The following is a 100,381-nucleotide window of genomic DNA, read 5'->3' as shown; positions in this document are numbered from 1 at the left end:
CATGAGAACCAGCAACGGCCTTCAAGCTCCAGGCAAGAGCGTCATGCACCCGGAGTTGACGGGAAGCTCCTTACGGAATTGTTAGGCGGCGTACGCACGACCTACACGCGCCGCCTTCCAGCCAAGGTACAAGCAGAGCAAAGCGAATAGAACCGTAAGGATCATTGCGAAGTGGACCTGCCTGCAGCGCAAGGCTTCCGCGAAGAGCGAGAACTTGCCCTTGCAGTACCCGGAAGCCAGGCTGGCTGCCGAGAATATCCACAGAAAGCAGTAGAGAGACGCGAGCGCGCTGAAGATTGATCCAGCTATTAGCCAAGGACGCGATCTACGTTTCATAGCCGCCTAACTATCGATTCGAGGACAATTTGGGGCGTAATCCCGGTGCCTATCACGCCGGTGAATGATTCGCTTTCGGTGGACCACCAAAGAAATCAACCACCTGACACCGGAGTCGGTGCGTAACCCCGGTGCGTAACATTCCGGCGGATGATTCCATTCAGGAATTCCGGTCGGGACGCTATCACCGCTGCCGAGCTCCTGGCAATGCAGCCATTCTGCCAACGGTAGACGCTGTCGGCCTGGATCCCGGCGCGGGCCGGGATGGCGGCGAAGGGCCGTGATGGCTTGGGTTGGGAAAAACAGCCGGCGGCAACCCCCCGATTGCCGCCGGCTTCCCTCACCCATACCTCTTGCCGCACTTCCCCTTAGAACTTCTGCCCGAACCGGATGCCCAGCGTGCGCGGCTGGTTGGTCACGGTGTAGATCTGGCCGTTCGGGTACTCCGGTACCACGCCCGCCGCGCCGCAGACCGTCTCGGAACAGTTGGTGAAACGGTAGATGTCGGCGCGCTCGTCGAAGACGTTGTTGATGTACACGCTGAACGTCCAGTTGTTGCGGCTGATGCCGGCCGAAAGGTCGGCCACGGTGTAAGCGTCCAGGCCACCCAGGATCCCGCGCTCGAGGATGCGCAGGTCCGACGTGCGCGAGCCCACGTGCACCACGTCGCCCTGCACGAAGGCATCCATCGTGCCGACCGTGAAGTTGTAGCGGGCGATGATGTTGCCCTTGAACTCCGGCGTGACCGGCAGGCGGGTGCCGTCCGGCGCTTCCGGACCATCGACGACAACGTCGTCGCTGGTATCGTCGAACGTGCCGCCCGGGTTGATGGTGCCAGCCGGGCATACGGTGACGGAATTGCCCCCCTCGTCGGTCCAGCCGCAGAAGTTGTCGGTCAGCTTGGCGTCGTAGAACGCCACGCCGGCGCCGATCTGCAGGTTGTAGGTCGCGGCCCAGTTGATGTCCATTTCCAGGCCGTCGATGCTGGCCTGGTTGGCGTTCTTGATCTCGGTCAGACCGTTGGCACCGAGGATGGAGAACTGGAAGTCTTCCCACTCCTGGTGGAACACCGAGCCGTTGAAGGTGAAGCGGTTGTCGGCCCAGCTGGTCTTCCAGCCCATCTCGTAGTTGGTGAGGTAGTCCGAGAGGTAAGGCGGCAGCGTGCCGCGGCGGTTGATGCCGCCCGGACGGTAGCCTTCGGACCAGGTGGCGTAGACCATCTTGCTTGGCGTGATCTGCCAGGTCAGGTTGGCCTTGCCCAGGTTGCCGCTTTCCTTGACGGTCTTGTCGAACACTTCGCACGGCGCGCCGTTGAACGATGGCCAGTTGGCCGGATCCTCGCCGAACTGGGCGATGCAGACCGACTCGCCATAGGGTGCGTCGGGGAACCAGCCGTTGCTGAAGCCGAAGAAGCCCTTGAGGCTGTTCTCGGCTCGGAAGTGGCGGCCGCCGATGGTGCCGATCAGCACCTCGGGAATGAAGTCGTACGAGAACTCGCCGAAGACCGCCTCGTCCTTGTCCTCGCGCTCCTGCTTGGTCAGCCAGATCGTGTCGGGCCAGCCGGTGATCGAGTACTGCGAACCGAAGCCGTCGATCTTGTAGCGCTGCTCGATGTCGTGCTTGTGGGTCTGGTAGAACAGGCCGGCGGTGATGCGGAAGCGGTCTTCGCTGGGCGAGCTCAGGCGCAGTTCGTGGCTGTCCTTCTTGTAGCGGTCCTTGCCTTGGATGTACTGCGACGGATTGATGAGATTGTCGTTGTCGTCGTAGGCGTTGTACGACATCAGCGTGTCGTACCAGAAGCCGTAGTCGTTGTAGTCGGAGTCGACGTCGACATCGCGCTTGAGGTGGCCGTAGGCGTAGGTCAGGTCGAAGTTGCCGATCTTGCCTTCGACGGTCATGGCGGCCTGCCACCAGCGGTCGTCCGACCTCTCCTTGTAGAAGTGGCTGATCGCCAGGTCGCCGACTTCACGGTCGGTGAAGAAGGCGCCGTTGGCCACGGCCTTCTGGCCCATGATCATCGGCGTGATCGCCCAGTCGTCGGAAATGTCCCACCGCAGGGCCATGCGCGCACCGGTGGTGTCGACGTCGTTGTAGTCGTCCTCGGCGCGGCCGGTGCAGACCAGCTGGTCGGTGCTGGTGCAGTCGCGGTTGGTCAGTACGCCACCCCAGCTCGGCTTGACGTCGTCGCTGTCGTCATCCGGAGTGCCGCCGTCGCTTGCGACGCGGATCGGGAACTGGCGGTCCTGCGGCTTGTTGTCGATGTAGCCGGCGTCGTGCTGGTTCCAGCCGACCAGGCGGAACGCGGCCGAGTCGCTGAGCGGGACGTTGACGAAGCCTTCCTCGATGTGACCGATGCCGCCGTCACTGACGCTGTTGAGCTCCAGGTCGTAGCCGGCGGAGAAGCCGCTGGCGTCGGGCTTGTTGGTGATGATGCGCAGCGCACCGGCCTGGGCGCTGGCGCCGTACAGCGTGCCCTGCGGGCCGGACAGCGCCTCGACGCGGGCGACGTCGTAGATGTGCAGGTCGAGCGGGCCCTGGATCGTGGTGATGGGCTGCTCGTCGAGGTACACGCCCACGCTCGGCAGCGAGCCGGAGTGGTTGCCGTCGCCGCCGCTGGCGACGCCGCGCATGTAGATCTGCGAGAAGCCCGGGCCGAAGGTCTGGTAGGAGACGCTCGGCAGGAACTTAACGTAGTCCTCGAAATCGGTGATGTTGAGTTCGTCGAGCTTCTGCTCGCCGAGCACCTCGATGCTGATCGGCACCTTCTGCAGGTTCTCCGAGCGCTTCTGCGAGGTCACCGTGACCGTGTCGAGCACGAGTGCCTCGCGCTGCCCGGCGGTCTGCATGGGCTGGGCCGGTTGCGCCGGTGTGGCCTGCGTGGCGGCATCCTGTGCGAACGCCGGTGAGGCGAACGCCAGGCAGATGGCTGCCGTCAGCGGAAAGCGCTTGAACGGCGTGGATGAAAGCCGCGCCGGTGCAACGGGTGTACGTGATCTACTGCCGGACTTCTGCATCGTTCTTCTCTCCCCAGACGGACGAAATGGCGCGGAAACCGAACTGCCAGCTTCAAAACTCCCCGGGTGGCTCGGGGTAGGCGTCGAGCACCGGCCCGAGTGCCGCCTTGAGCGGTTCGAGCCAGGGTTCGTAATGGCGCCACTGATCGAGGCCTTCGCGGAAGATCGGCTGGCGCACCTGTTCGGAGCTGGCAGTGCGCACCGGCCGTTCGTTCTCGAAGAAGCGAAGGCACTGCGCCTCGAACGGCAGGCCGCAGGCGTCGAGCAGGCGACGGACTTCGTTCTCGGTGTCGTCGACCATGCGTTCGTAGATCACCCGGTGCACGCGACCCGGCAACACATCGTCGAAATGCGACATCAGCGCGACGTAGTCGCGGTAGAAGCGGCCGATGTCGTCGAGGCTGTAGCTGAAGCCCTGGCCGCGGGCGAAGTGCTGCTTGAAGTTGGAGAAGCAGCACGCCAGCGGATGCCGGCGTGCGTCGATGATGCGCGCGTTGGGCAGCATCAGCTGGATCAGGCCGACGTGCATGAAGTTGTTGGGCATCTTGTCGATGAACAACGGCGCGTCGGTGCGGCGGTGGATGCGGGTGCGGTCGAGGTAGCGGCGGCCGAGGGCACGCAGTTCGTCGCCGTCGAGGGTGGCCAGGACGTCGTGGTAGCGGCCTGGGCCGCTGGCGTCCGGTCCCGCGCGCGAGCGCAGTTCACGGCTGATGGAAGTGACTTCCGACAGCTCCATCGTGCCTTCGACCAGGCTGTGGCTGGACAGGATCTGCTCCAGCAACGTCGAGCCCGAACGCGGCAGGCCGACGATGAAGATCGGGTCACGGGCATCGTCGCCGCTGCCTGCACGGCGCTGGAAGAACTCACGCGTGTACAGCCGGTGGACGTGCTTGACCTTGGCCGTGGTGGCGCCGGCGTTGTAGTCGAGCTGGGCACGGCGGACGGCATTGCCGCGCGCGTAATGCCGGAAGGATGCCTCGTACTCGGCGACGTCCTCGAGCGCCTTGCCGAGCGCGAACTCCAGGTGCAGGCGGTGCTCGTCCGACAGTCGCGGCTGCGCCAGCTGCGCGCGCATCGTGTCGATGTCCTGCGCGCTGAAGCGCAGTGTCTTGAGGTTGGCCAGGCTCCACCAGGCTTCGCCCAGCGACGGTTCCAGCGCGATGCAGCGGCGGTAAGCGGCGATTGCTTCGTCCTGGCGGCCAGCGGTCTTGAGCGCGTGGCCGTAGCTCATCCACACCCGGGTCTGGCGCGGGTACGCACGCAGGATGCTGTCGTACAGGTCGATGGCCGTGGCGTAGTCGCCGATGCGGCACAGGACGGCAGCCTTGAGGTTGCGGTAACCGGAGTTGTCCGGGGCGGCGGCGAGCAGCGCATCGATCTGCGCCAGCGCCTGTTCGGACTTGTTGCCGCGGTGCAGGACCAGCGCGTAATGCTGGCGCGCGGCATGGAAGGTCGGTGCCAGTTCCAGGCAGCGCGCCAGCAGTTGCTCGGCGTCGCTGGTGCGGTCGAGGCGGGCGGCCAGTTCGGCCAGCATGCGCAGTGCGGCGACATCGGTGGGCGACTTGCCCAGGTGCGCGCGCAGCAGCGCCTCGGCCTCGGGGAGGCGGTTCTCGGCCAACGCCGCGCCGGCACGAAGCAGCGCCGGGTCGCGGCTGGAATAGCGCACGTGCTGGCTGTAGGCGGCTTCGGCGGCGGCACTGTCGCCGGTGGCCGAAAGGTGATCGCCCAGTGCCAGCCAGGCGCTGGGAAGCTCGGGCTTGAGTGCCACGGCGCGTCGCAATGCCAGCAGCGCATCGTCGCCGCGACCGTTCCGGCCCAGCGCGATGCCCAGTTCCAGGTGCGTCCGCGCCGAACCCGGCTGCGCCTGGGCGAGCGGTTCGAGCACGGCCAGTGCGCCGGCATGGTCGCCACAGGCCGAGCGCGAAGCGCCCAGCACCAGCAGCGCGGTCGGGTGACCGGGCAAATGCTGAAGGATCTCGGTGGCCTGTGCCGCGGCCAGCGCCGGTTGCTCGTCCAGAAGCCGCACGGCGTGGGCCAGTGCGATCTCGAGGGTGGCGGTGGGCTCGGGTGCGGCGCTCATGCTGGGTCTCACGCGTGACAGGACGGCGGGGGCTGGCAGTGCGGTGACGCCACCTGACTATGCCGAATCAGGCGGCAACAATCACCAATTTTTAACAGTACACACGTCGGCCGGTTCGGTGGCTGGTTCACGAAACACGCTCCAGGGCCAGGGCGACGCCCTGGCCGACGCCTACGCACATGGACAGCAGCGCCCGCCGCTGGCCGGCGGCGCTTCCAGGAGCGGCGCTTCGCAAGGGATGTTCCAGTTCGTGCATCGCGGTGAGGGCGAGCCTGGCGCCACTGGCCCCGAGCGGATGGCCGAGCGCGATCGCGCCGCCGTTCGGGTTGACCCGCGGGCTGTCGTCGGCCAGGCCGAGCGTGCGCGTGACCGCCAGTACCTGGGCGGCGAAGGCTTCGTTGATCTCGATCGTGTCGAAGTCGTCCAGGCCCAGCCCCAGCCGCGGCAACAGCCGGCCGATCGCCGGGACCGGCCCGATCCCCATCGTCCGCGGCGCCACGCCGGCGCTGGCCATGCCGAGCACCCGGGCACGCGGCGTCAGGCCGTGGCGCGCTACCGCGTCCTCGCTGGCAAGCAGCAGCGCGCAGGCGCCGTCGTTGATGCCCGAGGCATTGCCGGCGGTGATGCTGGTGCCGGCGCCGAGGGGCGGTGCCAGCGACGAAAGCTTTTCCAGCGTGGTGTCGCTGCGCGGTTGTTCATCGCTGTCGAACTTGCCCACCGCCATCAGCTCGCGCGCGAAGCGACCGTTGGCGATGGCCCGCGCCGCGCGCTGCTGGGAACGCAAGGCGAACCCATCCTGGTCGGCGCGGGCGATGCCGTGTTCGTCGGCGAGGTTCTGCGCGGTGCGCATCATCGGGTCGACGCCGTGCAGTGCCTCGAACGTCGGGTTGACGAAGCGCCAGCCCAGGGTGGTGTCCTGCAGGGTCTGTTCGCGATCAAACGCGCCGTCGGCCTTGCCCATCACGTAGGGCGCGCGCGACATGCTCTCGACGCCGCCGGCGATCGCCAGCCCGGCCTCGCCCAGGGCGATCGCACGCGCGGCCTGGCCGACGGCCTCCAGCCCCGATGCGCACAGGCGGTTGACGGTGACGCCCGGCACCGACACCGGCAATCCCGCCAGCAACAGCGCCATGCGCGCGACGTTGCGGTTGTCTTCGCCGGACTGGTTGGCGCAGCCGAGGATGACCTCGTCGATGGCCGCCGGGTCTAGACCGGCATTGCGCAGCATCAGCTGCCGGATCGGCAGGGCCGCCAGGTCGTCGGCCCGCACCATCGACAGGCCGCCGCGATAACGCCCGAACGGCGTGCGCACGCCGTCGCAGAGATAGACGGGGCGCATGCCGGTCATTGGCGGACCGTCCTCATGCAGTCACCGCCTGCAGCCGGTTCGCCGGCACGCAGCCCTCGATCGCCTGCGCGGTCTGCTCCAGTTGCGGCAGCACGTTTTCGTGCGCATGGCGCGAGGCATCGGGGTGGTAGGGCATGGACACGTTGATGGCGGTGGCGATCCTTCCCTGCGCGTTGCGCAGCGGCACCGCGATCGAGCACAGGCCCAGTTCCAGTTCCTGCTCGACGTAGGCGTAGCCCTGCATGCGCACGTCGGAGACAATCCGGCGCAGGCGGCGCAGGTCGGTCTGCGTGTGCGGCGTCAGCTTCGTCGGCTTGCACTGCGCCAGCCAGGCATCGAGCTCGGCATCGTCCAGGCCCGACAGCAGCACCCGGCCCATCGCCGCACAGAACGCCGGCAGGCGCGCGCCGACGCCCAGGCTCACGCTCATCACGCGCTGGCCGGGAACGCGCAGCACGTAGACGATCGATTGCCCGTCGAGCACCGCCATCGAACTGCTCTGGCGAACCTTGCGGGCCAGGTCTTCCATCAATGGCTGGGCCAGGTCGGTGAGGTTGAGCGAACCCAGATAGCCGAACCCCAGCTCGAGCACGCGCGGGCCGAGCATGAACTCGCGGCCGACCGCGCGGACGTATCCCAGGTGCTGCAGGGTCAGGACCAGGCGCCGGGCCGCGGCGCGCGACAGCCCGGTGCGCGTGGCGATGTCGGCCAGGGCCAGGCGGCTGCGATCGCGTCCGAAGGCCGACAGTACCGACAGCCCGCGGGCCAGCGACTGCACGTAGTCGCCGCCATCCTCGAACAGGTCCGAGCCCTCTGCTTTCCTCGGCATGCCGGGTTCCTTCACTCCATGCTGTGACGTGCTGTGGTCACTGCGATTGATCGACCTGAGGAGCGGGGCGATGCTGGCGCGGACCGGATTGACGACGAGATTAGAGCTTCCGTAGAGTGGTGCGCAATACGCACATCGGTGCGCATAGCGCACAAATCTGTTGCTGGGGAGGCAGGCAGTCGATGGAGATCGCTGAGCGCGACAGTGTCCTGCACAGCTGGTCGGTGCAGGCCGACTGGGACGCACCGACCGTGGTCGGTGGCCGCGGCGCGCGCCTGCGCCTGGCCGACGGGCGCGAAATCCTCGACATGAGCAGCCTGGCCGAGTGCAGCAACCTCGGCCACCAGCATCCGCGCCTGGTCGAGGCGATCCGCTCCCAGGCCGAGCGGCTGTGCTTCGTCACCAATGCCTGGGGCGCCACGCCGCGCGCGGAGTTGGCGCAGGCGCTGCTGGAGCGGTCCGGGTTCGAAGGCGGGCGGGTGTTCTTCACCCTCGGCGGCGCCGATGCCAACGAGCACGCGGTGCGGATCGCACGCCAGGCCGGGCGCAAGCCCGGCGGCGCGATCATCGCCCGCGAGCGCTCGTACCACGGCGCGACGCAGCTGGCGATGGCGCTGTCGGGCGACAGCCGCGCGCATGCGCTGGGCATCGATCCGCGAGCACTGGGCGTGCACCACGTGCCGCCGCCGTACGGCTATCGCTGCCCGTTCGGTGGCCGCGACGAAGTGCAATGCGGCCAACGCGCCGCCGCCGCCGTGGCCGATCGCATCGACGACCTCGGCGTCGACAGGGTCGCGGCGGTGATCATGGAGCCCGATGCCGGCACCAACGGCATCGTCGCCCCCGACAATTACTGGCCGGCGCTGCGCAAGCACACCGCCGACCGTGGCGTCTGGCTGATCGCCGACGAGGTGATGAGCGCGTTCGGCCGCTGCGGTGAATGGTTTGCCTGGCAGCGCCATGGCGAGGCCGGCCGTCCCGACCTGATGACGCTGGCCAAGGGCCTCACCGGCGCCGCGCTGCCGCTGGGCGCGGTGGTGCTCAGCGCCGATGTCGCGGCGACGCTGGAGCACGAGATGCTGTACTCCGGCCTGACCTACTGCGGCCATCCGCTGGCCTGCGCCGCCGGCGTGGCGGCGTTGCGGGCCTATGAAGAAGAAGGCCTGATCGCGCGATCACGCGCGCTGGGTGCGCAGTTGCTGGCGCAGTTGCAGCAGCTGCAGTCGCGCCATCGCGTCATCGGCGACGTGCGCGGCGGCCATGGCCTGTTCGCGGTGATCGAACTGGTTGCCGACCGCGACAGCCGAGTGCCGCTGGCGCCGTGGCCGCAGACGCCGCCGGCGCTGAAGGCACTGGTCGATTCCGCGATGGCCGAGGGTGTCTCCTTTGCGACGCGCGGGAACCTGATCGTGCTGGCGCCGCCACTGGTGGTCACCGAGGCCGAGCTGGCCGACGCGGTGGCGCTGCTCGATCGCCTGCTGGCGCAATTCTTCGTCAAATGATCCCGAGCTTCACACCTTCATCCATTCCGCGATCGTCCTGACCGCAGCGAGGCCGCCATGAGCTTCCGCCTGACCTACGCCACGATGTTCAACCCGCCCGAAGCCATGCACGAGCGCTTCGAGGCCGCGATGGCCCGGGTCAGTGCCGACCTGGGGCGGCGGCACGAACTGTTCATCAACGGCGAGGACCGCCCTGCGGCGAACCATGCGCAGCGGCGCAGCCCGATCGACAGCGCGTTGTCGCTGGGCGAGTTCGCGCTGGCCAGTGCCGGTGACGTCGACAGCGCGATGCGCGCCGCGCATGCGGCGTTCCCGGTCTGGCGCGCATTGCCGGTCGCCGAGCGCGCACGCCTGATGCGCAAGGTCGGCGACCTGATGGAGGAGCGCGTCTACGACATCGCCGCGGCGCTGACCCTGGAAGTCGGCAAGAACCGCATGGAGGCGCTGGGCGAGGCGCAGGAGACGGTCGACTTCTTCCACTACTACGCCGACGACTACGAGCGCAACGCCGGCTACGACCGGCCGCTGCCGAACGACCCGCTCGAGGGCACCGTCTCGCGCAACCGCAGCGTGATGCGGCCGCACGGCGTGTGGGTCGTGATCGCGCCGTTCAACTTCCCGTTCGCGCTGGCCGGCGGCCCGGTCGCCGCCGCGCTGGTGACCGGCAACACGGTGGTGGTGAAGGCGGCCAGCGATACGCCCTGGTCCGGCCGCCTGCTGGCCGACTGCATCCGCGATGCCGGCTTGCCGCCGGGCGTCTTCAACTACGTGTCGGGGTCGGGGCGCGAGGTTGGCGAGGCACTGGCGCAGCATTCGCTGACCGCCGGCATCACCTTCACCGGATCGGTCGGCGTGGGCATGCAGTTGCTGCGGCAGATGGCCGGCGGCGCCTGGCCGCGCCCGTGCATCGCCGAGATGGGCGGCAAGAACCCGTGCATCGTCACCGAGCATGCCGACCTCGAGCGCGCCGCCACCGGCATCGTCCGCTCGGCCTTCGGCATGGGCGGGCAGAAGTGCTCCGCGCTGTCGCGGCTGTACGTGCACGACAGCGTCGCCGACGGGCTGATCGAGCTGCTGCGCGGCAAGATCGAGGCCATCCGGATTGGTGATGCACGCAGCCGTGAGAACTGGCTGGGGCCGGTCATCAACGAAAGCGCCTACGGCAACTACGCCGGCTACCTGCAGCAGTTGCAGTCCGATGGTGCGACCGTGGTCGCCGGCGGACGCCAGCTGCGCGATGGCGACCTGGCGCGCGGCTACTACGTCGAGCCGGTGCTGGCCGAGGCCGACCTGGCGCACCCGCTGTGGAAGCAGGAGATGTTCCTGCCGATCGTGATGCTGCACCGCTACCGCGACCGCGAGCACGCGATGCGCCTGGCCAACGACACCGACATGGGACTCACCGCCGGCTTCTACGGCGGCAGTGACGAAGTGCCGTGGTTCCAGGACCGCATCGAAGCCGGCGTGACCTACGCCAACCGCCCGCAAGGCGCGACCACCGGCGCCTGGCCGGGCTACCAGCCGTTCGGCGGCTGGAAGGGCTCGGGTTCGACCGGCAAGGCGATCGCCTCGTTCTATTACCTGCAGCAGTACCTGCGCGAACAGTCGCGCACGGTCGTGGAGTAAGCGGTCGATGCGATTGATGTCGTTGCGCGAAGCACTCGCCGCCCATGTCGCCGACGGCGACTGCGTCGCACTGGAAGGTTTCACCCACCTGATTCCGTTCGCCGCCGGCCACGAGCTGATCCGCCAGGGCCGGCGCAACCTGCACCTGGTGCGGATGACGCCGGATCTGATCTACGACCAGCTGATCGGCATGGGCTGCGCGAAGCGGCTGACGTTTTCATGGGGCGGCAATCCTGGCATCGGTTCGCTGCACCGGCTGCGCGATGCGGTCGAACACGGCTGGCCGCGGCCGCTGGAACTCGATGAACACAGCCACGCCGGCATGGCCGCGGCGTTCTGCGCCGGCGCGGCACGGCTGCCGTTCGGCATGCTGCGCGGTTACCTCGACAACGACCTCGGCAAGGTCAATCCGCGTATCGGCCGCATCGAGTGCCCGTTCACCGGCGAGCGCCTGGCGGCGGTGCCAGCGATCAACCCCGACGTCACCATCCTGCACGCGCAGTGCGCCGATCGCGAGGGCAACGTCGCCATCCACGGCATCGTCGGCGCGCAGCGCGAAGCGGCGCTGGCGGCCGGTGCGCTGGTGGTCACCGTCGAGGAAATCGTCGAGCAACTGGCGCCGGCGATGAACGGCATCGTCCTGCCGCACTGGACCGTCGACGCGGTGGTGCATTGCCCGGGCGGTGCCTACCCGTCCTACGCGCACGGCCATTACTCGCGCGACAACGACTTCTATCAGCGCTGGGACGCGATCTCGCGCGACCGCGACGGCTTCACCAACTGGATGCGCGAACACGTGCTGGAAACCAACGACCACGCCGGCTTCCTCGCCAGCCTGCGGGCGGAGGCGGCATGACCGCAGCCACCCGCGATGAATGGATGACCGTGGCGGCTGCGCGCATGCTGTGGAACCGCTGCGTCTGCTTCGTCGGCATCGGCCTGCCGAGTGCGGCCTGCAACCTGGCGCGCTTCACCCATGCGCCCGACATTGTCCTGATCTACGAGTCGGGCACGATCGGCACGCGGCCGGACGTGCTGCCGCTGTCGATCGGCGACGGCGAGCTGGCGCAGACGGCGTCGTTCGTGGTGCCGCTGCCGGAAGTGTTCAGCCACTACCTGCAGGCCGGACGGGTAGACGTCGGCTTCCTCGGCGCGGCCCAGGTGGACCGCTATGGCAACCTCAACAGCACCGTGATCGGACCTTACGAAGCGCCGACCACGCGCCTGCCCGGCGCCGGTGGTGCGCCGGAGATCGCCGCGCACGCGCGCCAGACTTTCGTCATGCTCAAGGCGTCGCCGCGCAGCCTGGTCGAGCAGTTGGATTTCCGTACCTCAGCCGGCTACCTCGATGGCCACGGCGCGCGCGCCAGGACCGGCGCGACCGGCGACGGTCCACGCGCGGTGATCACCGACTTCGGCATCCTCACCCCGCACCCGCGCAGCGACGAACTGCGGCTGAGCGCGCTCTATGCCGGTGCCACCGTCGAGGAGGCACGCGCGGCGGTGGCCTGGCCGCTGCTGCTGGCCGAGACGGTGGAGACCATCGCCGCGCCGAGCGAGTCGGAGCTGGCGATCCTGCGCGCGCTGCATGCGCGCACGCGCGAGGCGCACTCAAAACCGGTGGTGCTGCCAAAGACACTGGTGGGAGGGGCTGCAGCCCCGACCTGATGTGCGGCGGGCTTCGGGGCTGAAGCCCCTCCCACAGTTCGATCTCTCCGACACTTCCACGAGTCCGCCATGCGCAACGACCACATCCGTACCGAACTGCCCGGCCCGAAGGCGCGCGCGATGATCGAGCGCGACGCGCGGGTGATCTCGCCGTCGTACCCGCGCGACTACCCGTTCGTGATGTCGCACGGACGCGGCACCCAGGTCTGGGACGTCGACGGCAACCGCTTCCTCGACCTTGCCGCCGGCATCGCCGTGTGCAGCACCGGCCACGCCCATCCGCAGGTGGTGCAAGCGGTGAAGGAGGCGGCCGACCAGTTCCTGCATATCTCCAGCGACTACTGGCACGAGCAGATGACCGCGCTCGGCGAACGCTTGGCGCGTATCGCGCCGATGAAAGGCGGGGAGGCGATGAGCTTCCTGTGCCAGTCCGGCACCGAGTCGGTCGAAGCGGCGATCAAGCTGGCGCGCTACGTCACCGGCCGCCCGCGCTTCATCGGCTTCCTCGGCGGCTTCCACGGTCGCTCGATGGGCTCGCTGGCTTTCACCTCCAGCAAGTACACCCAGCAGAAGGGCTTCTTCGCCACGATGCCGGGCGTCACCCACGTGCCGTATCCGAATCCGTACCGGCCGCTGTTCGCCGGCAGCGACCAGGGCGTGGCGGTGCTCGACTACATCCGCATGCTGTTCGAACGCAGCGTGCCGGCCGCCGAAGTCGCCGGCATCCTGGTCGAGCCGATCCAGGGCGAGGGCGGCTACGTCGTTCCGCCCGACGGCTTCCTCGCCGGGCTGCGCGAGCTGTGCGACGAGCACGGCATCCTGCTGATCTTCGACGAGGTGCAGTCGGGCATCGGCCGCAGCGGCCGCCTGTTCGCCAGCCAGCACTGGGGCGTCAAGCCCGACATCATGACCCTGGCCAAGGGCCTGGGCTCGGGCTTGCCGATCGGCGCGATGGTCGCCTCGGCCAGCCTGATGTCGCAGTGGAAGCGCGGCGCGCACGGCAACACCTACGGCGGCAATCCGCTCGCCTGCGCGGCGGCCAATGCCACCATCGACCTGATCGCCGGTGGTTTTGCCGACAACGCCGAGCAGGCCGGTGGCTACTTCACCTCCAAGCTGCGCGAGCTGATGCGCGACTACCCGTGCATCGGCGAAGTTCGCGGCCGCGGCCTGATGATCGGCATGGAGCTGGTCGAGTCCGATCCGACGCGCACGCCGGCGCGCGCTCTGTGCGATGCCGTCATCACCCGCGCGTTCCACAACGGCCTGTTACTGCTGTCGTGTGGCACCAGCACGGTGCGCTTCATGCCGCCGTTGAACGTGGACCGCGCCGAAATCGACGAGGCGATCGCGCTGCTGCGGATCAGCCTCGACGAAGCCCTGGCCGGGACGCGGGGCTGAGCCGGATGCGCGCCAGCCGTCCGCTCGTCGCCGCCGTGTTGCTGCTGGCCGTTGTTGGCGCCGCCGCGGCCGGGCGCGAGCCCGTGCTCAAGCAGGTCGACCTGCCGCACAGCTACTACTGGCGCGAGCTCTACCTGCCCCAGCTGACCACCGGCCCGTCGTCGGCGAGCTTCATGGCCGACGGCCAGTCGCTGGTGTACAGCATGGCCGGCTCGCTCTGGCGCCAGCGCATCGGCGACGGCGAAGCGGTCGAGCTCACCCACGCGCAGGCCGCTTACGACTACCAGCCCGATGTCGCCCGCGACGGACGCAGCGTCGTGTTCACCCGCTACGACGGCGCCGGCATGGAACTGTGGCGGCTGGACCTGGCGAGCGGTCGTGCGCAGGCACTTACCAGCGGCGACGCGGTCAATGTCGAGCCGCGCCTGTCGCCCGACGGCAAACGCATCGCCTGGGTGTCGACCCAGGGCACGGGGCATTTCAACCTGTTCGTCGCAGAGATCGACGGCGACGGCCTGCACAAGGCGCGACCGCTGCTGGGCGAGCGCAAGAGCGCGCTCGATCGCTATTACTACTCGGCGTACGACCATGCGATCAATCCATCGTGGTCGCCGGACGGCAAGCGGATTGTCTTCGTTGGCAACGCCGAGATCGCCTGGGGCAGCGGCGACCTGTGGTCGGTCGACGTCGACCGCCCGAAGGCGCCGACGCGGATCCTGCGCGAGGAAACCAGCTGGAGCGCGCGTCCGGAACTGGCACCCGACGGCCGCCGCCTGCTGTACGCCGGCTACCACGGGCGCCAGACCCACCAGCTGTGGCTGAGCACGATCGATGGCACGCCGCCATTGCCGCTGACCTTCGGCGAAGGCGATCGCCGCAACGCGCGCTGGTCGCCCGATGGTCGTCGCATCGCCTTCATCGGCCAGGACGCGAACGGCAATACCGCCTTGTCGGTGATGGACGTGATAGGCGGCGCGACGCAAGCCGTCGTGGCGAAGCAGCGACGCACGCTGGCGCCGACCGCTCGCCTGCACATCCAGGTCCGCGACGGTAACGGCCGTGACGTGCCCGCGCGCGTGAGCGTGCAGGGCAGTGACGCCCGCGCACAGGGCCCGGCCGATGCCTGGATGCATGCCGACGACGGCTTCGACCGCGCCGTGCAGGCAACCGAGAGCCACTACTTCCACTGCGCTTCGCCGTGCGTGCTGGACGTGCCGGCCGGCAGCACGGCGGTCACGGTGCAGCACGGCTTCGCCCACCTGCCGTGGGCGCGCAGGCTCGATCTGGCCACGGGTAGCACGACGACACTGCGCGCAGACTTGCAGGCGCACGCGCTGCCGGCCGTGTTCGGCAAGTGGCTCAGCGCCGACCTGCACGTGCACATGAACTACGGCGGGCACTACTTCAACTCGCCCGCGCACCTGGCGTTGCAGGCGCGTGCGGAGGATCTCGACGTCGTCGAGAACCTGATCGTCAACAAGGAACAGCGCATTCCCGACATCGCCAACTTCGGCGAATCGGTGGCGACCGGCCCGGTGCGCATCGCCAATGCGCAGGAGTTCCACACCAGCTTCTGGGGCCACCTGGGCCTGCTCAACCTGCAAGACCATTACCTCACTCCGGACTTCAGTGCCTACCGCCACACCGCCATGGCCAGCCCGTACCCGCACAACGGCGTGATCGCCGACCTGGCGCATGCGCAGCAGGGCGTGGTGGGCTACGTGCATCCGTTCGACACGGTGCCCGATCCGGCCAAGGATCCGGCACTGAGCCACCAGCTGCCGGCCGACGTCGCCAACGGCAAGGTCGATTACCTCGAAGTGGTCGGCTTCAGCGACCACAAGGCCACCGCCGCGGTCTGGTACCGGCTGCTGAACCTCGGCTACCGGCTCGCGGCCGGGGCTGGCACCGATGCCATGGCCAACTACGCCTCGTTGCGCGGACCAGTGGGTATGAACCGTGTGTTCCTCGAGCAGCGCGGCGGCGACGACATGCTGGCATCGCTGAAACAGGGGCACAGCTTCGTCAGCAATGGTCCGCTGCTCGGACTGCTGATGTCCGGTCGCAAGCCCGGCGACACGCTCGCGCTGTCCGCTCCGGGGGTCACGAAGTACCGGGTCGCGCTGCGCTCGCCGGTGGCCGTCGACCACCTCGAACTGGTCCACAACGGCCGCGTGATCAAGCAGTTCGAACTCGGCGGCGACCGCCGCAGCTTCGACGGCGAAGGTGACGTCGAGGTGGGGCAGGGCGGCTGGCTGCTGCTGCGCGCCTGGAACGACGGCGCCGACCCGCAGCTGCTGGACCTGTACCCGTATGCGACCACCAATCCGGTCTGGCTCGACGTCGCCGGCTCGGCGCCGCCCGCCCGCGAGGACGCCGCCTACTTCGCCGCCTGGCTCGGCCGCGTGATCGAGGCCGCCGATGCCCGCGACGACTACAACGACGCCGAAGAAAAACGTGCGACGCTCGACTACCTGCGCGCGGCGCAGGCCATCTATCAAGGCAAGGCCGGGGGGAAGTGAGCTGATGCTGATGCGACGACGCTGGACCGTGCTGTGCCTGGCCGCGACCACGCTGGCGGCACAGGCCGCAACGCCGGCACCGCCCGGCCGCTTCGGCATCGCCGATCTCGACCGGTTGGCCGATGTCGCCGAACCGGATCTGTCTGCGGACGGTGCCGCGCTCGTCTACAGCGTGACGACCGTCAACCGCGCCGAAGACCTGACCCAGACCGACCTGTGGCGCGTCGGCTATGACGGCAACGCTCGCAAGCAGCTGACGAACACGCCCAAGCACAGCGAGTCGAAGCCGCTGTGGTCGCCCGATGGCAAGTCGATCGCCTACCTGTCGGACGCGCCGCCGCCGCGCAAACCCGAGGCGGGCAAGGAAGGCGCGGGTGGCGACGACGAGGGAGAGGAAGAGGAGGAGATCAGCCAGGTCTGGCTGATGCCCGCCGCCGGTGGTGCCGCCCGCCGCGTGACCTCGTTCGCCAGCGGTGTTGACGATTACGTCTGGGCGCCCGACGGCAAGCGCGTGGCGGTGATCGTGCGTGATCCGGAACGGCCCGCGGGCACACCGGAACCGAAGAACCCGCCGCCGATCGTCACCACGCGCTACCAGTTCAAGGAAGACGGCACCGGCTACCTCGACGGTCACCGCACCCATCTGTACGTCGTCGACATCGCCACGGGCCGCTCCGAGCAGATCACTTCCGGCGACCACGACGAACTGCTCCCCGCCTGGTCGCCCGACGGCAAGCTGATCGCCTATGTCAGCAAGCGTGGCGTCGACCCCGACCGTCATCTCAACTACGACATCTACGTGGTCGAGCCCCGCGCCGGCGCGACGGAACGCCAGCTCACCACCTTCCCCGGTTCCGACCTCGACCCGTACTGGGAAACGCGCCCGTCGTGGAGTCCGGACAGTGGCCGCATCGCCTATCTGCAAAGCGGCGAGGACAAGTGGATCTACTACGTACCGTGGCAGCTGGCCGTGGTCGATGTCGCCAGCGGTCAGGCGCGCCTGGTCGCGCCGATCGACCGCTGCGGGACCAAGCCGCGCTGGTCGCCGGATGGCCGCCACCTCTACGCGCTGGTCGAGCGCAGCCGCGTCACCCGCGTGGAGAAGGTCGACGCCCACAGCGGCGCGACGATCGAGCTGACCCACGGCAACCGTTTCGATTACGACCTGGCGGTGTCGGGCAACGATCGCGTGGTCGTGCTCGGCGGCGACGACACGCATCCCTATGAAATCTCGGCGGTCGAACCGCAGGGCCTGCGCGCACTCACCGACCACAATGCCTTCCTGCGCCAGCGCACGCTGGCCGCGGTCGAGCCGATCGCCTTCAAGGTTGACGGCATCGATGTCGAGGGACTGCTGGTCAAGCCGGTCGGGTATGAGCCCGGCCGCCGCTACCCGACGATCCTGCGCATCCACGGTGGCCCGGTCTACCAGTTCAGTCATGAGTTCATGGCCGACTGGCAGGTGTACGCCGCGCAGGGCTACGCGGTGGTGGCGGTCAATCCACGTGGAAGTTCCGGCCGTGGCTTCGACTTCGCCCGCGCGATCTACGCCGACTGGGGCAATGTCGACGTCAAGGACGTGGTCGCCGGCGTCGAGCACGTGGTCGACATGGGCATCGCCGATCCGCAGCGCCTCGGCCTGGGCGGCTGGAGCTACGGCGGCATTCTCACCAATGCCGTGATTGCCCGCGACACGCGCTTCAAGGCCGCCATCAGCGGTGCCGGCGCGTCGAACATGTACGCGATGTACGGCCACGACCAGTACGTGCGCGAGTACGCGCTCGAGCTGGGCACGCCGTGGAAGGACCGCGAGCAGTACGACCGCGCCAGCTATCCGTTCCTGCACGCCGACCGCATCACCACGCCGACGATGTTCCAGTGCGCGCAGGACGACTTCAACGTGCCGTGCCTCGGCGCCGAGCAGATGTACCAGGCGCTGCGCGCGCAGAACGTGCCGACGCAACTGGTCGTCTACCCCGGGCAGAACCATCAGCTGACCGTGCCGAGCTACCTCAGCGATCGCCTGACCCGCAACCTGGCGTGGTACGACCGCTACCTGAAGGAAGCCCCATGACCTGCCCCCATTCCCGCAGGAGCGAGCTTGCTCGCGAACCACGCCGCCGCCCCCACTCCTGTAGGAGCGAGCTTGCTCGCGAACCACGCCGCCGCAAGCCTTTCGCGAGCAAGCTCGCTCCTACATTGCTTGCGTTGTTGGCGATGACCACCGCACACGCCGCCGAGCCACGCGCCCGCGACCTCGGCATCCCGTTCGAAGGCACCCCCGGCGCACTCAACGCGATCACCGACGTCGCCGGCGTCACCGTCGGCCAGGTCACCCTGATCGAGGACCTCGCCGACGGCCACAAGGTACGCACCGGTGTCACCGCGATCCTGCCGCGCGGCAAGGCCAGCCTGGAGACGCCGGTGTTCGGCGGCTGGTTCGCGCTCAACGGCAACGGCGAGATGACCGGCACCGCCTGGATCGACGAGTCCGGCCAGGTCGAAGGCCCGGTCATGCTGACCAACACCCACAGCGTCGGCGTCGTCCGCGATGCCGTAATCGCCGAGCGGATCAAGGCCGGCGGCGCCGACGCCAGCGGCTACTGGTGGTCGTTGCCGATCGTCGCCGAGACCTGGGACGGCCACCTCAACGACATCAACGGTTTCCACGTGAAGCCCGAACACGTCGCGCAGGCGCTGCGCGATGCCCGCGATGGCCCGGTCGCCGAAGGCAACGTCGGCGGCGGCACCGGCATGGTCTGCCACGAATTCAAGTGCGGCATCGGCACCGCATCACGCCGCATCAACAGCGACGGCCACGACTACACCGTCGGCGTGCTGGTGCAGGCCAACTATGGCGTGCGCGATCCGCTGCGCATCGCCGGCGTGCCGGTCGGGCAGTTCCTGCGAGACGACCGGGTCTATACCGATGCCGCGATCACCGGTGACACCGGTTCGATCGTGATAGTGGTTGCCACCGACGCGCCGCTGCTCCCGCATCAGCTCAAGCGCATCGCCAAGCGTGCCGGCATGGGCCTGGCGCGCATGGGCAGCTATGCCGGCAACGGCTCGGGCGATCTGTTCCTCGCCTTCTCCACCGCCAACGCACCCGCCTCGGGTGCCGGCGCGCTGCATCAGGCGCAGTTCCTTGGCAACGACAACGTCGACGGCGTGTTCGAAGCGACGGTGCAGGCGACCGAGGAGGCCATCGTCAACGCCATGGTCGCCGCCCGCGACATGCGCGGCGAAGGTGGCCGCTACGCCAACGCCATTCCGCATGCGCCGCTGGTGAAACTGCTCAAGCGCTACGGCCGCTACCAGGCGCCGAAGTGAATCTCACAAACCTCCCCATTGGCTGACCCGATGACCCATCTCCCGATCAAGGCGCTGGCTGCCGTACTGGCCCTCACACTCGCCGGCGCCAGCGTTGCCGCAACCCCTGCCGACGTCGTTGTGGTGCGCGCCGGCCGCCTGGTCGACGTCGATCATGGCCGTGTCCTCAGCGACCAGGCGATCCGCATCGAAGGCGAGCGCATCACCCGCGTCGAGCCGTACTCGGCCGCTACCGCCGGCGACGCCCGCGTCCTCGACTGGTCCGGCTACACGGTGCTGCCGGGCCTGATCGACCTGCACACGCACCTGGTCGGCGACATCCAGTCCGAAAATGTCGCCGCGCCGCTGATGAGCACCTCTGCGCGCGACGCCCTGGTCGGCGTGCGCAACGCCCGCGACACCCTGCGCGCCGGCTTCACCACCGTGCGCGATGTCGGCACCTACCGCGCCTTCACCGACGTCGCACTGCGCAACGCCATCAACGAGGGCATCGCCGAGGGCCCGCGCATGTTCGTGGCCGGCACCTACGTCACCGTCAGCGGCGGCGGTGGCGAAGTCACCGGGCTGGCGCCGGACGTGCAGGTTCCCGCCGACATGCGCCGCGGCGTCGCCAACTCCGAGGCGGAAATCCGCCAGCGCGTGCGCGAGCTGATCGCCGGCGGCGCCGACTTCATCAAGCTGATCGCCACCGGCGCGGTCCTCGCCAGCGGCACCGAACCGGGCGCGCCGGAGTACAGCGAGGCCGAGATCCACGCTGCCGTCGAGGAGGCCGCATTGCACGGCACCTTCGTCGTCGCCCACGCCCATGGCGCCGAAGGCATCAAGCGCGCGGTCCGCGCGGGCGTCCGCTCGATCGAGCACGGCTCCTACCTCGACGACGAAGGCATCGCGCTGATGAAGGAGCACCGCACCTGGCTGGTCGCCGATGTCTACAACGGCGACTACATCGAGGAGATCGGTCGCCGCGACGGCTGGCCGGAGGAAATCCTGCGCAAGAACAACGAAACCACGCAGACCCAGCGCGACGGCTTCGCCAAGGCGGTCAAGGCCGGCGTGCGCATCGGCTTCGGCACCGACAGCGGCGTCTACCCGCACGGGCAGAACGCGCGCCAGTTCGCCTACATGGTGCGCAACGGGCAGACGCCGATGCAGGCGATCAGCTCGGCCACGATCAGTGCCGCGAAGTCACTGGGGCGCGATGCGCAGTTCGGATCCGTGGCCGCGGGCAAGTCGGCCGACCTGATCGCCGTCCAGGGCGACCCGTTGGCGGATGTCGAGGTATTGCGCCGGGTCGAGGCGGTGATTGCCCAGGGCCGGCTGGTCTGCGCTGCCCCGGAGGACCGCTGCACGCAACCCCATTGATGTCCACGACGGTGATCGACTACATATGACCGACTACATAGTGGACAGCTGGCGACACAATTCGCAGGACGCGCACCGCAGTACCAACTGAACAGGGGTGGCAAGGCATGCAGGACCCGCGCGTCAACGAGGCTGGCACGACACAACACTGCGACACCCGGCCGGAGCGCAAGCTCGGCTTCTGGATGTGCACCGCGCTGGTGGTCGGCAACACCATCGGCATCGGCATTTTCCTTTTACCGGCATCGCTGGCGCCGTATGGCTACAGCGCGATGCTGGGCTGGGTCATCACCGTGTTCGGCTGCCTGGCGCTGGCGCGGGTGTTCGCCCGCCTTGCGCGCGACATGCCTTCGGCCGACGGCCCCTACGGTTACATCCGCGGCACGCTCGGCGAGATTCCCGCTTTCATGGCGATGTGGTCGTACTGGATCGCGACCTGGATCACCAATGCGGCTATCGCGATTGGCGTGGTCGGTTATCTCGATACCCTGTTTCCCGCGTTGCGCGAAGTGCCGGCCTCGTTGCAGGCGGTGACGCTGCTGTGGATGTTCGTGCTGGTCAACCTGCTGGGCGTGCGCGCCGGCGGGCGCGTGCAGATCGTGACCACCGTGCTGAAGCTGCTGCCGATGCTGACGGTGGCCGGACTCGGCATCTGGCTGCTGCTGACCCACCCGTCGAGCTACACCGAACACCTGCCGACCGAGCCGGTCAGCCTGGCACCGCTGATGGCGGCCTCTACCATCGCGCTGTTCGCGATGCTCGGTTTCGAATCGGCGGCAGTACCGGCCGACCGCGTGCGTGACCCCGGCCGGATCATTCCGCGCGCGACCATGGTCGGCACGATGATCACAGCCGTGATCTACCTGGTCGTCTCGTCCGTGCCGCTGTTGCTGATCCCGGCGGCCGAGCTGGCGCAATCGAAGGCGCCGTTCTCCGACCTGCTCGATCGCCTGGTCGGTGGCGGCTACGGGCGTGCGCTGTCGCTGTTCGTGGTCATCAGCGGCCTGGGCGCATTGAACGGCTGGGTGCTGCTGGTCGGCGAACTGACCCGCACCATCGCCTGCAACGGCGGCCTGCCGGCTTCGTTCGCGCGCAGCAACCGCTTCGGTGCGCCGGCGCTGGCGCTGGTCGTGACCGGCGCACTCGCCAGCGCGATGATCCTGATGAACTACAGCAAGTCGCTGGTGCAGGGCTTCACTTTCATCACCACGGTGGTGACCGCGGCCAACCTGCCGCTGTACCTGTGCTGCGCACTGGCCCTGCTGGTGCTGTGGCGCCGCGGCCAGCGGCCGGCCAACAGCGACATGCTGGTGCTCGCGGTACCGGGCCTGGCGTACGTGATCTTCGCCTTCGTCGGACTGGGCGGCGAACCGTTCGGCTGGGCCATCGTACTGGCGGCCGCAGGCCTGCCGGTTTACACCGTGCTGCGTTTGCGCAATGGTGGTGCCCGCCCGCTGGTACCGCCGGCCGCAAAGCATTGAGATTGTTCTCAAAATTCGCGATCGACCCCAAGTAACGACACACGCAAAGCACGCACGCAAAAGCACGCACGCAGGACTCACATGCTGGAACTCAAACGCACGCCTTTCCACGAGCGCACCTCGCGCCTGTGCCTGCCGCAGAACTGGCGACGCTGGGCCGGGCACATCGTGGCCGGCTCCTACGATCTTCACCTGGACCGCGAGTACTGGGCGATCCGCGACGGCGTCGCCGCGATCGACGTCTCGCCGCTGATGAAGTACATCATCACCGGCCCCGACGCCGCGCGCCTGCTGCACAAGCTGACACCGCGCGACGTGCAGAAGATGGCGGTCGGGCAGGTCGGTTACACCGGCTGGTGCGACGAGGAAGGCAAGCTGCTCGACGACGGCACGATCTCGCGCCTTGCCGAAGACACCTTCCGCCTGACCTCGGCCGAGCCGTCGCTTCGCTGGCTGTCGATGAACGCCGTTGGCATGGACGTGACGATCACCGAAGTCACCGAGCAGGTCGCCGCACTGAGCCTTCAGGGCCCGAAGTCGCGCGCGGTGCTCAACCGCTGCTGCGCCAGGACGCTCGACAAGCTCAAGTACTTCAAGGTGATGGCGAACACGCTGGCCGGCAAGCCGGTCACCATCTCGCGCACCGGTTACACCGGCGACCTTGGCTATGAGATCTGGATCGACAAGGCCGATGCGTTGCACGTCTGGGACGCGCTGATGGAAGCCGGTGGCGACTACGGCATCGTCCCGTGCGGGATCCTGGCGATGGACATGGCGCGCGTGGAAGCCGGCTTGTTCATGATCGACGTCGACTACACAGCCGCCAACCATGCCTGGATCGAAGGGCAGAAGTCGACGCCGCTGGAAATGGGCCTGGACTGGGCGGTGCAGCTCGACAAGCCCGGCTACTTCGTCGGCCGCCGCGCGCTGGAGCGCGAGAAGCGCGAAGGCTCGGCGTGGAAGCTGGTCGGCTTCGAAGTCGACTGGGAAAAGATGGAGCCGCTGTTCGCACGAGTCGGCCTGCCACCGCAGATCCCCGGCATGGCGGTGCGCGAGAGCCTGCCGATGATGCAGGGCGACAAGCAGGTGGGTTACGCGTCTACCAGCACCTGGTCGCCGGTGCTGAAGAAATACATCGCGCTGGTGCACCTGCAGCGCCCGTACTACGAGCCGGGAACCGCACTCACCATGGAAGTCACCGTCGAGCACAAGCGCCTGCAGGCGCCGGGCAAGGTGGTGAAGCTGCCGTTCTATGAGCCGGAGTGGAAGAAGAAATGAAGCCGCGCATCCGCGCGCAGCCCGTCATTCCCGCGAAGGCGGGAACCCAGTGACGTTGCTTTGCGCTGCGCCTGAAGTCGCTGGGTCCCCGCCTTCGCGGGGATGACGGCAATCTCCGAACAACTGACGAAACAGACCACATGACCCCCAACCAATACGACGCCATCGTCATCGGCGCCGGCCACAACGGCCTGATCGCCGCCGCCTACCTGGCGCGCGCGGGCAAGGAGGTGGCCGTTCTCGAACGCCGCGAAGTCGTCGGTGGCGCGGCGGTGACCGCCGAACCGTTCCCCGGCTATCGCTTCAGCCAGTTCTCCTACGTCGTCAGCCTGCTGCGCCCGGAGATCATCCGCGACCTTGAACTGCCCAGGCACGGCCTGAAGATCCTGCCGCTGCCGAGCACGGTCACGCCGATGGACAACGGCGACTACCTCGCCGCGTGGGACGACCACGACCTGACGCGCCAGGAGCTCTACCGCCATTCGCCGCGCGATGCCGAAGCCTCGGACGAATACGGCCGGGTGATGGCGCGCGCGGCCAAGGCGATCAAGCCGATCATCGGCCTGGTTCCGCCGGACCCGTCATCGCTGAGCCTGCGCGACCTCAAGGGACTGCTCAAGCTCGGCCAGTACGGCAAGAGCCTGTCGGAGAAAGAGCTCTACCAGATCGCCAAGCTGCTGACGCAGTCGGCCGCCGACCTGCTCAACGACTGGTTCGAGTTCGACCCGCTCAAGGGCACCAAGTCGGCCAGCGGCATCATCGGCACCTTCCTCGGCCCGCATTCGCCGGGCACCGCCTACGTGCTGCTGCACCACTACATGGGCGAGATCGACGGCGCCTTCCGCGCCTGGGGCTTCTGCAAGAACGGCAACGGCGGCGTCACCCAGGCGATCGCCAGTTCGGCGCGCGCACTCGGCGTGGAGATCCGCACCAATGCCGCGGTCGAGCAGGTGGTCGTGCGCGGTGGCCGTGCCTCGGGCGTCGCCCTCGCCAACGGCGACGAGCTGCGCGCCAAGGTCGTCATCTCGGCGGCCGATCCAAAGCGCAGCTTCCTGCAGTTCGTCGAAGGCAAGCACCTGCCCGACGAGTTCGTCCAGCAGATCAGGAACTTCCGCGTCCGCGGTTCCTCCGGCAAGGTCAACATCGCCTTCAGCGGACTGCCCGATTTCACCTGCCTGCCCGGCGAAGGCCCGCTGCACCGCGGCGCGGTTTCGATCAGCCCGAGCATGGAGTACATCGAGCGCGCCTTTGATGAGGCCAAGTACGGCCAGTTCGCCAAGCAGCCGTACATCGACATGATCTTCCCGTCGATGATTGACCGCGACATGGCCCCGCCGGGCCATCACGTGGCCTCGTGCTTCGTGCAGTACGCGCCGTACGACATCGAGGGCGGCTGGGACGATGCCAAGCGCGACGCGTTCGGCGAGACGGTGATCTCCACGCTCGAGCGCTACGCCCCGGACATCCGCAGCAAGATCGTCGGCAAGCAGGTGATCACGCCCAAGGACATCGAGCAGATCGCCGGCATCACCGGCGGCAACATCTTCCACGGCGAACTGCTGCTGCACCAGCTGTTCTTCCTGCGACCCGCGCCGCAGTGGGCCGACTTCCGCACGCCGCTGCCGGGCTACTACTTTGGCGCCTCCGGCGCGCACCCCGGCGGTGGCGTGATGGGTGCGGCCGGCAAGATGGCGGCGCAGGAAGTGCTGAAGGACTGGAAGTGAAGGCCGCCCACCACATCCCGTCGTCCCGGCGAAAGTCGGGACCCATCTTGATCTCGCCGTTTGCGCGAGCGTCAACGTCAAAATGGGTCCCGGCTTTCGCCGGGATGACGAATCAGAACCTGCAGAAGTGACCATGACGAACACGCGATACGACATCCTCATCGTCGGCGCCGGCCACAACGGCCTGGTCGCGGCGACCTATCTCGCCAAGGCCGGCAAGAAGGTGCTGGTACTCGAACAGCGCGACCGCGCCGGCGGGCAGCTCGCCGCCGACACCTTCGGCGACAGCGCATTCGATCCGCTCCATGCGGGCGCGCAGCTGCGCCCCGACATCGTCGCCGACCTCGGGCTGACCAGGCACGGACTGGTGTACGAGGCCGCAACCCCGTACGTGTCGCTGCAGCCGGACGGCAAGCGCCTGCACCTGTCGACCACGCCGGGCGACGCCGCCACGCTCGAATCGATCCGCCAGTTCTCCTCCGCCGACGCCGCGCGCTGGCCGGAGTTCGTCGCCTTCATGGATCGCGCCGCCGCCTTCCTCGATGCCGCCTACCGCACGCCGATGCCGCGCCTGCCGCATGTCGGCTTGGCCGAGGGCTGGCCGCTGGCGAAGCTGGCCTGGACGCTGCGCCGACTGGGCGGCCGCGACATGTTCCGGGTGATCCGGGCGATGTCGATGTCGACGGTGGAATTCACCGAAGAATGGTTCGAGTCGGAGCAGGTGAAGGCCGCGATCGCCGCGGTCGGCATCCACGGTCACACGCTCGGATCGATGTCGGCCGGCACCGGCTACACGCTGATGCACAACTGGCTCAATCGCGGTGGCCTCGCGCAGCGTCCGGTCGTAGGCGGCAACGGCAAGGTCGCCGAGGCGCTGGTGGCCGCATTCAGGGCCGCAGGTGGCGAGCTGCGCACGGGCGCCGGCGTCGAACGCATCCTGGTCGACTCGCTGCGGGTGTCGGGCGTGCGCCTGGACAACGGCGAGGAGATCGCGGCAACGACGGTGCTGTCGGCCGCCGATCCGCGCCGCACCCTGCTGGGCCTGGTCGGCGCACCGGAGCTGCCGCCGGACTTCGTCTGGCAGGTGCAGTCGATCAAGATGCGCGGCGCCGTGGCCAAGGTGCACCTGCTGACCAACGGCCAGCATGGCCTGCCGGCGGGAACGCTGGCGATCGCACCGACGTTGAAGTACCTCGAACGCGCCTTTGATGCGGCCAAGTACGGCGAGCTTTCAGCGCAGCCCTATCTGGAGGTCACCACCGCCGGCAAGGTCGTTTCCATCCATGTCCAGTCGGCGCCGTACAAGCTGCGTGGCACCGGCTGGGACGAGGCGAGGGGAACGATCGGGCGCACGGCCATCCAGATCGTTGCCGCACAGTTCCCGGCGCTGGAAGCGTCCGTGCGCGAAGTGCGCACGATCACGGCGGCCGACCTGGAGCAACAGTACGGTCTCAGCGAAGGCGACATGAACCACGGACAGCTGATCCTTGATCAGATGTTCTTCATGCGTCCGCTGCCGGGCTGGTCGAATCACGGCACGCCGGTCGATGGTCTCTACCTGTGCGGCAGTGGCTGCCACGGCGGTGGCGGCATCAGCGGCGCGGCCGGGCGCAATGCCGCGCAGGCCGTGTTGAAAGCCAAAGCAGGCGCGTAAAGTCGGAGGTGGCCGCGAAACCGCGGCCGCCTCGTTGGCACCATCATGAAGGCGACGGTATCCGTCGATGCGGCAGTGCAAGGGAAGTCACGCAGCTTCCTCGACGGCATCGTGCGGCACCGGTCAGGGCTGATCTGCCTGGTGGCGGTGATCGTCTTCCTGTCGACCTGCATCGTGCTGCAGTGGCTGCGCACCGACCTGGACTGGCGCCAGGATCCGCTCAGTGCCTACCTCAAGGGGCCCTACGGCGGCTGGCTGCGATTGGCCTATTACTCGCTGAGCATGGCGCTGATCCTGCTGGGTGCGGGCCTGTACCGCGTGTTGCAGCCACAGGCGCGCAGCGCCATACCGGCGATGTTGCTGGCCCTGGCCGGGATCGCGCTGGCGGTGACCGCGATCTCCGAGACCGATCTGCCGCTGCTGGACCATGACCAGGAAAACCAGCTGCACCGGCTCGCCGCGATGACCACCTTCCTGAGCGTGACATCGGCGATGGTGCTGCAGTCCTGGCGCTTCCACTACGACGCGATCTGGCGCGTGCACGTGGCACTGGCGTTGCCCCTGGCGGTGGCCAGCTTCATCGCACTGTGGATCTACGCCTACTGGCACGGCATGCCGGAAGGCCTGCGGCAGAAGACGTTGATCTCGATGATCCTGCTGTGGCTGGGAACTGCCGCGTGGTGGTTGCGACATGAGCAGCTCGTGAGGCTGCAGCCGGTTGGGGATACGCCGCCAACGCCGGAGTAGGGCGGCTGCACGTCATCCCGCGAAGTCCACCCCGTCATTCCCGCGAAGGCGGGAACCACCACCCCGTCATTTCCGCGAAGGCGGGAACCTCCACCTCGTCATTCCCGCGCAGGCGGGAATCCATGGACGTTGCTCTCCCCCGCCGCGACCAAAAGCCCGTCATCCCCGCGAAGGCGGGGACCCAGCGACTTTCGTGCAACATCAACGGCAAATGGATCCCGGCTTTCGCCGGGATGACGGTTAAGGGACGAGATGACGGTTAAGGGGCGAGATGATGTGGGGAAACTGATGCGCTACGGGCCTGGATCCCGGCGTACGCCGGGATGACGGTGAGGACGGTGAAGACGGTGAGGTCGGTGGGACGGTGAGACGGTGAGGTAGTGATGACGGGTCGGGGCCCTCACCCGCCCGCGCTCAGATCCTCATGCAACAACCGATGAAACAAATGCTCCCCCGCCTCGCGCCGCACCGACAGCCGCCCGGTCGAATAAGCACGCGAATGCAACCCGCGCTGCACCGACTTGCAGATCGCCATGTCCTCGTCCTGGATCTGCTGCCCGACATCGACGCTGGCGCGGTTGCGCGCATACGCCGCCTCCGACACATCGTCGAACCAGAAATCGAAGATCACCTCGGTCTGGTTGACGCCCAGCGGCAGCACGAGGTTGGTGTCCATCATGCCCTCGTACCAGTTGATCATCAGGTTCGGGTGCATCCAGTAGTACAGCGCACGATCCCCCTTGCGCACCGCGGCGTAGTCCTCCTGCGCCTTGGCCGTGGTCAGCGGACTCGACTGCAGGCAGAAGCGGCCGCCGTTCTCGATGGCGTAGTTCTTGTAGTCCAGGACGCTGTCCAGACCCTTGTGCAGGTGCGGCACGTGGTAGCCACCGTCGAGGTAGTTGTCGACGAACACCTTCCAGTTGCAGTCGAACAGGTAATGGCGGCGTTCGAAGAAGTGCAGCTTCGACAGCTGCAGCGGGCGGATCTGCCCGATCAGGTCGGCGCCGAGGAATTCCTCCAGGCTCGGCCCCTGTGCATCCAGGCGCACGAACACCCAGTTCTCCCAGACAGCCGTGGCCACCGGTGCCAGCCCGTGCTGCGACCGGTCGAAATGGCATTCGCTGTTGAAGCTCGGCGTGCCCTTGAGCGCACCCTCCAGCGTGTAGGTCCAGCCGTGGTAAGGGCAGCGCAGGTTCTGCGCACAGCCCGACGGCTCGGTCATCACCGCCGCGGCATGGTGGCGGCAGACGTTGAAGAAGCCGCGCAGCTCGCCGTCGCTGCCGCGCACGACCAGGATGGGCTCCCCGGCGATCTCGCAGGTGACGTACTGCCCGGGCTCGCGCAACTGGTCCAGGCGCCCGGCCATCTGCCACGAACGCGAGAACGTCGTGCGCTTCTCGCGCTCGCCGATGCGCTCGTCGACGTACCAGGAGGCAGGAATGGTCGAGGCCTCCGCCAGCGGCAAGGTCGGGTCGTACTGGCCCAGCAGATCTGCTACGGATGAATTCATTCGCCTCGCCCTGATGCTTCCCCACGGCAAGATTTGCCCGCGACGACGATGGTGTCAATGCGTCTGCCGCAGCCCGGAGGTGCCCGGGCCGCCCCGTAGGAGCGAGCTTGCTCGCGACCCACCGTTACCGGCGCCGGTGACGGCTGATCGCGAGCAAGCTCGCTCCTACAGGAAACAAAAAAGGCCCGGCATTGCCGGGCCTTTCTGTGGATCGAAGCGACGCCTCAGTTCACCGGCGCATAGCGCAGCGTCAGGAACCACTCGCGGCCTGGCTGGTTGTAGAACGCCACAGTCTCGTAATCGCGGTCGAACACGTTCGCCACGCGCGCCTGCAGGGTCAGGTCGCGGGTGAGGGCGTACTCGGCGCGCAGGTCGAGGGTGCCGTAGCCGCCGAGGCGGCGGGTGTTGGCGACGTCATCAAAACGCGAACCTTCGCCGACGGCGGTCAGGCCGATGCGGAACGCACCGAAGGCGCGGTCGACGTCGAGGCGGGCGCTGTTCCTGGCACGACGGGCCAGGTCGTTGCCCTCGTAGAAGCCGCGGCGGTTCTCGCTGTCGAGGTAGCTGATCGCGCCGTTGATGGTCCAGTCGGCGATGGTGGCATCCGCCGACAGCTCGGCACCCTGCATGCGCGCGCTCTCGACGTTGTTGGGCAGGTTGATCGCGGCATCGAAGGCGATCAGGTCGTCGACGTCGGTGCTGAAGGTGTCGAGGTGGACGTTGAAGCCGTCACCCAGGTAGGCCAGGCCGAGTTCCCAGGTCTCGGAGTCCTCGGGACGCAGGTTGGGGTTGCCGAAGAACGGGTAGTACAGCTCGTTGAAGGTCGGTGCCTTGAACGCGCTGCCGTAGCCGGCGGTGACGCGCCAGTTGTCGGCGAACACCAGGCCCCAGGCCGCGCCGCCGGTGGTGTGGCCGCCGAACTGCTCGTTGTCGTCACGGCGCACGCTGGCCTCGAGCGACTGCGCGCCGAACTTGCCCTGGTACTGCACGAACGCGGCCTTGTTGTCGCGCTCGTCCTCGTCGTACTGCGTGGTGCTCTCGACGCTGTCGTTGAGCCAGTCCAGGCCGACGCTGAGCAACTGGTTGGTGGCAACGCCGAAGTCGCCTTGCAGCGTGGCGCTGTCGCGGTCGGTGCTGAAGAAGTCGAGGTAGGTGTCGCCGAGGAAGTTGTCGGACGAGTCGACGTTGCGGCCCGCGGTCAGGTGGACGTCGACGCGGTCGGACGGGTGCCAGCGCAGCTTGCCGCCGATGACCTGCTGGACGGTTTCGGCGCGGTCGGTGAAGTCGCCGTCGAACTCGTTGTCGCCTTCGTTGCGCAGGGCGTGGCCTTCCAGGCTCCACTGCTCGGTCAGGTTGATGCCACCGCGCAGCGACAGTGCGTCCTTTTCGTAACCATCGCGGTCGGGCTGCGAGTCCATGGCGATGAAGCAGCCGGCACCGTCGAACGTGGTCGGGTCGAAGAAGCCGTTGCAGGCGTTGATGCCGCTGGTGCGGGTGTGCTGGTAGTCGGCACCGAACCAGCCGCGGTCATTGCCGCCGCCGAAACCGACGCCGTAACCGAGGGTGTCGTTGCTGCCGCCGTCGAAGCGCACGCGCGGGGCGAAGGCGTGCTTGTCGCGACGCGTGAACACCTGGATCACGCCGCCGATGGCGTCGGCGCCGTACAGGCTCGAACGCGGGCCGCGGACGATCTCGACGCGGTCGATCATTTCGATCGGCAGGTCCTGGAATGCGGTCAGGCCCGAGGTCGCCGAGCCGACGCGGATGCCGTCGACCAGCACCAGCACGTGGTCGGATTCGGCGCCGCGCAGGAACAGCGTGGTGAGCTTGCCGTTGCCGCCCTGGTTGGACATCGAGATGCCGGCGCGGCCGCGCAGCAGGTCGGGCAGCGAGCGTGCCTGGCTGTGGCGGATCTGTTCGGCGTCGATGACTTCCACCGGTGCCAGCGCATCGTTGACGCTGATCGCGGTGCGGTTGGCGGTGACAATGACCTGGTCGAGGTCGGTCGGGTCGGTGGCGCCAGCGGTGTCCTGCGCGTGGGCGACCGCGGGTGCGGCGAGCAGGCACGCGACGGCGAGGGACAGAGTACGCAATTGCATCGATGATTCTCCAACGCACGGCTCGGGCCGTGACGGGCAACTGGGGAAGTCGCGAAAGGAGAGTGCACGAGGCTGCGGTGTGGGCGCACGGCGCCAACGTCGCCGCCGCGATGCCCTCCGCATCGCAACCAGGGGTGGGCAGCGCCGGTGAAGGCGCGTGACCCTGCTTCCAGGCCGGTCTCCGGACTCGCGAGTGGAGGCTTGTGCTCTCCGGCGCCGCGCCTTCCCGTGACATGCACAGTGGCGGATGCAGCGCTTGTACTCGCTTACCGTTGCGGGGGCAGTGCCGGAATGGTCCCTGCGGGGACGTCACCGGCTTCCCGTTTCAACCCGTCGGCAGGACGCCGCCGGGTCACCTCGAAGCGGGGCGCAGTCTACGCGATTAGCAGGTCGCTGCCCAAATGAGCCCGGCGCCGCCATCCGGGGCCCTCACCGTCATCACCACCCTCACCGTCATGAGCACCTCACCGTCATCCCCGCGAAGGCGGGGACCTAGTGACGTTGTCTTTGACGTTGTCGCGGCAGGCAGAGCAAATGGGTCCCGGCTTTCGCCGGGACGACGTGAGGTGGCGGAAGGCGTGATGGCCTGGGTCCCGGCGTTCGCCGGGATGACGGTAACCGACGGCAAAACCCTCAGTCCCGGTCTGCCGGCTCGTCCAGCAGCGACGGCATCGCCATCGTTTCCTCGGCGACCTGGGTCGTCGTCACCGGGCCTGCCGGCGGGCGGTAGCGCGGCGGCGGCAGCAGGGCGATGGCCGCTTCGGTGGCGGCGATCAGTTCGCTGCGGCGTTCGTCGGAGATCTCCTGCCAATGGCAGTCCTGCAGCGCGCCTTCGATGGCGTACAGCAGGTTCAGCGTCGGCTTGAAGCCGGCGCGCTTGACCCGCATGAACGCCTCGACCGTGCCGATCGCGGTCAGGTCCTCGCGCGAGCGCAGTCCTACCTGGCGCAACCAGGCCGCCGACTTGGGGCCGATGTTGCGCAGCTTGTCTGCGCCTTTTTCCCCGCCCTTACCGATAGTCATGCCAGCGACTCCACGAAAGCCTGGGCAATCGCTTCCAGGCCGCGCTGGTCGTCGGCGTCGAAGCGGTCGAAGTGCGGGCTGTCCAGATCGAACACGCCGATCAGCTGGCCATCCCCCCCCACAAGTGGCACGACCAGTTCAGAGTTAGACGCAGAATCGCAGGCAATGTGGCCAGGGAAGGCGTGGACGTCGGCGATCCGCTGGGTCTGGCGGGTGGTCGCGGCGGCCCCGCAGACGCCCTTGTCGAGCGGAATCCGGATGCAGGCCGGCAGCCCCTGGAACGGGCCGACCACCAGTTCGGTGCCATCGAACAGATAGAAACCGACCCAGTTCAGGCCCGGCAGGGAGTGGTAGACCAGGGCCGACAGGTTGGCGGCATTGGCTACGCGGTCGCGTTCGCCGTGCACCAGCGCCCGCGCCTGCTCGAGCAACTGTGCGTACTGTTCGGGCTTGGGCCCGCTTAGACTTTCGCTGGTGAACATAAATGCCTCTTTCCCGCAGTCTACCAGCGTGTGGCCCTCGAGCTTGGGATGGGCGGTCCGGCGATGAACAGGCGTGATGGCGGTGCCGGCTGGTTCGTCACCGGCACCGACACCGGCATCGGCAAATCACTGGCCACTGCGACCTTGCTGCACGCGCTGCGCGCACGCGGCCTGCGTGCGGTCGGCATGAAGCCGCTCGCCAGCGGCTGCGAGGTCACCGCCGACGGTCTGCGCAATGAAGATGCGCTGCTGCTGCAGGCGGCCAGCGAGCCGCGCCCGGCCTATGACGACGTCAATCCCTATGCACTGCTGCAGCCGCTGGCACCGGAACTGGCCGCAGCCGATGCCGGCGTGACGGTGCAGCTGCAGCCGATCCTGGAGGCGTATGCACGCCTGTCGGCGATGACCGATGCGGTAGTGGTGGAAGGCGTGGGTGGCTGGGCTGCACCGCTGTCGGCCGACCTCGACCAGGCCGACCTGGTGCGCGCGCTGGACCTGCCGGTGGTGATGGTGGTCGGCCTGCGCCTGGGCTGCATCAATCACGCGCGACTGACCGCGCGCGCGATCAGCGCCGATGGTTTGCGCCTGGCCGGCTGGATCGCCAACGACATCGATCCGCAGATGGCGCGCGCCGACGACAACTTCACGTTGCTGCGGCAGCGCCTGCCGATACCTTGCTGGGGACGGCTGCCTTTCCGCGATCGGCCCGACCCAGCCGCACTGGCCCATCTGCTGGCACCGATCAGCGCTTGAAACGGTCCGCATCCGGGCCTTCCTGTGCTTGATCCGGCCTGATGCCCCTCCGTGTGACTTCTGGGGGGTGGGCGGAAGACTCAGAATGCTAGACTGGACGGTATAGGAATTAAACCAATCTGAGCATCATCGCTCGTACATGACGGAATCGGAGTCCTCCCCCATGGTCAAGAACCCGCGCTCGGTGGCAATGGCCGCCGCGTTGGCCCTCGCACTCACCGCCTGTGGCGGCAAGGATCAGGCACAGGGGGGCGGCATGCCTCCTCCGGAAGTTGGCGTCGTCAAGTTGCAGCCCGGCAACGTGCCGCTGCAGAAGGAACTCGTCGGTCGTCTGGCCGCGTTCCGCAGCGCCGACGTGCGTGCCCGCGTGCCGGGCGTGCTCAAGCAGCGCCTGTATGACGAAGGCACCGACGTGAAGGCGGGGCAGGTGCTGTTCCAGATCGATCCGGACCAGCTGAAGGCGTCGACCGGCCAGTCGCAGGCCGCGCTCGCGGCAGCGGAAGCGACGTATGCCAATGCCAAGGCCGCGGCCGATCGCGCCCGCCGCCTGGCGCCGGCGAAGTTCGTCTCGCAGTCCGATCTCGACAACGCCCTGGCCGCCGAACGCAGCTCCGCCGCCGCGGTGAAGCAGGCGCAGGCCGCGCTGGCCGATGCTCGCATCAACCTGGGTTACGCCACCGTGCGTGCGCCGATCAGCGGCCGTGCCGGCAAGCAGCAGGTCACCGAGGGCGCACTGGTCGGTCAGGACGATGCGACGCTGCTGACCACCGTCGACCAGATCGATCCGCTGTACGTGAACTTCTCGGTCAGCGTCACCGAGCTCGAGCAGATCCGTCGCGCCCGCACCGGCGCCGGCACCGGCGAGGGCCAGGTCGAAGTGATCCTGCCCGACGGCAGCACCTACCAGCGCACCGGCACCATGGACTTCTCCGGCGACGTGGTCGATCCGGCCACCGGTGCGATCGCGATGCGCGCACGCATCCCCAATCCGGACAAGCACCTGCTGCCCGGTACCTACGTGACGCTGAAGGCGACGCTCGGCGAGCAGGCCAACGCCTACCTCGTGCCGCAGGTCGGCCTGCTGCGCGATGCCAAGAGTCCGTACGTGCTGGTGGTCGGAGCCGACGGCAAGGTCGCGCGCAAGGATGTCGTCACCGATCGCCTGCAGGGCGACAACTGGGTCGTCAGCAGCGGCCTGGCCGCCGGCGACCAGATCGTCGTCTCGGGCATCCAGCGCGCAACGCCGGGCCAGCCGGCGAAGGCCGCGCCGGTGGCCGCTGCCGGCACGCCTGCCCAGGACGCAAAGCCTGTCGCCAAGCCTGCCGCCGAGGCGCAGGCAAACAAGGACTGACCCCCCGCCATGTCCAGATTCTTCATCAACCACCCGGTCTTCGCCTGGGTCATCGCGATCCTGATATCGCTGTGCGGCGTGCTGGCGATCTTCAACCTCGGTGTCGAGTCGTACCCGAGCATCGCGCCACCGCAGGTCACCGTATCGGCGTCGTACCCGGGCGCGAGCGCCGAGACGGCCGAAGGCGCGGTCACGCAGGTGATCGAGCAGCAGCTCACCGGCATCGACAACCTCGTCTACTTCAACTCCTCGTCCAGTTCGAGCGGCGGCTCCAACATCACCCTGACGTTCGCACCGGGCACCGACCCGGACATCGCCCAGGTGCAGGTGCAGAACAAGGTCGCGCTGGCAACGCCGCGACTGCCGACCGAAGTGACCCAGCAGGGCGTGGTGGTGGCCAAGGCCAACGCCGGCTTCCTGATGGTGGTGGCACTGCGCGCCGACAGCGAGCGCTTCGACCGCGACAGCCTCAGCGACATCATCGGGTCGCGCGTGCTCGACCAGATCGCGCGCGTGCCGGGCGTGGGCAGCACCCAGCAGTTCGGCAGCGAATACGCCATGAACATCTGGCTGAACCCGGACAAGCTGCGCGGCTACGGCCTGTCGGCGACGCAGGTGCTGACCGCCGTGCGCGGCCAGAACGTGCAGTTCGCCGCCGGCAAGATCGGCGCCGATCCGGCACCGGCCGGGCAGGCGTTCACCGCGACGGTGTCGGCCGAGGGCCGCTTCAGCACGCCCGAACAGTTCGGCAACATCATCCTGCGCACCAACACCGACGGCACCAGCGTGCGCCTGCGCGACGTCGCCCGCATCGGCCTTGGCGCGACCGCGTACGGCTTCGACAGCCGCTGGGACGGCCAGCCGGCCGCCGGCTTCGCCGTCCAGCTGGCACCGGGCGCCAACGCACTGGGCGTGGCCGAAGCCATCTATGCGCGCATGGAGGAGCTGCAGAGCACCTTCCCGCCGGGCGTGAGCTGGTTCGCGCCGTACGACAGCTCGACCTTCGTCTCGGTCTCGATCAAGGAAGTGATCAAGACCCTGTTCGAGGCGATCGTGCTCGTCTTCCTGGTGATGCTGATCTTCCTGCAGAACCTGCGCGCGACGCTGATCCCGACCCTGGTGATCCCGATCGCGCTGCTTGGCACGTTCCTGGGCATGTACTTCATCGGCTTCACGATCAACCAGCTCAGCTTGTTCGGCATGGTGCTGGCGATCGGCATCGTGGTCGACGACGCGATCGTGGTGATCGAGAATGTCGAACGCATCATGACCGAGGAAGGCCTGTCGCCGAAGGCGGCCACGCGCAAGTCGATGAGCCAGATCAGCGGTGCGGTCGTGGCGATCACCGTGGTGTTGGCGGCGGTGTTCATCCCGTCGGCATTCCAGGGCGGTTCGGCCGGTGAGATCTACAAGCAGTTCGCCATCACCATCGCCATGGCGATGTTCTTCTCGGCGTTCCTGGCCCTGGGCTTCACCCCGGCGCTGTGCGCCACGCTGCTCAAGCCGACGGCCGACCACCACCGCGACAACTTCGTCTTCCGCAACTTCAACAAGTTGTACGACAAGGTCAGCAGCACCTACATCGGCCATATCGGCGGTGCGATCAAGCACACGCCGCGCTGGATGATGGTGTTCGGCCTGCTGGTGGTGCTGTGCGGCTTCCTGTTCACGCGCATGCCCGGCAGCTTCCTGCCCGAGGAAGACCAGGGCTATGCGATCGCCCTGATCGGCCTGCCGCCGGGCGCCTCGATCACCCGCACCAACGTCGTGCTCGACCAGGTCCGCGAGACCATGCAGAAGCAGGAAGGCTTCGACGGCATCTTCCAGGTCTCCGGCTTCAGCTTCGTTGGCCAGGGCGAGAACGTCGGCATCGCCTTCATCCGCCTCAAGCCGTGGGAAGACCGCAAGGTCACCGCCAGCGAGTTCATCCAGAACGCCAACATGGCGCTGTATGGCATCCGCGACGCGCAGATCTTCGTGATCAACCTGCCTACGGTCAGCGGCCTGGGCCAGTTCGGCGGTTTCGACATGTACCTGCAGGATCGCGGCGGCAAGGGTCGTGACGCGCTCGCAGAGGCGCGCAACACGCTGCTGGGCAAGGCCAACCAGAACCCCGCGCTCACCGCCGTGCGTCCGAACCAGCTCGAGGAGTCACCGCAGCTCAAGCTTGACGTCGATCGCGTGCAGGCGCAGTCGATGGGCCTGTCGGTGTCGGACATCTACAACTCGATCCAGCTGATGCTGGCGCCGGTGTACGTCAACGACTTCGTCGACTCCGGCCGCGTCAAGCGCGTGACCATGCAGGCCGACGCGCCGTACCGCACCGGTCCGGGTTCGCTGGCCAATTTCTACACGCCCAGCCCCGATGGCGATGCCGACGACACCGATCCCAACGGCGCGATGATCCCGCTGTCGAACGTGGTCAAGAGCCACTGGATCACCGCATCGCCGTCGCTGACCCGTTACAACGGTTACTCGGCGGTGGAGATCGTCGGTTCGCAGGCACCGGGCCACAGCTCGGGCGAGGCGATGAACGAGATGCAGAAGATCGTCGAGGAGGACCTGCCGGAAGGCTTCGGCTATGACTGGACCGGCCAGTCGTACCAGGAAATCCTCTCGGGCAACCAGGCACCGGCGCTGTTGGCGCTGTCGATCCTGGTGGTGTTCCTGTGCCTGGCGGCGTTGTACGAGAGCTGGTCGGTGCCGGTGGCGGTGCTGCTGGTGGTGCCGCTGGGTGCGCTGGGCGCGGTGTTGTTCTCGCTGATGCGCGGCCTGCCCAACGACATCTACTTCAAGATCGGCCTGATCACGGTGATTGGCCTGGCGGCGAAGAACGCGATCCTGATCGTCGAGTTCGCCATTGAGCAGCGCCAGCACGGCAAGACGCTGCGCGAAGCGACGATCGAAGCGGCGCACCTGCGCTTCCGTCCGATCCTGATGACCTCGTTCGCGTTCATCATGGGCGTGTTCCCGCTGGCCATCTCCACCGGCGCCGGCGCCAACTCGCGCCATGCGATCGGCACCGGCGTGATCGGCGGCATGCTGTTTGCGACGTTCCTGGGCCTGCTGCTGATCCCGGTGTTCTACGTGGCGGTGCGTCGTGTGCTCGGCGACAAGCTCGACGAGAAGCCGGTACTGGTCCATGACGAGGACGAGGAACCGCTGACGCGCCCGGCGACCTGACCGCCGCACGCCTCCGCAAATGCAAACAGCCCGCCAATCGGCGGGCTGTTTGCTTGAGGGGCCCGTCATCCCCGCCGCGTCAAACGCCCCTCACCGTCATCGGCCCCCTCACCGTCATCCCGGCGAACGCCGGGATCCATTTTGACTTTGCCTTCCGATGAGATCCGTCTCATGCACTCACGCATAGCGAATCGAAGCTGAGCGTTCCCGCGAGATTCTCCCATGGCGTGCGCAAGGGACGATCGAGGACGCTATGCGGCTGCGCGCAGTTGCGCGCTGCATATCCCCCACGCAAGGAACACAACAGATGAAGAAGACCCTGATCGCCCTGGCGCTGGTCGCCATTGCCGCTCCGATCGCAGCGCAGGCCAGCGAATCCAACGGCATCGGTTACAACTACGCGCAGTTGGACTACGTCTATACCGACAGCGACGCCTTCGACATGGACGGCGGCACCCTCAGCGGGTCGTATGCCTTCACCGACAACTTCTTCATGTTCGGCGAGTACGGCGAAGTGAAGGGCGACTACGATCTCAACGATTTCGACTACGAAGGCCCCGCCAATAACGTCAACTTCGATGCCAAGGACAGTCACTGGTCGCTGGGCGCTGGCTTCAACGCCCCGATCGGCGACCGCGCCGACTGGGTGACGAAGGTGGCATACGATCGCCACACCCTGAAGGCTTCCACCCACGGTTTCAGCAGCCGCGAACACATCGATGGTGGCTACGTCACCACCGGCGTGATGGGTCGCGTCACCGACAAGCTGACCGCAAATGCCTATCTTGGCTACACGGATTACAACCGGGGTTACGACGGCAATGTTTTCGCCGATTTCGGCGCTGTGTACGCATTCAACAAGACCTGGGGCCTGCACGCTGGCGCGGTGCTGAGCGACGCCACCGAAACCTACTCGCTGGGCGTGCGCGCCAGCTTCTGATTCTGCTCTCGAGAGTGGCGTCCCGGCGCCCCGATCGCGCGGCACTGCAGTGAAGGATCTGCTGGTGCGGTTGCTGTTGCGGATGGGGCTGTCGTCTGCGGACGACGCTTCGGTGTTTCGTTGCATGGTCTTCGGCGGCCCTCACCCCAACCCCTCTCCCGTAAACGGGAGAGGGGCTCCCAACGATTGGAAGCCCGTCATCCCCGCGAAGGCGGGGACCCAGCGTCGTTGCTCTGATGCCCGTCATTCCCGCGAAAGCGGGAACCCAGTGACTCTGCTCCATGGCGGGTTTGAAACCACCTGATCCTTTCGCGGGCGTCCGGCCCCGAGCTCACCGAGCAGCCGTGCGAATGAGCAAGGGCACGGACACCGCCCCGTATCGGGGCAGCCCGAGTCCCGCCATTGCCGCCATGTCACGCGGACAGCGCATGGAGCCAACACGCGAAGTCGATAAAACAACTGCAGCTTCCGGAAGGAGGGGGTGGGGTGTATTTCGCGAACAGTTAACGGAGCGAAGCGGAGGTTCGCGGAATACACCCCACCTCCTCCCCCACTGACCACGCACGCAGAAAGCCTGTTTGCCCTTACCCCAACCCCTCTCCCGCAAGCGGGAGAGGAGTTCAAGAGCACAAAAGAAAAAACCCGACAGCTTTCGCTGCCGGGTTTCCAAACCACCGCCGGGAGGGGTTGGCGGGGGGAGATAAATGAAATCAGTAACCTGGAGAGAGAGGCGGCTGTTTCGTGGAGCTGATTCTTACTTGGCAGCCTTGTTGGCGGCCTTGATGGTGTTGTCGACGCTCGTCTGCACTTCCTTGGCCGAGGTCTCGAACTGCGCCTTGGCCAGCTCGGTGATCGCACCGTGGGTCTTGAGCGTGCGGCCGAAAACTTCCTGACCGGTGCTCACGCTGCGCTCGAGGTTCTCGCGAGCCACCTGCACGCCCTTGGGCAGCAGCGACTTGGCGGCTTCGAAGTCACGCACTTCGGCGGCTTCGCCGAGGAAAGCGAACGTCGCGTTGACGCGGTCTTCGATCGCGGCCAACTGCAGGCCGATGACGGCCTCGGCATTGGCGAGCGCGAGGCGGTTCACCTGCGCGGCGGTCTCCGCGAACTGGCGCGTCGCGGCGGCAAATTGCTCGTTGAACGGCTGGTACATGGTGGACTCCGTTGGGTGGATCAATCCGGGGAGGGAGTTCGGATTGTGCGATGCAGCATAACCGGGTTTGTGTTGCAGTGCAACATGCCCGGAGGGCAGGTTCAGCCAGTGGTCGGGATGTCTGGCTGACAGAACCGGCTGGCACAATTGGCGTCACGCGATCGCCCGGGGCCCCGTGTCACGGTCTGAATGCGTCGCAGCAGGGATGATGGCCTTCCAGGATGACCAGAAGATGATGCGAGACCTCGTGCCCGCCTGCTCCCGCCTCCTGAGTGCCGTCTCCCGGCACGGTCTCGGCCGGCTTGCCGCCCTGGCCCTGTTGACCCTGCTTCCAGTCGTCTCGGCCCTGGCCCAGCAGGCCGCGCAGCCCCCTTGCGTCGGCCTGGTCCTGGGCGGCGGCGGCGCCCGCGGCTCGGCCCATGTCGGCGTCCTGAAAGTGCTCGAGCGCGAACGCATCCCGGTGTGCCGCGTCGCCGGCACCAGCATGGGCTCGATCGTCGGCGGCCTGTACGCCACCGGCTACACCCCGGCCGAAATGGAAACGCTGATCGAGACCATCGACTGGGCCGACATGTTCATCGACGACCCGCCGCGCCCGGGCCAGCCGATGCGGCGCAAGGACGCCGACTTCCGCTACCTGCTCGACCTGGAGATCGGTTACGCCGACGGCCGCGTGGTGTTGCCGGTCGGCATCGTGCAGGGACAGAAACTGTTGCTGCTGCTGCGCCGGCTGACCTTGTCGACGTGGAACGTGAAGGATTTCGACCAGTTGCCGATCCCGTTCCGCGCCGTCGCCGCCGACATCATCACCGGCGACAAGGTCGTCTTCGACAATGGCGACCTCGCCCTGGCGATCCGCTCGAGCATGTCGGTGCCTGGCGCATTCGCGCCGGTGCGCATCGACAACCGCCTGCTGGTCGACGGTGGCATGGCCGACAACGTGCCTGTCGACGTCGTCCGCCAGATGGGCGCGCAGCGGCTGATCGTGGTCGACGTCGGCTCGCCATTGCACACCGAGGCGACGCTGACCAACCCGCTGGCGATCATGGACCAGATGATCAGCGCGCTGATGGCAGAGAAAGTGCGCGCGCAGCTGGCCACGCTGAGCGACCAGGACGTGCTGATCCGACCCGAGCTGGGCGACATCACCGCCTCGGAATTCAATCGCGGCGCCGAAGCGATCGCCATAGGTGAACGCGCCGCCGAGACCGTGTTGCCGCAGCTGCGCTCGATGGCGGTCGACGAAGCCACCTACGCCGCGTACCGCGAGGGCCAACGGCAACGCAGCTTCGACCCGGGGCTGGTGCAGTTCCTCGACGTCATCAAGGTCAAGTCGCCCTCGGCCAACCGCCAGGTCGAACGCGCAGTCGCCGAGAATCTCGACAAGCCCTTCGACGTCGACGAGATCGAGAAGGACCTGGGCACCGCCTACGGTGATGGCCGCTTCCAGCAGATCGACTACCGCCTGGCCGAACGCAATGGCGAGATGGGACTGGAGATCATCCCGGTCGACAAGCCGTGGCGCGCGTTCGGCAAGCTCGGCTTCCAGCTCGACGACAACTTCAACGGCCGCAACAGCTACATGGTCTCGTCGGAGCTGACGTTCAACAACATCAACAGCCTCGGCGCCGAGTGGCGCAACGTGGCGCGGCTGGGGCGCATCACCGGCCTGCTGTCGGAGTTCTACCAGCCCTTCGGCGAGACCGGCGAGTTCTACCTGAAGCCCTCGCTGGAACTGCGCAACGAATCGCTGCCGCTGTGGGCAAACGGCAACCAGCTGGCGGAGTTCCGCATCAACCGCCGCGAGATCGCACTGGAAGCCGGGTATACGCCGGAGCCGGAGTGGCGCGTCTCCGCCCAGTTGCTGCGCGGCCGCGACCGCGCCGACCTGCTGATCGGCAATCCCAACGATTTCAGCGGCGGCAAGGAGGGCTACGCCGGCATCGACTACAACGCCACCTGGGACACGCTGGACAACATCAACTTCCCGACCAAGGGCACGCGCGTCAGCGTCGACCTGGAAACCTACTACGACGTGATGGGCGCGGACGTCGAAGGCAATGTCGCCCGCCTCACCGCCGACTGGGCCCGCGCCTGGGGTCGCTACCACCTGCTGCTGGGCGCGCGCATGAGCAGCGCGCTGGAAGACGACAACTTCTTCCAGACCCAAGGCTTCCTCGGCGGATTCCTCAACCTGTCCGGCTTCGACGAGCGCGCGCTGTTCGGCAACCAGACCGCGCTGGCGCGCGCGGTGCTGTACCGGCGCACCGGCAACACCAGCCGGTTGTTCTCGTTGCCGATGTACGTCGGCGCCAGCCTGGAAACAGGCGGCGCCTGGTTCAGTAAGGACCTGGTGGATGCCGACGACCTGATCCTCGCCGGCAGCCTCTTCATCGGTTTCAGCACGCCGCTGGGGCCGATGTTCCTGGCCTACGGCGGCAACGACGATGGCGAGAGTTCCTGGTACCTGACGTTCGGCTCGCTGCTGCGGCCCTCGGTCAAATAGGCCGTAGGAGCGAGCTTGCTCGCGATCCGGTGGGAGGCCGCTCCCACACCTCAGCTTCTTCAGCTGCCGCGGTAATGGCAACCGGAAGTGCACGTCTCGTGCACCACCACTTTCGACAGCAGCGGCAGTGCCGGCTTGAGGTTGTCCCAGATCCACACCGCCAGGCGTTCGCTGGTCGGGTTGTCGAGGCCGTCGATGTCGTTGAGGTAGTGGTGGTCGAGGCGGTCGTACAGCGGCTGGAAGGCGGCCTTGAGGTCGCCGAAGTCCATGACCCAGCCTGCATGCGGGTCGATCTCGCCTTCGACATGGATCTCGATGCGGAAACTGTGCCCGTGCAGACGCGCGCACTTGTGCCCCGGGGGGACGTTCGGCAGGCGGTGCGCTGCCTCCAGAGTGAATGCCTTGAAGATCTTCATGCCGCCCAGTTTACTCCGGGCGTAGCTGCGGCCCGCATCCGCCCTTGCCGCCGGCACGGGCGGCGGCATTGGCGGCGCCGACGTAACGGCCGACCAGCGCCTTGAGCTGGTCGAACTCCTCGCGGCGGGTGACCGCGCCGGCAATGGTCCTGCCCGAGGCCGGCTCGCGCACCACCAGCGTCCCCCAGAAGCCGGAATGGCCGGTCGCAGCGACACCGTCGAACGAGTAGGTGAGCAAACCCAGGCGGTAGGGGCTGTCGGCGGGCAGGCCGACCGGAGACTGCATCAGTGCCAGCGTGGCGCCGTTCCTGAAGATCCGACCGGCCAGCAGGGCGTCGAAGAAGGTCGCCATGTCGGCAGGCGTGGCGACGATGCCGCCGCCGCCGAACAGATCCATCGACGGATCCCAGTCGTAGGTGTCGTCGCCCTCGAAGAACTGGTGCGCGCGCGTGCGGCCACGGGCCGGTTCCGCGTGCTCCCAGTAGGTGCCGGGCAGGCCGCGGGCGCTCAGTGCAAGCTGCGTGCGTACCGCCTTCGGCAGCGGCTGGCTGCTGACGCGTTCGATGATCGCGCCGAGCAGGATGTAGCCGGTGTCGGAGTACGAATACTTCTCGCCGGGCTTGCCGGCCGGCTGCGTCCATTCGACCAGATGCGCGACGTCCTCCGCCGGGCTCCACTTCGTCGCCGGGTTGGCCTTGACCGCGGCGATGAACTGCGGCGCCTGCGCGTGGTCGGCCAGGCCCGAGGTATGGCTGAGCAGCTGGCGCACGGTCATCTCGCCGGGGCTGTAACCATCGCGTTCGAGCAGGTCGATCCATTGCGGCGGCAGGTACCGGTCGATCGTCGATTGCAGGTCGAGTTTGCCGGCTTCGTGCAGGCGGAGCGCCGTAGCGGCGACATAGGTCTTGGTCACGCTGGCGATGCGGAAACCTTCGTCGCCTTTCAATGGCGTTGCCGAAGGGGCCGCCAGCACGCGCGTGTCGCGGGCGCCGTCGGGCGCAAGCGTGGACACGACGATCTGTCCTTTCAGGGCGCCGGCATCGAGCGGGGGCAGCGCCTGCGCGAGGCAGGCATCGGCCGCGGCTGCGGTCAGTGCGGTGGAGTACAGCAACGCGGCAAAGCCAATCCGGGTCATTGTCATCGTGGTCGGGTCTCGCTGAGTCAGGGCACGCTGGAAACGTCGCCATCTTGGCCTGCATTGGCAGCCCTCGACCATGGCAATGGTCACGCCGGCAGCACCGCCCGTGCAACACGGTGTCGCATCGGCGCCCGTACACGCGGAACTCGCATCGATGAACCCCGCCCCAGCATCAACACGCGGTTATCGACGTCTTCACGCAGCGGTACAGGCGCGGCTACGCACACTGGCCGCACATCGCAACAGGAGGAAACCCCGAGAATGAAGACCAAACTTGCAATGATCGCAGGCGCATCGCTGTTGATTGCGGCAGCGATGCCGATGCAACTGCTGGCCCAGGACAAGGCCCAGGCAATGGAAGCCGAAGAGGGCGATTCGTCGCAGCCTGCAAGCGATACCTGGATCACCACCAAGGTCAAGACCGACCTGATGGCCACGGCGGACGTGCCCGGTACGATGATCGATGTCGAGACCGTCAATGGCACGGTCAAGCTCGCCGGTACCGTCGACAACAAGGCGAGCGCCGACAAGGCCGTCGCGGTTGCCAAGAAGATCAAGGGCGTCAAGAGCGTCGATGCCTCCGCGTTGACGGTTGCCGGCAAGTAACCGGCGATCGCAACGCAGCCCCTCTCCAGCGCTGCGCGGGAGAGGGGCTTTGTCTGGCATTCAGTCCCGCGGTTTGGCCGGCACGAACGGCGACACCGGATCGCTTGCCGGAAAGGTTTCTTTCAGCGCCTCATCGAGGTTGTCGCTCTCGTGGCGCTTGCGTCGCGCGCGCTCGCCAGCGCCCCTTTCGCCAGGTTTGGCGGTGTCGGATCGGCGAGAGCGATGAATGGGCGGATCCTTCCGATCCTGGGGTCCGGACATCGCATGCTCCGTAGCGGGCTGGGTCTGGTCGGACGATACGGACGCGACGCTAATGCGACGTGAGGACTTCGCTTTCGCATCGGACGCTACTTCGGAAACGCCAGGGTGATCGAGAACCGCGCCGTCCAGCGATTGACGAACTCGGGCCGGTCGACGTTGTAGAAGCCGCCCAGCCCGAAACTGACCGGGACATGGCCGAAGCGGACGACCTTCGCCACGGTACCGCCGATCGGAACCGTCCACTCGTTGCCCGACGTTCCCTTCCAGTTGTACGAGGTCTCGGAGGTGAACGAGAGCGACCAGCCGTCGTGCAGGTTGCGGGTGAAGAACGGCTGGATGTTGGTCAGGCTGACATCGTCGCGATCGCTGTCGCCGGCGATCGACCAGACATGGTTGGCTAGCGCGCCGATCGTCCACTTCCTGTCGGCGGTCTTGTGAACCAGTACGAACGCCGGACCCAGCGACCATTTGCCGGTGCCAAGGCTGTCATCGCTGGCAGTGTCGAGCAGCGCAGCAGGGCCGAAGCCGATCTCGGTCGCACCGGTAGTGTTGGGGATGTAATAGCCCTGGACGAACAGATCGCCGACACCACTCTTGTCCTGCGGGAACTGGTTGGAAACCAGCGGCAGGATCGGGCGCAGCAGGAACTTGCCGTTCTCGCCGACGAACGGGATCACCGGCTGTACCTTGAGGCTCTGGTTGTGGCAGCAGTCCCCCGGTCCTGCGTCACCCATGTAGTTGTACTGGAACGGCACCGACACCATCGGTGCGCCAGGGTCGTTGAGCTTGCGCGCGATCTCGTCGGCGGACTGGCCGCCGGCGGCCTCCTGGGCGAACGCGAGTGCAGGTGCGAACAAGGTGAGGGCGGTCGTCGCCAGCAGTGGCTTCATGCGGTGTCCCTGGATTGGTGCGGGAAGGCAGCTCAGAACGTGATGCTGGCCGAGAGCAGGAACGGATCGCCCTTGAGGCGGTTCTCCACGTCGAACTCCTTGAGCCAGCGCGCGGAGAACTCGACCTGGCCGCCGTCCCACTTCTTGGCGTAGGTGGCGATCGGTCCCAGTGCGAGCGAGTGGCCCTTGAAGCCGTCCAGCCGGTCGGCGAGCGCGCTGTCGTCGTCTTCGATCTGCTCGATCCAGCCGCCGACGCCGCCGATGCCCCAGCCGTTGCCGAAGCGCTTGACCAGCAGCGAGTCGACGCGGAACACCGCGCCGTTCTGGTAATCGGTCGCTTCGTTCTCGGTGTAGATGTCGACCGCGGTCGTGGTGCTCCACTCCAGCGTGCCCTTCTGGAACAGCTGGGTGTAGCCAACCGTGGGCGAGAAGGTCCAGTTGTTGAGGCTGGGATTGGCCAGGCGTCCGACTTCGTAGTCGCCGGTCGGCGCATAGATGTACAGCGACAGCGAAACGTGGCGCAGCTGGTCGATGTGGTAGCTGGCGATCACCGGCGCGAAGAACGCGTCGAACAGACCGCTGTCGCTGTCGCTGCGGGTACCGGTGATCGGTCCCAGGCGCACGTCGGCATCGGCTTCGATATCGACGAAGGGAATCGTCGCCATCGAGGCGAAGTTCCAGCGGCCTTCGCCGGTGTCCCAGATGTACAGACCGGTGAAGGTGAGCATGTCGAACGTGCCCGTCAGCCCGACCGAACTGACGCCGCCGATCGGAATCTCGCGCCCGCCGCCGATGTCGCCGGAGTAGTGGGCATAGCCGATCAGCATGTTCCAGCCCGGCGTGGGCGGAATCAGTCCGGAATAGGACGCCGCCTGCAGGCCGGTGATCGGACGTCCGACCGCGCCTTCGGTTGCGTGCGCCGGTGCGAGGATCGCAGCGACGCTCATGGTCGCTGCGAGGATGGATCCACGAATGGTGTTGTTCATTCAAGGCCCCCCGGCCGTTGATTCTTAGCGCCGCCGGAATCCGCCGCCGCCGCGGCCGCCGCCCATGCTCGGCCGGAAGCCGCCGACCGGGCGGTTGTAGCCACCCGAAGGCCGGTTATAGCCACCGGCCGGACGGTTGTAGCCGCCTGCGGGCCGGTTGTAGTTGCCACCGGATCCCATGTTCGACGGTCGTCCGCCGTAGCTGCCGCCGGTGATGCGCTCATTGCCGCGGTCGCGCGCGAAGCGTTCGCTGTCGAGGTCGCGGGTCTGGCCACTCAGGTTCTTCGATGCGTCCGGACGCGTGACCTGGCTCCAGCCGTTCTCGTCATGCTTGTAGACGTTGCCGTCCTTGCCGGCATAGACGTTGTCGTTGACGTTCACCACGCCGCCGTGATTGAGCGTGCCGGTGTCGGCGTTGTAGTGGAAACCGCCGACGCCCTTGGCATCGACGCGATTGCCCTGGCTGTCGAATCCGCCCACACCAGCTGCGCCATTGGGCCCGGCGACAGCACCACCGGCGCTCTGCGTGACGCGCCCGGTGTTGGTGTTGACCGTGGTGCGGCTGCCGCCTGCAGCCGCCTGGCCGGTATACGGATTGACCGCCACTGCACCGCCGCCGGCGACGACACGACCGGTCTGCGGGTTGTAGCGGATGCCCTGCGCGCCAGCAGTGGTGGTACCGGTGTAGATGTTGGTGTTGACGCCGGCGCGGCCGACGCCGCGGCCGCCGGTGGCTTCGTTGTAGTAACCACCGCGGGCCCCGCGACCGACATTGCCGGTCCACGGATCGGCCCAGGCGGCAGCGGTGCCGCGAACGGCCGCGTTGCCCCAATGCCCATAGACATTCCACGCAGCAGCGCCACCGCCCCAGTAACCCCAGCCGTATCCCGGGCCATACCACGGGCCCCACCACGGGCTGTAGGGCCCATACCAGCCGCCGTACCAGCCCCAGCCATAGCCGAACGTCCAGCCGACCCAGGCATTCCAGCCGAAGTACACGCCCATGCCGTAGGTCGCCGGGCAGCCGTACCAGTACGCGCCGACCCATGGGTCGCAGGCGTAGCCGGTGCCATAGACGACCACGTTGTCGGTCACCACCGTGCCGTAATAGCCAGGCGTGTAACCCACATACACCTCGTCGTCGCTGCTGCCATAGACGCGCACGTAGGTGACGTAGTGCAGCGGCGAGCTGGTCGGAATCGAATAGATCTCCGCCGGCACGCTCGTCGCCACGGTCCACGGCCCGGTCGCCGAACTGGCGGTGAACCAGATGCCCTTGTCGACCGCGTAGAAACTGTTGGCCGCGACCTTGATCACCGGCACGGCGGTGTTGTGCGCGTACTGCAGCGCGGTGCCACCGATCGAGACGAACTGCGGCGCGCCGTCGTACTGCACGTTGAGCTTGGCTTCGTTGCGCTTGACCGTCGCGTTCTGCGGGATGTCGTTGGCGATCAGCGCCTCGCGCGATTCAGGCGTGTTCGGGATAGAGGCCAGAACGCCGCTCTTGGGGCTGTCCGGCGGAATCTTCGCGAACCCGGCCGGCAGGCTCGAAGGCGGCACGTAGCGCCACGGCCCCTTGCTGGTCGCCGCGGTGAACCAGCGACCCGACACCAGCACGTACCAGGCATTGTCGGCCGCGCCGTCGAGGATCACGTCGGCGCCGGTATTGTCGATGTAGCTCAGCTTCGTGCCTGGAATTGCGACGAACTGCGGCTCGCCCTGCACCGAAATGAGTTCAGCCGGATGCGTGCGCACATGGATGTCGGGCGCCCTGCCGGAGGCAAAGTCCTGCTTGAGCGCATCGGGCGGATTGTCGAAGGTGTCGACCTCCTTGCCTGCCTTGGCCATCGCCTGCGTCAGCGCGGCGTCGACGCTGGCAGCCGCGCTCCATGGGCCGCTCAGTGCGGGCGCCGTGGACCAGTGCCCGGCGACGTTGGTGTAGTACTTGCCGCCCTGCTGCAACAGCAGGGAGCGGGTGTTGATCACCCGTTGCACGCCCGACGCGCCGCTGGGCTTGAGCACCGGTTCGCCATCGACGAGCAGCAGCACTGCCGGCGTGGTGCTGAAGATGATGTCGGGCGGGTCGTTCTTCACCGGCAGCGACGGCGGCATCTTCGCGTCGACCTTGGCGATCGCCATCGCCGACTCGAGCATGTCCAGCGACACGGTCAGGGTCGACTTGGTCTTCAGCTGCTGCCGGGCAAGCTGCAGGTACTGGTCCTGCTTTGCGGTCGCAGTCGGGAAGCTCGCCGATGGCAGCTGCAGGTCGGTCAGGACCACCGCGCGGGCTTCCTTGTCGATCTCGGTGCGGGCCTGGAACTGCACGACACCGTAGTCGACCGACGCCTCCGACTTGCCGTCCTTGCCGGTGTGGACGCCCGACTTCACCGCCATCACGAAGCGGCCCTTGAGCTGGTTGCCCTCCCAGCTGTCGTACTGCGGCTGGTGCACGCTGAAGCTGGTGCCCTGCACGGAGAAGTCACGCGGGAACGGGCGCGCGTCGATGCTGGCCGCAGTGGTACCCGCCGCGGTGGTCCCCTGCGCAACCACCTGCGGGACACCGAAGACGGCCGACCCGGCGAGCACGGCGACGGCCAGGCTCAGGACGGGCACGATGGGATTGATGCGCATGGGTGACCTCGATGCAGTCAAGCTCGAACGGTTCGGATGTGCGGCGCCGCAAGATACGTACGGCGCAATGAGCGCCGCCCGGCTCAGCCGGGCGGATTGACGACGACGTACTGGACGCTGGTGCCCGCGTACTGCGGCTGGTACCAGGTGCTGCCGCATTGCTGGTAAGCGACGCCGTTGACCACGGTGGTCACGCAACTGGGCGGCACCGTGTTGACGATCGAACCGATCGCGGCGGCGGTGAGCGCCACGGCGCCGGTGACGGCCGCAGCGGTGGCAACCGGGTGATCGTCCCAGCCGTGGTTCCAGCCGTTGTCGACATCGATGTCGATGTCGTTGTGGATGTTCACGTCGCGGTTGATGTTGGTGTTGCGATTGACGTTGGTGTTGCGGTTGACGTTGGCGTTGCCGCCGCGGTTGACGTTCGCCGCATGGCCGCCACCGCCGCCGCGCGGAGCCGCGGCATGGTTGACGCTGGTGCGCGCGCCGCCGCGGGCGTGCGGGCCGGCGCCGACGTCGAAGCTGACGGCCATCAGCGCGGTGGTGCCGGCAAACAGCCCGAGGCCGATACCGAGCACGGTGAGGTTACGGATGCTCATGGCGACTTCTCCTCGACCGCGACCACATCGACCGCGACCATCTCGATGCGGTGCGAGTCCTTCGGCGGTGTGAACGTGAAGGCGCTGTCCTTGAGCCCGGCAGCGGTGTTCCAGGTCAGCGTGGAGGCGTACTGCGGCTGCGCCGGATCGTCGGTGGTGGTGATCACCAGGCGGCGCGGCAGCGGCTTGGCGCCGGCCTCGATCCAGACCTGCCAGTCGACGCCTTCCTGGCGGAACGCGTACTGCTCGGTGACCGAGCCGCCAATGCGGGCCGGGCCGACGAAGGTGGCCGACCTGAGCGCCGAGGTCGGCGCCGCATCGGTGCCCCACAGGAACAGGTCGGCCAGTGGCATCTCGATGCCGTACTTCGTTTCGACCGTGCCAAGCAGCTCGCGGATCGTCGGCGGCGCATCGACGGTGGCGTAGTACTTCGCCTTGGGCCCGTAAACGGTCAGCGACTTGCCGTCGTAGAACAGCTGCCGCTCCTTGCGGTCGCTGCGAACGTCGAGCTGCAGCTTGTCCGGCGCGCGTACCTTGTAGTCGAGCGTGCCGGGGAACTGCAGCTTCTGCCCGTCGTCCATCACCAGTTCGATGGTGGTGTCGGCGGTGACGGTGAAGTCCTTGAGCGAGCGCAGGTACTTGCCCATCTTCTCCAGCGCGGCAATGGCCTCCGGCTGCACCGCCGGCGCAGCAGCGGACGCGGCTGCCGGTTTGTCGGCCTCGGGCGGGACGGCGGCCATGGCCAACGGCGCGGCGAGCGCCAGGCACAGACCTGTGATCAACGCGGGGTGACGCATGTCGTTCTCCTCGAATGGGGCGGCCACGGGCCGCCTTCGTGCGTGCCTGCGCAGCGGGGGCGCGCAGGCACCGGTGCGGTCACGGAGCCTTGGCCACGGCGGGTGCTGCGCAAAGCGGCAATGCTGTCACCGCCGCCAGCGCAATGCCTGGGATCGCCGGGCGGGTGTGGCGTCGTGGGGAGGTCATTCCATCGTCCTTTATTGAGTGCGCGCAGCTGCTGCCGTTGCCGCGCCTGCGGCGGTCATTGCCGGCGGTCATTGCTGTTTGAGCAGGCGGCCCACGTCGACGGTGAACTTCCTTGCGCGTCTACTCAGCCGGATGAATCATTGCTGGTACATTTCTGCCCGCGAAGCGTGAAAAGGCCGTGATGGCATTGCGCGGCAATGGCTGCGGCAAAAAAGCGCCGCGGCAAGTGCGCCATGGCCATTCATACTCGCGTCGCGGGTCAACCAGTGGACGGGTTCCAGTTGCCCGCAATCAACCTACAGGGGCGAAACCAATCGTGATTACCAGGCTGCCCGGGTGGGTGTGGACAGGCGCGTGGGTGCTGTCGTTCATCGCCGGAATCGTCAACGTCGTCGGCCTGCTCGGCTTCGAGCACCAGGCAATCACGCACCTGACCGGCACCACCTCCCTGCTCGGCGCCGCGGTTGCCGACGGCGACGGGCGAGGTGCGATCCATTTTGGCGTCATGATCCTGGCGTTCGTGCTGGGCTGCACGCTGAGCGGGTTCATCGTGCAGGACAGCACCCTGAAGCTCGGGCGAAGGTATGGCGTCGCGCTCCTGCTCGAATCGTGCCTGCTGTTCGCCGCGGTGTATCTGCTCGGGCATCGCAGTGCGTTCGGGATGTATGTCGCGGCAACCGCCTGCGGCCTGCAGAATGCGCTGGTCAGCACCTACAGCGGCTCGGTCGTGCGCACCACGCATGTCTCCGGGATGTTCACCGACCTGGGCATCTCCCTTGGCCACGTCCTGCGCGGGCTGACTGTCGATGCACGCAGGCTTCGCCTGTGCGTGCTCGTCATCTCCGGGTTCCTCTGCGGCGGAATCGTCGGCGCCCTGGTATTCCGCGCCATCGACTATGCCGCGCTGCTGGTTCCGGCGACGCTGACGGCCGCGGCGGCGCTGTCGTATGTCGTCTACCGGTTGCGCCATGGGGCACGGCAGAGCGCAGACCCGGAGGACCCCGTGGATCCCTGAGGCGGTCGCGTGCACATTCCTCGATCAATGCGTTGTCGAAGGGCCCCGATACGGCTCAAACAGGCGGACTTCGAGGCCGTTGGCCACTGCGCGCCCCCTTCGAGCCGCACGCGCAAACCCAGCACCAGCAGCACCGAAAGGACCTTGTTCAAAGCCACGGTCGGCTTGCCACGCTCCAGGTCCACTAATGAAGCGAGGCCCGGTACCGGACAGGCCTGCCAACTCGGCCTGTGTCATCCCTTGGTGCCGACGGGCCTCGCGGACCTGCTTTGCCAAGCTTTCGGCGTCCGTTATCGGCTCGGACAATCCCGTACGGGAAGATTCCGATGGCATGGCAATTCCTCGCCTCTTTATTCCCGATCGGGAACATTCTGCTTCGATGGACGCCAAGCCGAGCGTTATCTTCCCGTTCGGGAAGTTTGCGTTGTGGACCTTGGGCCTAAGTCCGTTGTCGAAGGACAGGTACGGCACCGCCGCCGCCGCGCCGGTCACTACTGACTAGCTGCATCCTGACGGTGCTGATCGATGAGACCGCCAAGCGTGTCCGACTGGATGGGCGGCACGGATTGCAGCCGTATGAGAATGTCATCAAACGGATGGTGCCTTTGCTGCGGTGACGCGGGATTCGCGATGTCCTCAACCACCTTCTTCGCATCAGCGGTCGCCTGGCAGTGTTGTCAGGCAATGCGCTTGCTCGTCGAGTCTGGTGCTGGTAGTGATAGCCGAACAGGGGAGGGGGCTAGGCAATGGCACTGGATCGAATGGAGCGAATCCTCGTCTTGGCGAAAACGTACCCATCGCCCAGCGCAAAGCATGTCGAAACGTCCTGTGTGGCAGGCATCTCCCAATGTGGCGCGATGCGTCGGCTATTTCCTGTGCCGTTCCGGATGATCGAAGATGGTCAGCAGTTCAAGAAGTGGCAATGGATCGACGTGCGCGTCGAGAAGACCAGCAAGGATCATCGGCCGGAAAGCCACAAAGTCTACGTCGATACGATTGCCTGTGGCGACGTAATAGACACCAGGAAGGCGTGGGCAGCCAGATGGGAATGGCTTGACAAGATTCCAGCATTCGACGACTTCCAAGCTATAGACGACGCTAGAAAAATCGAGGGGCTCTCGCTGGCGTTATTGCATCCAAAGCGACTGGTTGGTTTGGACATCACCAAGGCCCGACATCCGGACTGGACGGATGAAGAGAAGGAGAAGCTCGAGCGCGAGCAGATGCAGGGCGACCTTTTCTCCGAGGCGGAAGCGAAGCAGCAGGTGAAGCAGCTTCGTAAGGTGCCGTTCGACTTTCACTACCGTTACGTCTGCGAGACGCCGGAGGGCGAGAAGGAGCACAAGCATAAGATCGTGGATTGGGAAGCGGGCGCGCTGTTCTGGAACTGCCGGCATAGCCATGGTGATGGCTGGGAAGGACCTTTTCGCGCGAAGCTGGAAGGCGAGCTTGGTAGAAAGGGTCTGATGTTTCTGATGGGCAACCAGCATCGATTCCAGGACCAGTGGCTGATCGTCAGCCTGATCTACCCGCCTAAGCGACAACCAGAGGAAGGCCGACAGGGAGCGCTTTTCCTTTAGCGGCCGAGATGTGCTTCACGCTGGCACCGCAATGCTTGCGGACAGCGTCGGCCACCATCGAGCGATGGCAGAAATTGAAATCGGCCTCATAGCAGAGTAGGACACAGTTCGAAACAGTCACCAGATCAGAAAGGGCTCCAATGGCGTCTTGCTGTTTCTTCAGGTGTTTCAGGAACCCTTCCGTGTAGCGCTTCCAGTCACTGTCTTCGCGGTAGCGATTGCGCACCGGCTTCGGACAGCCCAGCGCAAACACATGCACATATTCGAGGCCCGCGAGATTCAACGCATTAGCCAGCGCTGTTTTGGAGAAACCGGGCTTGCGCGATAGTGGCAGTTCGCGGATGTCGACAACGGTCTCGATGTCGTGCTTGTTAAGCAGTGACATGAACCCGCCGATGTCCAGGCCTTCGTAGCCAATGGTGAAAACAGTCATCTTCATGCCCTCGAGACGGCGCATCTTACTGGATGGCGGCGGGCGATCGCTTGCTCTGCCTCGGTGCGGTGCAAGGCAGCTTAGTCAACCACGCGAGGCTCACCTCCGGTCTGACTGTAACCCTTCCGAAATGATCAGTTCCCGCGGCTGATCTGTCAGCCAAATGACCTCAGGGGAGGTTCGCTTCTCAACGGACGTCGCCCACTTCACAGCCTTGGAGATGAAAGCATGCAGGCTCTCCAGCAGGAAGGCCGGCGAAACAGTGCCCGGATAAGGATCGGCCGCAGCGGGACTTAGGGCTCTCGGAAGCCCTTGAAAACAAAAAGCCCCGCACTGGCGGGGCTTTCCGGTTCAACGTGTGGTGGCTATGGGTGGACTCGAACCACCGACCCCAGCATTATGAGTGCTGTGCTCTAACCGGCTGAGCTACATAGCCACGCGGTGAACCGCGAATTATTCATGCCGAGGGGGTCCGCGTCAATCGTCTTTTGACGGGCCGCCCGCGCGCCAGCTGCTTTGCAGAGCTTGTCGTCCCGGCGTACGGCGTGGCAGAGTCGGACACAGTGAATTCAGGAGTCCGCATCGTGATCGATCCGGACGGCTACCGACCCAACGTCGGCATTGTACTGATGCACCCCGACGGACGCCTGTTCTGGGCGCGACGAGTGCATCGCGACGGCTGGCAGTTCCCGCAGGGCGGGATGAACAGCGACGAGACGCCGCTGGAGGCCATGTATCGCGAGCTGCGCGAGGAAACCGGCCTGCTTCCCGAGCACGTCGAGGTCCTGGGCGCGACCCCCGGCTGGCTGCGCTACCGCCTGCCGCAGCGGGCGATCCGCCGTCACGACCGGCTGGTCTGCATTGGCCAGAAGCAGGTCTGGTTCCTGCTGCGCCTGACCGGCCAGGAGTCGGACCTGCGCCTGGACCTGACCGACAAGCCCGAATTCGACAACTGGCGCTGGGTCGACTTCTGGTACCCGGTGGCGCACGTGGTGATGTTCAAGCGCGGGGTCTATGCCCGCGCGCTCAACCACCTGGCCCCCGTCGCCCGCCAGGTCGCCGGTCCCCAGGCCGTGCCGGCGCCGGGCCCTGAGTTCCATTGCCACGACCCCCGCAGCCAGCCCCGCAACCGCCAGAGGCCGCGCTGGCGGGGTCCCGGCGGGGCTGAACCGGGGCAGGGCTCGCGTTAATGAAAATCACTGCCCGTATTTATTGACAATCATTCTCATTCGTGGCGGAATGGCTCCCGCAGCCGATCCGGCTGTCAGCCAGAACCCGCCACCGTGTACGTCTGCATCTGCAATGGGGTTACCGATCACGACATCCGCCAGGCCGCCGACGCGGGCTGCAGCAGCGTGACCGAATTGACGATGCGTACCGGTGCCGGCGCAAACTGCGGCAGTTGCCTGGACATGGCCGGCTCGATGCTCGATGCCGCCCGTGCGGTCCGCGAACTGCCCTTCGCAGTGATGCAACAGGCCGCCTGAGGCGGCACCGCGGACCAGGGTCCGCGGCTCCGATCGTCGTTGACCCAATCGCCACTGATTCCTGCTCGCGGATGCACTCGATTCGCGTTCCGTCACTTCTTGCGTGAACGGGGTAGAGTCCGGCCATTGCACCCACAAGGAGCCGGGCCATGAAGGGCGACGCCAAGGTCATCGAATACCTCAACAAGGCGCTCTACAACGAGCTGACCGCGATCAACCAGTACTTCCTGCACGCCAAGATGCTGAAGAACTGGGGCCTGAAGGAACTCGCCGACCACGAGTACCACGAGTCGATCGACGAGATGAAGCACGCCGACAAGCTGTCCGAGCGCATCCTCTTCCTCGACGGCCTGCCGAACTTCCAGGCGCTGGGCAAGCTGCGCATCGGTGAGAACCCGCGCGAAGTGCTGGCCTGCGATCTCGCCCTCGAGCTCGAAGCCCTGCCGATGCTGCGCGAGGCGATCAAGTACTGCGAGTCGGTGGGCGACTACGTCAGCCGCAAACTGTTCGCCGACATCCTCGATTCCGAGGAAGAGCATGTCGACTGGATCGAGACCCAGCTGTCGCTGATCGAGCGCCTGGGCGAGCAGAACTACCTGCTGACCAAGATCGAGGAATGAGTCCGGCGGCACGCGCCGCAACCCTCTGCAGACGAACGCCGCCGGAACTTCCGGCGGCGTTTTTCGTTGTGCAACCGCTTTGAGAAAAGCCAGGATGGTTTGAGAAAAGCCCTATGTCGAGCGGTGGCGATGTCCGGTAGCTTGGCCGGATGCAGCTTTCACACTGGACCCGGCCGTGGCGCACGGCGGAACAGCGTCCGCCACACCCACCACAGCAGCAGTGCCAGCACCACGCTGACCAGCACGACCAGCGACAGGGCGATCCAGGGATGGGCGAACACCAGTGCCAGTCCGCCGACGGTGGCGACATCCTCGGTGATCGAGGCGGTCCAGTTGCTGACCGGTTCCGGCGAAGTGTTGAGCAGGGCGCGCGAACCGGCCTTGAGCACGTGGCTGGTCAGCGCAACCCCGGCACCTGCCGCCAGCGCGCCCGCACCGAGCTGGCCATCGGGCGAGAGCGTCGCCGCGGCCAGGAAGGCACCGGCCGGAACACGCAGCAGGGTATGCAGCAGGTCCCAGCCCGAATCGACGCCGGGGATCTTGTCGGCGAAGAACTCCGCCGCCGCCAGTACGCCCGATACCCCCAGCACCCACGGCGAGGCGGTGACTTGGAGCGCCTGTGGCAGGTCGAGCCAGCCGAAAAAGCCGGCCAGGCCGACGCCGAACACGGTCAGGTAGACCCGGATGCCGGCCAGCCAGGCCAGGACTACACCAATTGCGAACAGGTGCGCATCCGTCACGGCTTTTACCTCGCTAGACTGTGGTCCGAGTATAGGGGCAGGGGATCCGGTGGCGCAGGCCATCGGCACGCATGCTGATGAACAAGCCGCCGCGCAAGGCGCCACCGCCGCGCTTCACCATTGTCCAGCAGCGCCCGGACCGGCGCCCGCTGATCGTTACCGTGCTCGCATTGGCCTGGGTGGCCTCGCTGACCGTGGCCTGGCTCGGCGCCGAGCGCCGCGCCGCGCCGCTGCTGCCGGAACTGTCAGCGCAGTTGCACGAAGCCCGCTCGCAGCTCAGCCACTGGCGCACCAAGGCCGAGACGCTGGAGCAACGCGAAGCGACCCTGGCGCGTTCGGACCAGATCAGCCGCGTCGCCAACAAGCAGGTGCAGAGCGAGCTGGCCGAGCGCGAGGAAGAGATTTCCGACCTGCGCTCCAACATCGCCTTCTACGAACGCCTGGTCGGCGCCACGGGACAGGCCAAGGGCCTGAGCGTGCATTCGGCGCAGTTCACGCCGGAGACCGGCGGCACCTGGCGCTACCAGATCGTGCTGACGCAGAACCTCAACAAGGGCGCGATCAGCCGCGGCAAACTGCGCTTCAACGTCGAAGGCGTGCGCGACGGCAAGCTCACCTCGATCGGCTGGAACGAACTGCACCAGCGCAGCGACTGGCCGGCGCAGGACTACTCGTTCCGCTACTTCCAGCAACTCGGCGGCAGCGTCATGCTGCCGGCGGGGTTCACGCCGCAGCGGGTGCGGGTGTCGCTGCAGAACGGCGACGTCGCCATCGAACAGAGCCTGGGCTGGAGCCATGGCGGCACGATTGCCAGTCTCTGAGCAACCCGGCCTCTGAGCCATCCACACATTGCAGCAACGGTCCGCAGGCGCGGGCCACCAACCGGAAGCACTGACTGATGTTCAAGAACAAGACGGCCGCGCAGGTTGGCCAGGTCGACACCCTGATCGGGCCGCAGGTGGTGATCCGCGGCGACCTGCTCTTCAGCGGCGGGCTGTATGTCGAAGGCCGCATCGTCGGCAAGGTGATCGCGCAGGACGGCCAGAAGGCGACGCTGACGCTGGCCGAGCAGGGCAGCATCGAAGGCGAGGTTCGCGCGCCGGTGGTGGTGATCAACGGCCAGCTCAGCGGCGATGTGTACGCCAGCGAGCGCGTCGAACTGGCGGCCAAGGCCCGCGTCCAGGGCAACGTCCATTACCAGGTCGTGGAGATGCTGGCCGGCTCGGTGCTGACCGGCCGCCTGATCCACGCCGAGGCCCATGCCGAAGCCTTGTCGCTGGCTGAAGGCCATCTGGACGCCCACGCCGCTTTGGGCTGACCGTCACAGTCAGGCGCGGTAGGCTGGTCGCCGGAACATCCCCTGGCGACCGGCATGACCCAACCCGTTCCCGAGACTCCCCCGACCACTGAGCCCACCGAGGCCGCCGCAGCCGAGGCGGCGCCGGCGTGGCCGGTCATGCAGGTGCAGACGCGCTGGGTGACGATTGCCGGCCTCGCCCTAATTCTGGCCCTTGGATTCGGCGGCTGGGGTCTGTGGCGGGTGATCTCGCCCGATCCGGGCGACCCGCGCGTGCTGCTGGAAGACAGCCAGCGTGCCGCCCGCGGCCAGCAGACGCAGATCGACCAGCTGCAGCAGCGCGTCTCGACCCTGACCCGCTCCGACCAGATCAGCCGGGAGGCCAACCGCGACCTGCAGAGCACCCTGGCCGAGCGCGACGAGGAGGTGGCCGCGCTGCGAGCCGACGTCGCCTTCTACGAACGCCTCGTCGGCAGCACCGCGCAGCGTCGCGGCCTGGCGGTCCATGCCCTGCGGCTGCAGCCGCAGAACGACACCGCCTGGCACTTCACCACCACCCTGACCCAGAACCTCAACCGCGGTGCGGTCAGCACCGGAGAGATGAGCATCACCATCGAGGGCACCCGCGCCGGCAAGCTGCAGAAGCTGGCCTGGGGCGAGCTGCGCCAGCAGCCGGGTGCGACCGGCGTGCCGTACTCGTTCAAGTACTTCCAGCAGGTCGAAGGCGATGTGTTCCTGCCCGCGGACTTCACCCCGGTGCGGGTGAGCGTGCGGCTGGCGCCGAAATCCGGCGCCGCGATCGAGCAGTCGTTCACCTGGGCCGAGGCGATACGCGACATCGCGCCGGCGACCGCGGCGGAGTAGCCGCATTCGACTCCTCCCCCTGCTCGCAGGGGGAGGCTGGGAGGGGGTCGAGGCCGAAGGCCGAGCGAGCTCAGCCCCAAAAGCGTCACCCCTCCCCAGCCCTCCCCTGCGAGCAGGGGAGGGAGACAACAGCCCGCAAGGCTTGAACCGCGTCGCCGCGCCCCCCATCCTGATCGGATGGAAACGTTCATCCCCACGCTCGCGACGCCGGATTACCAGTCGCTCGATCGCCCCCTGCAGTTCACTTCCGCGGCCGCCAGCAAGGTCCGCGAACTGATCGCCGAAGAAGGCAACGATGCCCTCAAGCTGCGCGTCTACATCCAGGGCGGCGGTTGTTCGGGGTTCCAGTACGGCTTCGAGTTCGACGAGCAGCAGGGCGAGGACGACCTGGCCGTGCTGACCGACGGCGTCACCCTGCTGGTCGACCCGCTGAGCCTGCAATACCTGATGGGCGCGCAGGTCGATTACACCGAAAGCCTGCATGGCGCGCAGTTCGTGATCCGCAATCCGAACGCGAAGACCACCTGCGGCTGCGGCTCGTCGTTCGCGGTGTGAGTAGCGAACCGGCACCTTTCGCCTTCGTCGAGGCGGGCGTCGATGCCGCCTGCCGCGCCGCCCTCGACCGCGCCGATCGCCTGCGCGACGACCCCGATGCGTTGAAGGCGTCATGGCCACGGGCGCGCGTGGTGCTGCTCGACGAACGTGGCGATGCCTATGCCGACGACGCCGGCCACTTGTTGGCGCCGCACGGCGAGCAGGTCAGCGAAGGCCCCGGTGGCATCGGTGCTGCCGTATTCCTCGGCCTGGACGCGCAAGGCGGCGCCTGGTTCGCACTGGAAGGTGCATTGACTGCATTCGTGGCGCCGCGCCGGGTCGACCTGCGCAGCGCCGCCGGGCTGTGGCCGGGATTCGAGGCGAGCGTTTTCGCCCAGGCGCGCGCGCTGCAGCACTGGCGCAATCGCCATCGCCATTGCGGCGTCTGCGGCGGCGTGGTCGCGCTGTCGCGCGCGGGCTGGCAAGGCCGCTGCGAGCAATGCGGCGCCGAACATTACCCGCGTACCGACCCGGCCGTGATTGTCGCGGTCAGCGATGGCGAGCGCCTCTTGCTCGGCCGGCAGAAGGCCTGGCCGGCACGGCGCTACTCGGTGATCGCCGGATTCGTCGAACCGGGTGAATCGCTCGAACAGACCGTCGCCCGCGAAGTGCTCGAGGAAACCGGCGTGCGCGTGCGTCGTTGCCGTTACCTGGCGTCGCAGCCATGGCCGTTCCCGGGCGCATTGATGCTCGGCTTCAGTGCGCAGGCCGAAAGCGACGAGCCGCAGGTCGGCGACGAACTCGAGGAAGCGCGCTGGTTCACGCGCGACGAAGTGCTCGCCGCGCGTGCCCGCGGCGAGTGGGGCGGCGACCGCGACGATGGCCAGGGCGCAGTGTTGTCGCCCGGCATCTCGATCTCGCGATGGTTGATCGAACAGTGGTTGCAGGCCGTGTAGGAGCGAGCTTGCTCGCGATATGCCGTCAGCAGCTCGTGACGCTCCCGATCGCGAGCAAGCTCGCTCCTACCTGGTCGACGGCAGACCGATCCGGGCAAGCTCGCTCTCCCATCGGTTGACGGCCTAGAATCGGGCAGCCAGCCCCGGAGACCGTCGGAATGTCCGCAACCCTGATCGCCGTTGTCGTCGCGCTCGTGCTCGGCCATCTGGCGCAGTCGCTGGCGGCCTCGGTGCGCGACTACGGCTGGTATCGCAACTGGCTGCGCTGGCTCGATGCGCGCCTGTCGACGAACGATTTCTGGCGCGGGCGCTGGGGCCTGGTGATCGCGCTGGTGCCGCCGCTGCTCGCGGTCGGCCTGTTCCAGCTGGCCCTGCTCGAACCGCTTTGGGGTTTGGCCGGCCTGGCCTTCGCCATTGCCGTGCTGTTCTACGCCTGGGGCCCGCGCGACCTGGACCTGGACGTGGAAGCGATCGCTGCCGCCGGCGACCCGGTCTCGCGCCGCGCCGCCGCCGCGCGACTGTGGCCGGAAGGCGAGATGCCGGCGACGCTGGACGGGGCATCGCTGATCGAAGCGGTGTTCCGCAATGCCCAGCAGCGCTGGTTCGGCGTGTTGTTCTGGTTCCTCGCGCTCGGGCCGGTCGGCGCCCTGCTGTACCGCTTCACGGTACTGGCGGCGCAGGGTGAGGCTTCCGGCGAACTGCCGGTCGAGACCCGCATGGGTGCGCGCAAGTTGCAGGCCCTGCTCGACTGGCCGGTGGCGCAAATGATGACGCTGTCGTTGGCGCTGGTCGGCAACTTCGACACCGTGCTCGGCGCGTGGCGCGAGGCAGGCGGTGCCTCGTTCGATCTCGACCGTCCCTTCCTCGGCGCGGTGGCGCGCGCCAGCGTGAAGTGCGAGCTGGCAGAGGAGGCCGCGGACTTCGGCAGCGATAACGGCGGCAGCGACAACGGCGGCAGCGTCGAGGCGGGCGAGGGCGGCCTGCCGGCACCGCCGGCAATGCCGCCGGCCTGGTCGGCCGACCTGCCGGAACTGCGCGACGCGATGAGCCTGGTCTGGCGCAGCCTGCTGGTCTGGCTGGCGGTGCTGGCGCTGTTCGTGATCGCCGGCTGGGTCAGCTGACCCGGCTCCCGTCCGAACGCGTCATCCGTGCAGCTGGATGCGCTCGAGCTCACCCATGATCTGCTGGTACTTCGCCCAGCCGCCGCTGTAGAAGAACAGCGCCACCACGCACAAGCCGACGATGATCAGGACGGTGGTGATCCAGCACCACACCCTGGCGCTGCGCGAGGCTTCGTCCGCACCGGCGTCGTCGCCGGCATTGAGTCTGCGGTTGACCTGCGCGCCATAGACGATCGCGACGATGCCCGAGATCGTGCCGAGGACGCAGAAGACAAGCATCGACGCGACCGTCATCCCGATCGCCCACAGCAGGTGACTGGGAACCGCAGGCGGCGACTGTGGCGGTGCCGGCGGCAGCGTGCTCATGGACGGCCCTGCGAGCGTGGTCAGGGCCGATGCTAGGCAGTCGCCTGTCGTTGTGGCGTGGTGACTGCCCCGCGCCTGGAATGCCTCAGGCCGCGTCGCCGCGCAGCTCGCGCACCCGCGCCTCCAGCATCGGTGCATCGGCCACGGCGCCATCGATGGGGGCCACGGCAATCACCTCGACCGGCGCGCGGAACCGGCGCGGCACCCGCATCCGGCCCAGGCGTCCATCGCGGCGGCTCCACATGCTCGTCCACATGTTGCGCAGGGCCATCGGCACCACCGGCACCGGGCGCCGCTCGAGGATCCGCTCGACGCCGGACTTGAACGGCGCGATCGCGCCATCCCGCGTCAGCCCGCCCTCCGGGAAGATGCCGACCAGTTCGCCCCCGGCCAGCGCCGCATCGATCTCGTCGAACGCGCGCTGCATCAGTTCCGGGTCTTCCTTGGCGCCGGCGATCGGAATGGCCTTGGCGGTGCGGAAGATCCAGCTCATCACCGGGGTGTTGAAGATCTTGTAGTACATGACGAAGCGCACCGGTCGCGGGATGCTCGCGGCCAGGATCAGCGCGTCCATGTAGCTGACGTGGTTGCACACGATCAGCGCCGCGCCCTCGTCGGGCACGTGCTTCTCCACGCCGTGCACGCGCAGCCGGTAGAGGCCGCGCACGAGAACCCAGCTGAGGAAGCGCATCAGGAATTCGGGCACGATCGTGAAGATGTAGATCGCGACCACGACGTTGGCGATCGCCAGCGCCAGGAAAACCTGCGGAATCGACCAGCCCAGCAGACGCTGCACCGCGATACCGAGCCCGGCGGCGAGCACGATGAACACCGCGTTCTGGATGTTCATGCCGGCGATCACGCGCGAGACCTCGTCGCGCGGCGTGCGGCTCTGGATCAGCGCGAACAGGGGCACGACGAAGAAGCCGGCAAACAGGCCGATGCCGACCAGGTCGATGACGATGCGCCAGCTGCCGGGCTGCGCCATGAAGGCGCCCACGCTGGACACCTGCGCCGGTGCGATGCCGCTGCGGGCGAAGTAGAGGTCGACCATGAAGGCGCTGATGCCGAACGCACCCAACGGCACCAGGCCGATCTCGACCGTGCGCGCCGACAGCTTCTCGCACAGGATCGAGCCGACGCCGGTGCCGATCGAGAACAGCGCCAGGGCGAAGATGTAGAGCGTGCCGCTGCCGCCCAGGTTGACCTCGGCGTAGGTCGGCAGCTGCGAGGTCAGCACCGTGCCGACGAACCAGAACCACGACACGCCGAGGATGGCGTTGCGCACCGCCGGCTGCTTCCGGGCCATGCGCAGGATCGCGACCGATTCGGGGATCGGGTTCCAGTTGATCTTCAGGTCCGGGGCACCGGCTTCGGCGCGCGGGATCGCACGGCTGACCAGGTTGCCGGCCACCGCCAGCAGGATGATGGAAGTAGCCGCCACGATCGGCCCGTGCGCGCCGGCCACGGCGAAGATCAGGCCGCCGAAGATCATGCCGGCGAGGATCGACATCGAGGTGCCCATCTCGACCAGGCCGTTGCCGCCGGTGAGTTCCTCGGGCTTGAGCACCGACGGCAGGATCGAATACTTCACCGGCCCGAACAGCGTCGATTGCAGCCCGGTGCAGAACAGCGCGACCAGCAGCACGACCATGTTCTGGGTCAGGAAGCCGACCGCGGCCAGCGACATGATCACGATTTCCATCGTCGTGGTGATGCGGATCAGCCGCGACTTCTCCAGCTTCTCGGCGATCTGCCCGGCGGTGGCCGAGAACAGGAAGTAGGGCAGGATGAACAACGCCGGCGCGAGGTTGGTGTAGAGCGTGCGCTGCTCCGGGCTGATGCCCAGGAAGAACAGCAGGCCGATGATGGCCTGGCGGTAGACGTTGTCGTTGAAGGCACCAAACGCCTGCGTGGCGAAGAAGGGCAGGAAGCGGCGCTGCCGGAGCAGTTCGAACTGGTTGTGCGCCATGCGCTGGGAAGGTCCGTTTCGGTTCGGGCGAGACTAGCAGAGCTTCGCGAAATCCCCGTCTCCCAGGCCGCGCAGCGTCAGGGAGAGGGGCGGCCCGCCATTCCGCTCCCAGCCAGCTTCCCCCGCCTACCCTGCGCCGGACACCCTTGCAGAAGGAGGCGTCATGACCGCGGACACCAAGACCCCGCTTGAACACGTCAACGACACCGTGCTGCAGCTCAAGGAGATGCGCCATTACTCCAAGAACAACGTCGAGCTGCTGACGACGCAATGGCTGCTGTTCGACGGCGAGCTGTCAAAGCTCAAGAAGGCGCAGGCCATCGAAGACCTGATGTCGCGCCAGGCCGAGTTCCACGACGCCCTGGAAGCGGCGATCACCGACCTGGAAGAGGTCGCGGTGAGCCTGCAGCCTCCTGCGGAGGAGGCTGCCGGTTGAGTCGGAAGCAGTGACCTGGGCTCAGTAACCTGAGATCAGGCCGGCTCGCAATCGGCCGTTTCGCGCTCGATCGCGCGCCAGCCGATGTCGTGGCGGTGGAACTCGCCGTGCCAGGAGATGCCGGCGATCTCGGCGTAGGCGCGGCGCTGCGCGTCGAGCACCGTGTCACCGAGCGCGCACACGCACAGCACGCGGCCGCCGGAGGTGACGACATGCTCGCCTTCGATCTTCGTGCCGGCGTGGAAGACCTTGGTGTCGTCCAGGTCGGGCGTGTCCCAGGCGCCGATCACGTCGCCGACGCGCGGCGTGCCGGGATAGCCTTCGGCCGCCATCACCACGCCCAGCGACGGGCGCGGATCCCACTTGGCCGAGACTTCGTGCAGGCGCTCGTCGATCGCGGCCTCGACCAGGTCGAGCAGGTCCGACTCCAGGCGCAGCATGATCGGCTGCGTTTCCGGATCGCCGAAACGCACGTTGAACTCGATCACCTTCGGCGCGCCCGACTTGTCGATCATCAGGCCGGCATAGAGGAAGCCGGTGAACGGCACGCCGTCGCTGGCCATTCCGCGCACGGTCGGCTCGACCACCTCGCGCATGATGCGTGCGTGCACTGCCGGCGTGACCACCGGTGCCGGTGAGTACGCACCCATGCCGCCGGTGTTGGGGCCGGTGTCGCGGTCACCTACGCGCTTGTGGTCCTGGCTGGTCGCCATCGGCAAGGCCGTGGTGCCATCGACCATCGAAATGAAGCTGGCTTCCTCGCCGTCGAGGAACTCCTCGATCACCACGCGCGCACCGGCGGCGCCGAAGGCGTAGTCCGACAGCATGTCGGTGATCGCCGCCTCGGCCTCGGCCAGGGTCATCGCCACGATCACGCCCTTGCCGGCGGCCAGGCCGTCGGCCTTGATGACGATCGGTGCCCCTTTCTCCTGGACGTAATCGAGCGCCGCGTCCGCCTCGGTGAACACCGCGTAGTGCGCGGTAGGGATGCCATGGCGGGCGAGGAAGTGCTTGGCATAGGCCTTGCTGCCTTCCAGCTGCGCTGCCTGCGCGCTCGGTCCGAAGATGCGCTTGCCGGCGGCGCGGAAGCGGTCGACCACGCCGGCCACCAGCGGGCCTTCCGGGCCGACCACGGTCACCGCCACGCCTTCGCTGTCGACCAGGGCGAGCAGGCCGTCGATGTCGCTTGCGGCGACCTCGACGTTGCGGCACTTGAGTTCGGTCGCGGTGCCGGCGTTGCCAGGCGCGACCAGCACTTCATCGATGCGGGGCGACTGCGCCAGTTTCCACGCCAGCGCGTGCTCACGACCACCGGAACCGATTATGAGGACTTTCATGCGTGCTCCTGGTGTGCCGCGGCGTGGGACTGCGAATTTTACGGGACGCGCCGCGCAGCCGCGACCGCCTCTCCGCTGGGGTCTGCTCCGCAAGCTGCCAGGATCGGTGCCCTGCTGCCCGCGGAATGCCCTCGATGGATCGGGTCCTGCAATGGATCAAACGCTGTTGCCACCGGTAATCGGCCTGACCAACAGGTTTTGTGGGATTACGTGCTGCTCGCGGGACACGCCCTCTCACCGTCGTCCCGGCGAACGCCGGGACCCAGACCCGCAGCTCATCGAACCCATCACGTCATCCCGGCGAACGCCGGGATCCATTTGCTGTTGCTTGTTCACCGTTGAAGGTAATGGCCTTCGGTTGCACCTGTGCGATTCCTGCATGACTGCCGCGAGCAAACGCAAGCAAGAGCAGATGGATCCCGCTGTTCGCCGGGGCGACGGTGACAGGGCGGATGCGGTGACAGCCTGGATCCCGGCGTTCGCCGGGATGACGGTGAGTGGGCTGGCTGGCTGCGGGCCGCGGGTCCCCGCGTTCCCTGGACGACGGAGCTACGTCGCGGTGAAGCTTGCGTGGTACGTGACTTCACCTTCGGCCACGCCATCGCCGAATGCCAGCGCCTGGAAATACTCCGCCGGCACATCACCAAAGTGCAGGCCGGGCGCGTGGCGGAATCCGAAGCGCTGGTAGTACTCCGGCTCGCCCAGTACGACGCAGCCCAGCGCGCCGCGCTCGGCCAGTTCGCTCAGGCCGGCGCGGATGAGTGCGCTGCCGACGCCGTTGTGCTGGTCCGCAGGCGCCACCGCCACCGGGCCCAGGCCGTACCAGTGTTCGCTGCCGTCGCCGACGCGCACCGGCGAGAACGCCACGTGGCCGGCGATGCGACCGTCGATGTCGGCCACCAGCGACAGGCTCAAGGCGCCGTCCGCGCGCAGGGCTTCGACGATGCGCTGTTCAGTCCGGCCTGAGCCCTGCTGGTCGGCGAACGCCGCTGCGATCACCTGGCCGATGGCCGTGTGGTCGGCCGGGGATTCGGTTCTTATCCACATGGCTGGATGCGCCTGGTTGTGTCGGCCCAGTGTCCCGCAGCGGCGGTTACGACGCGGTCAGGACGCCACAACGCATGATCCCGGCTTGCGCCGGGATCATGCAGTGCCACTTCAGCTGTGCTTGCGATCGCGATCAGTGGCGGAAATGACGCACGCCGGTGAAGACCATGGCGATGCCGTGCTCGTCGGCGGCGGCGATCACCTCGCCGTCGCGCATCGAGCCACCCGGCTGGATCACCGCCTTGATGCCGGCTGCCGCTGCAGCATCTATGCCGTCGCGGAACGGGAAGAACGCATCCGACGCCATCACCGAGCCCGGCACGACCAGTCCTGCTTCCTCGGCCTTGAGTGCGGCGATCCTGGCACTGACGACTCGGCTCATCTGGCCGGCGCCGATGCCGATGCTGCGATGATCCTTCGCGTAGACAATCGCGTTGGACTTGACGAACTTGGCGATGCGCCAGGCGAACAGCAGGTCGTCGAACTGCGATGCGGTCGGCGCCAGCTTGCTGACGACCTTGAGTTCGTCGCGGCCGACTTCGCGGATGTCGCTGGTCTGCATCAGCAGGCCCGAGCCGACCCGCTTGATGTCGAAGTTGTTGCGGCCCTCGCCGTGCGGGATGCGCAGGACGCGGACGTTGGCCTTCTTGCGTGCGTAGTCGAGCGCGCCGTCCTCGTAGTCCGGTGCGATCAGCACTTCGACGAACTGGCGGTCGAGGATGGCCTTGGCGGTGGCCGCGTCGAGCTTGCGGTTGAAGGCGATGATGCCGCCGAACGCAGAGGTCGGGTCCGTCGCGTAGGCCAGCTCATAGGCATCGCCGCAGGCGACGCCCTGCGCCACGCCGCAGGGATTGGCGTGCTTGACGATCACACAGGCCGGAAGCTCGAACTGGCGCACGCATTCCCACGCGGCGTCGGCATCGGCGAGGTTGTTGAAGCTCAGTTCCTTGCCCTGCAGCTGGGTGAACGTCGCCAGCGTGCCCGGCACCGGGTACAGGTCGCGGTAGAACGCGCCGTGCTGGTGCGGGTTCTCGCCGTAGCGCAGGTCCATGACCTTGACGAAGTTGCTGTTCTGCTGCGCCGGGAACAGCGCGCGGCTGCCGTCGGCCTGCAGCGCCGACAGGTAGTCGCTGATGCAGGCGTCGTACTGGGCGACGCGGTTGAAGGCGGCCACCGACAGGGCGAAGCGCGTGGATGCGGCGAGCGCGCCGTCGTTGTCCTGCAGTTCGCTGACGATCCCGGCGTACTGCGCCGGATCGGTGGCGACGGCGACGCGGGCGAAGTTCTTCGCCGCCGAGCGCAGCATCGCCGGTCCGCCGATGTCGATGTTCTCGACAATGTCCTCCATCGTGCTGGACGGGTCCGCGGAGACCTTCTCGAACGGATACAGGTTCAGCACCAGCAGGTCGATCGCGCCGATGCCGTGCTGCGCCATCACCGCATCGTCCGTGCCGGCGCGACCCAGCAGGCCGCCGTGCACCAGCGGGTGCAGGGTCTTGACCCGGCCGTCCATCATCTCGGGGAAGCCGGTGACGTCGGAGACGTCCTTGACCGCCAGTCCGGCGTCGCGGATGGCCTTGGCGGTGCCGCCGGTGGACAGCAGCTCCACGCCGTGGGCGGCCAGCGCCTGGGCAAGTTCGATCAGGCCGGTCTTGTCGGACACGGACAGCAGCGCGCGGCGGATCTTCACCGGCGAGGCGGACAAACGCTCGGAAGTCATGTGGGGAGGGGGACGGCGACGGGAGCCGGGAATTATACCGGGACCGGGTCGGTCACGATTCGTGGTAGCCGCCGTGGCAGCGGCTTCAGCCGCGACCGGTGGGGCCTCGCGGCTGAAGCCGCTCCCGCCAGGTCAGTCGAGACCGTACTCGCGCAGCTTCTTGCGCAGCGTGGCGCGGTGGATGCCGAGCATCGACGCGGCGCGGCTCTGGTTGCCATCGCAGTGCTGCAGCACTTCGATGAAAAGCGGGATCTCGAGTTCGCGCAGCGCGATCTCGTAGAGGTTCTCGGTCTGGCTGCCGTCAAGGTCGCCGAGGAAGCGACGGATCGACGTCGCGACATGATCGCGCAACGGTACGCGTGGTGCGCTACGTGCGGGGTCGGTGCGGTCGGCGGCTGCGTTCAACATGATCCCCAGGGTGTACGCGTTGCTTCGGTGTTTCGCAGGTGCTGCTGCGGCGGTGCCGTCGATCCGGGCAGGAGAGTCGACGGGAAGCGGAGTCTAGCGCGGCCCCGTCGCAGGCGACAATGTGATGGCTCGCACTTCATCGGAAGTCGAAGGTAAACGCGACGATACGCGGTGCCGGTTCGACGACCTCCAGTGTCACGGTCGCGCTCTGTCCGGGCAGCAACACGTCGGCGGCCTTTTGATCGGGACGGTACTCGCCAGGGGTGAACGCGCGCTGTCCGGCCAACCGGCCGTCGACATCGGACAGGCCAAGCAGCAGGGTCGGCCACGGCTGCGGCCAGTGCGCGTCGTTGCGGAAACTCGCTTCTACAGAAAGCACGCCGGCGCTGCCGGGTTTGGCCCGCACATTGCGCTGGATCATCGTGAACGCCGCAGGCTCGCGCCAGGGCGGCAACTCGCAGCCGGCGACGGTGCACAACGCCGAAACACAGGGTCGCCAGCGTGCATCGGCGGCAAGCTCGCGGCGCTGCGCCAGCAACAGTTGCAAGCCCAGCAGCAGCACCAGGCCGGCCAGCGCCGCGTACCAGCGCCAGTGCAGGCGTGCGTTATCCGCAACCTTGCGGCGGCTGGCGAAACTGGGCTCACCCTTGCGGCGCGGACGCGTGCCGCGGCGTTGCCGTCGTGGCGCGACGGGACGGATCGCGGCGGCCTCGATGGCCTGTTCGAACGTCGGTGTTGCGGGCTCACCATCGTTCGTGGCTGCGGCTGCATGTGCATCAGGCGCCGGTTCGACGACCGCGTCGGCTTGCAGCGGTTGCGCCGTCGTCGCGGGCGATGGCGCGGAGTCCGGTTCCGCGCCATCGGCTATCCGGACATCGGCAATGTCGAAAACCGATGCATCATCCGTCGCGACCGCTTCCGGCGACTCCACGATGCCCTCGCAACGCGGGCACCGCTGCGATGCGCGATCGCGTGCGGCGATCAGCGCAACCAGGAATCCGCAATGAGGGCAGGGGACGAACATGGCGTGAGTCGGGTTGGAGCCGGAAAGGGTGACGGTCAGGCGACGGCACCGGAGCGGTCAGGCATTGCCCGGCCGTCGGCCATGCTCCTGCCCTTTGTTCGATTCGGTGAATCCCCGGTCGTATTCAAGCACGTCGACGCGGTCAGCGGCGACGTACGCCTGTGACGCGGATCCAGTCTTCGAGACGATCGGCCTGCAGCGAGTCGAAATCGGCGGAATAGCGCGCGATCACCTCGTCCTCCTGGCCGGCGAGGATGCCGGACATGGCGATGCGGCCACCGGGCGCGACCCGCGCGGCCAGGGTGTCGGCCAGCGCCACCAGGGCCGAGGCGAGAATGTTGGCGACGACAATCGGGTACGTCGCGGCCGGCTCCTGGTCGGGCATACAGGCCTGCAGGCGCTCGCCGACGCCGTTGCGCTCGGCGTTGTCGGCGGTGGCAATCAGGGCCTGGGGGTCGTTGTCGACGCCGATGGCCTGCGCCGCGCCGAGCTTGAGCGCGGCCAGGGCGAGGATGCCCGAGCCGCAGCCGAAGTCGAGGACGCGGGCTCCGGCCAGGACGCCCTCGCTGGCCAGCTGGTCCAGCCACTGCAGGCACAGTGCGGTGGTCGGGTGCGTGCCCGAGCCGAAGGCCAGGCCAGGGTCGAGGCGAACGACCGCCGCATCGGCCGCGTCGGCACCGGCGGGCAGGTCGTGGTTCCAGGGCACTATCCAGGTGCGCGTGCCGAACTGCAGCGGTTCGTACTGGTCCATCCAGGCCCGCTCCCAGTCCTGGTCGGCGACATCGCGGAAGCTGGCGCGCGACCAGTCCAGGTCTTCGTCGGCGGCGCTCAGGGCGTACAGCAGCAGCTCCTGCGGCGTGCCGCCTTCGAACAGCGCCGTCAGCGTCAGCTCATGCCACAGCGGGGTCTGGCCGACGCCCGGCTCGAAGATCGCCTGCTCGTCCGGGGCGTCCGCGTGGGCGTCGGCGAGGGTGACCGCGAGGGCGCCGACGTTCTCCAGGGCGCGCTCGTAGCGCGGCTGCTGGACTTCGGTACAGGGCACGGTGAGTTCGAGGTAAGGCATGGCGGCGGGCGCGATGGACCGCGCAGGGGCAAGGGGGGCGGCCATGTTGCGGGGTGGGGCGGTCGCCGTAAAGCCGAGCGGGCCGGTTGCGGGCCGAGCCCGGCTGCCGCCGGCCGTGTCCGGGCCAGCCCGTTCAGTCAGACCGCACCGTGTTACGGCGGCGTCATGCCCTAGAATGACCGCCTTGTTCGCAGAACCGGCCGTATGCGGATGTCCGAAACGCTGGAAACAGGACTCACAGCGCGACCCCACGCGGGATCGGGCACGCGTGCGCGCGTCTCGGTCGTGGTGGTGGCGATTTCGATCCTGTTCGTGGCCGGTGCGGCATGGGTGCGCAGCAACCGTTCCGACACCGGCGCAAGCAGCATCCTGAAACTGGGCGCAGTGGACGCGGCGATCGCCGAGCAGTCCATTGGCGGTGACGTGCCGCCTTCGCAGGCGATCTCCGTGGCGCCGCTTGCCAGGCACGTGCCGCAGATCCGCGTCGAGTTCGAACACAGCGACGACCTCTTTGCGTACATGCAATCGCTCGAGCCTGCCGTGCGCCAGGGCGACGCCGACGCGAAGTGGATGGTGAGCCGCGTCTACGACTACTGCTCCGGGTATGCGATGGCGCCGGCTGCGTATGCGCGCGACACCCAGGTGATCCGCGAGATGGCGATGCGCGGCTCACCGGCGATGGCGGCGGCGCGCGAGCGTGTCAGCCGGCGTTGCTCCCGGTTCGTGCCGCAGGACGACCTGTCGCCGCGCATGATCGTGGTCAAGCGCACCGAAGCGGCGGAGGCAGGCAGCCTGGCCGCGGAGGCATCGCTGCTTGCCACCGGCAAGCCGGTCAGGCAAGGCGAGGCCTACGCGCGCGACCTGGTCGAGCGCGTGCAGGAATCGAAGGATGCCGATGCCTATTCGGCGCTGTCGCCAGGCATGGGCATCGCCTCCAGCGGTCGTGTGTCGATGACCGATCAGGTTGCCGGCACCCAGTTCTCCGAACTGGCCTGGCAACTGGCGGCATGCAGGCTCGGTCTCGACTGCGGGCCGCAGAGCTCGCTGATGACGTCTTACTGCGCCAACGGCGGGATCTGTTCGGCAGACTCGTCGCAGGATTTCACCAGTTTCGTATACGACGCCGCGATTCCGCGCCAGGGCGTCGATGTGGTCAATGCAATGGTCGACTCGCTGATGCGCGAGAAGAGGACAGGAAAATGATGAAGCTTGGATTCGGCGACAAGGCGCGCCGATACTTCTGGGTGCTGCTGTTCGCCACCTATTCGGTGTCGGCGGCTGGCGTGGTGATCGACGTGCTCGGCGACGAGTACCGGCATCTTTCCCAGGTGGCGGTGACCACGGTCGACTCCGATGCGGACGTGCGCATGTCCGGCGCGGCCCAGGTGGCGGCGGTCTATCGCGCCAGCAGCGGCGCGCCGTTCTCGACCCTGCCGCCGGGCAGCACGTTCAAGATGGTCTGGCCCGACGGTTCGAGCGAGTACGTGATGATCGTCAGTCCGTCCTCGAACGTGGGAGTCGATCCAATCCCGGGCAGCGCGCAGAAGGCGCCGGCACCGGCAGTAGACAACGATGCGTCGGCCGATGCCTCGACGATCGTGGGCGCGCGCTGACGGCTGTCGCCGTCATCCCGGCGAACGCCGGGACCCAGGCCCGCAGCCTGTCCTCCTGCGACCGGTCCCACCCGCATCGTCATCCCGGCGAACGCCGGGATCCATGTTGATCTCCACAGGTCTGGACTGACTCCAATGAAAAACGGCGCCCCCTGGCGCCGTTTTTCTTCGCCTCCTCACCCAACCCGGCGGACGACGCTTCGGCGTTTCGTTGCATGGCCTTCGGCGGTCCTCACCCCAACCCCTCTCCCGCAAGCGGGAGAGGGGCTTCCACCGTCATTGGAAGACCGTCATCCCCGCGAAGGCGGGGACCCCAGCGACGTTGCTTCTAAGACCGTCATTCCCGCGAAGGCGGGAACCCCTGGACGTTGCTCCCCGTGTTTCGCGAACACGCGTCGGAAACGCAAAGCCCCTCACACAAGTTCCCCTCACGTGGAAAAAGAACCATGAAAAACGGCGCCTTCCGGCGCCGTCCTTCATTGATGCGCTGCGCCACCCGATCACACGATCGACAGCGCTTTTTCCTTCTGTTCCTTCAGGCGCTTTTCCAGGTAGTGGATGTTCATTCCACCCTGCTGGAAGCCGGCGTCCGACATGATCCGCTGCTGCAACGGCACGTTGGTCTTGATGCCGTCGACGACCATCTCGCTCAGCGCCACGCGCATGCGCGCGATCGCGGTCTCGCGATCCGGGCCGTGCACGATCAGCTTGCCGATCATCGAGTCGTAGTTCGGCGGCACGCGATAGCCTTCGTAGATGTGGCTGTCGACGCGCACGCCCGGACCACCCGGCGCGTGGAAGTGCTGGATCAGCCCCGGGAACGGCATGAACGTCTCCGGATCCTCGGCGTTGATGCGGCACTCGATCGCATGGCCGTCCAGCACCACGTCGCTCTGCTTGATGGCGAGCTTGTGGCCGGCGGCGATGCTGAGCTGCTCGCGCACCAGGTCGATGCCGGTGACCATCTCGGTGACCGGGTGCTCGACCTGGATGCGGGTGTTCATCTCGATGAAGTAGAAGCGACCGTCCTCGTACAGGAACTCGAACGTGCCGGCGCCGCGGTAGCCGATGCGCAGGCAGGCCTCGACACAGACCTTGCCGATCTCCGCGCGCTGCTCGGGCGTGATGCCCGGTGCCGGCGCTTCCTCGACCACCTTCTGGTGGCGGCGCTGCATCGAGCAGTCGCGCTCACCCAGGTGGATGGCGCTGCCCTGGCCGTCGGCGAGCACCTGGATCTCCACGTGGCGCGGATTCTCCAGGAACTTCTCCATGTAGACCATGTCGTTGCCGAACGCGGCCTTGGCTTCGGACTTGGTGGTCTGGATGGCCACGGTCAGATGGGCTTCGGTGTGGACTACGCGCATGCCGCGACCGCCACCACCACCGGCGGCCTTGACGATGACCGGGTAGCCGATCTCGCGCGCGATCTTGACGTTGGTTGCCACATCGTCGCCGAGCGGGCCACCGCTGCCGGGCACGCACGGCACGCCGGCGGCCTTCATCGCCCGGATCGCCTCGACCTTGTCGCCCATCAGGCGGATCGTGTCGGCCTTCGGACCGATGAAGATGAAGCCCGACTGCTCCACGCGCTCGGCGAAGTCGGCGTTTTCCGACAGGAAGCCGTAGCCGGGATGGATGGCCTGGGCGTCGGTGACCTCGGCGGCAGCAATAATCTGCGCCATGTTGAGGTAGCTGTCCGTCGACGGCGCCGGGCCGATGCAGACCGACTCGTCGGCCATGGCGACGTGCTTGAGGTTGCGGTCGACGGTGGAGTGCACCGCGACCGTACGGATGCCCAGCGCGTGGCACGCGCGCAGGATGCGCAGCGCGATCTCACCGCGGTTGGCGATTACGACTTTATCGAGCATGGGCTGATCTCACCCGATGACGAACAGCGGCTGGTCGAACTCGATCGGCTGGCCGTTCTCGACCATCACCTTGAGCACGGTGCCGGCGACGTCGGCCTCGATCGGGTTGAACATCTTCATCGCTTCGATGATGCCCAGGGTATCGCCGGCCTTGACCGCTTGGCCGACGCTGACGAATGCGGGCTTGTCCGGCGACGGCGAGCCGTAGAAGGTGCCGACCATCGGCGCGCGCACGATGTGGCCCTCTGGCAGGTCGGCCTGTGGCTTGGCATGGCCGCCGGTGGCGGCTTCGGTCGGGCCGTGCATCGGCATCACCGGCGCATGGGCGAGCGGCGCGGCCTGCATGACCGGTGCGGCCACGGCGACGCCACGCGGCGTGCGGGCCAGGCGGACGGACTCTTCGCCTTCCTTGATCTCGATCTCGGCGAGGTTGGACTCCTCGAGCAGGTCGATGAGCTTCTTGATTTTGCGCAGGTCCATGGTGGGCCTCAGGGTCGTTGATGGTGGTCGTCCCGGGTAACGGGGCGACGGTCTTGAGTGGAGTTCAGGCCAGCCGCTTCAGCGCGGCGTCGAGGGCGTAGCGGTAGCTGTCGGCGCCGAAGCCGCAGACCACGCCGACGGCGAGGTCGCTGAAGTAGCTGGTGTGGCGGAACGGTTCGCGCCGGTGCGGGTTGGACAGATGGACTTCGAAAAAGGGGATCGCCACCGCCGCCAGTGCGTCGCGGATGGCCACACTGGTGTGGGTGAACGCGGCCGGATTGATCAGGACCAGCGCCGTGCCGTCCTCGCGGGCGGCCTGGATGCGCTCGACCAGGACGTGCTCGGCATTGGCTTGCAGGCTGTCGTAGGCGTGGCCGGCGGCTTCGGTGCGCTGGCGCAGGTCGGCGTCGATGTCCGCCAGGGTGGCATGGCCATACACCTCCGGCTCGCGGCTGCCGAGCAGGTTGAGGTTGGGGCCGTGCAGTACCAGCAACTTCGCCATGGCGGACCCGCGGTGCTCCCTACGAACTGCCTCAAAGGCGGGCAGTGTGCGCGATGCCGGCCGGGGTGTCCAGACGTTCGCTACCGTATCGACGAAGTTGTCAGGATTTAAGCAGTTGTTTGAGTGGACGCTCTAATTTGCGACCCAGTCGTCGATTTCGCCGTGCGCGAACGGGCCGATCTTCTGCTTCAGCAGCCGCCCATCGGCGGAAACCAGCACGGTGTAAGGCAACACGCCCTTGGCATTGCCCAGTTGCACGCCGGCGTCGCCCGGGCCGGCCTGGTCGAGCAGGATCGGGTAGCGGACCGGAATGCGCTGAAGGAACGCCTGCACCGCGGCGGCGTCATCCAGCGCGATGCCGACCACTTGCGTGCCGTTGCCGCCCTGGCTGGCCGCAAAGCGGTCGAGCTCGGGCATTTCCTCGATGCACGGGCCGCACCAGCTCGCCCACAGGTTGATCACGATGGGGCGGCCGGAATAGTCGGCCGGAATCCGCACTGGCGCGCTGTCCAGCCCCGGCAACTGCAGTGCCGGGATCGCTTCGCCGCGACGCGCGACCGCCAGGCCGGTGGGCGGGGCCGGCGCGCTGGCATCCATCACGGTCTGCAGTGCGCGCTGGCCGACCTCGCTGCGCAACAGCGGACCGGGACCGTTCGACCAGAGCCCGGCGAGGACGCCGAGCGTGCCGGCGGCCACGGCGACCAGCAGGATCTTGCCGGTGGCGCTCAATGCCATCAGCGGCTGGCCTTGCCGATGCTGGCCTTGCCAATGCGCTCGACGAACGGGCCGGGCGCTTCGAAGCCGAACAGGCGCAGGTTGCGGCGCTCTCCGCCATCGACGTAATACAGGGTCGCCGGCGGGCCGATGATGCCCAGCTGCTTCATCAAGGCCTGGTCGAGGTCGTCATTGGCGGTTACGTCCGCCTTGAGCAGGACGAAGCCGGACAGCGCTGCATGCACGGAGGCCTCGGGGAAGGTGTACTTCTCCATCTCCTTGCAGGCCACGCACCAGTCGGCATAGAAATCGAGCATGACCGGCTTGCCGGCGGCCTTGGCGGCACCGACCTCGCGCTCGAGGTCGGCCAGGGATTTGATCTTGCGGAACGGAAGTTCGGCCGCGTGTGCGCCGTTGCCGCCGCGCAGGCCGGCCAGCGGCTGCAGCGGGTCGCTGCTGCCCGCCATCGCGCCGACCAGCTGCGCCGCGCCGACCACGCCCAGCAGCATCGCCGCGGTCCAGCCCAGCACCCGCACGCTGTAGCGCTGGGCGGCCTTGATGGCCACCGCGATCGTTGCCGCCGCTGCCAGCAGCAGCACGCCCCACAGCGCCAGCGTCGCTGCGCCGGGCAGGACGCGCGACAGCATCCATACCGCAAGGCCCAGGAAGATGAAACCGAACGCGCGCTGCACCGCGACCATCCACGGACCGCTGGTGGGCAGCCCCTTGCCGGCGGCGACGCCGAAGGCCAGCAGCGGCACGCCCATGCCCATCGCCAGCAGGAACAGCGCGGCACCGCCGAACACCGGGTCCTGGGTCTGGCCGATGTAGAGCACGCCCGCCGCCAGTGGCGGTGCCACGCATGGCCCGACGATCAGCGCCGACAGCGCGCCCATCACCGCCACGCCGGCCCACGAACCGCCGCGCTGGTGATCGCTGAGCGAGCCAAGCTTGTTGCGCAGGCCGGCCGGCAACTGCAGCTCGTAGAGGCCGAAACTCGACAGCGCCAGCGCGACGAACAGCAGTGCGAAAGCACCGATCACCCATGGGTTCTGGAAGGCGATCTGCAGGTTGGCGCCGACCAGTCCGGCAATCACCCCGGCGATGGTGAACACCAGTGCGCTCGCCAGCACGTAGACGAAGGACAGCGCGAACGCGCGGCGCGCGCCCAGGCCCGGTCCATGGCCGGCGATCAGCCCGGACAGGATCGGAATCATCGGCAGCACGCACGGTGTGAACGAGAGCAGCAGGCCGAAGCCGAAGAAGCTCGCCAGTGCCCACCAGCGGTTGGGGCCGGCCAGGGATGCGGCGAGGCGGCTGTCTTCGGCGAGGTCGCCGGACAACCCATCCCCACCCAACCCTCTCTTTGAAGGGGAGGGCTCAATGGCTGGAGCAACAGCGACGTCAGGGCTCTGCTCCCTCCCCTTCAAGGGGAGGGCCGGGGAGGGGATGGGTTGGCCGCCAGCTGCAGCCGGCCCAACCACCCCAGCCGGCAACGCAACCTCAACCGTCCGCGTCATCGGCGGATAGCAGATGCCATCGGTCTGGCAGCCCTGGAAGCCTGCAGTCAGCCGCACCGTGGCCGCATCGGCCTTGCTGCGCGTCAGCGCAACCGGCAATTCAACCTGGTCGAAATAGACCACCACGTTGCCGAAGTGCTCGTCGCGGTGGGCGACGCCCTGCGGCCAGCGCGGCGTGCCCAGGGTGATCCCGGCCTTGGCCGCGGCGCCATCGAGGCGGAGCGTGGTCTTGTCGCGATACAGGTAATAGCCCGGCGCCGGAGTGAAGCGCAGCAGCAGCGTGTTGCCGTCGCCGGCGATCGCTTCGAATCCGAAGGCCTGTTCCGGCGGCAGCGGCAAGGCATCGGCAGCGCCGGATTTGCCAGCCAGCAGTCCGCCGCCCAGCGGCGCGGCGCCGCGCGCAGGACCAAAGGCGACGACCGGTTGCGCCGCGGTCGCACTTGCCTCGGGCAGGGTGACACTCAGGCTGCGCGTCTGCGGCGGATAGCAGATGCCGGCGTCTGCGCAACCCTGGTAACGCACCTTCAGGGTGACCTGGCGTGCGCCGCCGCGGGCCTGCCCCGGCAACACCGCGGTGAGCGCCTGGCGATAGGTCTCGACCCGGCCGAAGAACTCGTCCTCATGGGCCTTGCCCTGCGGCAACTGCAGGGGCTGGGCGGCGAAAGCGGCATCGGACTGCACGGCGATGCGGTGCTTGTAGAGGTAGTAGCCGTCGGCGATGCGCCAGTGGATCTCGATCCGGTCGCCGCCGGGCGCCTGCGCGCGCAAGGCGAACGCCTCGTCGACGGGCAGCAGGTCGTCGGGATTGATCGCGGCATGCGCCAGCGTGGCGGCCAGGCCCGACGCGGCGAGCGCCGTCGCGGTCATGGCCAGGCTCAGCAGCGCGCCGTGCAGGCGCGACCGAACAGATTGAGTCTGCAATGGATTGGATTCAGTCATCTTTTCGGGTCTGTTCGGCCACCCACTGCAGGTAGGGGGCAAGGCCGCCAACGGCTTCGACCGCGACCGCCTCAGGCAGTTCATAGGAATGCAGCGCCTGCAGTCGGGCGATCAGCGCTTCCTGGCGATCGGCGGTGGTCTTGATCAGCAGCACGACTTCATCGGCCTGCTCGATCGCCCCCTGCCAGCGGTACGTCGACGACACCCCGGGCAGCACGTTGACGCAGGCGGCCAGGCGCTCGCCGACCAGGGCCCTGGCGATGGCGTCGGCGCTTTGCGGATCGGCGCAGGTACTGAGGACCAGCCGTACGGGCGAGGCGGGGGACGGGGTCATGAGGGGCGCAAGTGTAGCCGCCGCCCCGCGGACGGGCGAATTGTCCCCCTGGCCCGACCTTGCGCAGGCTGGCGGCGGATGACGTAGGCTGCCGGCGCCGGCCCGGTCCGGACGCTGGAGGAGGTTCGATGTCGCACCGCCATTGCCCACAGATCAACCTTGCCGCCAGGGCCATGCTCGCCCTGGGCCTGGCGTCCGCGATGCCGGCCACCGCGGCCACGCAGGCGGCGCCGGCCTACGGCATCGCAGTACACGCCGCCTGCCAGCTCGCTGCCGGTGCTACGTCGCGCCTGGTGGCGGACCTGAGCTGCGAAAGCGCCATGAATTGCTGGGGCGAGCCGGACGCGATGACCCTGGTCGACGCGACCACGGGCGAGGGCGTAGCGAGCTCGCCGGGGGACCTGCTCTATGTCGATGCCGGCGGCAACGTGCTGGCCGAACCGCCGATGCAGGGCACGATCCGCGCGATCTGGGCGGCGGCCATCGAGGTACCGCCCGCGCCCGCGAAACTGCAACTGGCCGTCGACGGCGTCGCCGCGACCGCGGCGTTCGAACCGGCGGCCGATTGCGCGGCGTTGCCAGCAGGCGCCGTGAAGCGGCTTACCGGCGGCTGATCCGCACGTCGGCCGCGCGTGCATGCTGGCCAGCGCGTAGGAGCGAGCTTGCTCGCGAAGGCTTCCGCAATGCCCCAGCACCGGTCGCGAGCAAGCTCGCTCCTACATGGATGCGGGCTTGCCGCGTCCGCGTCCGGTGCGCAGCTGCGCCAGTTGCTCCACGACCTCCACCAACGGCGCCTTCGACCGCGTCGGCGCTTCGCGGAACGCGGCCAGCAGCCGCAACTCGAGCGGGTCGTCGACCAGCAGCGCGTCCGCGGCCGCGACCGAGTCCAGCGCGGTGTCCGCCGACAGACTCATCGTGCCGCGACCGGTGGCGAGCCATTCGAACTGCACGCCGGTCACCATCGCGATCTCGCGCAGATGCGCCACGCTTGGATACTTGCCGCGTGCCGCCTCCCAATGGCCGACCGCGCTGCGTTGCACGCCGACCGCTGCGCCCAGGGCGGCCTGGGAGAGGCCGCAATGGCGTCGAGCCAGGCGGATCCGCTGCTGGGGAGTCATGTGGCCTCCGGCCTTGGGATACCGATATTCACTAGGTGATTGATACTCACCCAATGCTGTGTCCATTGGGTAGCACCAAGCGCCGATTGCAGCAGTGAAGTTCAATAGTTTCAAGCATTCCATTAAGGGCGTGATACCGACAGTCAGCAGGTCACCGCTGGTCGAAATAGCCTGCAAAGACGAAGATTGACGCCTGCCGACAAGGGCGTTGGTAGTGACAAGGCGTCGGTTCGGGGCCGTGCGCAGGACGCGACGAGCACAGGACAGCCACCTCCGCACCAGAAAGAGCGCGTTCCCTCGGGGGCGCGCTCTTTCTTTTTGTGGCCGCGACAGCTTGCCCTCACCCCAACCCCTCTCCCGCAAGCGGGAGAGGGGCTCCAACGAGGTGCCGAAGTCCGTGCATCGAAGTGCCGAAGCGCCGACTGTCCGGAGACGGCCGCCCCTTGAAAGGCTTTGGAGCGGCCCAATCTCCTGCGCTGTCCCGGTTCGCCGGGTTTCTTCGTCCCTGACATTGGCACTCGTCAGGGTCGACTGCTAAAATTCAAGCAGTTTTGCTGCCCGTTCAATAACTTACGTAAACCCCTCGGAGATTTGTCGCGATGAATATCAAGCCGCTCTACGACCGCGTGGTCATCAAGCGCATGGAAGAAGAAAAGATGTCCGCTGGCGGCATCGTGATTCCGGACTCGGCCACCGAGAAGCCGATCAAGGGTGAAGTCGTGGCCGTCGGCACCGGCAAGGTCCTCGACAACGGCAACGTCCGCCCGGTTTCGGTCAAGGTCGGCGACAAGGTCCTGTTCGGCAAGTACAGCGGTACCGAGGTCAAGCTCGACGGCACCGAATACCTGGTGGTCAAGGAAGACGACATCTTCGCGGTGCTCGCCTGAGCGAGCGAAGGCGGGAACAGGGAACAGGGAACAGGGAACGAAGCGCAATGCGCGCGTCCCGCATCCCGCCCCATCCCGTCGGTCGTCAAAGTCTTTCGTTCCCCGTTCCCCGTTCCCCATTCCCGCTTTTGAGGTAACAACAAATGGCTGCCAAGGAAATTCGTTTCGGTGAGGACGCGCGCGTCAAGATGCTGCGCGGCGTCAATGTGCTCGCCAATGCCGTCAAGGCCACGCTCGGCCCGAAGGGTCGCAATGTCGTGCTCGAGAAGAGCTTCGGCGCCCCGACCATCACCAAGGACGGCGTCTCCGTCGCCAAGGAAATCGAGCTTGCCGACAAGTTCGAGAACATGGGCGCGCAGATGGTGAAGGAAGTCGCTTCCAGGACCTCCGACAACGCCGGTGACGGCACCACCACCGCCACCGTCCTCGCCCAGGCGCTGATCCGCGAAGGCATGAAGGCCGTCGCCGCCGGCATGAACCCGATGGACCTCAAGCGCGGTATCGACAAGGCCGTCGTCGCTGCCGTCGACGAGCTCAAGAAGATCTCCAAGCCGTCCTCGACCAGCAAGGAAATCGCCCAGGTCGGTACGATCTCGGCCAACTCCGACGCCAACATCGGCGACCTGATCGCCCAGGCGATGGACAAGGTCGGCAAGGAAGGCGTGATCACCGTGGAAGACGGTTCGGGCCTGGAGAACGAGCTCGACGTCGTCGAGGGCATGCAGTTCGACCGCGGCTACCTGTCGCCGTACTTCATCAACAACCAGCAGTCGATGCAGGCCGAGCTGGACGATCCGTTCATCCTGCTGCACGACAAGAAGATCTCCAACGTGCGTGACCTGCTGCCCGTCCTCGAGGGCGTGGCCAAGGCCGGCAAGCCGCTGCTGATCATCGCCGAGGAAGTCGAAGGCGAAGCGCTGGCGACCCTGGTGGTCAACACCATCCGCGGCATCGTCAAGGTCTGCGCCGTCAAGGCGCCGGGCTTCGGTGACCGTCGCAAGGCGATGCTGGAAGACATGGCCGTCCTCACCGGCGGCACCGTGATCTCCGAGGAAGTGGGCCTGCAGCTGGACAAGGCCACCATCAAGGACCTGGGCCGCGCCAAGAAGGTGCAGATCTCCAAGGAGAACACCACCATCATCGACGGCGCCGGCGAAGTGTCGGGCATCGAAGGCCGCATCAAGCAGATCAAGGCGCAGATCGAGGAGACCTCCTCCGACTACGACCGCGAGAAGCTGCAGGAGCGCGTGGCCAAGCTGGCCGGCGGCGTGGCGGTGATCAAGGTCGGTGCTTCGACCGAGATCGAGATGAAGGAAAAGAAGGCTCGCGTCGAAGACGCGCTGCACGCCACGCGTGCGGCCGTTGAAGAGGGCATCGTCCCGGGCGGCGGCGTTGCGCTGCTGCGCGCCAAGGCGGCGATCGCCAGCCTCAAGGGTGCCAACGAAGACCAGAACCACGGCATCCAGATCGCCCTGCGCGCGATGGAAGCGCCGCTGCGCGAGATCGTGACCAACGCCGGTGAAGAGCCGTCGGTCATCGTCAACAAGGTCGCCGAGGGCAAGGGCAGCTTCGGCTACAACGCCGCCAACGGCGAGTTCGGCGACATGATCGAGCTGGGCATCCTGGACCCGACCAAGGTCACCCGCACCGCGCTGCAGAACGCGGCTTCGATCGCCGGTCTGATGATCACGACCGAGGCGATGGTTGCCGAGCTGCCGAAGAAGGACGAGCCGGCGATGCCGGGCGGCGGCATGGGCGGCATGGGCGGCATGGACTTCTAAGTCCTCCCGTCGAGTTGCTTGCGACACAAGGAACCCCGCAGCGATGCGGGGTTCTTTTTTTTGGGCCCTTCTTCCCTTCGCGTGAAGGTGGGGGTCTGCCTGTCGTCCCGAACGTAAGTGAGGGGTCTGCTTGTGTTGTTGTTGTTGTTGCAGTTGCTGTTGCTGTTGCTGTTGCGGCTTGGGCTTGCGTCTGCGGCCCGGCGGACGACGCTCCGGCATTTCGTTGCATGGTCTTCGGCGGCCCTCACCCCAACCCCTCTCCCGTAAACGGGAGAGGGGCTTCCAACGTCATTGAAGCCCGTCATCCCCGCGAAGGCGGGGACCCAGCGTCGTTGCTCTGATGCTCGTCCTTCCCGCGAAGGCGGGAACCCATGGACGTTGTTTTTGCACGTAACTCACGCGAAGGCGGAAACCCAATACCTCGCTGTGGCTTTCCCCATGCAAGCAAGCAATACAAAACCCTTCGATTTCCGCCTCGCGGAGTGACGGGTAAAGAGGCAAGACGCTGGGTTTCCGCCTGCGCGGAAATGACGGTTTTCCATTGGCGCAACGGGCAATTTCCATGCCACCCAGTTGCCCCATTCACTGGCCGAAGCGCACCGCCAAGCGCGTTTGACTCCTTGCGCTATCGCTCGAGCCCCGGGCACGGCGTGAAGCCATTGTGAAAATCCGACGCAGTCATCTTCCTGTGTCGGGAGGCGCGAATTCTTGTTGCATTGCCGCGCGCGGAGACGGCCTTTTTCAGGCAACAATGGCGCCACAGGGGGCTGTTCCATTTTGCGTCATCACCTACTTTGAAGAAGGGGATTCGCAGTGAAGAAGCCATCCGTACTCGCAGTTACGGCGATTGCCAGCGCCTGCATGGTAGCCATTGCCGCCATTGCCGCGCCGGGCTCAACCGCGCTGGTCCAGCAGTTGTTCCCTCTCGATCCCCCCGCCGAGCCCGAGGCCGGACCGCCGCGCGACGAAACTCCGCAACGCTGGTTCGTCGAACTCAGCGCCACCCCTGAATCCGAAGGCGGTTCTGCAAACTCGCTGCAGGCAGAGAAAAAGGCCTTCCGTGACGGCGCCCGCGCCGCACGCATCAACTATCGCGAGAACTTCGCCTACAACGACCTGTTCAACGGTCTGTCGCTGACGATCACGCGCAGCCAGCTGAGCACGGTCGCGCGCCTGCCTGGCGTCAAGGCGATCTATCCGGTTGAAGTGATGCGGATGCCCGACCCGGAAACCAACCCGCATCCGGACCTGATCACCGCGCTGTCGATGACCGGCGCCGACATCGCCCAGAGCGAGCTCGGCCTGGATGGTCGCGGCATCCGGGTGGCAGTGATGGACACCGGCATCGACATCGACCATCCCGACCTGGGTGGCAATGGCACCAACCACAGCACGCCGTTCCCGACCTCGCGCGTGATCAAGGGCTGGGACTTCGTCGGCGACGCCTTCAATGCCGACCCGGCTTCGCCCTCGTACAACCCGATCGCCACGCCTGACAACAACCCAGACGACTGCAACGGCCACGGCACCCACGTGTCGGGCATCATCGGCGCCAACGGCGCGATCAAGGGCGTGGCGCCGAAGGTCAAGTTCGGCGCCTATCGCGTCTTCGGCTGCGAAGGCTCGACCACCGCCGATATCATGATCGCGGCGATGGAGCGCGCGCATCGCGACGGCATGGACGTGCTCAACATGAGCATCGGTTCGACCTACCAGTGGCCCGAATACCCGACTGCCAAGGCGGCCTCGCGCCTGGTCAACAAGGGCATCGTGGTCGTCGCCTCGGCCGGCAACAGTGGCGCCACCGGCTTGTACTCGACCGGAGCCCCGAGCACCGGCGACAAGGTCATCAGCGTCGCCTCGTTCGACAACATCTCCGCGCGCCAGCGGTACTTCACGGTATCCCCGGACGGATTGCGGGTCGGATTCAACCCGGCCACAGGTTCGCCCCAGGCGCCGGCTTCCGGCACCTTGCCGCTGGGTCGCGTCGGTGACCTCAACAGTGCCGATGCCGCCTGCGCACCATTGCCCCCGGGCAGCCTTGCCGGCCAGGCGGTGCTGATCCGTCGCGGTACCTGCACGTTCTACATCAAGGCGATCAATGCGCAGAACGCGGGCGCCGCCGCCGTGGTGATCTACGACAACGCGTCGGCCGCACCGTTGAATCCGACCGTTGCCGGCACTCCATCGGTGAACATTCCGACCGTCGGCACGACCAAGGCCTTTGGCGACCTGCTCGATGGGCGCGTCGCGGGCGGCCCGGTGGAACTGACCTGGACCAGCGATACCGATTCGTTCCCGAACGTCGCCGGCGGACTGATTTCCAGCTTCAGCGCCTGGGGCCTGTCGCCGGACCTGCAGCTCAAGCCGGATATCGGCGCGCCGGGCGGTTCGATCTGGTCGACGTATCCGCTCGAGGGTGGCGGTTATGCATCGATCAGCGGCACCTCGATGGCATCGCCGCACGTGGCAGGCGCAGCGGCATTGCTGCTGCAGTCGGCGCCGAACACCAAGCCGCAACAGGTGGCGCGGATCCTGCAGAACTCGGCAGTGCCGAAGAACTGGTCGGGCAACCCGGGTCTGGGGTTCCTCGACGCTGTCCATCGCCAGGGCGCTGGCCTGCTGCGTATCGACGATGCGGTGACGGCCGCCACGCGGATCGAGCCGGGCAAGCTGTCGCTGGGTGAAGGCACCAGTGGTCCCACCACGCATGCGATCACGCTGAAGAACACCGGCAAGACGCCGGTGACGTACACGCTGTCCTCGGTCAACGGAGTATCGACCGGTGCCAACACCTTCGTTCCGCCGATCCTGGTGGGCACTGGCGGCGTGACCTTCTACTCGTCGACCGTGACGCTGCAGAAGAAGCAGAGCGTGACCATCCCGGTGACCATCACCCCGCAGGCGGCTCCGGTCGGTGGCATCTACGGCGGCTACCTGGTGTTCACGCCGAACGACGGCAGCCCGACGCTGCGCGTGCCGTTCTCCGGTTACATCGGTGACTACCAGCTGCGGCAGGTGCTCGTCCCGACCGTCAACAACTTCCCGTGGCTGGCGAAGTTGTCCGGTGGCTTCTTCAACAACCAGCCCACCGGCGCGACGTACTCGATGGTCGGCGATGACATCCCGTTCTTCCTCGTCCACCAGGACCATCAGGCGCGCAAGCTGCGCTTCGATGTCTACGAGGCCGGTTCGGGCAAGTTGTGGCACACCGCGTACCAGGAGGAGTTCCTGGGCCGCAACTCGGCGGCTGACAGCTTCTTCGCCTACTCGTGGGACGGTGTCACCACCAAGGGCAAGAAGAAGCAGATCACCGTGCCCAACGGCAGCTACATCCTGAGGCTGTATGTGCTCAAGGCACTGGGTGATGAAAACAACCCGGCCCATTGGGAGCAGTGGCAGTCGCCGGTGGTGACCATCGCGCGACCGTAATCGGCGTTGACGCCATGTGGTGAAGCAGACCCCGCCGGGAGGCGGGGTCTGTGTTTTTGTGCGCTCTGCGCACGTAACAACGTGAAATCCCTATTCAGCAAATGGCTTTTCCACAGCTTTCTAAACCCGCGAGTTCTTTTTTGCAGTGCAGCGTGCAAGCCCCTAACGGTTCCTTCACGATCGGCCCCGCATCCCGACGTGGGGGAGGGAGCAGGCCCGCAACCGGTTCGACCGGGGCGGGCTTTTTTATTGCCCATGCCATCATCTCGTGATGGACGATGTCGAACCTTTCATTTCGCGCGCACTCGCGCGCCTGCGCGCCGCGGCCCCTGAGGCGTGGCACACCGATCCCGACCTGGATGCGCGCCTGATCGCGCTGGCGCGTGCCAGCGACTTCGCCATCGAGACCCTGCTTCGCCAACCGGAGCTGCTGCTGCGGTTGGCCGCCGACGCCGATGCGCCCTGTGAACCTCCGCCGGAGCTGCAGGCCGGCCACAGCGAACAATGGCCAGCCCTGCTGCGGCGCTATCGGGCGTCGGAATCGACCCGCCTGATCTGGCGCGATGTAGTAGGGCTGGACGACGTCGACCAGACGCTTGCCGGCAGCACGCGCCTGGCCGAGCAATGCCTGCAACTGGGCCTTGCTGCGCTGGAGCAGCAGTTCGCGCAACGTCATGGTGTGATCCGCGATCGCGAGGGCCGCCCGCAGCAACTGGTGGTGTTCGGCCTGGGCAAGCTCGGCGGCGAAGAACTCAACTTCAGTTCCGATGTCGACCTGGTCTACGCCTACGAGCACGACGGTCAGTCCGATGGCGCCCGCCCGCTCGATGCCGAGCACTACTTCGCCCGGCTCGGCCAGCAGCTGGCCAAGCTGCTCGACGAACCGACCGTGGATGGCTTCTGCCATCGCGTCGACCTGCGCCTGCGGCCTTATGGCAACGCCGGGCGCGTGGCCTGGTCGTTCACCGCGATGGAGCAGTACTTCCAGCGCGAGGGCCGGGACTGGGAACGCTATGCCTGGCAGAAGGCACGGCCGGTGGCCGGCGACATCGAGGCCGGCGAGCGCTTCCTCGATAGCCTGCGGCCGTTCGTCTACCGTCGCTATCTGGACTTCGGCGCGCTCGATGGCTTGCGCGCGATGAAGGCTGCCATCAGCGCCGAGGTCGCGCGCAAGGAGCTGGCCGACGACATCAAGCGTGGTCCCGGCGGCATCCGCGAGATCGAGTTCCTGGTGCAGGCGCTGCAGCTGATCTATGGCGGTCGCGAACCGGCGCTGCGCGGCCGGCGCTTGCTGCCGGCGCTGCAGGCGCTGGTGGAGGCACGCCAGGTCGGCGAAGAGGCCGCGGCGTTGCTGGCCCAGGCCTACCGTTACCTGCGCCAGCTGGAAAACCGCCTGCAGATGCTGCGCGACGCGCAGACGCACGCATTGCCCGAGTCGCGTGAAGACCGTGCGCGCATCGCCACGGCGTTGGCCTATGCCGACTGGGACACGCTGCGCGATTCGCTGGACGTGCAGCGCGGTCGCGTCACCGCCGAGTTCGAGGCGCTGCTGGCGCCGCGTCGCCGCCGCAGTGCCCCTGACGCGCTGACCGCCTACTGGCGCGCGCTGCCCGACGGTGGCGACAGCGCCGTGCTCGGCGACGCCGGCTTCGTCGAGGCCGGCAATGCCGATGCGGTGCTGCGCGATTTTGCCCGCAGCCCCGGCGTGCGCGGCCTCTCCGACAGTGCCCGCGCCCGGCTCGATCGCGTGCTGCCGGCGCTGCTGCAGGCGGCGGCGGCGTCGAGCGAACCGATGCTTGCGCTGAAGCGACTGCTGTCGCTGCTGCACAACGTCCTGCGCCGCAGCGCCTACCTGGCGCTGCTCGACGAACAGCCGGCGGCGCTGGCGCGGCTGGTGGAAGTGGTCAGCCGCAGTGCACTTCTGGCAGAACGCCTGGCTGCCTATCCGCTATTGCTCGACGAGTTGCTCGACGCACGTGTGGCCGGTCCATTGCCTGGGCGCGACGCCCTGCATGCCGCCTGCTTCGCCGTCGCACAGGGCGATGACGACGATGCCGAGGCGGTGCTGCAATCGCTCAACGAAGTGCGCCAGGCATTGAGTTTCCGCATCGCGATGGCGCTGCGCGACGGCCGCCAGACCGCGGCGGAAAGCGCCCGCCAGCTGGCATGGCTGGCCGATGGCGTGGTGATGCGCGTGTTGCACCTGGCCGACCACGAGGTCGCCAGTGCGCACGGTCGCGTCGCCGGCGCGCGTTTCGCCGTGCTCGGCTACGGCAGCCTCGGCGGTGAGGAGCTGGGTTTCGGTTCCGACCTGGACCTGGTGTTCCTCTATGAGGCGCCCGGTGGCGAAGGCGAAGCCTCTGACGGTGTGTACTCCGATGGCGCACGACCGCTGGAGGCCTCGCGCTGGTTCGCGCGGCTGGCGCAGAAGGTGGTCGCCCTGCTGGGCGCGGTCACCGGCGCCGGCCGCCTGTTCGATGTCGACGTTCGACTGCGACCCGATGGCGCCAAGGGCCTGCTTGTCTCGAGCCTCGCCAGCTACCGCGACTACCAGCGCGAGCGTGCCTGGACCTGGGAGCACCAGGCGCTGGTGCGTGCGCGCTTCGTCGCCGGTGACGACGTGCTCGGAGCGGACTTCGAAGCGGTGCGTGCGCAAACGCTGGCACGGCCGCGCGATGCCACCGCGCTGTGCGGCGACGTGGTGGCGATGCGTCGGCGCATGCGCGCCGAGCTCGATCGCAGCGATGCCGCCGCCTTCGATCTCAAGCAGGGTGAGGGCGGGCTGGTCGACCTGGAGTTCCTGCTCCAGTACGCGGTACTGGCCGAATCGATCGAGCACCGCGACTGGCTGCAGTCGCGCAGCACGCCTGAGCTGATCAGGGCGATGGGCGCCAGCGGCTGGTTCGCCGCGGATGAAACCGACGCGCTGCTGCAGGCGCACGCGATCCTGCTTGAAGCTGGCCTGGCGTGCACGCTGGACCGTCGTCAGCGACGGTTGCCGGTCACTGATCCTATTGCAACGGCACGGCGGTCGATCAGCGATGCGGCGCAGCGCCGCGGCCTTGTCTTCGACGGCGAGCCAGTCCCCGTGTAGGAGCGAGCTTGCTCGCGATCGCGCATCGGCACGCCTGTCGCGAGCAAGCTCGCTCCTACCAGCGCAGGCGTGCCTGCACCTGCGCAGCGACACGTGCGGTTTCGCGCAGCGGCGTCACCGGGTAGGGGTCGGGTGTCTGGTCCAGCGGACGGATGCGGCCCCGTTCCAGCATGCCGGCGAGGAAGCGGCGCGGTCGGCCATCGACACGATCGAGTCCGGCGACGAACACCGGCGCCCAGGTGGCCGCTGCCTCGGACAGCATGTTGACCGAGTCGGCCGTGCAGACAATGCGGTCGGCCCAGCCGAGCAGGCCGGCGTAAGGGTTGGCACCGTCCTCCTCTCCGCGCCAGACCACGCCCGGAAGCGCCGACAGGCGCTCGTGCAGGTGTTGCCGCACTGGCGCCGGTGTACGCCGCGACGCGGTCGCCATCAGGCTTCCGCCTTCGCTGCGCACGATCGATTCCACCTGCGTCAGCACGCCCTCGTACAGGGCGTCGTCGAAGCGCGCGTGGGCACTCGCGCCACCGAGCAGCAAGGCAGTGCGTGGGCCGGGCAGGGCGGAGAAACTGTCGAAGTCGCGGCGCGCCGCCGCCAGCCACAGGTCGTCGACGGGGTGCAGGCTGCCCAGCAGCGTTATCACGTTCTCGCCATGCAGGCGGTCGTGCTCCGGCGCGATCACCAGGTCCCAGTGACCGGTCGCGATGCGCGGGTCCAGGATCTGCACGGCGCGTGCGCCGCGCTCGCGCAGCAGGCGCGTGGCCAGCGCCGCCTGGCGGCCGCAGCCGATGGCCAGGCGCGGCGGCGCGGCCAGCGCCCGGACGAAATCTTCGCCGAAGGCGCGCCCGGCACCGGGCCATCGGCGTGGCGCCAGCCACTGCCATGGCGCCTGCGGTTGCAGCGTCCAGCCCCGGAACGGCTGGCCCAGCGCATGTGCCAATGCATCGGCCTGGCGGCGGTTCCCGGCCTTGGTGTCACTGAGCGACCACACCGAGGTGCCATGCACGGTCGCAACGTCCACGAGGGCTGGGTTCACGCTGGCGGGCCGCTGTTGTTGCACGATTGTGCTTAATCCGTTCTGGAAGCGTCGGGTGTTGCGATTGCGCCAGACTCTACACTTTCATACCTCGGCCGCGGGCAGTCCCGCCGGCTTCACTCTGGAGCACCTGATGTCGCACCCGTCCCACGCCGCCCTCCCCGATGCCGCGCTCGACCAGCTGTTCCGCACCGCCCGCACGCATAACGAGCTCACCGGCGAGGTCAGCGACGAGACCCTGCATCAGCTCTACGAGCTGGCGAAGTGGGGCCCGACCAGCGCCAACATGTCGCCGCTGCGGCTGGTGTTCGTGAAGTCGGCGCAGGCCAAGGCGCGGCTGGCGCCGGCCCTGGACGAGGGCAACTACGCCAAGACCCTGGCCGCCCCGGTCACGGCGATCGTCGGTTTCGACATGGCGTTCTACGAAAAGCTGCCGTACCTGTTTCCGCATGCCGACGCGCGCGCCTGGTTCGATGGCCGCCCGGCGCACGACCTGGAGGTCATCGCCCTGCGCAATGGCAGCCTGCAGGGCGCTTATGTGCTGATGGCCGCGCGCGCGCTGGGCCTGGACTGCGGCCCGATGTCGGGTTTCAAGAACGCCCTCGTCGACGAGGCGTTCTTCGCCGGCACCCAGGTCAAGTCCAACTTCCTGATCAACCTCGGCCATGGCGATCCCGCCAAGCTGTTCCCGCGTTCACCGCGGCTGTCGTTCGACGAAGCCGCGCAGATCCTCTGAGTCCTGTCGTACCGCCCCCTCCACAAGGAGCTCCACCGCATGTTCAAGCGCATCGCACTGGTCGTCGCCCTCGCCGCCGCCAGCACCGTCGCCGTCGCCGCGCCGGTCAGCTACAAGATCGACCCCAACCACACCGACGTGGTCGCCAGCTGGAGCCACTTCGGCTATTCCAACCCGATCGCCCATTTCGGCGACGTCGAGGGCGCCATCGTCTATGACGCCGACCATGTCGGCGCCTCCAGCGTCGAGGTGACGATCCCGTTGTCGGGCCTGGAGTCCCACGTGCCGGACTTCAACGAGCACCTGCGCAGCGCCGACTTCTTCGACGCCGAGAAGTACCCGACCATCACCTTCAAGAGCACCAGGGTCGAAGCCGCCGGCGACAAGAAGCTGCGCGTGTTCGGTGACCTGACCCTGCACGGCGTGACCAAGGCGGTCGTGCTGGACACGACCATCAACAAGATCGCCGAGCACCCGATCTCCAAGCGCGCCGCGGCCGGCTTCGACGCCAGCACCACGATCAAGCGCAGCGACTTCGGCGTCGACAAGTACGCGCCCAACGTCAGCGACGCGGTGACCATCCGCATCACCACCGAAGCCAGCGTGCCCAAGCCGGTAGCTACGAAGTAAGCTTGCGGCAATGATCATCGAACGCCCATCCAGTGCCCGCGGCCACGTACAGGCCGGTTGGCTCGACAGCCGCCACACGTTCTCGTTCGGCGGCTATTACGACCCGGCCTGGATGGGCTTCGGACCGTTGCGGGTGATCAACGAAGACCGCGTCGATGGCGGCGCGGGCTTCCCACCGCACCGGCACGCCAACATGGAGATCCTTAGTTACGTGATCTCCGGCGAGCTTGCCCACCAGGACAGCAGCGGTGGCGGCGGCGTGATCGGTGCCGGCGAGCTGCAGTGGATGAGCGCCGGCCACGGCGTCGAGCACAGCGAATACAACGGCTCGCCGACCGCGCCGGTGCATTTCCTGCAGATCTGGATCCAGCCCTCGCGCCTCAACCACGAACCGGCTTACGCCCAGCGCGCGGCCATCGCCGCCGACACGGGCGGCTGGACACTGCTGGCCACCCCGGACGGCCGCGAAGGCAGCCTGCCGGTGCGCCAGGACGCGAGCGTGCGCGATGTGCGGCTCGATCGCGGCGAGACCGCCGAGCACATTCTCGAGCCGTCGCGGGTGTACTGGTTGCAAGTGGTGGTTGGCAGCATCAGCGCCAACGGCCGGCAGTTGCAGGCAGGCGATGCGCTGGGGTTCCAGGACGAATCCGGCCCGCTGCGGCTGGAGGGCGCCGGCGAAGGCCGTGCCGATGTCCTGCTGTTCGACCTGACGCACTGAGCCAGCCCTCGCGGAGCATCTGGGGTGGCCGGGCAGCGGCCTGCTAAACTGGCAGTCCCGCGTCGCCACCTGTCCCGCCTCATGACCGCAGCCACCGCCCATCCGACCCAGGCCAACGCCGAGAAGCGCTATGTGGTGCATCGTGGCGACCTGCCGCTGAGCTGCCCGCTGCCGTCGATGGCGCTGTGGAACTCACACCCGCGCGTCTACCTGCCGGTCGAGGAAGAAGGCGAGGTGCAGTGCCCGTACTGCGGCTCGCATTTCGTCCTGGAAGACTGACACTCCCGTCGTCCCGAACGCAGTGAGGGACCTGCTCTTGCCAGCCCCGCGCGACAAGCAGCTCCGTCCCGGCATTCAACCTGGTCGTCCCGCACGGAGCGCATCGTGCGCCGCCTGACCGTCGTGCAACTGCTGCCCGCGCTCGAATCCGGCGGCGTCGAACGCTCCACGCTCGAGATCGCGCAGGCCCTGGTCGACGCCGGCCATCGGGCCGTGGTCGTCTCCGCAGGCGGACGCCTGGTGCCGCGGCTCGAGGCGATGGGCGCCGAGCACATCACCCTCGATATCGGCCGCAAGTCGCTGCTGACCCTGCGCCATGTCCGCGCCGTGCGCGCGCTGCTGCTGGGCGAAGGCGCCGACATCGTGCACGCGCGTTCGCGCCTGCCGGCCTGGATCGGCGTGCTGGCGCTGCGGGGTATTCCCGCGCCCCAACGCCCGCATCTGGTCACCACCGTCCACGGCCTCAACTCACCCTCGCGCTACAGCGCGGTGATGACGCGTGGCGAACGCGTGATCTGCGTCTCGCGCACGGTGCGCGACTACGTGCTCGCCAAGTATCCGCAGACCGACCCCGACAAGCTGCGCGTGATCGAACGCGGCATCGACCCGGCGGCATTTCCGCACGCAGCCCTGCCCGATGCGGCGGCGCGCGCCTGGGCCGCATCGTTGCATCCGGCGCTGGGCGGCAGCGGCCCGCTGCTGCTGCTGCCTGGTCGCGGTACACGACTCAAGGGCCATGCCGACGCGCTGGAGCTGTTGGCGCGCCTGCGCGACGACTGCCTCGACGCGCGGCTGTGGCTGCCGGGTGCGCGCGAAGCCGGCCGCGAGGCCTACATCGCCGAACTCGAACGCGAGGCGGCCGAACGCGGCATTGCCGAAGCGGTCGCGTTCACCGCCGCGACCGACGCGATCGCGCGCGCCTACGCCGCCAGCGACCTGGTCCTGCAGCTGTCGCGCAAACCCGAGTCGTTCGGGCGCACGGTGCTGGAGGCCTTGTCGGTAGGGCGGCCGCTGCTGGGCTGGAACCATGGCGGCGTCGGCGAATTGCTGGCGCGCTGGCAGCCCGACGGCGCGGTCGCACCGTTCGAGCTGGGTGCACTGCATCACAGAGCCTACGAACTCCTTACGCATCCGGCGTCGCCAACGGCTAGGATTCCCGATTCGCTGCGCGCGATGCAGGAGGCCACGCTTGCCGTCTACGCCGAATTCTCCGATGACCGCCGCTGCCGCTGACACCGCTAGCGCGCCGCGCACGCACGGCTGGCGCTGGGCGCCGGCCTGGATCCTGACCTATGTCGCCCTGTGGCCGGCACCGGGCTATGCCGAGGGCGTGCTGGTGCTGGGTGCGCTGGCGGCCATCATCCGCCTGGGCCTGTCGCGCTTCCGCGGCGGCTCGCAGTTGCTGAGCAATCCGGCCTGGGCGCTGACCAGCGTGCTGTTCTTCGCCTACTGGACACCGGAACTGGTGTCGGCGATCGACGCCATCGACCCCGGGCGTGCGCTGCGCGAGGCCGCGGTCGACCTGCGCTACCTGCCGTTCCTGTGGCTGGTCGCGGCGGCCGTGGCCGAGCCGCGCGGTCGCCGCGTCACCTTCACCGGACTGGCGGTGATCCTGGCGATCTGGACTGTCGACGCGCTGCTGCAGGCGGCCACCGGCAGCAGCCCGCTGTTTTCGGGCATCGACGCCATCAAGCATGCGATCAGCGGCCACGGCATGTGCACGCCGCAGGAACTGGCCAGCGTCGACCGCCTCAGTGGTGTGCTGGGACCGTGCAACCTCAAGCTTGGGCCGGTGCTGGCAAGCCTGTCGCCGTTCCTGCTGTTTGCCGGTGGACGCCGCCTGGGCACGATCGGCTGGCTGCTCGCCGCCGCCGCGGTCGGAGTCGTGCTGGTGCTCGCCGGCTCGCGCGCCTCATGGATCACCTTCGCCGTCGCGCTGGCACTGTCGGGCTGGCGCCTGCTGGGCTGGAAGAAGCTGGCTGCGGTATTCGTGTTCGGCGCGATCGCCGGTGCCGTGCTGAGCACGACCGTACCGCAGGTGCGCGAGCGCATCGACCGCACCACGCACGTGCTCACAGCCGATGTCGAAGGCGTCGACAGTGCCTTGTCTGGACGCGCCCGCATCTGGAGCGCGGCCATGTGCATGGTGCGCGAGCATCCGTTCAACGGCGTTGGCGCGCGCGGCTTCCGCGAGGCCTTTCCCCATTGCGATCCGGCACCGGGGCAGATCGCCGCATGGGGCGGCGGGCCGGCGCTGCATGCGCACCAGATCATGCTCGAGGTATTGGCCGAAACCGGGCTGTTCGGCCTGCTGATGTGGCTGGCCGGCGTCGCCCTGGCCTGGCGCGCGTGGCGCTTTGCGGACGAGCAGGCGCGCGAGCGCGCGCGTCCGGCGATGTGGGCGCTGGCGGCGACGGTATTCCCGCTCAATACCCACCTGGCGTTCTATTCGACGTTCTGGGGTGGGCTGACGCTGCTGCTGGCGGCGCTGTATGCGGGCAGCTTGCTGGCGCGCGAGTAGGGCGGGCCGCTGCTCAGTCGCGGCGCGCGTAGGGCGACTTCATCCCCGGCGGGCGCCGCTTGAAGCGGCGATGGATCCACAGATACTGGCTGGGCGCTTCGCGCACCATCGCCTCGATCGCGGCGTTGACGCGGGTGCTGTCGACGGTCGCGTCAGGCGAAGGAAAGTCCGCCAGCGGCGCGCCGATCCGCAGCACGTAGTCGCCGCCCTCGCGGCGATGGAAGAACGGCACTACCGCACTGCCGCTCAGGCGTGCGAACTGGTGAGTCGCCGTGATCGTGGCCGCGGCCACGCCGAAGAACGGCGCGAACACCGTGTCCTTGCCGCGCATGTCCTGGTCGGGCGCGTACCACAGGAACCCGCCCTGTTTGAGGTGGCGGATCGCCGGGCGCACGTCCTCGTTGGTGAACATCGCCTTGGCATAACGCAGGCGACCGCGCTTTACCGCCCATTCCATCACCGGGCTGCGATGGCGGCGGTACATGCCGGTCAGCGGCAGGTGGTCGCACATCAGCCGGCCGCACATCTCCAGGGTCATGAAATGGCCTGACACCATCAGTACGCCGCGTCCTTGGGCGCGGACGTCGTCGAGCAGCTCCAGGCCCTCGATGCGCACCGTGCGTCGCATCGGCGTGACCGAACCCCACCACGCGCGTGCGAACTCGAACAGGCCGATGCCCAGGTCGCGGAAGCTTTCGCGCAGCAGCGTCTCGCGCTCGGCCGGCGACTTCTCCGGGAAGCACAGCGCCAGGTTGATCCGCGCCGCGCGGCGACGGTCGGCGGCCACCAGCAGGGCAAGTGCGCCGATGCCACGACCCAGCCAGCGCTGCAGCGCCCACGGCAAGCGGGCGCCCAGGCACATCACGCCCAGTGCCAGCCACATCGGCCAGTGACTCGGACCGAACGGCGGGGAGGGGGGCGAAGTGGGGGATTCGATTGCCTTGGCCATTGGGTGGATTCTAGGGGCGATGGAGGGAGGTGAAGCGGGAATGTGGGGCGGGAGTGTGGAGCGGGAACGACTGGCTGTCATTGCCCGGCGCTGCGTGCTCGATGTGGTTGCACTTGCCTGCGGGCGAGTCATGGCCCGCCAGTGCCCCCTCGGCATCGTTCCCTGTTCCCCATTCCCGCCCTTCATTCCCGCTTTGCCGGTCCCGTTGGTTATCCTAGTCGCGATGTCGACAGACCCTATCGAGCGCCTGATGCGTGGCCTGTACTCGGTCGCGCTGTACCTTTTGGCGCCGATCACCGTTTACCACCTCATATGGCGCGGCCTGCGCCAGCCGTCGTATTTCCTGCGCTGGCAGGAGCGGTATGCCTTTTATGCCGAGCGCCCGGAGCCGCCCACGCTGTGGTTGCATGCGGTGTCGGTGGGCGAGGTCAATGCGGCCGTGCCGCTGGTCAACGCGCTGCGCCGTACCCGCCCGGATCTGCGCCTGCTGGTCACCACCATCACCCCGACCGGTTCGGAGCGGGTGCAATCGCTGTGGGGCAAGAGCGTTTCACACGTCTATCTGCCCTATGACCTGCCGGGCGCGGTCGGGCGCTTCCTGGCCAACTATCGGCCACACGCGGCGCTGATCATGGAGACCGAGCTGTGGCCGAACCTGCTGTTCGGTTGCCGCGACCATGGGATCCCCGCGCTGATCCTCAATGCCCGCCTGTCGGAGCGCTCGCTGCGCGGTTATCGCGTGCTGGCGCCGCTGGTGGCGCGTGCGCTGCGCACGGTGCGCACCGTGGCCGCGCAATCGCATGCCGACGGGGAGCGTTTCGTCCGCCTGGGCGCTCGCGCCGAGCAGGTGGTCGAGGTCGGCAACCTCAAGTTCGACGTGGCCGTGCCGGAGAACCTGGCCGCGTTCGCCGCGCAGTGCCGCAGCCATGCCGGTGCGCGACCGGTCTGGATCGCGGCCAGCACGCACGAGGACGAGGAGATGGCGGTCATCGCCATCCACCGTCGCCTGCGTGCGATGTTCCCGGACTTGCTGCTGCTGTGGGCGCCGCGCCATCCCGAGCGCTTCCGCATGGTCGCCGACACCGCGCGCACGGCCGGCTGGCAGGTGTCGACGCGTTCGCGCACGCAATGGCCGCAGCCGGACGATGCGGTGTTCGTCATCGACACGCTCGGCGAGTTGATGAGCTTCTACGCCTGCGCCGATGTCGCCTTCGTCGGCGGCAGCCTGCAGGCAATCGGTGGCCACAACCTGCTCGAACCGGCGGCGACCGGTACCGCCATCGTCACCGGACCGCATCTGCACAACTTTGTCGAGATCGCGCAGCGCCTGCAGGATGCCGGGGCGGTGCGCGTCGTCGCCGATGCCGAGGCGGTGCGCGAGGCGCTGGAAGAATTGCTGGGCGATGCGCAGGCACGCGAGCGCATGGCCGCGGCCGGACGCGCGCTGGTCGAGACCGGCCGCGGTGCACTGGCACGGACGATGGCGCTGCTGCAGCCGTTGTTGCCGCCGGCACCCTGACCGGGTTGGCGTTGCTTGTCGTCCCGAACGCAGTGACGGACCTGCTGTTGCTGTTGCGTGTTGGGCTTGCGTCTGCGGAGTGGCGTCGTCCGCCGGGCCGGGGATTGCTCCGCCCCTTAGTCGGACATCCTGTGCGAATGCGGGGCGTGGGCCATCCATGGCCCACTGCTGCGCAATCCCCGACCCGGCGGACGACGCTTCGGTGTTTCGTTGCCTGGTCTTCGGTGGCCCTCACCCCAACCCCTCTCCCGTAAACGGGAGAGGGGCTTCCACCGTCGTTGGAAGACCGTCATCCCCGCGCAGGCGGGGACCCAGCGACTTCCGCCAGATCGGGACGATGGATCGAACCAAAAAAAACCGCCGGAGGTCCGGCGGTTTTTCTGTGCTGCAGCCGATGCGGTGGCTCAGCCCTGGACGTCGCCCGGTGCCACGTACGACTCGGTGTCGAGCGTCAGCAGGCGGTTGATGTCCTGGACGTCGGCGATGTCGAGCGTGCCGGCGGCCTGTTCCAGCAGCAGGCGGTTCTGCAGGTGGTTGTAGCGCGCACGGGCGTACTCGAGCTGGGCGCGGAAGAGGTTGTTCTGGTTCTGCAACACGTCCAGCACGGTGCGCGTGCCGACTTCCAGGCCGACCTGCGAGGCGTCGTAAGCACTCTTGGCCGAGACCAGCGCCAGGCGGCGGGCCTCGACTTCGCTGACGCTGGCGACCAGGGTCTGGTAGGCGTTGCGCGTGTTGCGGATCAGCGCGCGCTTCTGCGACTCGAGTTCATCGCTGGCGACATCGCGGCGGGCCAGCGCCTGGCGCACGCCCGACTGCACCGCGCCACCGGCGAAGATCGGCACCGACAGCGTCACGCCCACCGCCGGGCCGTACTGGCGGCTGTCGTTGTCGCGCTGGATGCCCAGGTTGTGGAATGTGGTGTCTCCCCACACGGTGGAGTCACCGTAACTGCCGTTGAGGTACAGGCGCGGCCAGTGGCCGGCGCGTGCGGTCTCGATGTCGGCCTCGGTCGACTGCACCTGCAGGTCCTTGGCACGCAGCGCGGGGTTGTTCTCGATGGCGGTCGCCACCCAGCCGTCGGCGTCGCGCGACTCCGGCAGCACCGGTTGGAAGTCCTTCGGCAGGCCCTTGACCCCGCGCACGTCCTTGCCGGTCAGCTCGGTCAGGCCCTGGTAGGCGTCCTCGAGCACGTTGCGGGCCAGGATCGTGTTGGCGCGCGCGCTGTCGTACTGGGCGCGCGCTTCGTGCACGTCGGTGATCGGCGCCAGGCCGACTTCCAGGCGCTTGGAGGCGTAGTCGAACTGCTTCTTCAGCGCGGTCTCGGCTGCTTCGGCCGCGACCAGCGACTCCAGCGCGATCAGCACGTTGAAGTACGCCGCCGAGGTGCGCGTGATCAGGTCGTTGCCGGCCGCCTGCAGCTGGAAGTCGCTGGCTTCGCTCAGCGCCTTCTGGCTCTTGTGGCGGGTGAAGTTGCCGCGGTCGTAGATCATCTGGCTCAGGCGCACATCGGTGCTGCGCGTGCTCGAGTCGGTCTGACTGTCGCCGCCGCCGATGGAACCGTCTGGGTTGGTGATCAGATTGCCGCGGTTGTGATTCTCGGAGCGGTTGAACGTGGCGGTGCCGTCGATCTGCGGCAGCATCGCCGCGCGGGTCTGCACCGCGCCTTCCTTGACGGCGAGGCGGCTGGATTCGGAGGCGGACAGTTGCGGGTCGCTGTCGCGCGCCAGCTCGTAGGTCTGCAACAGGTCTTCGGCGGAGGCCGTGGCCGGCATCAGGGCTGACAAGCCCATTGCAGTGGCGAGGGCGATTACGAGCGGGCGGCGGATCATGCGATGTCCTTGTCCGTGTGGCGTTCTAGTTGAACCGTCCGCATAGGCCATGCAGACGTGTGAGGGTCGTCAGAACTTGAAGGCCGGGGCGGGGGCCGCACCGGCGAGGTAGGGCAGATCGGTTTCGAACAACGATTGGATGCGCGAAGCGTTGACATCGTTGCGCAGCAGCACCGCTTCCATCACCGGCGAGCGGCCGCGCACGACGAACAGTCGGCCGTCCGGTTGCAGCCAGTCGATGAAGCGCTGCGGGATGGCATCCACCGCGCCGGTGACGCAGATCGCGCTGAAGCGGCGGTCCGGCGTCCAGGCGAAGGCATCGGCGGCGATGACCTGGGCGTTGTCGACGGCCTGCCGGGCCAGCACGGCGCGCGCGCCGTCGGCGAGGTCGGCGTGGCGTTCGATGCTGACCACTTCGCGCGCCAGGCGACCCAGGCAGGCAGTCAGGA

The 100,381-nt window shown here is 67.4% G+C and carries 84 protein-coding genes, 1 tRNA gene and 1 riboswitch (1 of these 86 running past the window's edge); of the genes, 46 read left to right on the top strand and 39 right to left on the bottom strand.

Annotation, left to right across the window (positions count from 1 at the left end):
* Positions 1 to 704 precede the first annotated feature (704 nt).
* The 4 genes from AC3A3X_RS07900 to AC3A3X_RS07885 form a co-directional block, all read right to left on the bottom strand.
* Positions 705 to 3,350, bottom strand: coding sequence for a TonB-dependent receptor (locus tag AC3A3X_RS07900; protein WP_487582474.1), 2,646 nt, complete (start codon positions 3,348 to 3,350; stop codon positions 705 to 707).
* A 52-nt stretch (positions 3,351 to 3,402) separates the two neighbouring features.
* Positions 3,403 to 5,430 (bottom strand): tetratricopeptide repeat-containing sulfotransferase family protein, encoded by a 2,028-nt coding sequence (locus AC3A3X_RS07895; protein ID WP_487582473.1) that lies wholly within the window; start codon positions 5,428 to 5,430, stop codon positions 3,403 to 3,405.
* A 127-nt stretch (positions 5,431 to 5,557) separates the two neighbouring features.
* Complete coding sequence (pcaF, locus tag AC3A3X_RS07890; RefSeq protein WP_487582472.1) at positions 5,558 to 6,769, bottom strand: 3-oxoadipyl-CoA thiolase; 1,212 nt, start codon at positions 6,767 to 6,769, stop codon at positions 5,558 to 5,560.
* A 22-nt stretch (positions 6,770 to 6,791) separates the two neighbouring features.
* The gene (locus AC3A3X_RS07885; protein ID WP_487582471.1) at positions 6,792 to 7,607 is read right to left on the bottom strand and encodes an IclR family transcriptional regulator domain-containing protein; all 816 of its coding nucleotides are present in this window, start codon (positions 7,605 to 7,607) and stop codon (positions 6,792 to 6,794) included.
* A 182-nt stretch (positions 7,608 to 7,789) separates the two neighbouring features.
* Between AC3A3X_RS07885 and AC3A3X_RS07880 the strand changes: the two genes are divergently transcribed.
* The 14 genes from AC3A3X_RS07880 (at position 7,790) to AC3A3X_RS07815 (ending at position 27,905) form a co-directional block, all read left to right on the top strand.
* Positions 7,790 to 9,109, top strand: a complete 1,320-nt coding sequence (locus tag AC3A3X_RS07880) for an aminotransferase family protein (RefSeq protein WP_487582470.1) — start codon at positions 7,790 to 7,792, stop codon at positions 9,107 to 9,109.
* A 57-nt stretch (positions 9,110 to 9,166) separates the two neighbouring features.
* Positions 9,167 to 10,735: an aldehyde dehydrogenase family protein gene (locus tag AC3A3X_RS07875; RefSeq protein ID WP_487582469.1), complete on the top strand. Its 1,569-nt coding sequence runs from the start codon at positions 9,167 to 9,169 to the stop codon at positions 10,733 to 10,735.
* A 7-nt stretch (positions 10,736 to 10,742) separates the two neighbouring features.
* The gene (locus AC3A3X_RS07870) at positions 10,743 to 11,591 is read left to right on the top strand and encodes a CoA transferase subunit A (protein ID WP_487582468.1); all 849 of its coding nucleotides are present in this window, start codon (positions 10,743 to 10,745) and stop codon (positions 11,589 to 11,591) included.
* Positions 11,588 to 12,403: a CoA-transferase subunit beta gene (locus AC3A3X_RS07865; RefSeq protein ID WP_487582467.1), complete on the top strand. Its 816-nt coding sequence runs from the start codon at positions 11,588 to 11,590 to the stop codon at positions 12,401 to 12,403. The genes AC3A3X_RS07870 and AC3A3X_RS07865 overlap by 4 nt, the downstream gene beginning before the upstream one ends.
* A 69-nt stretch (positions 12,404 to 12,472) precedes the next feature.
* On the top strand, positions 12,473 to 13,804 hold the full coding sequence (locus AC3A3X_RS07860; protein ID WP_487582466.1) for an acetyl ornithine aminotransferase family protein: 1,332 nt from the start codon (positions 12,473 to 12,475) through the stop codon (positions 13,802 to 13,804).
* A gap of 5 nt (positions 13,805 to 13,809) precedes the next feature.
* A complete protein-coding gene (locus AC3A3X_RS07855; RefSeq protein WP_487582465.1) occupies positions 13,810 to 16,326 on the top strand; it encodes a CehA/McbA family metallohydrolase in 2,517 nt (838 codons plus the stop codon).
* Positions 16,327 to 16,330: 4 nt separating this feature from the next.
* Positions 16,331 to 18,400, top strand: a complete 2,070-nt coding sequence (locus AC3A3X_RS07850; RefSeq protein WP_487582464.1) for a S9 family peptidase — start codon at positions 16,331 to 16,333, stop codon at positions 18,398 to 18,400.
* 143 nt (positions 18,401 to 18,543) lie between these two features.
* Entirely contained in the window at positions 18,544 to 19,659 is a 1,116-nt protein-coding gene (locus AC3A3X_RS07845; RefSeq protein WP_487582463.1) for a DmpA family aminopeptidase, read from the top strand.
* A 30-nt stretch (positions 19,660 to 19,689) separates the two neighbouring features.
* Complete coding sequence (locus AC3A3X_RS07840) at positions 19,690 to 21,021, top strand: Xaa-Pro dipeptidase (RefSeq protein ID WP_487582462.1); 1,332 nt, start codon at positions 19,690 to 19,692, stop codon at positions 21,019 to 21,021.
* 107 nt (positions 21,022 to 21,128) lie between these two features.
* Complete coding sequence (locus AC3A3X_RS07835) at positions 21,129 to 22,502, top strand: APC family permease (protein ID WP_487582461.1); 1,374 nt, start codon at positions 21,129 to 21,131, stop codon at positions 22,500 to 22,502.
* An 81-nt stretch (positions 22,503 to 22,583) separates the two neighbouring features.
* Complete coding sequence (locus AC3A3X_RS07830; protein WP_487582460.1) at positions 22,584 to 23,780, top strand: aminomethyl transferase family protein; 1,197 nt, start codon at positions 22,584 to 22,586, stop codon at positions 23,778 to 23,780.
* 140 nt (positions 23,781 to 23,920) lie between these two features.
* Positions 23,921 to 25,504: a phytoene desaturase family protein gene (locus AC3A3X_RS07825; RefSeq protein ID WP_487582459.1), complete on the top strand. Its 1,584-nt coding sequence runs from the start codon at positions 23,921 to 23,923 to the stop codon at positions 25,502 to 25,504.
* A gap of 133 nt (positions 25,505 to 25,637) precedes the next feature.
* A complete protein-coding gene (locus AC3A3X_RS07820) occupies positions 25,638 to 27,158 on the top strand; it encodes a phytoene desaturase family protein (protein ID WP_487582458.1) in 1,521 nt (506 codons plus the stop codon).
* A gap of 45 nt (positions 27,159 to 27,203) precedes the next feature.
* Entirely contained in the window at positions 27,204 to 27,905 is a 702-nt protein-coding gene (locus tag AC3A3X_RS07815; protein ID WP_487582457.1) for a DUF998 domain-containing protein, read from the top strand.
* A 400-nt stretch (positions 27,906 to 28,305) separates the two neighbouring features.
* Here AC3A3X_RS07815 and AC3A3X_RS07810 read toward each other — a convergent pair whose 3' ends face one another.
* The 4 genes from AC3A3X_RS07810 to AC3A3X_RS07795 form a co-directional block, all read right to left on the bottom strand.
* On the bottom strand, positions 28,306 to 29,415 hold the full coding sequence (locus tag AC3A3X_RS07810) for an aromatic ring-hydroxylating oxygenase subunit alpha (protein WP_487582456.1): 1,110 nt from the start codon (positions 29,413 to 29,415) through the stop codon (positions 28,306 to 28,308).
* A 224-nt stretch (positions 29,416 to 29,639) separates the two neighbouring features.
* Entirely contained in the window at positions 29,640 to 31,514 is a 1,875-nt protein-coding gene (gene btuB / locus AC3A3X_RS07805) for a TonB-dependent vitamin B12 receptor (RefSeq protein WP_487582455.1), read from the bottom strand.
* Positions 31,515 to 31,669: 155 nt separating this feature from the next.
* Positions 31,670 to 31,889: riboswitch (cobalamin riboswitch) on the bottom strand.
* 258 nt (positions 31,890 to 32,147) lie between these two features.
* Positions 32,148 to 32,537 carry a TfoX/Sxy family protein gene (locus AC3A3X_RS07800; RefSeq protein WP_487582454.1) on the bottom strand — a complete coding sequence of 130 codons (390 nt, stop codon included), beginning with the start codon at positions 32,535 to 32,537 and terminating at the stop codon, positions 32,148 to 32,150.
* Positions 32,534 to 33,019 (bottom strand): GAF domain-containing protein, encoded by a 486-nt coding sequence (locus AC3A3X_RS07795; RefSeq protein ID WP_200608788.1) that lies wholly within the window; start codon positions 33,017 to 33,019, stop codon positions 32,534 to 32,536. The genes AC3A3X_RS07800 and AC3A3X_RS07795 overlap by 4 nt, the downstream gene beginning before the upstream one ends.
* A 63-nt stretch (positions 33,020 to 33,082) precedes the next feature.
* Between AC3A3X_RS07795 and bioD the strand changes: the two genes are divergently transcribed.
* The 4 genes from bioD to AC3A3X_RS07775 all read left to right on the top strand — a co-directional run bounded on the left by bioD (position 33,083) and on the right by AC3A3X_RS07775 (position 39,246).
* Positions 33,083 to 33,772, top strand: a complete 690-nt coding sequence (gene bioD / locus AC3A3X_RS07790) for a dethiobiotin synthase (RefSeq protein ID WP_487582453.1) — start codon at positions 33,083 to 33,085, stop codon at positions 33,770 to 33,772.
* Between the two features lie 163 nt (positions 33,773 to 33,935).
* Positions 33,936 to 35,123, top strand: a complete 1,188-nt coding sequence (locus AC3A3X_RS07785; RefSeq protein ID WP_487582452.1) for an efflux RND transporter periplasmic adaptor subunit — start codon at positions 33,936 to 33,938, stop codon at positions 35,121 to 35,123.
* A 9-nt stretch (positions 35,124 to 35,132) separates the two neighbouring features.
* Entirely contained in the window at positions 35,133 to 38,306 is a 3,174-nt protein-coding gene (locus tag AC3A3X_RS07780) for a multidrug efflux RND transporter permease subunit (protein ID WP_487582451.1), read from the top strand.
* Between the two features lie 307 nt (positions 38,307 to 38,613).
* Complete coding sequence (locus AC3A3X_RS07775; protein ID WP_487582450.1) at positions 38,614 to 39,246, top strand: outer membrane beta-barrel protein; 633 nt, start codon at positions 38,614 to 38,616, stop codon at positions 39,244 to 39,246.
* A 754-nt stretch (positions 39,247 to 40,000) separates the two neighbouring features.
* On the opposite strand, the gene AC3A3X_RS07770 is transcribed toward AC3A3X_RS07775, so the two are convergent.
* Positions 40,001 to 40,399, bottom strand: coding sequence for a phasin family protein (locus AC3A3X_RS07770; protein WP_200608778.1), 399 nt, complete (start codon positions 40,397 to 40,399; stop codon positions 40,001 to 40,003).
* A gap of 319 nt (positions 40,400 to 40,718) precedes the next feature.
* On the opposite strand from AC3A3X_RS07770, the gene AC3A3X_RS07765 reads away from it, so the two are divergent.
* Positions 40,719 to 42,905 carry a patatin-like phospholipase family protein gene (locus tag AC3A3X_RS07765; RefSeq protein WP_487582449.1) on the top strand — a complete coding sequence of 729 codons (2,187 nt, stop codon included), beginning with the start codon at positions 40,719 to 40,721 and terminating at the stop codon, positions 42,903 to 42,905.
* Positions 42,906 to 42,964: 59 nt separating this feature from the next.
* On the opposite strand, the gene queD is transcribed toward AC3A3X_RS07765, so the two are convergent.
* Together queD and AC3A3X_RS07755 are read right to left on the bottom strand one after the other, a co-directional pair.
* Positions 42,965 to 43,321 carry a 6-carboxytetrahydropterin synthase QueD gene (queD, locus tag AC3A3X_RS07760; RefSeq protein ID WP_487582448.1) on the bottom strand — a complete coding sequence of 119 codons (357 nt, stop codon included), beginning with the start codon at positions 43,319 to 43,321 and terminating at the stop codon, positions 42,965 to 42,967.
* A 10-nt stretch (positions 43,322 to 43,331) separates the two neighbouring features.
* The gene (locus tag AC3A3X_RS07755) at positions 43,332 to 44,456 is read right to left on the bottom strand and encodes a serine hydrolase domain-containing protein (protein WP_487582447.1); all 1,125 of its coding nucleotides are present in this window, start codon (positions 44,454 to 44,456) and stop codon (positions 43,332 to 43,334) included.
* Between the two features lie 264 nt (positions 44,457 to 44,720).
* On the opposite strand from AC3A3X_RS07755, the gene AC3A3X_RS07750 reads away from it, so the two are divergent.
* A complete protein-coding gene (locus tag AC3A3X_RS07750; protein ID WP_487582446.1) occupies positions 44,721 to 45,065 on the top strand; it encodes a BON domain-containing protein in 345 nt (114 codons plus the stop codon).
* Positions 45,066 to 45,125: 60 nt separating this feature from the next.
* Here AC3A3X_RS07750 and AC3A3X_RS07745 read toward each other — a convergent pair whose 3' ends face one another.
* From AC3A3X_RS07745 to AC3A3X_RS07720, 6 genes are all read right to left on the bottom strand, one after another.
* A complete protein-coding gene (locus AC3A3X_RS07745; protein WP_487582445.1) occupies positions 45,126 to 45,326 on the bottom strand; it encodes a hypothetical protein in 201 nt (66 codons plus the stop codon).
* A gap of 86 nt (positions 45,327 to 45,412) precedes the next feature.
* Positions 45,413 to 46,216, bottom strand: coding sequence for a hypothetical protein (locus AC3A3X_RS07740; RefSeq protein WP_487582444.1), 804 nt, complete (start codon positions 46,214 to 46,216; stop codon positions 45,413 to 45,415).
* 32 nt (positions 46,217 to 46,248) lie between these two features.
* Positions 46,249 to 47,202, bottom strand: coding sequence for a SphA family protein (locus AC3A3X_RS07735; RefSeq protein WP_487582443.1), 954 nt, complete (start codon positions 47,200 to 47,202; stop codon positions 46,249 to 46,251).
* Positions 47,203 to 47,226: 24 nt separating this feature from the next.
* A complete protein-coding gene (locus AC3A3X_RS07730) occupies positions 47,227 to 49,833 on the bottom strand; it encodes a hypothetical protein (protein ID WP_487582442.1) in 2,607 nt (868 codons plus the stop codon).
* An 83-nt stretch (positions 49,834 to 49,916) separates the two neighbouring features.
* Positions 49,917 to 50,432 (bottom strand): hypothetical protein, encoded by a 516-nt coding sequence (locus tag AC3A3X_RS07725; RefSeq protein ID WP_487582441.1) that lies wholly within the window; start codon positions 50,430 to 50,432, stop codon positions 49,917 to 49,919.
* On the bottom strand, positions 50,429 to 51,229 hold the full coding sequence (locus AC3A3X_RS07720; RefSeq protein WP_487582440.1) for a DUF2092 domain-containing protein: 801 nt from the start codon (positions 51,227 to 51,229) through the stop codon (positions 50,429 to 50,431). Before AC3A3X_RS07720 ends, AC3A3X_RS07725 begins: the two co-directional genes overlap by 4 nt.
* Before the next feature lie 503 nt (positions 51,230 to 51,732).
* Here AC3A3X_RS07720 and AC3A3X_RS07715 point away from each other — a divergent pair.
* Together AC3A3X_RS07715 and AC3A3X_RS07710 are read left to right on the top strand one after the other, a co-directional pair.
* Positions 51,733 to 52,431, top strand: a complete 699-nt coding sequence (locus AC3A3X_RS07715; protein WP_487582478.1) for a YoaK family protein — start codon at positions 51,733 to 51,735, stop codon at positions 52,429 to 52,431.
* A 746-nt stretch (positions 52,432 to 53,177) separates the two neighbouring features.
* On the top strand, positions 53,178 to 54,011 hold the full coding sequence (locus AC3A3X_RS07710; RefSeq protein WP_487582439.1) for a hypothetical protein: 834 nt from the start codon (positions 53,178 to 53,180) through the stop codon (positions 54,009 to 54,011).
* On the opposite strand, the gene AC3A3X_RS07705 is transcribed toward AC3A3X_RS07710, so the two are convergent.
* Both AC3A3X_RS07705 and AC3A3X_RS07700 read right to left on the bottom strand, forming a co-directional pair.
* Entirely contained in the window at positions 53,965 to 54,468 is a 504-nt protein-coding gene (locus AC3A3X_RS07705; protein WP_487582438.1) for a DUF488 domain-containing protein, read from the bottom strand. The genes AC3A3X_RS07710 and AC3A3X_RS07705 overlap by 47 nt on opposite strands.
* A 335-nt stretch (positions 54,469 to 54,803) precedes the next feature.
* Positions 54,804 to 54,880: transfer RNA gene (locus tag AC3A3X_RS07700), tRNA-Met, on the bottom strand.
* 148 nt (positions 54,881 to 55,028) lie between these two features.
* On the opposite strand from AC3A3X_RS07700, the gene AC3A3X_RS07695 reads away from it, so the two are divergent.
* From AC3A3X_RS07695 to bfr, 3 genes are all read left to right on the top strand, one after another.
* Positions 55,029 to 55,634: an RNA pyrophosphohydrolase gene (locus AC3A3X_RS07695; protein ID WP_487582437.1), complete on the top strand. Its 606-nt coding sequence runs from the start codon at positions 55,029 to 55,031 to the stop codon at positions 55,632 to 55,634.
* 93 nt (positions 55,635 to 55,727) lie between these two features.
* Positions 55,728 to 55,931 carry a (2Fe-2S)-binding protein gene (locus AC3A3X_RS07690; RefSeq protein ID WP_158732553.1) on the top strand — a complete coding sequence of 68 codons (204 nt, stop codon included), beginning with the start codon at positions 55,728 to 55,730 and terminating at the stop codon, positions 55,929 to 55,931.
* Between the two features lie 149 nt (positions 55,932 to 56,080).
* A complete protein-coding gene (bfr, locus tag AC3A3X_RS07685) occupies positions 56,081 to 56,551 on the top strand; it encodes a bacterioferritin (protein WP_487582436.1) in 471 nt (156 codons plus the stop codon).
* A 158-nt stretch (positions 56,552 to 56,709) separates the two neighbouring features.
* Here the strand turns inward: bfr and AC3A3X_RS07680 are convergent, their stop codons facing one another.
* Positions 56,710 to 57,291, bottom strand: a complete 582-nt coding sequence (locus AC3A3X_RS07680) for a DUF4126 domain-containing protein (protein ID WP_487582435.1) — start codon at positions 57,289 to 57,291, stop codon at positions 56,710 to 56,712.
* A 77-nt stretch (positions 57,292 to 57,368) separates the two neighbouring features.
* Here AC3A3X_RS07680 and AC3A3X_RS07675 point away from each other — a divergent pair, with 77 nt between their 5' ends.
* From AC3A3X_RS07675 to AC3A3X_RS07650, 6 genes are all read left to right on the top strand, one after another.
* Positions 57,369 to 58,112: a DUF6776 family protein gene (locus AC3A3X_RS07675; RefSeq protein WP_487582434.1), complete on the top strand. Its 744-nt coding sequence runs from the start codon at positions 57,369 to 57,371 to the stop codon at positions 58,110 to 58,112.
* A gap of 77 nt (positions 58,113 to 58,189) precedes the next feature.
* The gene (locus AC3A3X_RS07670) at positions 58,190 to 58,609 is read left to right on the top strand and encodes a bactofilin family protein (protein WP_487582433.1); all 420 of its coding nucleotides are present in this window, start codon (positions 58,190 to 58,192) and stop codon (positions 58,607 to 58,609) included.
* 54 nt (positions 58,610 to 58,663) lie between these two features.
* Complete coding sequence (locus tag AC3A3X_RS07665; protein ID WP_487582432.1) at positions 58,664 to 59,452, top strand: DUF6776 family protein; 789 nt, start codon at positions 58,664 to 58,666, stop codon at positions 59,450 to 59,452.
* A gap of 177 nt (positions 59,453 to 59,629) precedes the next feature.
* On the top strand, positions 59,630 to 60,007 hold the full coding sequence (gene erpA / locus AC3A3X_RS07660; RefSeq protein ID WP_487582431.1) for an iron-sulfur cluster insertion protein ErpA: 378 nt from the start codon (positions 59,630 to 59,632) through the stop codon (positions 60,005 to 60,007).
* The gene (gene nudC / locus AC3A3X_RS07655; RefSeq protein WP_487582430.1) at positions 60,004 to 60,942 is read left to right on the top strand and encodes an NAD(+) diphosphatase; all 939 of its coding nucleotides are present in this window, start codon (positions 60,004 to 60,006) and stop codon (positions 60,940 to 60,942) included. The genes erpA and nudC overlap by 4 nt, the downstream gene beginning before the upstream one ends.
* Before the next feature lie 158 nt (positions 60,943 to 61,100).
* Positions 61,101 to 62,063 (top strand): hypothetical protein, encoded by a 963-nt coding sequence (locus AC3A3X_RS07650; RefSeq protein WP_487582429.1) that lies wholly within the window; start codon positions 61,101 to 61,103, stop codon positions 62,061 to 62,063.
* Positions 62,064 to 62,084: 21 nt separating this feature from the next.
* On the opposite strand, the gene AC3A3X_RS07645 is transcribed toward AC3A3X_RS07650, so the two are convergent.
* Both AC3A3X_RS07645 and AC3A3X_RS07640 read right to left on the bottom strand, forming a co-directional pair.
* Entirely contained in the window at positions 62,085 to 62,429 is a 345-nt protein-coding gene (locus tag AC3A3X_RS07645; protein WP_487582428.1) for a CD225/dispanin family protein, read from the bottom strand.
* An 85-nt stretch (positions 62,430 to 62,514) separates the two neighbouring features.
* Positions 62,515 to 64,401 (bottom strand): MFS transporter, encoded by a 1,887-nt coding sequence (locus tag AC3A3X_RS07640; RefSeq protein WP_487582427.1) that lies wholly within the window; start codon positions 64,399 to 64,401, stop codon positions 62,515 to 62,517.
* A 163-nt stretch (positions 64,402 to 64,564) separates the two neighbouring features.
* Between AC3A3X_RS07640 and AC3A3X_RS07635 the strand changes: the two genes are divergently transcribed.
* Entirely contained in the window at positions 64,565 to 64,837 is a 273-nt protein-coding gene (locus tag AC3A3X_RS07635; protein ID WP_487582426.1) for a hypothetical protein, read from the top strand.
* Positions 64,838 to 64,872: 35 nt separating this feature from the next.
* On the opposite strand, the gene purD is transcribed toward AC3A3X_RS07635, so the two are convergent.
* The 6 genes from purD to prmA form a co-directional block, all read right to left on the bottom strand.
* Entirely contained in the window at positions 64,873 to 66,174 is a 1,302-nt protein-coding gene (gene purD, locus AC3A3X_RS07630) for a phosphoribosylamine--glycine ligase (RefSeq protein WP_487582425.1), read from the bottom strand.
* A 549-nt stretch (positions 66,175 to 66,723) separates the two neighbouring features.
* Positions 66,724 to 67,221: a GNAT family N-acetyltransferase gene (locus tag AC3A3X_RS07625; protein ID WP_487582424.1), complete on the bottom strand. Its 498-nt coding sequence runs from the start codon at positions 67,219 to 67,221 to the stop codon at positions 66,724 to 66,726.
* A 133-nt stretch (positions 67,222 to 67,354) separates the two neighbouring features.
* Complete coding sequence (gene purH, locus AC3A3X_RS07620) at positions 67,355 to 68,941, bottom strand: bifunctional phosphoribosylaminoimidazolecarboxamide formyltransferase/IMP cyclohydrolase (RefSeq protein WP_487582423.1); 1,587 nt, start codon at positions 68,939 to 68,941, stop codon at positions 67,355 to 67,357.
* A gap of 132 nt (positions 68,942 to 69,073) precedes the next feature.
* A complete protein-coding gene (gene fis / locus AC3A3X_RS07615; RefSeq protein WP_487582477.1) occupies positions 69,074 to 69,346 on the bottom strand; it encodes a DNA-binding transcriptional regulator Fis in 273 nt (90 codons plus the stop codon).
* Between the two features lie 139 nt (positions 69,347 to 69,485).
* Complete coding sequence (locus AC3A3X_RS07610) at positions 69,486 to 70,373, bottom strand: DUF3426 domain-containing protein (protein WP_487582422.1); 888 nt, start codon at positions 70,371 to 70,373, stop codon at positions 69,486 to 69,488.
* A gap of 142 nt (positions 70,374 to 70,515) precedes the next feature.
* A complete protein-coding gene (prmA, locus tag AC3A3X_RS07605; protein WP_487582421.1) occupies positions 70,516 to 71,436 on the bottom strand; it encodes a 50S ribosomal protein L11 methyltransferase in 921 nt (306 codons plus the stop codon).
* Between the two features lie 204 nt (positions 71,437 to 71,640).
* On the opposite strand from prmA, the gene AC3A3X_RS07600 reads away from it, so the two are divergent.
* Both AC3A3X_RS07600 and AC3A3X_RS07595 read left to right on the top strand, forming a co-directional pair.
* Positions 71,641 to 72,639: a hypothetical protein gene (locus AC3A3X_RS07600; protein ID WP_487582420.1), complete on the top strand. Its 999-nt coding sequence runs from the start codon at positions 71,641 to 71,643 to the stop codon at positions 72,637 to 72,639.
* On the top strand, positions 72,636 to 73,049 hold the full coding sequence (locus AC3A3X_RS07595) for a hypothetical protein (RefSeq protein WP_487582419.1): 414 nt from the start codon (positions 72,636 to 72,638) through the stop codon (positions 73,047 to 73,049). Before AC3A3X_RS07600 ends, AC3A3X_RS07595 begins: the two co-directional genes overlap by 4 nt.
* Before the next feature lie 500 nt (positions 73,050 to 73,549).
* On the opposite strand, the gene accC is transcribed toward AC3A3X_RS07595, so the two are convergent.
* The 6 genes from accC to cutA all read right to left on the bottom strand — a co-directional run bounded on the left by accC (position 73,550) and on the right by cutA (position 79,406).
* Entirely contained in the window at positions 73,550 to 74,917 is a 1,368-nt protein-coding gene (accC, locus tag AC3A3X_RS07590; RefSeq protein WP_487582418.1) for an acetyl-CoA carboxylase biotin carboxylase subunit, read from the bottom strand.
* Between the two features lie 9 nt (positions 74,918 to 74,926).
* Entirely contained in the window at positions 74,927 to 75,397 is a 471-nt protein-coding gene (gene accB / locus AC3A3X_RS07585; protein WP_487582417.1) for an acetyl-CoA carboxylase biotin carboxyl carrier protein, read from the bottom strand.
* Between the two features lie 64 nt (positions 75,398 to 75,461).
* On the bottom strand, positions 75,462 to 75,899 hold the full coding sequence (gene aroQ, locus AC3A3X_RS07580) for a type II 3-dehydroquinate dehydratase (RefSeq protein ID WP_487582416.1): 438 nt from the start codon (positions 75,897 to 75,899) through the stop codon (positions 75,462 to 75,464).
* Between the two features lie 132 nt (positions 75,900 to 76,031).
* The gene (locus AC3A3X_RS07575; RefSeq protein WP_487582415.1) at positions 76,032 to 76,634 is read right to left on the bottom strand and encodes a TlpA family protein disulfide reductase; all 603 of its coding nucleotides are present in this window, start codon (positions 76,632 to 76,634) and stop codon (positions 76,032 to 76,034) included.
* Entirely contained in the window at positions 76,634 to 79,072 is a 2,439-nt protein-coding gene (locus AC3A3X_RS07570) for a protein-disulfide reductase DsbD (protein WP_487582414.1), read from the bottom strand. The genes AC3A3X_RS07575 and AC3A3X_RS07570 overlap by 1 nt, the downstream gene beginning before the upstream one ends.
* Complete coding sequence (cutA, locus tag AC3A3X_RS07565) at positions 79,065 to 79,406, bottom strand: divalent-cation tolerance protein CutA (protein WP_487582413.1); 342 nt, start codon at positions 79,404 to 79,406, stop codon at positions 79,065 to 79,067. Before cutA ends, AC3A3X_RS07570 begins: the two co-directional genes overlap by 8 nt.
* Before the next feature lie 128 nt (positions 79,407 to 79,534).
* Between cutA and AC3A3X_RS07560 the strand changes: the two genes are divergently transcribed.
* Positions 79,535 to 80,020 carry a hypothetical protein gene (locus AC3A3X_RS07560; RefSeq protein WP_487582412.1) on the top strand — a complete coding sequence of 162 codons (486 nt, stop codon included), beginning with the start codon at positions 79,535 to 79,537 and terminating at the stop codon, positions 80,018 to 80,020.
* 102 nt (positions 80,021 to 80,122) lie between these two features.
* Here AC3A3X_RS07560 and AC3A3X_RS07555 read toward each other — a convergent pair whose 3' ends face one another.
* Complete coding sequence (locus AC3A3X_RS07555; protein WP_487582411.1) at positions 80,123 to 80,524, bottom strand: helix-turn-helix domain-containing protein; 402 nt, start codon at positions 80,522 to 80,524, stop codon at positions 80,123 to 80,125.
* A gap of 599 nt (positions 80,525 to 81,123) precedes the next feature.
* Here AC3A3X_RS07555 and groES point away from each other — a divergent pair.
* The 4 genes from groES to glnE all read left to right on the top strand — a co-directional run bounded on the left by groES (position 81,124) and on the right by glnE (position 89,718).
* The gene (groES, locus tag AC3A3X_RS07550) at positions 81,124 to 81,411 is read left to right on the top strand and encodes a co-chaperone GroES (protein ID WP_200608714.1); all 288 of its coding nucleotides are present in this window, start codon (positions 81,124 to 81,126) and stop codon (positions 81,409 to 81,411) included.
* A 143-nt stretch (positions 81,412 to 81,554) separates the two neighbouring features.
* Positions 81,555 to 83,192, top strand: coding sequence for a chaperonin GroEL (gene groL, locus AC3A3X_RS07545; protein WP_487582410.1), 1,638 nt, complete (start codon positions 81,555 to 81,557; stop codon positions 83,190 to 83,192).
* A gap of 813 nt (positions 83,193 to 84,005) precedes the next feature.
* On the top strand, positions 84,006 to 86,624 hold the full coding sequence (locus tag AC3A3X_RS07540; protein WP_487582409.1) for a S8 family serine peptidase: 2,619 nt from the start codon (positions 84,006 to 84,008) through the stop codon (positions 86,622 to 86,624).
* A 271-nt stretch (positions 86,625 to 86,895) separates the two neighbouring features.
* Positions 86,896 to 89,718, top strand: a complete 2,823-nt coding sequence (gene glnE / locus AC3A3X_RS07535; RefSeq protein ID WP_487582408.1) for a bifunctional [glutamate--ammonia ligase]-adenylyl-L-tyrosine phosphorylase/[glutamate--ammonia-ligase] adenylyltransferase — start codon at positions 86,896 to 86,898, stop codon at positions 89,716 to 89,718.
* A gap of 55 nt (positions 89,719 to 89,773) precedes the next feature.
* Here the strand turns inward: glnE and AC3A3X_RS07530 are convergent, their stop codons facing one another.
* A complete protein-coding gene (locus tag AC3A3X_RS07530) occupies positions 89,774 to 90,751 on the bottom strand; it encodes a mitochondrial fission ELM1 family protein (RefSeq protein WP_487582407.1) in 978 nt (325 codons plus the stop codon).
* 133 nt (positions 90,752 to 90,884) lie between these two features.
* Between AC3A3X_RS07530 and AC3A3X_RS07525 the strand changes: the two genes are divergently transcribed.
* From AC3A3X_RS07525 to AC3A3X_RS07500, 6 genes are all read left to right on the top strand, one after another.
* A complete protein-coding gene (locus AC3A3X_RS07525; RefSeq protein ID WP_487582406.1) occupies positions 90,885 to 91,487 on the top strand; it encodes a malonic semialdehyde reductase in 603 nt (200 codons plus the stop codon).
* 39 nt (positions 91,488 to 91,526) lie between these two features.
* Entirely contained in the window at positions 91,527 to 92,117 is a 591-nt protein-coding gene (locus AC3A3X_RS07520; protein WP_487582405.1) for a YceI family protein, read from the top strand.
* Between the two features lie 10 nt (positions 92,118 to 92,127).
* The gene (locus AC3A3X_RS07515; protein ID WP_487582404.1) at positions 92,128 to 92,835 is read left to right on the top strand and encodes a pirin family protein; all 708 of its coding nucleotides are present in this window, start codon (positions 92,128 to 92,130) and stop codon (positions 92,833 to 92,835) included.
* Positions 92,836 to 92,916: 81 nt separating this feature from the next.
* Positions 92,917 to 93,114, top strand: a complete 198-nt coding sequence (locus AC3A3X_RS07510) for a zinc-finger domain-containing protein (protein ID WP_200608698.1) — start codon at positions 92,917 to 92,919, stop codon at positions 93,112 to 93,114.
* Positions 93,115 to 93,219: 105 nt separating this feature from the next.
* On the top strand, positions 93,220 to 94,347 hold the full coding sequence (locus AC3A3X_RS07505) for a glycosyltransferase (RefSeq protein WP_487582403.1): 1,128 nt from the start codon (positions 93,220 to 93,222) through the stop codon (positions 94,345 to 94,347).
* Positions 94,328 to 95,635, top strand: coding sequence for an O-antigen ligase family protein (locus AC3A3X_RS07500; RefSeq protein ID WP_487582402.1), 1,308 nt, complete (start codon positions 94,328 to 94,330; stop codon positions 95,633 to 95,635). The genes AC3A3X_RS07505 and AC3A3X_RS07500 overlap by 20 nt, the downstream gene beginning before the upstream one ends.
* 13 nt (positions 95,636 to 95,648) lie before the next feature.
* Here the strand turns inward: AC3A3X_RS07500 and lpxL are convergent, their stop codons facing one another.
* The gene (gene lpxL, locus AC3A3X_RS07495; RefSeq protein ID WP_487582401.1) at positions 95,649 to 96,584 is read right to left on the bottom strand and encodes an LpxL/LpxP family Kdo(2)-lipid IV(A) lauroyl/palmitoleoyl acyltransferase; all 936 of its coding nucleotides are present in this window, start codon (positions 96,582 to 96,584) and stop codon (positions 95,649 to 95,651) included.
* Positions 96,585 to 96,807: 223 nt separating this feature from the next.
* Between lpxL and waaA the strand changes: the two genes are divergently transcribed.
* Entirely contained in the window at positions 96,808 to 98,103 is a 1,296-nt protein-coding gene (gene waaA / locus AC3A3X_RS07490; protein WP_487582400.1) for a lipid IV(A) 3-deoxy-D-manno-octulosonic acid transferase, read from the top strand.
* A gap of 404 nt (positions 98,104 to 98,507) precedes the next feature.
* Here waaA and AC3A3X_RS07485 read toward each other — a convergent pair whose 3' ends face one another.
* Together AC3A3X_RS07485 and AC3A3X_RS07480 are read right to left on the bottom strand one after the other, a co-directional pair.
* Positions 98,508 to 99,932: a TolC family outer membrane protein gene (locus tag AC3A3X_RS07485; protein ID WP_487582399.1), complete on the bottom strand. Its 1,425-nt coding sequence runs from the start codon at positions 99,930 to 99,932 to the stop codon at positions 98,508 to 98,510.
* A 69-nt stretch (positions 99,933 to 100,001) separates the two neighbouring features.
* Positions 100,002 to 100,381, bottom strand: partial view of a protein-L-isoaspartate O-methyltransferase family protein gene (locus tag AC3A3X_RS07480; RefSeq protein ID WP_487582398.1) — the 3' portion only. 268 nt of this gene lie beyond the right edge of the window; 380 of the gene's 648 nt are visible here — the last part of the coding sequence; its start codon lies off the right edge, out of view — the gene reads right to left on this strand; it ends in the stop codon at positions 100,002 to 100,004.

This window comes from Lysobacter sp. Soil_N_23, from assembly GCF_057656135.1.
The sequence above is the reverse complement of the archived record's forward strand: the minus strand, read 5'-3'. Positions and strand labels throughout refer to the sequence as shown.

What these genes read in the sequence shown, in the direction of transcription:
- AC3A3X_RS07900 (WP_487582474.1), bottom strand. Translation starts at nt 3,350, where the DNA reads ATGCAGAAGTCCGGCAGTAGATCACGTACACCCGTTGCACCGGCGCGG.
- AC3A3X_RS07895 (WP_487582473.1), bottom strand. Translation starts at nt 5,430, where the DNA reads ATGAGCGCCGCACCCGAGCCCACCGCCACCCTCGAGATCGCACTGGCC.
- pcaF (WP_487582472.1), bottom strand. Translation starts at nt 6,769, where the DNA reads ATGCGCCCCGTCTATCTCTGCGACGGCGTGCGCACGCCGTTCGGGCGT.
- AC3A3X_RS07885 (WP_487582471.1), bottom strand. Translation starts at nt 7,607, where the DNA reads ATGCCGAGGAAAGCAGAGGGCTCGGACCTGTTCGAGGATGGCGGCGAC.
- AC3A3X_RS07880 (WP_487582470.1), top strand. Translation starts at nt 7,790, where the DNA reads ATGGAGATCGCTGAGCGCGACAGTGTCCTGCACAGCTGGTCGGTGCAG.
- AC3A3X_RS07875 (WP_487582469.1), top strand. Translation starts at nt 9,167, where the DNA reads ATGAGCTTCCGCCTGACCTACGCCACGATGTTCAACCCGCCCGAAGCC.
- AC3A3X_RS07870 (WP_487582468.1), top strand. Translation starts at nt 10,743, where the DNA reads ATGCGATTGATGTCGTTGCGCGAAGCACTCGCCGCCCATGTCGCCGAC.
- AC3A3X_RS07865 (WP_487582467.1), top strand. Translation starts at nt 11,588, where the DNA reads ATGACCGCAGCCACCCGCGATGAATGGATGACCGTGGCGGCTGCGCGC.
- AC3A3X_RS07860 (WP_487582466.1), top strand. Translation starts at nt 12,473, where the DNA reads ATGCGCAACGACCACATCCGTACCGAACTGCCCGGCCCGAAGGCGCGC.
- AC3A3X_RS07855 (WP_487582465.1), top strand. Translation starts at nt 13,810, where the DNA reads ATGCGCGCCAGCCGTCCGCTCGTCGCCGCCGTGTTGCTGCTGGCCGTT.
- AC3A3X_RS07850 (WP_487582464.1), top strand. Translation starts at nt 16,331, where the DNA reads ATGCTGATGCGACGACGCTGGACCGTGCTGTGCCTGGCCGCGACCACG.
- AC3A3X_RS07845 (WP_487582463.1), top strand. Translation starts at nt 18,544, where the DNA reads ATGACCACCGCACACGCCGCCGAGCCACGCGCCCGCGACCTCGGCATC.
- AC3A3X_RS07840 (WP_487582462.1), top strand. Translation starts at nt 19,690, where the DNA reads ATGACCCATCTCCCGATCAAGGCGCTGGCTGCCGTACTGGCCCTCACA.
- AC3A3X_RS07835 (WP_487582461.1), top strand. Translation starts at nt 21,129, where the DNA reads ATGCAGGACCCGCGCGTCAACGAGGCTGGCACGACACAACACTGCGAC.
- AC3A3X_RS07830 (WP_487582460.1), top strand. Translation starts at nt 22,584, where the DNA reads ATGCTGGAACTCAAACGCACGCCTTTCCACGAGCGCACCTCGCGCCTG.
- AC3A3X_RS07825 (WP_487582459.1), top strand. Translation starts at nt 23,921, where the DNA reads ATGACCCCCAACCAATACGACGCCATCGTCATCGGCGCCGGCCACAAC.
- AC3A3X_RS07820 (WP_487582458.1), top strand. Translation starts at nt 25,638, where the DNA reads ATGACGAACACGCGATACGACATCCTCATCGTCGGCGCCGGCCACAAC.
- AC3A3X_RS07815 (WP_487582457.1), top strand. Translation starts at nt 27,204, where the DNA reads ATGAAGGCGACGGTATCCGTCGATGCGGCAGTGCAAGGGAAGTCACGC.
- AC3A3X_RS07810 (WP_487582456.1), bottom strand. Translation starts at nt 29,415, where the DNA reads ATGAATTCATCCGTAGCAGATCTGCTGGGCCAGTACGACCCGACCTTG.
- btuB (WP_487582455.1), bottom strand. Translation starts at nt 31,514, where the DNA reads ATGCAATTGCGTACTCTGTCCCTCGCCGTCGCGTGCCTGCTCGCCGCA.
- AC3A3X_RS07800 (WP_487582454.1), bottom strand. Translation starts at nt 32,537, where the DNA reads ATGACTATCGGTAAGGGCGGGGAAAAAGGCGCAGACAAGCTGCGCAAC.
- AC3A3X_RS07795 (WP_200608788.1), bottom strand. Translation starts at nt 33,019, where the DNA reads ATGTTCACCAGCGAAAGTCTAAGCGGGCCCAAGCCCGAACAGTACGCA.
- bioD (WP_487582453.1), top strand. Translation starts at nt 33,083, where the DNA reads ATGAACAGGCGTGATGGCGGTGCCGGCTGGTTCGTCACCGGCACCGAC.
- AC3A3X_RS07785 (WP_487582452.1), top strand. Translation starts at nt 33,936, where the DNA reads ATGGTCAAGAACCCGCGCTCGGTGGCAATGGCCGCCGCGTTGGCCCTC.
- AC3A3X_RS07780 (WP_487582451.1), top strand. Translation starts at nt 35,133, where the DNA reads ATGTCCAGATTCTTCATCAACCACCCGGTCTTCGCCTGGGTCATCGCG.
- AC3A3X_RS07775 (WP_487582450.1), top strand. Translation starts at nt 38,614, where the DNA reads ATGAAGAAGACCCTGATCGCCCTGGCGCTGGTCGCCATTGCCGCTCCG.
- AC3A3X_RS07770 (WP_200608778.1), bottom strand. Translation starts at nt 40,399, where the DNA reads ATGTACCAGCCGTTCAACGAGCAATTTGCCGCCGCGACGCGCCAGTTC.
- queD (WP_487582448.1), bottom strand. Translation starts at nt 43,321, where the DNA reads ATGAAGATCTTCAAGGCATTCACTCTGGAGGCAGCGCACCGCCTGCCG.
- AC3A3X_RS07755 (WP_487582447.1), bottom strand. Translation starts at nt 44,456, where the DNA reads ATGACCCGGATTGGCTTTGCCGCGTTGCTGTACTCCACCGCACTGACC.
- AC3A3X_RS07750 (WP_487582446.1), top strand. Translation starts at nt 44,721, where the DNA reads ATGAAGACCAAACTTGCAATGATCGCAGGCGCATCGCTGTTGATTGCG.
- AC3A3X_RS07745 (WP_487582445.1), bottom strand. Translation starts at nt 45,326, where the DNA reads ATGTCCGGACCCCAGGATCGGAAGGATCCGCCCATTCATCGCTCTCGC.
- AC3A3X_RS07740 (WP_487582444.1), bottom strand. Translation starts at nt 46,216, where the DNA reads ATGAAGCCACTGCTGGCGACGACCGCCCTCACCTTGTTCGCACCTGCA.
- AC3A3X_RS07735 (WP_487582443.1), bottom strand. Translation starts at nt 47,202, where the DNA reads ATGAACAACACCATTCGTGGATCCATCCTCGCAGCGACCATGAGCGTC.
- AC3A3X_RS07730 (WP_487582442.1), bottom strand. Translation starts at nt 49,833, where the DNA reads ATGCGCATCAATCCCATCGTGCCCGTCCTGAGCCTGGCCGTCGCCGTG.
- AC3A3X_RS07725 (WP_487582441.1), bottom strand. Translation starts at nt 50,432, where the DNA reads ATGAGCATCCGTAACCTCACCGTGCTCGGTATCGGCCTCGGGCTGTTT.
- AC3A3X_RS07720 (WP_487582440.1), bottom strand. Translation starts at nt 51,229, where the DNA reads ATGCGTCACCCCGCGTTGATCACAGGTCTGTGCCTGGCGCTCGCCGCG.
- AC3A3X_RS07710 (WP_487582439.1), top strand. Translation starts at nt 53,178, where the DNA reads ATGGCACTGGATCGAATGGAGCGAATCCTCGTCTTGGCGAAAACGTAC.
- AC3A3X_RS07705 (WP_487582438.1), bottom strand. Translation starts at nt 54,468, where the DNA reads ATGCGCCGTCTCGAGGGCATGAAGATGACTGTTTTCACCATTGGCTAC.
- bfr (WP_487582436.1), top strand. Translation starts at nt 56,081, where the DNA reads ATGAAGGGCGACGCCAAGGTCATCGAATACCTCAACAAGGCGCTCTAC.
- AC3A3X_RS07675 (WP_487582434.1), top strand. Translation starts at nt 57,369, where the DNA reads ATGAACAAGCCGCCGCGCAAGGCGCCACCGCCGCGCTTCACCATTGTC.
- AC3A3X_RS07670 (WP_487582433.1), top strand. Translation starts at nt 58,190, where the DNA reads ATGTTCAAGAACAAGACGGCCGCGCAGGTTGGCCAGGTCGACACCCTG.
- AC3A3X_RS07665 (WP_487582432.1), top strand. Translation starts at nt 58,664, where the DNA reads ATGACCCAACCCGTTCCCGAGACTCCCCCGACCACTGAGCCCACCGAG.
- erpA (WP_487582431.1), top strand. Translation starts at nt 59,630, where the DNA reads ATGGAAACGTTCATCCCCACGCTCGCGACGCCGGATTACCAGTCGCTC.
- AC3A3X_RS07650 (WP_487582429.1), top strand. Translation starts at nt 61,101, where the DNA reads ATGTCCGCAACCCTGATCGCCGTTGTCGTCGCGCTCGTGCTCGGCCAT.
- AC3A3X_RS07645 (WP_487582428.1), bottom strand. Translation starts at nt 62,429, where the DNA reads ATGAGCACGCTGCCGCCGGCACCGCCACAGTCGCCGCCTGCGGTTCCC.
- AC3A3X_RS07640 (WP_487582427.1), bottom strand. Translation starts at nt 64,401, where the DNA reads ATGGCGCACAACCAGTTCGAACTGCTCCGGCAGCGCCGCTTCCTGCCC.
- AC3A3X_RS07635 (WP_487582426.1), top strand. Translation starts at nt 64,565, where the DNA reads ATGACCGCGGACACCAAGACCCCGCTTGAACACGTCAACGACACCGTG.
- purD (WP_487582425.1), bottom strand. Translation starts at nt 66,174, where the DNA reads ATGAAAGTCCTCATAATCGGTTCCGGTGGTCGTGAGCACGCGCTGGCG.
- AC3A3X_RS07625 (WP_487582424.1), bottom strand. Translation starts at nt 67,221, where the DNA reads ATGTGGATAAGAACCGAATCCCCGGCCGACCACACGGCCATCGGCCAG.
- purH (WP_487582423.1), bottom strand. Translation starts at nt 68,941, where the DNA reads ATGACTTCCGAGCGTTTGTCCGCCTCGCCGGTGAAGATCCGCCGCGCG.
- AC3A3X_RS07610 (WP_487582422.1), bottom strand. Translation starts at nt 70,373, where the DNA reads ATGTTCGTCCCCTGCCCTCATTGCGGATTCCTGGTTGCGCTGATCGCC.
- prmA (WP_487582421.1), bottom strand. Translation starts at nt 71,436, where the DNA reads ATGCCTTACCTCGAACTCACCGTGCCCTGTACCGAAGTCCAGCAGCCG.
- AC3A3X_RS07600 (WP_487582420.1), top strand. Translation starts at nt 71,641, where the DNA reads ATGCGGATGTCCGAAACGCTGGAAACAGGACTCACAGCGCGACCCCAC.
- AC3A3X_RS07595 (WP_487582419.1), top strand. Translation starts at nt 72,636, where the DNA reads ATGATGAAGCTTGGATTCGGCGACAAGGCGCGCCGATACTTCTGGGTG.
- accC (WP_487582418.1), bottom strand. Translation starts at nt 74,917, where the DNA reads ATGCTCGATAAAGTCGTAATCGCCAACCGCGGTGAGATCGCGCTGCGC.
- accB (WP_487582417.1), bottom strand. Translation starts at nt 75,397, where the DNA reads ATGGACCTGCGCAAAATCAAGAAGCTCATCGACCTGCTCGAGGAGTCC.
- aroQ (WP_487582416.1), bottom strand. Translation starts at nt 75,899, where the DNA reads ATGGCGAAGTTGCTGGTACTGCACGGCCCCAACCTCAACCTGCTCGGC.
- AC3A3X_RS07575 (WP_487582415.1), bottom strand. Translation starts at nt 76,634, where the DNA reads ATGGCATTGAGCGCCACCGGCAAGATCCTGCTGGTCGCCGTGGCCGCC.
- AC3A3X_RS07570 (WP_487582414.1), bottom strand. Translation starts at nt 79,072, where the DNA reads ATGACTGAATCCAATCCATTGCAGACTCAATCTGTTCGGTCGCGCCTG.
- cutA (WP_487582413.1), bottom strand. Translation starts at nt 79,406, where the DNA reads ATGACCCCGTCCCCCGCCTCGCCCGTACGGCTGGTCCTCAGTACCTGC.
- AC3A3X_RS07560 (WP_487582412.1), top strand. Translation starts at nt 79,535, where the DNA reads ATGTCGCACCGCCATTGCCCACAGATCAACCTTGCCGCCAGGGCCATG.
- AC3A3X_RS07555 (WP_487582411.1), bottom strand. Translation starts at nt 80,524, where the DNA reads ATGACTCCCCAGCAGCGGATCCGCCTGGCTCGACGCCATTGCGGCCTC.
- groES (WP_200608714.1), top strand. Translation starts at nt 81,124, where the DNA reads ATGAATATCAAGCCGCTCTACGACCGCGTGGTCATCAAGCGCATGGAA.
- groL (WP_487582410.1), top strand. Translation starts at nt 81,555, where the DNA reads ATGGCTGCCAAGGAAATTCGTTTCGGTGAGGACGCGCGCGTCAAGATG.
- glnE (WP_487582408.1), top strand. Translation starts at nt 86,896, where the DNA reads ATGGACGATGTCGAACCTTTCATTTCGCGCGCACTCGCGCGCCTGCGC.
- AC3A3X_RS07525 (WP_487582406.1), top strand. Translation starts at nt 90,885, where the DNA reads ATGTCGCACCCGTCCCACGCCGCCCTCCCCGATGCCGCGCTCGACCAG.
- AC3A3X_RS07520 (WP_487582405.1), top strand. Translation starts at nt 91,527, where the DNA reads ATGTTCAAGCGCATCGCACTGGTCGTCGCCCTCGCCGCCGCCAGCACC.
- AC3A3X_RS07515 (WP_487582404.1), top strand. Translation starts at nt 92,128, where the DNA reads ATGATCATCGAACGCCCATCCAGTGCCCGCGGCCACGTACAGGCCGGT.
- AC3A3X_RS07510 (WP_200608698.1), top strand. Translation starts at nt 92,917, where the DNA reads ATGACCGCAGCCACCGCCCATCCGACCCAGGCCAACGCCGAGAAGCGC.
- AC3A3X_RS07500 (WP_487582402.1), top strand. Translation starts at nt 94,328, where the DNA reads ATGACCGCCGCTGCCGCTGACACCGCTAGCGCGCCGCGCACGCACGGC.
- lpxL (WP_487582401.1), bottom strand. Translation starts at nt 96,584, where the DNA reads ATGGCCAAGGCAATCGAATCCCCCACTTCGCCCCCCTCCCCGCCGTTC.
- waaA (WP_487582400.1), top strand. Translation starts at nt 96,808, where the DNA reads ATGTCGACAGACCCTATCGAGCGCCTGATGCGTGGCCTGTACTCGGTC.
- AC3A3X_RS07485 (WP_487582399.1), bottom strand. Translation starts at nt 99,932, where the DNA reads ATGATCCGCCGCCCGCTCGTAATCGCCCTCGCCACTGCAATGGGCTTG.